General features: G+C 36.1%; 69 protein-coding genes. 43 read left to right on the top strand and 26 right to left on the bottom strand.

Annotated features, from left to right (window positions below; translation table 11 throughout):
* Window positions 1-108: 108 nt before the first annotated feature.
* Window positions 109-594 (bottom strand): hypothetical protein, encoded by a 486-nt coding sequence (locus tag B0E34_RS04540; RefSeq protein ID WP_087707224.1) that lies wholly within the window; start codon window positions 592-594, stop codon window positions 109-111.
* Window positions 595-690: 96 nt separating this feature from the next.
* On the bottom strand, window positions 691-2,772 hold the full coding sequence (locus B0E34_RS04535; protein ID WP_087707222.1) for a glycosyltransferase: 2,082 nt from the start codon (window positions 2,770-2,772) through the stop codon (window positions 691-693).
* Window positions 2,773-2,913: 141 nt separating this feature from the next.
* Here B0E34_RS04535 and B0E34_RS04530 point away from each other — a divergent pair, with 141 nt between their 5' ends.
* Window positions 2,914-3,789 carry a hypothetical protein gene (locus tag B0E34_RS04530; RefSeq protein WP_087707220.1) on the top strand — a complete coding sequence of 292 codons (876 nt, stop codon included), beginning with the start codon at window positions 2,914-2,916 and terminating at the stop codon, window positions 3,787-3,789.
* Here the strand turns inward: B0E34_RS04530 and B0E34_RS04525 are convergent.
* The 3 genes from B0E34_RS04525 to B0E34_RS04515 form a co-directional block, all read right to left on the bottom strand.
* The gene (locus B0E34_RS04525) at window positions 3,786-4,754 is read right to left on the bottom strand and encodes a glycosyltransferase family protein (RefSeq protein ID WP_087707217.1); all 969 of its coding nucleotides are present in this window, start codon (window positions 4,752-4,754) and stop codon (window positions 3,786-3,788) included. The genes B0E34_RS04530 and B0E34_RS04525 overlap by 4 nt on opposite strands.
* A gap of 99 nt (window positions 4,755-4,853) precedes the next feature.
* Window positions 4,854-5,198: a phosphomannose isomerase type II C-terminal cupin domain gene (locus B0E34_RS04520; RefSeq protein WP_087707214.1), complete on the bottom strand. Its 345-nt coding sequence runs from the start codon at window positions 5,196-5,198 to the stop codon at window positions 4,854-4,856.
* 16 nt (window positions 5,199-5,214) lie between these two features.
* Window positions 5,215-6,150, bottom strand: coding sequence for a glycosyl transferase family 90 (locus B0E34_RS04515; protein WP_087707210.1), 936 nt, complete (start codon window positions 6,148-6,150; stop codon window positions 5,215-5,217).
* 184 nt (window positions 6,151-6,334) lie between these two features.
* Between B0E34_RS04515 and gltX the strand changes: the two genes are divergently transcribed.
* Together gltX and B0E34_RS04505 are read left to right on the top strand one after the other, a co-directional pair.
* Window positions 6,335-8,059 (top strand): glutamate--tRNA ligase, encoded by a 1,725-nt coding sequence (gene gltX / locus B0E34_RS04510; RefSeq protein ID WP_087707208.1) that lies wholly within the window; start codon window positions 6,335-6,337, stop codon window positions 8,057-8,059.
* A 47-nt stretch (window positions 8,060-8,106) separates the two neighbouring features.
* A complete protein-coding gene (locus B0E34_RS04505) occupies window positions 8,107-9,063 on the top strand; it encodes an acetyl-CoA carboxylase carboxyltransferase subunit alpha (RefSeq protein WP_076390571.1) in 957 nt (318 codons plus the stop codon).
* A gap of 47 nt (window positions 9,064-9,110) precedes the next feature.
* On the opposite strand, the gene B0E34_RS04500 is transcribed toward B0E34_RS04505, so the two are convergent.
* From B0E34_RS04500 to B0E34_RS04485, 4 genes are read right to left on the bottom strand one after another with little or no spacing between them, the layout of a single operon-like run.
* On the bottom strand, window positions 9,111-9,677 hold the full coding sequence (locus B0E34_RS04500) for a DUF6705 family protein (RefSeq protein ID WP_087707205.1): 567 nt from the start codon (window positions 9,675-9,677) through the stop codon (window positions 9,111-9,113).
* Between the two features lie 34 nt (window positions 9,678-9,711).
* A complete protein-coding gene (locus B0E34_RS04495; RefSeq protein WP_087707202.1) occupies window positions 9,712-10,272 on the bottom strand; it encodes a DUF6705 family protein in 561 nt (186 codons plus the stop codon).
* Entirely contained in the window at window positions 10,272-10,838 is a 567-nt protein-coding gene (locus B0E34_RS04490) for a DUF6705 family protein (RefSeq protein WP_087707200.1), read from the bottom strand. The genes B0E34_RS04495 and B0E34_RS04490 overlap by 1 nt, the downstream gene beginning before the upstream one ends.
* 18 nt (window positions 10,839-10,856) lie before the next feature.
* A complete protein-coding gene (locus B0E34_RS04485; RefSeq protein ID WP_087707197.1) occupies window positions 10,857-12,170 on the bottom strand; it encodes a hypothetical protein in 1,314 nt (437 codons plus the stop codon).
* Between the two features lie 174 nt (window positions 12,171-12,344).
* Here B0E34_RS04485 and B0E34_RS04480 point away from each other — a divergent pair, with 174 nt between their 5' ends.
* Entirely contained in the window at window positions 12,345-12,734 is a 390-nt protein-coding gene (locus B0E34_RS04480) for a helix-turn-helix domain-containing protein (protein WP_087707194.1), read from the top strand.
* A gap of 57 nt (window positions 12,735-12,791) precedes the next feature.
* On the opposite strand, the gene B0E34_RS04475 is transcribed toward B0E34_RS04480, so the two are convergent.
* Window positions 12,792-13,490: a DUF6759 domain-containing protein gene (locus B0E34_RS04475; RefSeq protein ID WP_087707191.1), complete on the bottom strand. Its 699-nt coding sequence runs from the start codon at window positions 13,488-13,490 to the stop codon at window positions 12,792-12,794.
* 145 nt (window positions 13,491-13,635) lie between these two features.
* On the opposite strand from B0E34_RS04475, the gene tsf reads away from it, so the two are divergent.
* The 13 genes from tsf to B0E34_RS21230 all read left to right on the top strand — a co-directional run bounded on the left by tsf (window position 13,636) and on the right by B0E34_RS21230 (window position 39,467).
* Window positions 13,636-14,460 carry a translation elongation factor Ts gene (gene tsf, locus B0E34_RS04470; protein ID WP_087707188.1) on the top strand — a complete coding sequence of 275 codons (825 nt, stop codon included), beginning with the start codon at window positions 13,636-13,638 and terminating at the stop codon, window positions 14,458-14,460.
* A 193-nt stretch (window positions 14,461-14,653) separates the two neighbouring features.
* A complete protein-coding gene (locus tag B0E34_RS04465; protein WP_087707185.1) occupies window positions 14,654-18,745 on the top strand; it encodes an FIDD domain-containing protein in 4,092 nt (1,363 codons plus the stop codon).
* Window positions 18,746-18,940: 195 nt separating this feature from the next.
* The gene (locus B0E34_RS04460; protein ID WP_228423014.1) at window positions 18,941-22,300 is read left to right on the top strand and encodes an FIDD domain-containing protein; all 3,360 of its coding nucleotides are present in this window, start codon (window positions 18,941-18,943) and stop codon (window positions 22,298-22,300) included.
* 81 nt (window positions 22,301-22,381) lie between these two features.
* A complete protein-coding gene (locus B0E34_RS04455) occupies window positions 22,382-25,465 on the top strand; it encodes an FIDD domain-containing protein (protein WP_087707182.1) in 3,084 nt (1,027 codons plus the stop codon).
* Window positions 25,466-25,602: 137 nt separating this feature from the next.
* Window positions 25,603-28,695 carry an FIDD domain-containing protein gene (locus B0E34_RS04450; protein ID WP_087707179.1) on the top strand — a complete coding sequence of 1,031 codons (3,093 nt, stop codon included), beginning with the start codon at window positions 25,603-25,605 and terminating at the stop codon, window positions 28,693-28,695.
* Between the two features lie 139 nt (window positions 28,696-28,834).
* Window positions 28,835-31,654 (top strand): T9SS type B sorting domain-containing protein, encoded by a 2,820-nt coding sequence (locus B0E34_RS04445; RefSeq protein ID WP_087707176.1) that lies wholly within the window; start codon window positions 28,835-28,837, stop codon window positions 31,652-31,654.
* A 119-nt stretch (window positions 31,655-31,773) separates the two neighbouring features.
* Window positions 31,774-35,175 (top strand): FIDD domain-containing protein, encoded by a 3,402-nt coding sequence (locus B0E34_RS04440; RefSeq protein ID WP_087707174.1) that lies wholly within the window; start codon window positions 31,774-31,776, stop codon window positions 35,173-35,175.
* A gap of 163 nt (window positions 35,176-35,338) precedes the next feature.
* Entirely contained in the window at window positions 35,339-36,127 is a 789-nt protein-coding gene (locus tag B0E34_RS04435; protein WP_087707171.1) for a hypothetical protein, read from the top strand.
* A 208-nt stretch (window positions 36,128-36,335) separates the two neighbouring features.
* Entirely contained in the window at window positions 36,336-37,136 is an 801-nt protein-coding gene (locus B0E34_RS04430; RefSeq protein ID WP_087707169.1) for a DUF6759 domain-containing protein, read from the top strand.
* Window positions 37,137-37,218: 82 nt separating this feature from the next.
* Window positions 37,219-37,896: a tRNA (guanosine(46)-N7)-methyltransferase TrmB gene (trmB, locus tag B0E34_RS04425; RefSeq protein ID WP_087707167.1), complete on the top strand. Its 678-nt coding sequence runs from the start codon at window positions 37,219-37,221 to the stop codon at window positions 37,894-37,896.
* Window positions 37,897-38,055: 159 nt separating this feature from the next.
* The gene (locus B0E34_RS04420) at window positions 38,056-38,679 is read left to right on the top strand and encodes a DUF6759 domain-containing protein (protein WP_087707163.1); all 624 of its coding nucleotides are present in this window, start codon (window positions 38,056-38,058) and stop codon (window positions 38,677-38,679) included.
* Between the two features lie 53 nt (window positions 38,680-38,732).
* Window positions 38,733-39,188 carry a DUF6759 domain-containing protein gene (locus B0E34_RS04415; protein ID WP_087707159.1) on the top strand — a complete coding sequence of 152 codons (456 nt, stop codon included), beginning with the start codon at window positions 38,733-38,735 and terminating at the stop codon, window positions 39,186-39,188.
* Between the two features lie 114 nt (window positions 39,189-39,302).
* The gene (locus B0E34_RS21230) at window positions 39,303-39,467 is read left to right on the top strand and encodes a bacteriocin-like protein (RefSeq protein WP_165762947.1); all 165 of its coding nucleotides are present in this window, start codon (window positions 39,303-39,305) and stop codon (window positions 39,465-39,467) included.
* A gap of 68 nt (window positions 39,468-39,535) precedes the next feature.
* On the opposite strand, the gene rpsB is transcribed toward B0E34_RS21230, so the two are convergent.
* The 3 genes from rpsB to rplM all read right to left on the bottom strand — a co-directional run bounded on the left by rpsB (window position 39,536) and on the right by rplM (window position 41,352).
* Window positions 39,536-40,297, bottom strand: coding sequence for a 30S ribosomal protein S2 (rpsB, locus tag B0E34_RS04410; RefSeq protein ID WP_076396348.1), 762 nt, complete (start codon window positions 40,295-40,297; stop codon window positions 39,536-39,538).
* A 207-nt stretch (window positions 40,298-40,504) separates the two neighbouring features.
* Complete coding sequence (gene rpsI / locus B0E34_RS04405; protein ID WP_072883409.1) at window positions 40,505-40,891, bottom strand: 30S ribosomal protein S9; 387 nt, start codon at window positions 40,889-40,891, stop codon at window positions 40,505-40,507.
* A gap of 5 nt (window positions 40,892-40,896) precedes the next feature.
* The gene (rplM, locus tag B0E34_RS04400; protein WP_027381190.1) at window positions 40,897-41,352 is read right to left on the bottom strand and encodes a 50S ribosomal protein L13; all 456 of its coding nucleotides are present in this window, start codon (window positions 41,350-41,352) and stop codon (window positions 40,897-40,899) included.
* Between the two features lie 327 nt (window positions 41,353-41,679).
* Between rplM and B0E34_RS04395 the strand changes: the two genes are divergently transcribed.
* Window positions 41,680-42,795 (top strand): DUF3667 domain-containing protein, encoded by a 1,116-nt coding sequence (locus tag B0E34_RS04395; protein ID WP_087707156.1) that lies wholly within the window; start codon window positions 41,680-41,682, stop codon window positions 42,793-42,795.
* Here B0E34_RS04395 and B0E34_RS04390 read toward each other — a convergent pair.
* A complete protein-coding gene (locus B0E34_RS04390; RefSeq protein ID WP_087707154.1) occupies window positions 42,792-43,124 on the bottom strand; it encodes a hypothetical protein in 333 nt (110 codons plus the stop codon). The genes B0E34_RS04395 and B0E34_RS04390 overlap by 4 nt on opposite strands.
* A gap of 238 nt (window positions 43,125-43,362) precedes the next feature.
* On the opposite strand from B0E34_RS04390, the gene B0E34_RS04385 reads away from it, so the two are divergent.
* From B0E34_RS04385 to B0E34_RS04370, 4 genes are all read left to right on the top strand, one after another.
* Entirely contained in the window at window positions 43,363-46,710 is a 3,348-nt protein-coding gene (locus B0E34_RS04385) for a methylmalonyl-CoA mutase family protein (protein ID WP_087707151.1), read from the top strand.
* Window positions 46,711-46,839: 129 nt separating this feature from the next.
* A complete protein-coding gene (locus tag B0E34_RS04380) occupies window positions 46,840-47,880 on the top strand; it encodes a hypothetical protein (RefSeq protein ID WP_087707148.1) in 1,041 nt (346 codons plus the stop codon).
* 108 nt (window positions 47,881-47,988) lie between these two features.
* Complete coding sequence (locus tag B0E34_RS04375) at window positions 47,989-49,149, top strand: DUF2135 domain-containing protein (RefSeq protein ID WP_087707146.1); 1,161 nt, start codon at window positions 47,989-47,991, stop codon at window positions 49,147-49,149.
* Complete coding sequence (locus tag B0E34_RS04370; RefSeq protein ID WP_087707143.1) at window positions 49,149-50,273, top strand: polysaccharide deacetylase family protein; 1,125 nt, start codon at window positions 49,149-49,151, stop codon at window positions 50,271-50,273. The genes B0E34_RS04375 and B0E34_RS04370 overlap by 1 nt, the downstream gene beginning before the upstream one ends.
* 54 nt (window positions 50,274-50,327) lie before the next feature.
* Here B0E34_RS04370 and B0E34_RS04365 read toward each other — a convergent pair whose 3' ends face one another.
* Complete coding sequence (locus tag B0E34_RS04365) at window positions 50,328-51,080, bottom strand: phage tail-like protein (protein ID WP_087707142.1); 753 nt, start codon at window positions 51,078-51,080, stop codon at window positions 50,328-50,330.
* A gap of 210 nt (window positions 51,081-51,290) precedes the next feature.
* Between B0E34_RS04365 and B0E34_RS04360 the strand changes: the two genes are divergently transcribed.
* From B0E34_RS04360 to B0E34_RS04345, 4 genes are all read left to right on the top strand, one after another.
* Complete coding sequence (locus tag B0E34_RS04360) at window positions 51,291-52,001, top strand: Dph6-related ATP pyrophosphatase (RefSeq protein WP_087707139.1); 711 nt, start codon at window positions 51,291-51,293, stop codon at window positions 51,999-52,001.
* 290 nt (window positions 52,002-52,291) lie between these two features.
* A complete protein-coding gene (locus B0E34_RS04355; RefSeq protein ID WP_087707136.1) occupies window positions 52,292-52,783 on the top strand; it encodes a T9SS type A sorting domain-containing protein in 492 nt (163 codons plus the stop codon).
* Window positions 52,780-55,029 (top strand): carbohydrate-binding domain-containing protein, encoded by a 2,250-nt coding sequence (locus B0E34_RS04350; protein WP_087707134.1) that lies wholly within the window; start codon window positions 52,780-52,782, stop codon window positions 55,027-55,029. The genes B0E34_RS04355 and B0E34_RS04350 overlap by 4 nt, the downstream gene beginning before the upstream one ends.
* 99 nt (window positions 55,030-55,128) lie before the next feature.
* Window positions 55,129-56,277, top strand: a complete 1,149-nt coding sequence (locus tag B0E34_RS04345) for a serine hydrolase domain-containing protein (protein ID WP_087707131.1) — start codon at window positions 55,129-55,131, stop codon at window positions 56,275-56,277.
* 1 nt (window position 56,278) lies between these two features.
* On the opposite strand, the gene B0E34_RS04340 is transcribed toward B0E34_RS04345, so the two are convergent.
* From B0E34_RS04340 to B0E34_RS04330, 3 genes are read right to left on the bottom strand one after another with little or no spacing between them, the layout of a single operon-like run.
* Window positions 56,279-57,004, bottom strand: coding sequence for a hypothetical protein (locus B0E34_RS04340; protein WP_087707128.1), 726 nt, complete (start codon window positions 57,002-57,004; stop codon window positions 56,279-56,281).
* An 11-nt stretch (window positions 57,005-57,015) separates the two neighbouring features.
* On the bottom strand, window positions 57,016-57,633 hold the full coding sequence (locus B0E34_RS04335; RefSeq protein ID WP_087707126.1) for a hypothetical protein: 618 nt from the start codon (window positions 57,631-57,633) through the stop codon (window positions 57,016-57,018).
* Complete coding sequence (locus B0E34_RS04330) at window positions 57,630-57,953, bottom strand: PadR family transcriptional regulator (protein ID WP_076396392.1); 324 nt, start codon at window positions 57,951-57,953, stop codon at window positions 57,630-57,632. The genes B0E34_RS04335 and B0E34_RS04330 overlap by 4 nt, the downstream gene beginning before the upstream one ends.
* Before the next feature lie 82 nt (window positions 57,954-58,035).
* Here B0E34_RS04330 and B0E34_RS04325 point away from each other — a divergent pair, with 82 nt between their 5' ends.
* Window positions 58,036-58,563 (top strand): 2'-5' RNA ligase family protein, encoded by a 528-nt coding sequence (locus B0E34_RS04325; protein WP_087707124.1) that lies wholly within the window; start codon window positions 58,036-58,038, stop codon window positions 58,561-58,563.
* A 57-nt stretch (window positions 58,564-58,620) separates the two neighbouring features.
* Entirely contained in the window at window positions 58,621-59,175 is a 555-nt protein-coding gene (gene ruvC, locus B0E34_RS04320; RefSeq protein ID WP_076396396.1) for a crossover junction endodeoxyribonuclease RuvC, read from the top strand.
* Window positions 59,176-59,216: 41 nt separating this feature from the next.
* Here the strand turns inward: ruvC and B0E34_RS04315 are convergent, their stop codons facing one another.
* A complete protein-coding gene (locus tag B0E34_RS04315) occupies window positions 59,217-59,627 on the bottom strand; it encodes a DUF8479 domain-containing protein (protein ID WP_087707121.1) in 411 nt (136 codons plus the stop codon).
* A 168-nt stretch (window positions 59,628-59,795) separates the two neighbouring features.
* Between B0E34_RS04315 and B0E34_RS04310 the strand changes: the two genes are divergently transcribed.
* The 4 genes from B0E34_RS04310 (at window position 59,796) to B0E34_RS04295 (ending at window position 62,614) form a co-directional block, all read left to right on the top strand.
* Complete coding sequence (locus tag B0E34_RS04310; protein WP_087707118.1) at window positions 59,796-60,866, top strand: DUF4407 domain-containing protein; 1,071 nt, start codon at window positions 59,796-59,798, stop codon at window positions 60,864-60,866.
* Window positions 60,867-60,988: 122 nt separating this feature from the next.
* Entirely contained in the window at window positions 60,989-61,582 is a 594-nt protein-coding gene (locus tag B0E34_RS04305; RefSeq protein WP_087707115.1) for a phage tail protein, read from the top strand.
* 9 nt (window positions 61,583-61,591) lie between these two features.
* Window positions 61,592-62,290, top strand: coding sequence for a T9SS type A sorting domain-containing protein (locus B0E34_RS04300; RefSeq protein WP_087707112.1), 699 nt, complete (start codon window positions 61,592-61,594; stop codon window positions 62,288-62,290).
* A 141-nt stretch (window positions 62,291-62,431) separates the two neighbouring features.
* Entirely contained in the window at window positions 62,432-62,614 is a 183-nt protein-coding gene (locus B0E34_RS04295; RefSeq protein ID WP_087707109.1) for a bacteriocin-like protein, read from the top strand.
* 129 nt (window positions 62,615-62,743) lie between these two features.
* On the opposite strand, the gene guaB is transcribed toward B0E34_RS04295, so the two are convergent.
* The 7 genes from guaB to B0E34_RS04260 all read right to left on the bottom strand — a co-directional run bounded on the left by guaB (window position 62,744) and on the right by B0E34_RS04260 (window position 69,006).
* Complete coding sequence (gene guaB, locus B0E34_RS04290) at window positions 62,744-64,204, bottom strand: IMP dehydrogenase (protein ID WP_076396406.1); 1,461 nt, start codon at window positions 64,202-64,204, stop codon at window positions 62,744-62,746.
* A 167-nt stretch (window positions 64,205-64,371) separates the two neighbouring features.
* The gene (locus tag B0E34_RS04285) at window positions 64,372-64,878 is read right to left on the bottom strand and encodes a DUF4252 domain-containing protein (protein WP_087707106.1); all 507 of its coding nucleotides are present in this window, start codon (window positions 64,876-64,878) and stop codon (window positions 64,372-64,374) included.
* 25 nt (window positions 64,879-64,903) lie between these two features.
* Window positions 64,904-66,175 carry a DUF4252 domain-containing protein gene (locus B0E34_RS04280; RefSeq protein ID WP_087707102.1) on the bottom strand — a complete coding sequence of 424 codons (1,272 nt, stop codon included), beginning with the start codon at window positions 66,173-66,175 and terminating at the stop codon, window positions 64,904-64,906.
* A 61-nt stretch (window positions 66,176-66,236) separates the two neighbouring features.
* Window positions 66,237-66,905 carry a hypothetical protein gene (locus B0E34_RS04275; protein WP_087707099.1) on the bottom strand — a complete coding sequence of 223 codons (669 nt, stop codon included), beginning with the start codon at window positions 66,903-66,905 and terminating at the stop codon, window positions 66,237-66,239.
* Window positions 66,880-67,389 (bottom strand): GFO_1088 family ECF-type sigma factor, encoded by a 510-nt coding sequence (locus tag B0E34_RS04270; protein WP_076396412.1) that lies wholly within the window; start codon window positions 67,387-67,389, stop codon window positions 66,880-66,882. The genes B0E34_RS04275 and B0E34_RS04270 overlap by 26 nt, the downstream gene beginning before the upstream one ends.
* A gap of 99 nt (window positions 67,390-67,488) precedes the next feature.
* On the bottom strand, window positions 67,489-68,649 hold the full coding sequence (locus B0E34_RS04265; protein ID WP_087707096.1) for a GlmU family protein: 1,161 nt from the start codon (window positions 68,647-68,649) through the stop codon (window positions 67,489-67,491).
* 105 nt (window positions 68,650-68,754) lie between these two features.
* Window positions 68,755-69,006, bottom strand: coding sequence for a type B 50S ribosomal protein L31 (locus tag B0E34_RS04260; protein WP_002976190.1), 252 nt, complete (start codon window positions 69,004-69,006; stop codon window positions 68,755-68,757).
* A gap of 182 nt (window positions 69,007-69,188) precedes the next feature.
* Between B0E34_RS04260 and B0E34_RS04255 the strand changes: the two genes are divergently transcribed.
* The 11 genes from B0E34_RS04255 to B0E34_RS04200 all read left to right on the top strand — a co-directional run bounded on the left by B0E34_RS04255 (window position 69,189) and on the right by B0E34_RS04200 (window position 80,914).
* Window positions 69,189-70,601, top strand: coding sequence for a hypothetical protein (locus tag B0E34_RS04255; RefSeq protein WP_087707093.1), 1,413 nt, complete (start codon window positions 69,189-69,191; stop codon window positions 70,599-70,601).
* Window positions 70,602-70,604: 3 nt separating this feature from the next.
* Window positions 70,605-70,796 (top strand): hypothetical protein, encoded by a 192-nt coding sequence (locus tag B0E34_RS04250; RefSeq protein ID WP_087707091.1) that lies wholly within the window; start codon window positions 70,605-70,607, stop codon window positions 70,794-70,796.
* Window positions 70,797-71,123 carry a nucleotide pyrophosphohydrolase gene (locus B0E34_RS04245; protein ID WP_087707088.1) on the top strand — a complete coding sequence of 109 codons (327 nt, stop codon included), beginning with the start codon at window positions 70,797-70,799 and terminating at the stop codon, window positions 71,121-71,123.
* 88 nt (window positions 71,124-71,211) lie between these two features.
* Window positions 71,212-72,435, top strand: a complete 1,224-nt coding sequence (locus B0E34_RS04240; RefSeq protein ID WP_087707085.1) for a 3-phosphoshikimate 1-carboxyvinyltransferase — start codon at window positions 71,212-71,214, stop codon at window positions 72,433-72,435.
* Window positions 72,436-72,895: 460 nt separating this feature from the next.
* Entirely contained in the window at window positions 72,896-73,696 is an 801-nt protein-coding gene (locus tag B0E34_RS04230; RefSeq protein WP_087707079.1) for an SDR family oxidoreductase, read from the top strand.
* Between the two features lie 116 nt (window positions 73,697-73,812).
* Window positions 73,813-75,417: a BamA/TamA family outer membrane protein gene (locus tag B0E34_RS04225; RefSeq protein ID WP_087707076.1), complete on the top strand. Its 1,605-nt coding sequence runs from the start codon at window positions 73,813-73,815 to the stop codon at window positions 75,415-75,417.
* Between the two features lie 236 nt (window positions 75,418-75,653).
* The gene (locus B0E34_RS04220; protein ID WP_087707073.1) at window positions 75,654-76,232 is read left to right on the top strand and encodes a hypothetical protein; all 579 of its coding nucleotides are present in this window, start codon (window positions 75,654-75,656) and stop codon (window positions 76,230-76,232) included.
* Window positions 76,233-76,329: 97 nt separating this feature from the next.
* A complete protein-coding gene (locus B0E34_RS04215) occupies window positions 76,330-77,130 on the top strand; it encodes a WxL protein host-binding domain-containing protein (protein ID WP_087707070.1) in 801 nt (266 codons plus the stop codon).
* Window positions 77,123-79,864, top strand: coding sequence for a hypothetical protein (locus B0E34_RS04210; protein WP_087707067.1), 2,742 nt, complete (start codon window positions 77,123-77,125; stop codon window positions 79,862-79,864). Before B0E34_RS04215 ends, B0E34_RS04210 begins: the two co-directional genes overlap by 8 nt.
* Window positions 79,861-80,394 (top strand): hypothetical protein, encoded by a 534-nt coding sequence (locus tag B0E34_RS04205; protein WP_087707066.1) that lies wholly within the window; start codon window positions 79,861-79,863, stop codon window positions 80,392-80,394. The genes B0E34_RS04210 and B0E34_RS04205 overlap by 4 nt, the downstream gene beginning before the upstream one ends.
* A 55-nt stretch (window positions 80,395-80,449) precedes the next feature.
* Window positions 80,450-80,914, top strand: a complete 465-nt coding sequence (locus B0E34_RS04200) for a hypothetical protein (protein ID WP_087707227.1) — start codon at window positions 80,450-80,452, stop codon at window positions 80,912-80,914.
* Window positions 80,915-81,354 lie beyond the last annotated feature (440 nt).

The raw sequence follows: 81,354 nt of genomic DNA, 5'->3' as shown, positions 1-81,354 counted from the left end.
GCTCCTTTTTCTTCAAATTTCACAATATCAAAATAATCCACTAAGTATGGTGGAAGCAAAAACTTTAGTAATTCTTGATCGTTTAGCATTATACAAAGATAAAACTACTTAACATTCCTCCCCAACTTTTGAGACTGATCCAGGACTATCGCTAGTTAACCCAGAAGATATAATATTTGGTGCTGGATTAATTAATATTGATAAACCTGTTCCTCCACCAACTTTAAAATTTGTATTAGAAGTTGATGGATGAGCAAATCCTATTAGCTTAATTGTATGAGTACCTGCAGATAAAGTTGTAGTTGCAATACAATTAAATGTATGTTGAACCGCATTTGAAGAGTTTGTCCAATCAATAATAGCATTACTGCTATAAGAATTATTATTGTCAATTTGGATATTAACTTGTGCTATACCATTTTTACTATAAGGGAAATACCTCCCATCAGCAACAACTAAAACTTGTTGACTTTCGACCAACGTAATTGTTTTTGTAATTATTGAGGTTGGACTTGATCCACTAATTATGACGTCATTATTAATTTTAGTAAAAGAAGATTGAGGATCTCCTGCAAAAACAATTTGATAAATCATGAAATTGATAAAGAAAAAAGCTTTTTCATTTCTATGTTTTTTAATTTAATATGTAATGTGTTTATAATTTTAAAAGTATAACAATATTTTGAATGTCTAATCATTTTTTTTATAAAGTTCAGCAATCAAATTAAGAACTCTTTTTCCTTGTTCTTCTTTAGAAAAAGGATGCAGTGCATTTTTAGAGTTATCTCTTAATTTACTCCATAAAACTTCATCAGAATAAAGCTTCAGAATATTATCAGCAAAAGCATAAGGATCGTTAATATCGCTTACAAGAGCATGAACATTATTCTGTAAATTCATTCCTTCCACACCTATTGGAGTTGTAACTATAGGTAATTCAAACTCCAGAGCCTGTCCGATTTTTCCTTTTACGCCTGCACCATATCTCAAAGGCGCAACAAACAGCCTGGAAGAATTAAACCATTCATCTACAGATTCCTGATATCCTAAAATTCTAAATTTTTGTGAATTGTATTTTTCGGCTATTTCCAATGGTAATTCCGGACCTATTACATTTACGAAAACAGAATCATCTTTCTTCCAGACCAAAGGCATTATTTCTTCATACAAAAAATTCAAAGCATCTAAATTTGGAAGATGTCTGAAACCTCCAATAAACAAAAGTCCCTTTTTTGAAGAAAAATCATTATTATTAATTTGACTAACATCATGAAAATTACTCACAACATGTACTTTCTTGATATCTACTCCATTTTTGGATATAATTTGTTTTTCAACGTCACTGATGGCAGCTACAGCATCAGAGGTCTTCATAGCATAATACTCTAAATCTTTCATCTTCATATTTTTCTTTTCCATCTTTTTAGTTACAGGCAGATATTCTTTTTCTCTTTCAACACGCAAATAGTGAAGATCTACCATATCATAAATGAATTTTTGGTGAGTGATATGCTTTTTCAAAAGAGAATACCAATGTTTAAAACCATTAGGTCTGAATACCCATATAAGATCAATAAGAGGTAACTTATCTATTATCTGCTGATTAACTTTAATAACTTTATTTTTTGGAGAGACGTAATCCTGAAATACTTCTATTCCTAAAGATTCACAATATTTTATATATTTAGGATCTGATTCATTAAAAGCAGGAACTCCCAGTAAAATTTTATTTCCGTTAGCTATCAAGATTTTAAAAAGTTCATCGAGTCTTCTTGAGCCACTATCCTGATCATATTTCGGCATAGATTCCTCCAAAAATAAAATAGTAGGTTTGGTATAATCTTTATAAACATTCAGTTGCTTTTGATTATTTATATTCAAAAATTTTTCATGAACAAACTTTGAGTTCCATCTTTTTTTGAATTTTACAGCATTCGCTTCAAGCAATTTCTCTTTATTACTATCGTTTCCTGTATAACTGATATTCTCAAAATGCAATATTTCAGATTGTGGCTGATAATAAATATCTAAATTCTGTATGTATTTGAGACGCTGACAAAAATCTGTTTCTTCATAATATGCCGGTAAAAATTCTTCGTCAAGCTGGTTAAGATTTCCTGATTCGTCTTTTTTTCTGAATAATAGACTACAACCTGAGCTATAATCTACTTTTCTTAGAAAGTTATACGCCGGATTATCTATAGAATCAAACCTTCCTAAATTTACAATTTCACAGTCTTTAAAGATTAGACAGCCTGCTTCCTGCAAAAGATTATTTTCAAAAATCATTTTTGAGCCTACTGCACCTACATTTTTTCTTGTTTTAAAAACCTCCAGTAAAGAACTTAGATAATTTTGCTGAACTTCTGTATCATTATTTAAAATATAGATATATTTTCCCCTCGCATTCTTTATTCCTTTATTTATATTTCGTAAAAAACCTAGATTTTCTTCATTATTCAACAAAATAATATTCTCTATTTTGGAAAGATAATCAAGCGTATCATCCGTACTTTTATCATTAATGATAATAATTTCTTTCTTAATATGCTGATCATGATTATCTATTGTATACAGGCAGTTTAAAGTGTAACGTATTTGGTTATAAACAGGAATAATTATAGAAACCTCGATATCCTCCGAAGGCTTATTAAATTTAAATTGATAATTTTTAAAGAAATCCAATTCAAAGTGATTAGCTTTTATTGTTCTTTTGTTCTTTATGAATAAATAATCTTTTCTTAAGTTTTTAAAAAATCTTTTAATTCCCATTTTGGTCAAATATTTCGCAATATTATAATAAAATTTTTTAATTAAAAAGCAATAAAAACTATAATCGGAAATTAGAAAAAAGAATTTAAATTAATTTGACAACAAAAAAAGCTTTTCTATATTCGCAAAATAGATTTTAAAATGAAAAAAATAATTAAAATAGGATATCTTTTATCATATGACTATGAGTATATTTTCAATTCACTTTCTTTGGTATATGATTATGCAGATGTAATCTATATATGTTTTGATAAGGATGGTAAAACATGGACAGGACAAAAACTTGAAATTCCTGAAAATATTTTTTCTAAAATAAAATCATTGGATATCCAAAATAAGATCTCATTTTACAGTGACAGTTTTTATATTCCTAACACCCCTCCTCTTGATTTAGAAACGAGACAAAGAAATATGCTGGCTGAAAAAATGGGAAAGGGAGGTTGGCATATTCAAATTGACAGTGATGAATATCCGCTTTATTTTAAAGAATTATGTTCTTTTTTAAGAAAGCATAAATATCTTCTAAGAAATCCTCACAAAACACCAGCTAACTTTTTTGTTAAATTCATAACTCTTTTTAGAAAAACTGAAAATGGATTTTTAGCCGTTACTCCTTATCAAGAACCGTGTTTTTTAATAACAAATCTTCCAGATTATTTCAATGCAAGGTATCCTGAAAATCCAGTTACATATCACATCGATTCCTACATCATCCATCAATCTTGGGCAAGGGATGAAGATGAGATCTACACAAAGATAAAAAATTGGGGCCATACGAATGACTTCGATGTTGATACTTTCTATTCTGAATGGAAAGATGTAAGTTTAGATAACTATTCAAAACTTGAAAATTTTCATCCGCTTAATCCTAATGACTGGCAAAGTTTAGAATTTATTAAAGCAAAAAATATCAACGACCTTGTTGCTACATTAAGAAGAAAGATAAACCCAGATACTATTAAATTTCCTCTTACATTAAAAAAAAGATTAAAACTGATGTTTAAGAGTTATTTTTAAGAATCTATAAAAATTTTTTTAAATTTTTCCATAACTGCTTTTGGGTTATAAAATTGAGAATAACAATCCCAGTTTTTTTTAGCATCAGGACGAAAGTTTTTCAGAATATCAAACAGATCATTTTTGTTTTTATATACAATAGCACGATCTCCTAATATTTCCAAATGAGATTTCTCATCGGAATATGCCCAAGTGATGACAGGTTTATTTTTTATTGAAAATTCTCCAATTGCAATCCCGAAACTTTCACCTTGTTTTCTTGCATGTAAAAAAGCATCAGAAGTATTTATAAATTTCACCTTTCGCTCTATATCTGTAGTTGGAGGAAGAAAAATGATATTTCTATAAGATCTGAAAAAATTCCTTTTCACAAATTCTTCAGTTCCCATAAAAATAAAATACACATTCTTATTTTTACGGGCTATTTTTTTTACTGTTTCTTTTACAAAATCTATATCAAAAGTTTCATAACCGCCATATCTTGCAAATACTATTGCCTCCTTAGGAATATTTAGCTCTTCTCTGAAATCACCTTCAATATTCGGAAGATCTACAATATGCGGTACAAAAGGTAATATTCCGTTGCTCATTTTATTAGAGAGCCATTCTGAAACGTAAGCATAGACATTTCCGTAGGGCTCATTATATTTAAAAACAGCATGTATAACGGTTTTTATTAGATTTGTTGGGATATCATTCTCTTTTTCACCAGACTTAATAGCATAAAAAATATCAGCATTGGATTCTCTGATGAATTTATCTCTGTCGGCTAAATCATTATACCCATAAACCGTAAAACGCTTCTCAAACCTTTGGATCGCTTCCGGAATATTATTAGGACTGTTTTTCGGATAAAGAATCACAGACTGATTATTTAGAATTTCTTCATTATAATGGGCATAATCAAAAATTGCATTTGATGTACCTCTGTAACAAAGCTGATTCTCATGGAAAATAATTTTCATATAATGTTTTATATTAAATCTTAATTATTTTAGTAAAAAAGATTACAAAGATATAATTCATAAATAAAAAGGCTACAGCAATCTGTAACCTTTTTATTCTTAATTCCTGTCATATTCATCCTCGAGCCTCACAATATCGTCCTCTCCGAAATACGTTCCCGTCTGTACTTCTATAAATACAACCGGCTTATCCGAAAGGTTCATTATTCTGTGTTTGGCGCCAAGAGGTATAAAAATACTTTCACCGTAAGATAAACTGATCTCCTTATCATCCAGAACGATGGTAGCATCACCTTCAATAATCGTCCACTGTTCCTGTCTTTTGTGATGATACTGGTAAGATAATTTCTGCCCCGGATTTACTTCTATTCTTTTCAGCTTATAATGTGGTTCATCCGCTAAAACATAATATTTTCCCCAAGGTCTTTCTCCGATTTCTAGCATATCTGTCTAATAATTTTTAGCGAATGTAGTCAAAATATTTTTTCAATACTAAAAGTGATATTAAATTTTCAACATTTTTATCATTAAACTGCGCTCTGTATTCTTTGGCTTTTCGTATTATTTCCAAAGCTTCATTTTCATGATCGATGTAATACTGAAGCTTTTCCTCAAGATTTTCATAATTCTCATCAATCCCGATAAAATGTACATCTGGTTTTAAAGTTCCTTCCATATACCATGTTTCCATCTTTAAAGGCGGCGAAACGGCAATAGAATTAGAAGACATGATCCATTTTAAATTCGTGGCAACATCATTTCCTTCAAGGCTTAAAATAAATTTACTTTTTAAATGCTCCCCGATCGAAATCTTAGGTTTTATCCATTCCTTGTTTCCGTTTTTGTTTACCTGTCCCAGATCACAAAGCGGATTGTTAAAATACTTTTCATAAAATCTTTTTCGGTGCTCCTGATGAACTGCCGCTCTGCCAATCATGATATTTTTCTTTTCAGAAAAATTCAGACTGTCCTTTACAGAGACGAAATGTCTTGCTTTGTCCAGATTCAGTAAAATATTGTTTTCATTATTTCCGTGAATAGGGCGGCTTTTCGTTATTTTGGGAAAATCAAGGATGGTATTGACATCACCAAATGCAAAATCAATCTTTAAATCTTTCGGAAAATATCTTGCATACTCATAAGTATCAAAATAGTAGGCTTTCGGAGTTTTAGGCTTCAAAAGATCTGCGATTGTAGTTCCGGAATGATTTACTTGGGTTTCCGATGAAATTTTGTTGTAGTAGTCTACTCTTCTTTCAACTGTTGTAAGCTGTTCTTTGGAAACGGTTTTATAGAGATCATCAATTTTTTTTTCGAAAGATTTTACAGGAAATAATCCTCTTGCAAATCCCTGAATATAAAAAGACAACTTATTCTGTTTTTTAACTTGTGCCATGGTGAATTTAAAACTCCACAAAAATACAGCATTATATCTGTTATTTTTCGAAAAGGAAATTATTTTAATTGATTTTTACACTTAGAAAATTAATCGTTCAAATAGATGATTAAAATTAGTTTATCGCAAATAAATGTACCTTTTTATATTAGTTTAAGTAAATTTGCAAAAATTTTTATTTAAAATGGACAAAGTAAGAGTACGTTTTGCTCCAAGTCCTACGGGACCTTTACATTTAGGAGGCGTAAGAACCGCATTATACGATTATCTTTTTGCTAAAAATCAGGGAGGTGAATTTGTATTGAGAATTGAAGATACAGATACCGCAAGATACGTTGAAGGAGCAGAAGAATACATTGAAGAAGCCCTTGAATGGTGCGGAATTATTGCCGATGAAAGCCCGAAAAAAGGAGGAAAATTCGCTCCGTACAGACAATCTGAAAGAAGAGATATTTACGATAAATATACAGAGCAGATCTTAAAAACAGATTATGCTTACATTGCTTTTGATACCGCTGAAGAACTGGACGCGATCCGTGCTGAATATGAAGCAAGAGGCGAAGTTTTTTCTTATGACAATAAATCCAGAAACCGTTTGAGAAACAGTATTGCACTTTCTGAAGAGGAAGTTCAGAAATTGCTGGATGAAAAAACGCCGTATGTCGTGAGATTCAAAATGCCGATCGACAGAACATTAAATCTTGTAGACATCATTAGAGGAAATTCGTCCGTGAATACCAATACTTTAGACGATAAAGTTCTTGTAAAAAACGATGGAATGCCGACTTATCATTTCGCCAACATCATCGATGACCACGAAATGGAAATTTCTCACGTTATCCGTGGTGAAGAATGGCTGCCTTCTTTAGGACTACACACTTTATTATATGAAGCAATGGGTTGGGAAGCGCCTCAGTTTGCCCATCTTTCCTTGATTTTAAAACCTGATGTTTCAACTTTAATTAATAAAGAAAATATAGATGAAATTACTAAATCTTTCACAGAAGAGTTCGTAGCAAAAAACAATCAGTTTTCTTTTGATGAATCTGCAACAATTATTAAATCTTTCTTTTCAGAAGTAAAAAGTCCAAGATTTAAATCAATGTTAAGCGAAAATGATAAGGACAATGAAATATTAGCTTCTGTAAAACAATTTCTTAAAAAAGGAATTTCCGGAAAACTAAGCAAAAGAGATGGCGATAAATTCGGATTTCCAGTATTTCCTTTGAATTTTACAGATCCTGCAACAGGAAATGTTTCAAAAGGATACAGAGAAAGCGGATATCTGCCTGAAGCATTCATCAATATGGTTGCACTTTTGGGCTGGTCTCCTGCAGATGATAAAGAAATTTTATCTCTGGATGAAATGGCAAAAGAATTTGATCTGAACAAAGTTCATAAAGCCGGAGCAAGATTCAGCAAGGAAAAAGCAGAATGGTTCAATCATCAGTACATCCAGAAAACTTCGGATGATGAATTACTGAATATTCTTAAAAATTCAGATTTAAATTTAACATTATCAGACGATAAATTGTTAAAAGTGATTAAGCTGATGAAAGAAAGAGCTACTTTCCCGAAAGACATCTACAAAAACGGAAAGTTTTTCTTCGAAGCACCCACTTCTTATGACGAAAAAGCATCCAAAAAAGCCTGGAATGATGAAACTTCGGCAATTTTAGGGGAATTGGCTTCAAATCTTGAAGGAGCTGATTTTAATGCTGAAAATCTTAAGCAGAAGGTTCATGATTTCGCGGAAAATAAAGGTTTGGGAATGGGTAAAGTGATGATGCCTTTACGTTTGTCGTTGGTTGGAGAACTGAAAGGACCAGACGTTCCGGACATTATGGAACTTCTTGGAAAAGAGGAGACTATCTCCAGAATAAACAATGCTATCAATAATTTTAAATAGATTTTGATAATTTTTCATAAATTTGAAAGATTTAATTTACTTCAAGAATGGAATATTTAAGTTTCGAACTTCCTATAAAAGAATTAATGGACCAATACCAAACCTGTTCTTTAGTAGGAGAAGAAAGTGGTGTTGATGTAAAATTAGCATGTAGCCAGATCGAGGATAAAATCATAGAAAAGAAAAAAGAAATCTATGGAAATCTTACCCCTTGGCAAAGAGTACAACTTTCCCGTCATCCGGATCGTCCTTACACACTGGACTATATCCACGGAATGGTGGACAAAGGCAGTTTCTTAGAACTTCACGGAGACAGAAATTTCGCAGATGATCCTGCCATGATCGGTGGTTTAGCAACCCTGGACGGTCAGAAAGTAATGATCATTGGAACTCAGAAAGGAAGAACTACAAAAGAAAGACAGCACAGAAGATTCGGAATGCCGAATCCTGAAGGATACAGAAAAGCTTTGAGACTGATGAAGCTTGCAGAAAAGTTCAGAATTCCTGTAATTACTTTGGTAGATACACCGGGAGCTTATCCTGGTCTTGAAGCGGAAGAAAGAGGACAGGGAGAAGCAATTGCAAGAAACATTTTCGAAATGACGATGCTTAAAACTCCTATTTTCACCTACATTATTGGTGAAGGAGCGAGTGGCGGAGCTTTGGGAATTGGTGTAGGAAACAAAGTATATATGTTGGAAAACACATGGTATACGGTAATTGCACCAGAAAGCTGCTCATCCATCCTTTGGAGAAACTGGGATCATAAAGAAGATGCGGCAAACGCTCTGAACCTGACTCCGAAAGATGCTTTAAGAGAAAAATTCATCGACGGAATTGTGGAAGAACCTCTTGGAGGAGCGCATTACGATCCGGAAACAACGTATCTGAACCTTAAAAATTCAATATTGCAGAACATCAAAGCCTTTTCAAAATTCACTGGAAAAGAACTTGAAACCCAGAGACAGGAGAAATTCATTGCGATGGGGCAATTTAAAGGATAAAAAATTAAACCGGTTAAGAAAAATTTTCTTAACCGGTTTTTTGGGGGCTATATTTTAGTAAGAATAATCTCTTTAGGTAATGGATCAGGTTGCTGATCTGCAGGTTTACCATAATAAAAACATCCGGAATCAATATTTTGCGGATAATCTTTATATCTGAACTTCAATTCTGTTTTTGTAGGATTATTAAATCCAATCATAATCGTTCCAACTTTATTACATAATTCCGGATCCATATACATCAACTCATATTTACCACTTGGGTTAATATGCATTCCTTGGATTTTTGAATAAATATCCTTAACTGAAAGATTATCAAAAAGAATTTTTCCATTAGCATCCTTCACCTGAAATTTACCAAATAATAAATCTTTATCATACGGATTTTGCTGTGCAAATGTTTCGTGATACTTTACTTTCTTAAAATTAATTATGAATGTCTTATTATTCCAAGTCCCTTTCCATGTACCCTCAAAGTCGGGGAGTTGGTTGTCTATATCCTTTATATAAGCATTTAACGGTACATTATAGTTTTTGGTTGTTAAAGGGAGGATTTGTTGAGCATTACAAAATAGCGCAATTCCTAATGATGTAATTATTAGTGCTTTTTTCATTATTTTTATTTTTCGAATTTTTGATGGATTTACTTTACTGTTTTGTAAAAATTATATCTGATGGCTCATATGGAAGATTTATTTTTACACCATCCGTTGGGTAATCCGAACAACTTTTATTCGTTACAACGGTAGATTGGGGCTGATAATTCCATTTTAGATGTGTAGAATCAATATATTCAAGAGTGATAAATCCATTTCCTATCAAACATTTCAATCCCTTATAATCAAAGAGAACGGAGCCATCAATTTGTGTTCCCATGCTAATTGCGTTAACCATATCATTTGAAGAATTCATAGTATCTTCAACAATTTGATTATTAACTAAAACTTTATATCGTATTAATAAAACATCTCTATAAAAATGTCGATTAAATAAACTTGTACTTCTGTTATCTTCCTTACTAATTAATAGAGTGATCTGTTTTCCATTGATTGTAGTTTTCCAATTTCCAATAAATTTATTGTACTCATTATTAGTATCTTTAATATAAGAATTGTCGGGAATAATTCTATAATTTGTATTTAAAGGGTATTGCTGCGCTTTACAATAAAACACAAGAAAAATTCCTAAAATTGTTATTAAATTTTTCACTACTGTTTTGTAAAAATTATATCAGCAGGCTCATAAGGTAAATTTATTTTTATCCCTCCGGCAGGGTAATCTGGACAGCTTTTATTAGTAATAACTGTAGATTGAGGTTGATAGTGCCAGTTCAGATGGGAAGAGTCAATATACTCAGTATTAATTATTCCCCATCCTACAGTACATTTTCCACCTTCATAACTAAATGCGACTGAATTATCTATTTCTGTTCCCATACTTATTATATTAGTGCTGTCGTTAGAAGAATTCACTGTGCTTTCTATTATTTGGTTATTAATTAAAATTTTATATCTAATTAATAAAACATCTCTATAAAAATTTTTTGTTAATCGAATTATTGGTCTATCCTCTTGCTTAGTAACATAAATATAGATTTCTTTATCTCCTAATGTAGCTTTCCATGTCCCAACAAATTTATCATATTCATTATTAAGATCTTTAATGTGAGAATTGTTTGGAATAGTTTCGTAATCGGTATTTAATGAATATTGTTGAGCTTTGCAGCTTACAGATGATATTAGTATTATAAATAAATACAAGATTTTTTTCTGCATAATAATTATTTTAATGAATTAACAAGGATTCGGTATTGGATTTCCACTCGAGTCTTTTTGTATTGTTGAAGTATTTCCGTTGTCTTCTTTAATAAGAGTTATTTTCCCAGCTAAACCTATTTTGTCTAGCATGTCAAAAAATAATTTTTCTAATCCTATACTTGATAATGTTTGATATGATTTTTTTCCTTCGGCTTTTAAAAGTTTATAATACTTTTCTGTATAATCTTTAACCGTTGCTGCAACATAAGCTGCTTCTTGTGCTTCCGTCATAGCAGGAGGCAAATCAGATGCCGTTCCTGTAAAATTAATAAAATAAGTGCCACTGGAAGAAATAGTTCCACTATAAGCATTTCCAAGAGCATTAGCATCTTGCGCATGTACAATGGCTAAAAAAGTCATAATATCCTGTGGTGCGAAAATACCGATTGTTCCGGGTTGATGGGTATGTACAGTACCCTGAGAATTGGGACCTATTCCAAATTCTATTTGGTTATCACCATTTACAACACCATTTACTAATGTACCGCTTTTTAGTTCCTGAAAACCACTTTCAATTTTGGTATTTGTATTTGCATATGATTGTAAAGAGGTAAGTTTAGCTTTTATCTGAGGTTTATTTACAATATTTTTCGTTTTCTCGCAGGGCGTCTGGTTGTTCTGCGGATAAGGATAGCCTGTAGATCCGCCACCTGAACCGCCACTGCCGCCATTTCCGTAACCACCACCACAATTACTTTCTGTATCCAGAGCCTGGCAGGGCAATGATGGTCCTGTAGGAAAGCAGTATGTTTCAGAATGAGAGAAGGTAGGTCCTGGGCTTCCGTCATCATTAGTCCATTCTACAGTAGTTTCTACAGTATAGCAGAATGTTTTGGATGTGTTTCCACCTGCTCCTAAAATTCTTCCTGATAATTTGTTTTTAACCCTGTCTGTAAAAATCAAAACCTTAAAGAATTCTTTTGAGCTTTCTTCATCTTTTCTTTTAAAGAAAATTCTGTCGTCTTCTCTGTAGACCAAAAGAATAAAATTAATCTTACCGTTTTTAACTACCGGAACCTCAAGAAACTTTTCATCATAAGTTCCCATGGTAGTAGCATAATCCCAGTAAACATCTCCGAAGTTTGAAGCAAAATAGCTTTTATCTGCATATTCATCAAAAACTTTCATTACATTTTTAATGTACTTTTCATCTTCTTTCCAAAGACTTTTAGAATGGTACTCTGCAGATGCAGGATCGGAAGAAGAATAAATCTCATCGTGCACACAGGAGTGCAGGAGAAAAAGAAACACTGCAATGAAGGACAGCCACGAAATCATTTTTTTCGTCATAGTTATTTGTTGTTTTTTTAATGGGTTAAATATACTGTTTTTTTAAAATTACTCTACAAATATGTGAAAAATAACACTTCCCCAAAAACCTATATTTGCATAAAATTACCCGATTATCGGGTAAAGCCTGTGATTTGAAATAATTTTCTATATTTGTTTTAAATATTTATACCGATGACAAATACCGTAGCTGAGAAAATAAAAAGATTAAGAAAATCCAAAGGGTTTTCTCAGGATGATATGGCAGATAAACTACACATCTCCCAGTCTGCCTATGCACGCATAGAAAGCGGGGAAAGCAATTCATGGGTACATCATATTGAAAAATTAAGTGAAATTTTTGAAATAAAACCTGAGAATTTCTTTTCTGACGAAGCAAACAATTTTAGCAATTTAGATCAATTAGGTGGTTTTGCTTTTCAAAACGTAGGAACAATTACGAATATCAATTCTTTTCTTTCCGAAAAGCTCGTTGAACAATATGAAGAACGTATAAAAGAATTAAAGGAGCAGGTAGAATTCTGGAAAGATCAGGCTGGAAACTCCAACAATCCTGTAAATTAAAAAACCGGTTAAGAAAAATTTTCTTAACCGGTTTTTTTAGCTCTTTTCTCTATTCAATTATTCACTCAGATTCAATTCGATCTCAATATCTTTATTAATCTTTTTCAGGGACGAATATTTGGCATCACAAACCATTGTGGTTAAAATATATTCCCCTTTTTCTACCAATAAAAAGTTTTGTCCGTTTGCCGGAACATCAAGATTATAATATTTTTTTCCATTGATCTTTACAATCAGATTACATTTAGACCTGTTTTTAATATTGATGTAAGCTTCCTTATCCATCGGATCGTTATTAAAAAGATGGGTTAACATAGCTGCTGTCTTTTTATTCTGTTCGCTTGCTCCGGTAGATTTTTTAGCCGATCCGGCAACACTCGCGTAGTTTACGGTTCTTTCCGCTTTGGAAGCATTGGTAGCAATGGTTTTAGAATTGTTCAGGCTGTTGTTATCCAGAACCATCTGCTTTATTTTATCTTCACTTAAGGGTTTAATGGTTGGCTTGGCTTCAGGAGAATTTCCTGCCGTGATGATGGCAATCAGTTTTCTTTTGAAATAATCCGTTTTGGCGTGTCCGGGATTTTGTTTCAGAAATCCGGCAATCACTCTTGCTTCCGCAGTGGTTTCCGCATCACTTTCTGTATAGATGATGGCAGTTTCCTTTTCTACAATGCCTTTGGATTTCGTTTTTTTCTTTTTTTGCGAAAACCCGAGAGTGAAAATGCATAAAAATATGAGGAGAAATATTTTTTTCATTAAGTAAGCATTTAAAAATTTATTAAATATACAAATAACGCAAAAAGTCATTTTTTAGTTTATCATTAAAATCATTATCTTTGCATCGCTTTAAAATTAAGCTAAAAATTAATACTAATCTTAAATAAAAAAAATAATAGATATTATGTCTTATACACCAGCTGCTGCAGACGTAGCAAAATTGAGAAACCAAACAGGTGCAGGTATGATGGACTGCAAAAAAGCTTTAGTTGAAGCTGAAGGAGATTTCGAAAAAGCGGTAGATATCCTTAGAAAAAAAGGACAGAAAGTTGCTGCTAACAGAGCTGACAGAGAGTCTACTGAAGGTGCAGTAATCGCTAGAGTAAACGAAGATAACACGTTAGGTGCTATTATCTCTTTAAACTGTGAGACTGACTTCGTAGGTAAAAACGAAGCTTTCATCGAACTAGCTTATGAATTGGCTGAAATGGCAATTTTTGCTGCTTCTAAAGAAGAATTATTGGCTACAGATTTCCACGGAATCACTGTTGCTGAAAAATTAATCGAGCAAACAGGTGTTATCGGTGAAAAAATCGAGATCGGTGCATTCGAAAGAATTACAGGTCCTTATTTAGGAGCTTACATCCACGCTGGAAACAAAATCGCTGCCATCACTTCTCTTTCTGCAAAAGTAGAAGGAGCAGACGAAGTTGCAAAATCTGTTTCTATGCAGGCTGCTGCGATGAACCCGATCGCTCTTGATGAAACTTCTGTTTCTCAGGAAACTATCGATAAAGAATTAGAAATCGAAAGACACAAACTTGTAGAAGAAGGTAAACCTGCAAACATTATCGACAATATCCTTAAAGGTAAAATGCAGAGATTCTACAAAGACAACACTTTGGTACACCAGGATTTCATCAAAGACAGCTCTATGTCAGTTGCTGACTATGTGAAGTCTGTAAATGCAGATCTTAAAGTAACAGGATTTATCAGAATCAGCTTATAATCTTTTTAAGATTAAAAATATTGATCCCGGTGATTTTTTCATCGGGATTTTTTGTGCTTAAAAATAACAAAACCGTCTAAATATTAACCCATTATTAAATATTTAAAATTTACATCAAATGGAGTTATTTGGATAAAAATCATCATAAAAAATTGATTATTAATGCTTAGATTTGCAGCCCTTATTATTAGACATGAAAAAATTTCTACTAATCTTTTGCTCTTTTTTTTATTTAATTCTTAATGCCCAACTGGATACAGAACACTGGTTTGCGCCAATGTCGGCAAGTTCGCTTCAGGGTACTCCGGAATGCTATCTGTATTTATCCACCAATGAAACGACTCCGTTTTCAGTTCAGATTTACAACAACAATACGGTATTTTCTACTGTTCAGGTGAGTAAAAACAATCCGGTACAGGTTACCATTCCGAACAATTATATGATTGCCTCTACTCCATCCAATCTTTTTACACAGAGATCAATGGGATTACAGGTAAAAGGTTCTAAAAAATTCTTTGCCAATTTCAGATTTGCAGTTCCCAATCAGGCAGAAATCATCACTTCCAAAGGTTTGGCAGGAATTGGGAAAAACTTTTTCGTAGGCGTTGCCCCGAATACAACCGCAAAACCGTACGTTAATTCAACCATCGGATTTATTGCAACGGAAGACAATACAACCGTAACATTATCCGGTTACAATCCGAACGTTATTTTCTCTGACGGTACTTCATCACCCTCAAGAACTTTTACTATCAATAAAGGGAAATCATATATTATTGAAGCGCAGAGTGATTTGTCCTCAAGCAATTTAACAGGATTAGTAGGCGCAAAAATTACTGCCAACAAACCTATCTCGGTAACCAACGGTAATTTCAACAGTATTTATACCACCCAGAATAACAGCAATGTGGATATTCTGATGGATCAGGCTGTTCCTGTGGAAAGATTAGGAAAAACATTTGCCTTGGTAAAAGGAAACGGACCTGCCAATTCCGGAATGGAAGCTGCTTTAGTAATCGCCACGGAAAACAACACCAAACTTACGGTAAACGGAAACCTTTTAGGAAACGTTACTCTGAATGCAGGACAATATTACATTGTTCAGGGAACCAGCTATATCAATCAGGGGAACGGACATTACAACATGAGTATTTCTGCCAATAATAATGTCTATGTTTACCAGCTTCTTGCAGGAACTTCAGGAAGTACAGTATATGCAACCGGCGGAATGAACTTCATTCCGCCTTTAAGCTGTTTTTTACCGAAAGAAATTAACGAAATCGGCTTTATCAATAAAATAGGAAGCAATTCTTTTGATACCAAACTTAATATCATTACCCAGACCGGAGCTAATGTAACGTTTAATGGAAGTGCCATCGGCGCGATCAGCGGACCTTATCCAGTAACGGGTAATCCAGGTTGGGTAACGTATTCTCTTCAGGGCGTTAACGGAAATGTCACAGTAAATTCCACCCTTCCTGTTACGGCAGGAATTGCAGCCGGAAACGGTGCAGTAGGTTACGGGGGGTATTTTGCAGGGTTTTCATCTGTTCCAGCGATTACAAAAACCGGCGACTGCTACGCAGGAATTTTTTTACAGGTTGATAACAATTACGACACTTATCAATGGTTTTTAAACGGAAATCCAATTTCGGGAGCCACTTCTTTCTCAATCAATCCAGAATTGTACGGAGCCGGAGATTATACCTGTTTAATTACAAAAAACAACTGTGAAACCAGATTAACAGGAGTTTACAGCTATACTTTATGTCCTCCGATTTCTACAACAACCTACAATATCGGGTCTTGTAACACAAAAGTGATTACTCCAGCGTTTACGAACTCTACGCAGACCATCGTTCCATCGCTTACCAGTATCATTTCACCGCCAACATCGGGAACTGCTACGGTAAATCCAACAACAGGACAAATTACTTATACTCCCAATCCTTCTGCAACGAACACTACCGATAATTTCATTTATTACGTTCAGGGGAATGGAAATCCTTTCGATTTTGAATATTTTAAAATCATTATTAATACAAATGTTTTACAGGTAAATAACGGTTCTCTGAATTCCTGCGCAGGAACCAACGGAAACGGAACTTATAATTTAACCACAGCCAACGTTTCTTCTGATCCGGGAGTGACGGTAACTTATTTTACCAATTCTAATTTAACCGGACAGATTGCAAACCCTGCGAATTATTCAGGACCGGCAGGAACTGTTTATGCCAATGTAACGTCACAGTATGGCTGTTCAAAAACCGCCCAGATTACATTAGCTTTAAATGCTTTACCGAATGTTAATAATGTTTCTCTGGCTTCATGTACGGGAACAGGTGGAAACGGAATATTCAATTTAATTTCAGCCAACGTTTCTTCTGATCCGGGAATTACGGTAACGTATTTTACCAATTCTAATCTAACAGGACAAATTACCAATCCTACAACCTATTCAGGTCCTTCAGGAATTATTTATGCGAATGTGACTTCTGCCAACGGATGTTCGAAAACTGCTCAGATCACCTTAACGGTAAATTCTTTACCCAATACGAATAATGCGACTTTAGCATCTTGCGCAGGAACCAACGGAAACGGAACGTTTAATTTAACTTCAGCTAACGTTTCTTCTGATCCGGCAGTGACGGTAACGTATTTTACGAATTCTAATTTAACAGGACAGATTGCAAATCCTGCGAATTATTCGGGAGCTTCAGGAATTATTTATGCGAATGTAACTTCCGCAGCAGGCTGTTCAAAAGCAGCTCAGATTACTTTAACGGTAAATCCTTTGCCTAACGTTACGAATGCCACTTTATCTTCGTGCACAGGAACCAACGGAAACGGAACTTATAATTTAACCACAGCCAACGTTTCTTCTGATCCGGGAACTACGATAACTTATTTTACCAATTCTAATTTAACCGGACAGATTACAAACCCTGCGAATTATTCAGGATCGGCGGGAATTATTTATGCAAACATTACTTCTGCGAATGGATGTTCCAGACAGGCACAGATTACTTTAACAACCACTCCATCGCCTAATATTAACACCGCAAATTATAATGCGAGTCTTTGTGATGATAATTTTGACGGTATCGTTAACGTGAATTTTTCAACCGTAACCCCTCAGATTGTTACCAATGCTGCGAATTTTACGGTAAGATATTATTTGAATCAGACAGATGCAAATGCCGGAAATAGCAACACTCTGCCTGTAAACTGGACGTATACAACAAATACAACCGTTTATGTAAGAGTAGATACAGCGGGAGGAAGTTGTCCTCCGGCTTTCGGACAGATTAATTTTAAAATCGGAAATAAGATCACATTGCTTACCAACGTCGTGAATATGGATGTTTGCGATAATGATCTTAACGGATCTGAAAACGTAAATCTTAATGACTATAAAAATTTATTTACCAGTAATCCTGCCGTTACTTTAACTTTCCATACTACTTTAGCGGATGCTCAAAATGGCACTAACACAATTCCTGCAAATCAGACGATTACTTCGCCAAAAACGTTCTATGTAAGATTTGTAAGCGGAACTGAATGTCCGAATACAGGAGTTATTAATGTAACGCTTAAATCGCCTAAAAAATCCAGTCAGCTTACTGACAAAGTGGTTTGTTCCACAGAAAAAGTGGTATTGGATCCGGGTGTGGAATTCAGTTCTTATACTTGGAGTACAGGAGCAACTACTCAGACCATTCTTGCCGGTGCGGGAACGTATTATGTAGATTTAGGTTTTAACGGATGTGTTTACCGTCAGTATGTAAATGTGATGACTTCGCAAGCTCCGACAATCACCAGCATCAACGTAACGGCTTCTAATGCAACAGTAAATGTTACAGGCGGAACTCCTCCTTATCAATACTCATTAAACGGAATTGATTATCAGACCTCCAACACATTTATCGGTCTTTCAAGAGGAATTCATACCGTTTATGTACTTGGAAAAGATGGCTGTTCACCTGTAGTTAAGGAGTTTTTAATTGTAAATATTATCAATGCAATTACCCCGAACGGAGACGGCATCAATGATGTTCTCAATTATTCTGATCTGAAAATAAAACAAAACGTGTCTATTGAAATTTCAGACAGATATGGAGCTGCTGTCTATAAATCTACAGATAAAAATTATATGTGGGACGGAAAATCAGGAGGGCGACCTCTTCCAACGGGAACTTACTGGTATATTTTAAAATGGATTGAACCTGATACAAAACTTCCGGTTTCCTACTCCGGATGGATTTTAATAAAAAACAGAGAATAACTTTTTAATTCACCAAAAAATATTAATCCTGATGATTTTAATTCATCAGGATTTTTTATTAACATTACAATATATTCTCAATTATTAAAAAAATATTAAATATTCAACAATATTCATAATTATAGAAATTACTAATTAAATTTTATGTAAAAAATTGACTTTTAATACTTACATTTGCATCCCTTATTGAGAAATATGAAAAAACTTTTACTAACCATTTGTACATTTCTTTGTTTATTATTCAATGCGCAGCTTGATACTGATCATTGGTTCGCTCCAATGGCTTCAAAGTCTGGCACAGGGAATCTTCAGGGATATTTATATTTATCCACCAATGAAACCACTCCTTTTAGTGTACAGATTTATAATAGCAATGCTCTCTATACAACAGTGCAGGTTAGTAAAGGAAATCCCGCTCAGGTAAGTATTCCAAACAGTTTTTTAATCACTACTAATCCATCGGATTTATTTAGCCCGAATTCAATGGGAGTTTACCTGAAAGGAACAAAAAAATTCTTCGCCAATTACAGATTTTCGGTTCCAAGTCATGCTGAAATTATTACCTCTAAAGGTTTAGCCGGATTAGGAAAAACGTTCTACGTAGGAATGGCACCAATAACAGGTGCTGCAACTTATGTAAACTCTACCATAGGGGTTACTGCTACGGAAGACAATACTTCGGTTGTGATATCAGGATATAATCCGAATGTTGTTTTCTCAGATGGCTCCTCAAGCCCTACAAAAACATTTACCTTAAATAAAGGAGAATCCTATATCGTAGATGCTTTAAGTACAGATTCTGCTGTGAATCTTGATGGGTTAATCGGGGCGAAAATTCAATCTTCAAAACCAATTTCTGTAACCAACGGAAATTTTAACGGAATTTATACCAATTTAAATTTCACCAACAACGATATCCTTATGGATCAGGCAGCTCCTACAGACAGACTGGGAAAAGAATTTGTTGTGGTAAAAGGAAACGGAACCGTAGTTTCCGAAATGGAAACTGCCCTGATTGTAGCCACACAAAACAACACTCAAATTACAATTAACGGCATTGCTACAGGAATCACTTTAAACGAAGGACAATATTATATGGTTCCGAGTAATAATTATATACAGCATGGAACCGGAGATAATTATAACATGAGCATTTCTGCCAATAATAACATCTATGTTTATCAGTTATTAGCAGGAGTTTCTTCTACAACCGGAGGAAATGAATACGCTACCGGAGGAATGAATTTTATTCCGCCGCTAAGTTGTTTCATGCCTAATAAGGTAGACGAAATAGGATTTATCAATCAAATCGGAAGTCAGACTTTTAATACCCGCCTCAATATTATCACCCAGACCGGAGCAACCGTAACTTTAAACGGAAATCCGATTGCTACAGCTAACGGACCTTACCCTGTGAACGGAAATCCTAACTGGGTTACCTACACTGTTCCTAATATCACAGGAACTGTTACCGTAAATTCTACAAAATCCGTAACCGCAGGAATTGCAGCAGGAAGCGGCGCAGTAGGTTACGGAGGTTATTTTGCAGGGTTTTCTTCTGTACCTGTAATTTCAAAAACCGGAGATTGCTATCTCGGAATTTTGCTTCAGGTAGATAACACGTACGATAATTATCAATGGTATCTGAATGGAAATCCTATTCCGGGAGCCACTTCATATTCCATCAATCCTGAATTATACGGTGCAGGAAACTATACCTGTATGGTTTCTAAAAACAATTGTGGTTCTTTGCTTACTGATGTCTATTCCTATACATTATGTCCTCCGATCACAACGACAACGTATAATATAGGGTCATGCAATACAAAAGTAATTACACCTGTATTCACAAATTCTACACAGGCTATTGTTCCGGGTAATACAAGCATTATTTTAGCTCCCATTTCCGGAACTGCAACCGTTAATTCTGCAACAGGACAAATTACCTATACACCCAATACAGGACTTACAGCAGATACAACGGACAGTTTCATTTATTACATAGAAGGAAACGGAAGCCCTGCAAGTTTTGAATATTTTAAAATTATCATCAATACAGATGTTTTGCAGACTACAAATACATCGTTAACTTCATGTGCAGATATCAGCGGAAACGGGACGTTTAACTTAACTACGGCTAATGTAACACCAGATTCGGGAACTACGGTACAGTATTTCACGAATGCAGCATTAACAGGAACTCCGATTGCAGTACCGACAACTTATTCGGGATCGACCGGAACGATTTACGCAAACGTAACATCATCGTATGGATGTACAAAAGTAGCACAAATCAATTTAACCACTACTCCATCTCCAAACATCAACACGAGTAATTATAATGCAACGCTTTGTGATGATAATTTTGATGGCATCGTGAATGTAAATTTCTCAAGTATTACTCCTGTTATTGTAACCAATTCTGCCAATTTCAATGTAAGATATTATTTACTTCAGGCAGATGCAAATGCAGGAAATAATAATACACTTCCTACAAACTGGACCTATACAGCCAACACAACTGTTTATGTGAGAGTAGACGCGCTTACCGGAAGCTGTCCTGCTGTCTTTGGTCAGATTAACTTTACCATAGGAAACAGAATTACCTTAATTACAGGAAATGCAGCAACAGATGTTTGCGACAGTGATATCAGCGGCTCTGAAACGGTAAATTTAAATGATTATAAAAATCTTTTCACAACGAATGCAGGAGTAAGTCTTACATTCTACTCTACGCTGGCTAATGCACAGGCGGGAACTAATGCGATTTCACCGAACCAGAATATTTCTGCTCTTAGCAATACCTTCTACATCAGATTTACTTCCGCTACAGAATGTCCGAGTACCGGCGTTTTAACAATTAATTTAAAAACACCAAAAAAATCTACCCGACTTGCCGACAAAGTAGTATGTCTTAACGATACAACAACATTAGATGCAGGTGCAGGATTTACTTCCTATTCCTGGAGTACCGGAGCCACTACACAATCTATCATTGCGGGAGCGGGAAATTATTATGTAGATCTTGGATTTAACGGATGCGTGTACAGACAGTATGTGAAGATTACAACTGCTGAATCTCCTGTTATTTCTAAAATTGAAGTTTCCGGATATAATGCTACCATTACCGTTACCGGAGGAACTCCTCCATATCAATATTCATTAAACGGAATAGACTATCAGACATCTAATATTTTTACAGGTCTTTCCAGAGGAATGCATACTGTTTATGTTTTAAGTAAAGACGGATGCTCGCCGGTTATTAAAGAATTTTTAGTGTTAAATCTTATCAATGCGATTACGCCGAACGGAGACGGACTTAACGACGTACTGGATTATTCCGACTTAAGAATTAAACAAAATGTTTCAATCGAAGTCGTAGATCGTTACGGAGCTCCCGTATACAGATCATCTGATAAAAATTATACCTGGGACGGAAAAATTAACGGTAGACCCTTATCAACAGGCACATACTGGTATTTATTAAAATGGAATGAACCTGACACAAAATTACCGGTTTCATACTCCGGATGGTTATTAATTAAGAATCGTTAATAATTTTTAAACTTTCTTTTATTTTTCGTTAACATTTATTAAATATTATTTTAAATTTGTAGAAATCATAATTAATTATATATGAGAAGATTTCTACTGTCTTTCGTATTAATATTTTGTACGATCAATACGCTTTTTGCACAAAGAGACACCGATCACTGGATTGCCCCGTTTTATACATCCGTTACAGGGTACAACAATGCTGTATATCTTTCTACGGATTCAACAACTCCGTTTGACGTAAGAATATACAATAACAATAACCTTATTCAGACGGTTTCGGTTGCAAAAGGAGCACCCGTTTCGTATGCTATTGCCGCTAATCTCATCAATGGAACAACTACCGCAGATGCCTTTACAGTAGGTACAAAAGGTTTATATCTTAAAGGAGACAAACCGTTTTACTGTACTTTAAGATCCGCTCAGACTGCGCACGGAGAAATCATTACCTCTAAAGGTAAGGCAGGAATAGGAAAAAAATTCTATGTGGCAGCAACTCCCAGTACAGCAAGCAGTTCCGGTAATAATTTTACAGCAGGAATTCTGGCTACCGAAGACAATACATCGGTTACCGTATCATGGAACACCGCAGGTTTAGTTTTTATCGGAGGTACTCCCGGAGGAAATTCACAAACCTTTACTTTAAATAAAGGACAATCTTATATTTTAGCCGGAAATCATTTAACCTCTGCTAATTTAAATGGCTTCATCGGTGCTAAAGTAGTTTCAGATAAACCTGTAACCCTTACGAATGGAAATGCTAACGGAAACTTTGCAACAAATACTTCTGATGGCTCAGATTTAATTATGGATCAGTCGGTTCCGGTGGAAAGACTGGGGAATACTTTTGCCATGGTAAAAACCAAAGCGACCAATCCAGCCCTGAACATGGAAGGTGGTATTGTTATTGCCACAGAAGATAATACCCAGATTTTTATTAACGGAGCCACAACACCTGTTGCCACAATTAATGAAGGCGAATGGTATAGAATTAACGAGACAAGCTACGTAGAACAAACTGCAGGAAGCGGACATTTTAATATGTTCATTTCAACTTCCAAAAATGTTTATTTATATCAGTTTATAGGAATTCAGGGATTCTCATACAATGGAGGATACAATTATATCCCACCATTGAACTGCTTCCTTCCGAGAAAAATTGACGAGATCGGAAAGATCAACGAAATGCCTGGTGTTTCAGGAGTTACCCTGAAATTAAATATCTTAACAGAGACAGGAGCGGCTGTTACGTACAGCATCGACGGCGGACCGGCAACTACTCCAACCGCTGCTCAGGGACCTTATCCTTTAACAGGAAACACCAACTGGGTAACCTATGCTATTGATAACCCGACAGGAAATGTAGTAGTAACCTCAACGAAAGCAGTAACAGCCGGAGTAAACGGAGGATACAGCACTGCAGGTTATGGAGGATATTTTGCAGGATTCTCTTCCATCCCGATTATTGCGAAGAAAACAGGCGAATGTGTCCCGGGAATTATTCTTGAGGTTGACGACAGCTATGAAACCTACCAGTGGTTCCTGAACGGAAATCCGATCACCGGAGCAACACAAAACGTTTATACGCCTACCGTAGCTGGAAACTATACTGTGAAAGTAACCATGGGAACCTGTCCGCCTGTTACCACTCCCATCTATAAAGTTTTTTCATGTGTAAGAAATACAACAGCAGCTCTTAATGCCTGTGCAACGAAAGTCATTACTCCAGCTTTCTCGCTCACCACAACACAGACGCCTGTTGCAAGTACGGTAACCATTCTTACCTATCCGACAAACGGAACGGCAACGGTAAACGGTGCAGGACAGATTACCTATATTCCGAATCCGGGATATTTAGGTCCCGATAATATTGTTTATCAGTTCTGCGGAAATGCGCCCGAATTTATTGACTGTGAAAAGGTAACTTTAAATCTTACAGTGGTACCGTTTATTTTATCGGACACCACCATCAAAGCATGTCAGTACAACGGAAAAGGGTTCTTTGATCTTACCGCAGCCAATGTAACGACATATTCACCGGTGGTCAAGAAATTCTATCCTACCCTGGCTGACCTGAATGCAGCAACCAACGAAATTACAACTCCTGCGAATTATCTTTCCGCAGCAGGAATTGTCTATGTAAAAGTAACAACCAATGAAGGATGTACAGGAAATGCTAAAATAACTCTGGCTTATCTTCCGACTCCGGTGGTAACAGAAGCCACCATCAGCGAATGTTATCTTGAAAATAACGAAACAAAAGCGGCATTCAACCTTTCGCTTGCCAATGTTTCCACAGAATCGCCGATTACCAAAAAGTATTATCCGACTTTTGTTGATGCAAGCAACGGAACCAATGAAATTCTGAATCCTTTAGCATACGTTTCAGGGAATGCTTCGGTTTACATCAGAGTGTACAATTCCAACGGATGTTATGCAATTGCCAAAGTAAACTTAGTGGTAATTCCTCCGAAAAGATCTACGGTTCTCGTGGATAAGATCATCTGTATCGACGGAAGAACAAATCTTGACGCAGGACCGGGATATCAGTCTTACCTGTGGAATACAGGAGCAACCACTCAGGTATTATCAGGAGTGCCGGTAGGAGATTACTGGGTCATCCTTAAAGACAACGGATGCTCTGTGAAGCAGTTTGTAAGTGTGAAAAAAGCAGTAGATCCTGTGATTTCGGAAATTGAAATTTCAAACAATACGGCAACCGTAAAAGTAACCGGAGGAAAAGCGCCTTATAAATATGCAGTGGATTCGCCTACAAACTGGCAGGATTCTAACGTATTCACGGGACTTTCAAGAGGACAGCATATTTTCTATGTGAAAGATGCCTACAACTGTACCCCGATCTTTGTGGAGGTAACGGTTCCGAATTTATTAAATGCCATCACGCCGAACGGAGACAACAAAAATGACTTCATAGATTACAGCGAACTGGCGTACAAGGAAAATTTAAGCTTCGTGATCTACGACCGATACGGAAATAAAATTTTTACAGGAGATAAATTCAACAATTACAAATGGGACGGTAAACATTTCGACAAGAAAATACTTACCGGAACTTATTGGTATCATATCAATTGGAACGAACCCAACAAGGAAAAAACACCAATTAAATATTCAGGATGGATCCTTGTTAAAAATATTGACTAAGCAATACAAAAGCTGAATCTTAAAGCCACGATTTTTGATCGTGGCTTTTTTACGTATTTATAACCATTTTTTTGGAAATATTATTAAGAACATATTAAATATTCTGTTATTTTTGCAAGAATCCTAATTCTATAATTATGAATAAAATTCTACTGTCTTTTGTACTGATGCTTTTCGGCATGAGTACTCTTTTTGCACAGAGGGATACAGAGCACTGGATTGCACCTTACTATGCATCCGCAACTGGATATACCAATGCGTTATATCTTTCAACAGACTCTACCACTCCTTTCGATGTAAAAATTTATAACAATAATACTTTGCTAACGACCGTTACCATCAGCAAAGGAAATCCTCAATCGTATACCGTTCCTCTCGCTAATATAACGGCTACAGCTTCAGCCGATGCTTTTACGGTAGGTACAAAAGGTTTATATCTTAAAGGAGACAAACCGTTTTACTGTACATTGAGATCTGCACAAAGTGTGCACGGAGAAATTATTACATCCAAAGGTAAAGCAGGAATCGGGAAATTATTCTTTGCAGCTAATGCACCCAATACAACGGCAGGAACCGGATCGGGCAACAATTTTACAGCAGGAATTCTCGCTACGGAAGACAATACATCAGTTACCGTAACCTGGACAACCTCAGGAATTCAGTTCATAGGTGCTCCCGCCACTTTTACAGGAAATACTCAAACCTTTACTTTAAATAAAGGGCAATCTTATATTTTAGCCGGGAATAATAGTACTCCGGCAAACCTTACGGGATTTATCGGAGCCAAAATAGTTTCAGATAAGCCCATAAGTTTAACCAACGGAAGCGCCAACGGAAACTTTGGAGCAGGAGGTTCGGGCGGTTCAGATTTAATTATGGACCAGTCGGTTCCGGTGGAAAGACTGGGGAATACTTTTGCCATGGTAAAAACAAGATCTACCGCTCCTGCCGAAAACATGGAGGGTGGAATTGTGATAGCCACAGAAGACAATACTCAGATATTTGTGAATGGAGGAACGACTCCACTAGCAACAATCAATGCCGGAGAGTGGTTTAGAATTAATGAAACGAATTACATTCAGCAGGGAACAAGCGGACATTTCAATATGTTAGTCTCTACTTCTAAAAATGTATATTTGTATCAATTAGTAGGAGTAGGTACTTCAAACAATACAGGAGGATACAATTATATACCGCCTTTGAACTGCTTCCTTCCAAGAAAAATCGATGAGATCGGAAAAATCAACGAGATGCCGGGAATTTCCGGAATTACTTTAAAGTTAAATATCCTAACTGAAACAGGAGCAGCTGTTACGTACAGCATCGACGGTGGACCGGCTACCACTCCAACCGCTGCGCAGGGACCTTATCCGTTAACAGGAAACACCAACTGGGTAACCTATGCTATTGATAACCCGACAGGAAATGTAGTAGTAACCTCAACAAAAGCAGTAACAGCCGGAGTAAACGGAGGTTTCAGTTCGGCAGGTTATGGAGGTTATTTTGCAGGATTCTCTTCTATTCCTTTAATTGCAAAACAGACAGGAGACTGTATTCCGGGGATTATTCTTGAGGTTGATGACAGCTATGAAAGCTACCAGTGGTATCTGAACGGAAACCCGATCATCGGAGCAACGCAAAACGTTTATACGCCTACCGTAGCAGGAAATTATACTGTAAAAGTAACCATGGGAACATGTCCGCCGGTTACCACTCCCATCTATAAAGTTTTTGCCTGTGTAAGAAATACAACAGCAGCTCTTAATGCCTGTGCAACAAAAGTCATTACTCCCGCTTTCTCGTTCACCACAACACAGACTCCGGTGGCAAGTACGGTAACCATTCTTACTTATCCGACAAACGGAACGGCAACGGTAAACGGCGCAGGACAGATTACCTATATTCCGAATCCGGGATATTTAGGTCCTGATACTATTGTTTATCAGTTCTGCGGAAATGCGCCCGAATTTATTGACTGTGAAAAGGTAACTTTAAATCTGACGGTGGTTCCATTTATTTTAACGGACACAACCATCAAAGCATGTCAGTACAACGGAAAAGGATTCTTTGATCTTACCGCAGCTAATGTAACGACATATTCACCGGTGGTGAAGAAGTTCTATCCTACCCTTGCTGATCTGAACGCAGCAACCAACGAAATTACAACTCCTGCCAATTATCTTTCCGCAGCAGGAATTGTCTATGTAAAAGTGACGACCAACGAAGGATGTACAGGAAATGCCAAAATTACTTTAGCCTATCTTCCGACTCCGGTTGTAACTGAAGCCACCATCAGCGAATGTTATCTTGAAAATAACGAAACAAAAGCAGCTTTTAATCTTTCGCTTGCCAATGTTTCCACAGAATCGCCGATTACCAAAAAATACTACCCAACTTTTGTTGATGCAAGTAACGGAACCAATGAAATCCTGAATCCTTTAGCATACGTATCAGGGAATGCTTCGGTTTACATCAGAGTGTACAACTCCAACGGATGTTATGCAATTGCCAAAGCGAACTTAGTGGTGATTCCTCCAAAAAGATCTACGGTTCTTGTGGATAAGATTATCTGTATCGACGGAAGAACAAATCTTGACGCAGGACCGGGATATCAGTCTTACCTGTGGAATACAGGAGCAACCACTCAGGTATTATCAGGAGTGCCGGTAGGAGATTACTGGGTCATCCTTAAAGACAACGGATGCTCTGTGAAGCAGTTTGTAAGTGTGAAAAAAGCAGTAGATCCTGTGATTTCGGAAATTGAAATTTCAAACAATACGGCAACCGTAAAAGTAACCGGTGGAAAAGCACCTTACAAATATGCGGTGGATTCGCCTACAAACTGGCAGGATTCTAACGTATTCACGGGACTTTCAAGAGGACAGCATATTTTCTATGTGAAAGACGCCTACAACTGTACCCCGATCTTTGTGGAGGTAACGGTTCCGAATTTATTAAATGCCATCACGCCGAACGGAGACAACAAAAATGACTTTATCGATTACAGCGAACTGGCATACAAGGAAAATTTAAGCTTCGTGATCTACGACCGATACGGAAATAAAATTTTCACAGGAGATAAATTCAACAATTACAAATGGGACGGTAAACATTTCGACAAGAAAATACTTACCGGAACCTATTGGTATCACATCAACTGGAACGAACCCAACAAGGAAAAAACACCAATTAAATATTCAGGTTGGATCCTTGTTAAAAATATTGACTAAGCAATACAAAAGCTGAATCCTAAAGCCACGATCAAAAATCGTGGCTTTTTTGTGACAATATATTATCACATTTAAAAACATAATTTGAATATGTTTAGAAAATTCCATTATTTTTGCATGAATCCTAATTCAACAATTTATGAATAAAATTCTACTGTCTTTTGTACTGATGCTTTTCGGCATGAGTACTCTTTTTGCACAGAGGGATACGGAGCACTGGATTGCACCTTACTATGCATCCACAACAGGATATACCAATGCGTTATATCTTTCAACAGACTCCACCACTCCTTTTGATGTAAAAATTTATAACAATAATACTTTGCTAACGACCGTTACCATCAGCAAAGGAAATCCTCAATCGTATACTGTTTCTGCCAATCTTATTAGCGCAACAACCGCTTCGGAAGCATTGCAGATCATTACAAAAGGAATTTATCTTAAGGGAGACAAGCCTTTTTACTGTACATTGAGGTCTGCACAATCTTCTCACGGAGAAATTATTACATCCAAAGGTAAAGCAGGAATCGGGAAATTATTCTTTGTAGCCAACCCACCAAATACCAATGCAGGAACCGGTACTTCCAACAATTTTACTGCGGGAATTCTTGCAACGGAAGACAATACACAGGTTACCGTTACATGGAATACTTCAGGATTGGTCTTTTTAGGAGGATCTCCTTCCGGAACCAATACCCACACTTTTACCCTTAACAAAGGGAAGTCTTACATCATGGCAGGAAATAATGGCACCGCAGCAAATCTTACGGGATTTATCGGAGCCAAAATAGTTTCAGATAAACCCATTACCTTAACCAACGGAAGTTCTAATGGTAATTTCGGAGCTTTAAGTTCAAGTGGTTCAGATTTAATTATGGATCAGTCGGTTCCAGTGGAAAGACTGGGGAATACATTTGCAATGGTAAAAACAAGATCTACCGCTCCTGCCGAAAACATGGAGGGTGGAATTGTGATAGCCACAGAAGATAACACTCAGATTTTCATTAACGGAGCTACTGCACCTATCGCAACAATTAATGCCGGAGAATGGTATAGAATTAATGAAACCAATTACATTCAGCAGGGAGGAGCAAGCGGACATTTCAATATGTTTATTTCAACTTCTAAAAATGTATACTTGTATCAATTAGTTGGTGTAGGAACAGAAAATAACACAGGAGGATACAATTATATTCCGCCTTTGAACTGCTTCCTTCCGAGAAAAATTGATGAGATCGGAAAGATCAACGAAATGCCAAGTGTTTCGGGGGTAACCATGAAGCTTAATATTCTTACAGAAGCAGGAGCGGCTGTTACGGTGAATGGAGCAACTCCAACCGCTGCGCAGGGACCTTATCCTTTAACAGGAAACACCAACTGGGTAACTTATGCTATTACAGGAATTACCGGAAATGTAACGGTAACCTCCACCAAAGCGGTAACAGCCGGAGTGAATGGAGGTTACAGCACGGCTGGTTATGGAGGTTATTTTGCGGGATTCTCTTCCATTCCTTTAATTACAAAACAAACCGGAGACTGTATTCCGGGAATTGTTCTTGAGGTTGATGACAGCTATGAAACCTATCAGTGGTATCTGAACGGAAATCCTATTCCGGGAGCCAATTCAAACAGTTATACGCCGACAGTAGCAGGAAATTACACCGTAAGAATTACAGTAGGATCTTGTGTTCCTGCAATAACGCCTGTCTATAAAGTGTATACCTGTCTTCAGCAGTCTACGAAAGCGCTTACGGTTTGTGAGGGTTATCAGGCAGTAGTTCCTGCCTTTACAAATTCTACACAGACGTATGTTCCGAGTACGGTAACGATTGTTACGCCTCCAGCAAATGGTTCTGCTGTTATTGATCCTAATGGAGTAATTATCTACACCCCAACTTTTGGTTTTACAGGTACAGATACAATAGTTTACAAATTCTGTGGAAACGATCCTGATTTTACAGATTGTGAGCAGGTAACTTTAACGTTTACCGTTTCTGCAAGTCCTACTGTAACGGATGCAACACTGAGATCATGTTTTATTCCGTCTAATCCTGCTACGGCATTATTTGACCTTACAACGGCTCTTGTATCTACCACTACAGGAATTACCAAAAAATATTATCCTTCTTTAACGGATGCACAGCTCGGAACCAATGAAATCCTCAATCCGGCGAACTATATTGCTCCCAACGGAGTCGTTTTTGTGAAAGTAAGCAACGCAAACGGATGTTTCAGAATAGCTAAAGTTACTTTAATTGTTCTTCCACCAGTGTATTCCAGTGTTTTACAGGAGAAGATTATCTGTATTGAAAATAAAACAACTTTAGATGCAGGTCCAGGATTTACAGCGTATTTATGGAGTACAGGTGCAACAACACAGTCAATCAGTAACGTTACCACAGGAACTTACTGGGTAGATCTGAAAACAGGAAATTGTGTAACGAGACAGACGGTAAAAGTCTATGCTTCGGAGCAGCCTGTTATTTCAAGCATTGATATTTCCAATAATACCGTTACGGTAAATGTATTGGGAGGAACAGCTCCTTATCAATACTCTATTGATAATATTCATTGGCAGGATTCCAATGTATTTACCAATGTTCCGAGAGGAAATAATATATTCTATGTAAAAGATTCTTACAACTGTAATCCAATGCAGGTAGAAGTTACCGTACCGAATCTTATCAACGTGATTACTCCGAACGGAGATGGCGTAAATGATATGATAGATTATTCTGCATTAGGAAACAAGAAAAATTTTGTGTTCAATATTTACGACAGATATGGTACAAAAATGCATGAAGGAAATAAGGAAAACGGATATAAATGGGACGGCTCAGTAGGCGGTAAAAAGATACCTACAGGAAACTACTGGTACGATGTAAGCTGGAATGAGCCAAACGGCAAACAGACCCCGATTAAATATTCCGGATGGATCTTAGTGAAAAACAGAAATTAATTTTAAATATTTCTTTAAATAATACTCTGAAAACCATGATTTTGATATCATGGTTTTTTTTATTTTTTTAAGCTCAGAATGCTTTTTATTATTAAATTTGTGTTAAAGGCAATATCTGAATGAAGAAAATTTTATCTTTTCTGTTTTTACTTCTCTTTTTCACCTCTACTCTGGCACAATTGGATAGAGAACACTGGTTTGCACCCATGGTAGACCGCACAGGAAATTCAAACCCCAATCAGAAACTATATCTTTCTACTAACCGTACCACCCCTTTTCCGGTAGAAATTTATAACAACAATACTTTAATTGCCACAGCAACGATCAGCAAAGGAAATCCTCAAAAAGTTGATATTTTAAGAGATTATATTATTACATCACAGCAGACAGATCTTTTTACTCCAACAACAAAAGGACTTTATGTAAAAGCAGAATTTCCCTTTTACGCCAACTTAAGATTTTCAGTATTTAATCACGCTGAAATTATTACATCCAAAGGAATTCCTTCCACCGGAAAAACTTTTTACGCAGCCAATGCTCCCCTCTCTGTAAGTAATTCTATCCTGAATTTTATGACGAGCGTTCTGGCAACTGAAGACAATACCACCGTTACCATAACAGGATATAAACCCACTGTACAGTTTTCCAACGGAACAACGGGAGCAACCAATCCTACCATTACGTTTAATTTAAATAAAGGGCAATCCTACATCATCGACGGAATCGGAAATATTACAGGAAACTTTGACGGATTTATAGGTGCTAAAATTACAGCCAATAAAAACATTAACGTTACCAATGGAAATTTCAACGGACAATATGCAGGAAACTATCCTCAGAGTTCTGATATCCTCATGGATCAGTCGGTTCCTGTAGATCGTTTGGGAAATGAATTTGCTTTGGTAAAAGGTAACGGAAGCATCGGTTCGAATATGGAAGGCGCTTTGGTAATTGCCACCGAAGACAATACGGAAATCCGTGTAAATAATGAAGTTGTTCCTGTTGCCACTTTAAACACGGGACAGTATTTCATGATTCCGGACTCCAAATATCAGCTTCAGGGAAGCGGACATTATAATTTATACATCAAAACAACCAAAAACGTCTATATTTATCAGGTTCTTGCAGGTGCAAGTACCGCAGGAAACGAAGTGGCAACCGGTGGATTCAATTTTATTCCTGCATTGAACTGTTACTTACCGAAACAGATTAACGAACTTGGATTAATTGATGAAAACTTTGTGTATTCCAACGGGAATCCGAATGGTATTTTAAATATTCCCACAAAATTAAATCTCATCACAGAAAGAGGTGCAGTGGTTACCGTAAATGGAGTTACCCCTCCGGCTACAACAGGGCCTTTCAATATGACGGGAACCCTGAATTGGGTAACTTATGGCATTCCCAATACTGCAGGAACCGTAACTGTTGTTTCCTCTAAGGCGATAACTGCGGGAATTAATGCAGGAAGTGATGCTGTCGGATACGGAGGTTTTTTTGCAGGATTTCCTACACAGCCTGTCATTTTAAAATCCGGTGGAGACTGCGCTCCGGGAATTATTCTCACAGTAGATCCTGTAATTTATGACACCTATCAATGGTACGTCGGTGGAGTTTTAATTCCGGGAGCAACAGGAGCTTCTTACTCACCCACTCAGTCCGGCTATTACACCTGTTCGGTAACGATGGGAAGCTGTGCTCCATTAATCACAGCACAGTACAAGGTACAGAACTGTACAAAACTGTCTACCGCGACCTATGATGTCTGTACCACAAAAACAATTACTCCTGCATTTACCAGTTCTACCCAGACTCCGGTTCCTTCTACAGTTGCCGTGCTTACGGCTCCGACTTTAGGAACGGCAACCGTAAATGCAACAACAGGAGTTATTACTTATACCGTTACGAATCCCGGAACTGCAGGAACAGACACTTTCACGTATACATTCTGCGGGAACAACCCTGATTTCCCTGACTGCGAAACTGTAACCGTTACCATTAATATTCAGGTTTTAACGGTGAATAATGCAACATTAAAAGTCTGTGATAACGGATCGGGACAGGGAATATTTAATTTAACAACAGCCAATGTTACCACTAATTCTCCGGTAACCATTACCTATTATACTAATCTGTTGGATGCCCAGAACGAAACTCCGGGAACCGCAATTACCAATACGACTTCTTATACCGCAACGAACGGAACCATTGTGTATGCAGTGGTAAAAAATACACTTGGATGTAAAGCTATTGCCCAGATTACGCTTAATCTTTATCCTTTTGCCAACGTTCTTAATAATTATACCGGAACTTTTTGTGATGATAATCTGGACGGCGTGGTGAATGTAATTCTGCCTAACATCACCCCTCTTGTTTTAAACAATCCGACTTATTTTACGAATGTAAGATATTACGCCAACTTAGCAGATGCCAATGCCGGAAACGCAAATACATTACCCAATAACTGGTCTTACACAACCACCACTACAATTTATATAAGAGTAGATTCTCCGGACGGTTGTCCTCCAGTTGTGAAGCCGCTTGTTTTTGTTATCGGAAATAAAATTTCTTTAATTAAAACCACACACGCCATCACCATGTGTGATGATAATCTGGACGGTACAAAAGTGATTGATCTGATGCCTTATATCAGTCAGTTTACAACAGATCCTTCTGTTACCGTGACTTTTCACCCTACTCTTCAGGATGCACAGAACAACACGGCGCAGATTGCAAACCCAATGAATTTATCGGGAACCCAAACGGTTTTTATAAGATTTGAGAAATCCGGAGTCTGTCCTAATATTGCTTCAATTACTGTTACGATAAAAACTCCGAAATCGTCACTTATTCTGAAAGATAAAGTATTTTGCCCTAAAACATTAACTACTTTAGATGCAGGACCGGGATTCGACAGTTATCTATGGAGTACCGGAGCAACCTCCTCTTCAATCGGAAATGTTGCGCCCGGAAATTATTGGGTAGATCTTACTGCAGAAGGCTGTACTTACAGACAAAGTGTAACCGTTACAGAATCTTCTCTTCCGGTTATCACGATGATTGAAATAAACGGAAGTACCGTAACGATAGGAGCAAGCGGTGGAACTCCGCCTTACGAATATTCTCTGGATGGCGTAAACTGGCAGAGTTCAAATGTTTTCATGAATGTTCCGAGGGGAAATCATATTATCCACATTCGAGACACCAATCAGTGCGAGGAAGTAACCAGACCATTTGTTATTATTAATCTTATCAATACAATTACGCCTAATCTTGATGGCTATAATGATGCTATAAATTATTCTGAATTAATGAATAATGACAACATTATCTTTAGAATTTTTGACCGTTATGGAGCAGAGGTATTTCGAGGAGCGCCTTCCAACAGATTTACCTGGGACGGAAGAGTCGGAGGAAGACTGGTAAACACAGCAACGTACTGGTATTTCATAAGCTGGACGGAATTTGGAGGTACAACCACTGTAAAATATACGAGTTGGCTTTTGGTAAAGAATTATTAATCGGAATGAAAAATCATTAAAAATTTTCACACATTTTATATTTAAATGCATCCTTATAACATTCATTAACAATTCCTCATTAAAGTTTAATATAACTTTAACCTGTTTTCACTACTAAAATAGGTATAGCTTGTTGGTTTTCTGCGTAATTTTGCGGTATTATATGAAGAAGTTATTTACTCTGCTGCTGTTGGTTTTTCTGGCAAAAATTAACGCACAAACATACTCCGGAGAAGTTTTTCTAAAAGATAATTCTGTTTTGTATCTGAACCAGATGTATGTTACGAATCTTAATACCCTGAAAACTGTTTTAAGTGATTATAATGGTGATTTTTCTATTTCTGCCAATCCGGGAGATGTGATCCGTTTTACGTCGATTATTACAGAGCGAAAAGATATTAAGCTGACGCCTCAGATGATGGATCAGAAAAATCTGGTTGAGCTGAAAGTAGCGTATCACGATATTCAGGAAGTCATCATCAGCAGGTTTAAGCCTACCGGAAACTTACGTTATGATGTAAATTCAATCAGAAAAGAAGATAAGGCTTTAGCGATTAAAAAAGTCATTGGTCTTCCGGAACCTAAAGGAGACGGAACTCCGCCGCAGCTTCCTGTTGCAGGTCTTCGCGATGGTGGTCTTACCTTCAGCCTAGAAAGCATTTATGATATTCTATCCGGAGAAAGAAAGAAAAAACAACGTTATGTAGCCTACGAAAGAATGAATAATTCTGTAACGCAGATTAAAAATTATCTGGGAAAAGATTATTTTACGAAATTCAAAATTCCTGAAAACTTAATTGATAATTTCCTGCAGTTTGTATACACTTCAGAAAATATTGAACCCTATGTTCTTGCCGGAAACTTTGAAGCTGTAAAAATCCCTATAGAAAAATATCTTCCGATTTACCAGAGAAGATTAAGGAATTCTCACCTTCAGGATGTTCTGAAATAAAATTTCTCATTATACAAATAAAAAAAATGTACATTTTCCAAGTGGGATGTACATTTTTTTGTTTTACTTAAAATAATTTTTAAATTTAGAAAAAATTGATTGTTCATTACAGTTGGTGTAATTTTCGCTGCAATTTTGGATACTAATGCCTTAAAAATAAATCAATTAAACGAGAAAATATTTTACTTTTACACTTTAATACCAGTGAATGAAAAAGTTATTTATATTTTTTAGTATGATTCTGTACATCACTCTTTCCGCTCAGTCGAAAGGGAAAGATTACAGTGAAATTTTAAAGAGTAAAAATATTTACGAAATTAATGCTTTCCTGAGAGATGCTCATCCCGATGATCCGCGAAGATCTATACTTAAGCCTCGTGTTATGGAAATGATGAAAGAATACATAAAAAATGCTCAACCCGGTGACCAGAAAGTAAAGCAAATGCAGGACTGGCTTGCTATGCTGAAGCGAAGACCTTCTACCAAAATATCTTTTGATGAGATGAATGCCCTCATCAAGCAGAAACAGATTGCAAAATATCAGAAAGAATTGCAGGTGGGGCAATCTGCGGTAGTGTACACACCAAGCAATCCTAAAAACGTATACATTGCTCCTGCTGCTCCTTCCACAACATCTGCAAACACTAAACCTGTTGCTGCCATTCCTGATGCAGAAGCTTCTGAATTTAATATGCTGATGGCGGAAAATCCGACGGAACATAAAAACAAAACGGTAAAAATCCTTAACTCTCTTTTCGATAACGACCCCAATGCGAAAGAATGTATCGTGATGATTGAAAATAAATCTGACTGTAATATTATTGTACGAATAGAAGGAATCGGGACCACGAAGTACAGGCTTCCTGTTCCTTCGCACGGCGACAATTCGATTGTGGTACAGAAAGGTGATTATCTTTTCACCAGTATTGTTTGCGGAGCTCAGTACGCCTCACAGAAAACCATCCAGAAACCCATCATGGTTGCATTGGGAAGTTCTATGAGAAAATAACGCAGTTAGCTGTTATTTTCAGGTTTAAAAATGAAGCATTTGCTTAAAATTAGTTATTTTTGCAGGATTTTATAAATGTCTCATGGGTAAAAATAAATTAGCAAGATTCGCAGAAAACAAGATATTACCAAATGTTATTCAGCCAACTAGAGAAGATGCTTTAAATGGTTTCGATCTTAAAGGAAAATGGAGAACAGATTTCTTTAAAAACGACAATCCTATTGTTTTAGAATTAGGCTGCGGAAAGGGAGAATATTCGGTAGGTCTTGCAAAAACATTCCCTGAGAAAAATTTTATAGGAGTTGATATTAAAGGGGCAAGATTCTGGTTCGGCGCTAAAGAAGCCGTAGAAAACGGTATGAAAAATGTGGCTTTTCTGAGAACCCAAATTGAGCTTGTTGATTATTTTTTCGGAGAAAATGAAGTGGATGAAATCTGGATTACGTTTCCTGATCCGCAAATTAAATATAAGCGTACAAAACACAGATTAACGCATCCTGACTTTTTAGAAAGATATAAGAAATTCTTGAAACCCGGTGGAATTATCCATTTAAAAACAGATTCGGAATTTCTTCACGGCTACACTTTAGGATTTTTACAGGGGGCAGGTTATGAAATCATTACTGCACACCACGATATTTACGGAGCCTTGGAGTATGATCCGAATACACCGCATCTAAGGGATATTAAAACATATTATGAAGAGCTTTTCTCTGCCAAAGGAAAAACAATAACTTATATTAAATTCAGAATTAACTAACAAACAAAAACACACGATGAAAAAAAAATCAGTATTTCCAGACACTTTACAAATTTAACTTATCGGTAATTTTTAGGTGATAAAATTCACATAAACAACTAAAGGCTGTACTATTTTACATCCTTGTATTTTCACGTATAAACACAAAAAAGATAAGTTATGAAAAAAGTAATGTTGATTATTTCGACGGGAATTCTCGTATGCTGCAGCAGCGTTCAGGAACAAAATAAATCCCAGAATATTTTAGAAAGTAAAAACATCAGCGAAATTGAAGATTTCCTGAAAACCGCACATCCGGATGATCCTAAAAGAAACGTATTAAAATCTAAAATAATTGCCTTGAAAAACTCGGAGTGGACCAAAGGAAAAAAGGATGCCAAACCGATGGAAGCAAGACCTGTTATTTCTGAGATCTCCACTACTCTGATGAAGAATTCTAATGCACAGGAAACAGAAGAATTTAAACGCCTGATTGCTTCTACACCCGCTGAACATAAAGAGAAAACCGTAAAACTGCTTAATGCGATGTTTAATGAAGATATCAGCAGCAAAGAAGTTATTCTTTTGTTTAAAAATAATTCTGACTGTAATATCGTTTTAAGAATTCAGGGAAAAGATTTCTATAATCTTGCAGTACCTGCAAAAGGAGAAAATTCTATCGTAATTAATAAAGGAAGTTATACTTTAACGAGCCATGTCTGTGATGTTTTATATTCCTCACAGAAAGAAATTAAGAAAAGTATTTTTTTAACCATTAATAATCCTGTTCAGACTGGAAAATAAATTACAACGGGCGAGTAAGTAAAAGTTTTAAATTTACGTAAGAAAATTTTGTTATGAAAAAGCTTTTTTCTTTTACGGTTATTATGATCATTGCTTTAAACAGTTGTGAGACTACTCATTACAGGACAAACAACGATGCTGTAAAAAATCCTCATACAAATCCAAATACTGTTAGCAGAACCTCTACTGCCAATCAAACAGAATTAGAATATCAGACTTTAATAAAAACGTACAAATCCGAAACGGCGGCAGTTTTAACGGATCTTTTAAACGGCTCCGAAGACAGCCCGAATACGTCAATTACTGTTGAGAATAATTCCCGCTGCAATATGGTTCTTACGATTAGCGGAAATAATTATTTCAAGAAAATTCCGATTGGCGCCAACAAAATAGGTTCGGCAATGGTTCCTAAAAATCAGAATTACAATATTTCCGGAATGGTTTGTAATTCGGTATACCAGAAAACAAAGTTTATCAGTTCGTCTTATAATGTAACGCTTTCCAACTAAGAAAAAATATTTTATCAAAAATAAGTGATATATTAAATAATTTATTATATTTCGATAAAATCATTGCGGAATCCGAAAAGCATACAGAGTAGGAAAATTACAAATTAAAAAACTATGAAAAATTTGAAAAAAGTTTCAAGAAAAGAATTGAGAACAATTAAAGGTGGTTACAGAAAATGTAGTGACGGTTGTAATGAAGAAACTGAAATATGCTGTTCAGGTGTTTGTAGAATAGGTGTAGATAATCCAAATTTTCCAGGAATGCTTGTTTGCCCTTAGTAAGATATAAACAAAAAATCGCCGAATCTTTGATTCGGCGATTTTTCTATAGTAAAGAAAATCTTTAATTATTCAGCATCAAAGTCAGCATCTTTATCAGCAGATACTACTTCTCCTTCTTCTTTAGATTTTTCTTTATCAGCTTTTCTTTGAGACTGACCTTCTTTGATAGATTCAGAAACTACGCTAAGAATCATATCGATAGATTTAGAAGCATCATCGTTTCCTGGGATAACGAAGTCTACTTTTCTTGGGTCAGAGTTTGTATCAACAATACCGAAAACCGGAATACCTAATTTCTTAGCTTCAGTTACCGCGATGTGTTCTCTCATGATATCTACTACGAATACAGCAGATGGAAGTCTCACCATGTCTGCGATAGAACCTAAGTTCTTCTCAAGGTTAGCTCTTTGTCTGTCTACCTGTAATCTTTCTTTTTTAGATAAAGTTTCGAACGTTCCATCTTTTTTCATTTTGTCGATAGAGTTCATTTTCTTAACAGCCTTTCTGATAGTAACAAAGTTTGTTAACATACCACCTGGCCATCTTTCTGTAATATAAGGCATATTAAGTTCAGAAGCGTGTTTTGCAACAACTTCCTTCGCCTGCTTTTTAGTAGCTACGAAAAGAACTTTTTTACCTGCAGAAGTTAATTTTTCTAAAGCGTTACAAGCTTCATCCAATTTAACAGCTGTTTTATGTAAGTCTACAATGTGAATACCATTTTTCTCCATAAAAATGTATGGAGCCATATTTGGATTCCACTTTCTAGTCATGTGACCGAAGTGTACACCAGCCTCTAAAAGGTCTTTTACATTTGCTTTTGCCATGTTTTTTGTTTTTGTTAGTTTACTTTCCGTCTTTTAAACAATCAACAACTTCTTTAGATGGGAGAAGCGTTTGGATGCTAAACGTAACGGGCAATTGGCGTTTTGCTTTTTGCTTGTGGCAATTGGCTTTTCGCCGAGATTAAGTTTAAATAAAAATTAATACATTTCTGTAGCAAACAACCATAAGCCATTCGCCAACAGCAAATCTTAACGTTTTGAGAATTGGAATCTCTTTCTTGCTTTTTTCTGACCTGGCTTCTTTCTTTCCACCATTCTTGCGTCTCTTGTAAGTAAACCAGCAGGCTTCAATGCTAATCTGAACTCAGCGTTGATTTCGCATAAAGCTCTTGAAATACCTAATCTGATAGCCTCTGCCTGACCTGTATTTCCACCACCGAATACGTTTACGGTAACGTCATACTGACCAACAGTTTCAGAAAGGATAAATGGTTGGTTTAATTTGTAAACCATTACATCTGTAGAGAAGTATTCTTTAGCATCTTTACCGTTTACTGTAATGTTACCAGTTCCTGGCTTTACATAAACTCTTGCTACAGAAGTTTTTCTTCTTCCGATTTTGTGAACTGTAGACATATTAATTATTTAAATTCGTTAACATTAATTGTTTTAGGCTGTTGAGCTTCATGTTTGTGCTCAGTTCCTTCATATAAGTAAAGATTCTTAAGGATCGCAGCTCCAAGTCTGTTTTTAGGCAACATTCCTTTTACTGATTTTTCCAATACTTTTAAAGAATCTTTCTTTTGAAGTTCAGCCGCAGTCATAGACTTCTGTCCTCCAGGGTAACCTGTATGCCAGATATAAGTCTTGTCGTTCCACTTGTTTCCTGAAAGAGTTACTTTCCCAGCGTTCAAAACGATTACGTTATCACCACAATCTACGTGAGGTGTGTAGTTCGTTTTGTGCTTACCTCTCAAAATCTTTGCAACCGTAGAAGCTAGTCTTCCCAACGGTTGTCCTTCAGCGTCTACCACAACCCATTCTTTATTAGCAGTAGCTTTGTTCGCTGAAACAGTTTTGTAACTTAATGTATTCACACGTTTTAGTTAAAGATTAAACATAATTTTCCCCTAAAAGGGTGTGCAAAGGTACAAATTATTTTTAGAATGCAAAAACATATTTCGTTTAATCTGCTGATTATGTGTTTAAGCCTAAGTACCTGAAAGACTTAATCATATAAAAACAATTAAAAAAACAAGAAAATTCCAATTGAAAAATTTACTTACAAATTTGAAAATCATTTAAAAATCAATCAAATTTCAACAACAAATGTCAATTAAATTTAAACTTCCATCCAAAACCATATCAATATGATTATTTAATTTCTGTAAATAATTATATTTGCTAAAATCCATATTGATATCATGAGCCACGGAAAAATTAGAGAAGATAAAACGTGTCTTAACTGCGGACACATTGTTGAAGAAAGATTCTGCCCTCATTGCGGACAGGAAAATACGGAACCCAAACAGCCGTTCCATTATCTTTTCACGCATTTCATTGAAGATTTCACGCATTATGACGGACAGTTCTGGAAAACAATGAAATATTTACTCATTCGTCCGGGAGAATTAACTAAAGAATATCTTGCCGGAAAGAGACAAATGTACGTTGCTCCTGTAAAATTGTATATTTTCATCAGTTTTATTACTTTTTTCCTCCCTACTCTATTTTCCGGTTCAGAAGAAGAACTTTCAGAAAACGAAAAGAAAGAGCAGATCCTGAAAGAAAAAGAACAGGACGAAAAAATTGCACGATTTACAGACAGTCTGAAATATTCGCTCCAAAAAGATCAACTGATAAAAGAGGATTTATCTAATTCTAAGATGGAAAAAGGACTGGAAATTGGCAGCAAAAAAAATACTCCCGATCCTGAAGAGGATACTTTTACACAAACAGCCGACGGAAAAATGAGCATTCTGGGAGCTACTACCATGAAGCAGTTCGACTCCTTAAGTCTTAAAAATCAGGATAAAAAAGCCGTATTTGCATTTTTAAAACCTTATGCAAAAAAAATATTTCACTTTCAGGAACAGGGATTGAAAAAAGACCAGATCTTTGAAAAATTCACTGAAAATATTGTTCACACTCTTCCGAAAGCATTATTTGTTTATCTGCCGATTTTTGCTTTCTTTCTCTGGCTTTTCCACAATAAAAAGAAATGGTGGTATTTTGATCATGGTATTTTCACACTTCATTATTTTTCCTTTCTGCTGTTAGGAATTCTGATCATCATAACCATTTCGGAACTTACTTCATTACTTCCGGATAATACGATTTTCAACACTTTAACATTTTCAATCTATTCCGCAGCCGTCATTTATATGCTTGTATATTTCTTTATAGCGCATCACAGAGTTTACAAAAATGCACGAAGTATTAGTGTAATGAAAGGAATTCTTTTATTTATTGTCAATTTATTCGGACTTTTCTGCATGTTCCTTCTATTAATGTATGTAAGTTTTATGACGATGCATTAATCGCGCAGTGTTTTATTTGCTCTGAAACTTGCAATTAAATAATACGCCACAAAAACCGTCGAAAATTTAAGAACGGAAGGAATAGCCAGTTCCAGATTAAAAATTAAAGCGCCCACAAGAACCAAGATTCCCATGGCAACAAAAGACAATCCTAATTTTTGAGGCAGAGTAAAATCCGGGGTATCTAAATAATAGGCAACTCCCCATGCAAAACCAAAGGCAATGGCATAATAAATATCGAGCCCGATGTTTTCCGAACTGTAAAAGAAATAATTAATTAAAAAACTTAAAACCGTTCCCAACGCAAAATACAGCAATGCCTTTTTCATACCTTATTTATATGATGCAAAATTATAGAAATTAATGATATCATTCTGTGAAAGATTTTCTGAGAAATCAGCGGCGTAACTTCTAAGCAGTTATCATTTCTAACAAATGTTAGTTTAAATGAGGTTCAAATATTTAATCAAAGCAAATTAACTTAATCATTTACAATGTATTAACATTAAACATCGGGTTTCTATTTTATTATTATATTTGGAAATTCAGAAATTTTCTAAATCTTTTATGGAAACCCAAAAATATACTCCAAAAAATAAAGTCAGAATCGTGACGGCTGCGTCGCTATTCGATGGTCATGATGCTGCGATTAATATTATGCGCCGTGTGATTCAGGGAACAGGATGTGAAGTTATCCACCTTGGCCACGACAAATCGGCAGAAGAAGTTGTAAATACTGCCATTCAGGAAGATGCAAACGCTATTGCCTTAACCTCTTATCAGGGCGGTCATAACGAATATTTTAAATACATCTACGATCTTTTAAGAGAAAAAAATTCGCCACAGATTAAAATTTTTGGCGGCGGCGGCGGTGTAATTCTGCCCGAAGAAATCGAAGATATCATGTCTTACGGAATCGACCGAATTTATTCTCCGGATGATGGTCGTGAACTTGGTTTACAAGGAATGATCGACGATTTGGTTCAGAAATCAGATTTCGCAACAGGAAAAGATGTTAATGTAAAAGATCTGGATTCCATCAGTTTTGAAAATTCGACAAGCATTGCGAAAATCATTTCAGCAGTTGAAAATTTTTCAGAAGAAAAACCTGAGCTGGTAAAAGCAATTGACGAAAAATCAAAAGACTTACATATTCCGATTATCGGGATCACAGGAACCGGAGGAGCCGGAAAATCTTCTTTAACAGACGAATTGGTAAGACGTTTCCTGCGTTCAAACACTGATAAAAAAATTGCGATTATCTCCATCGACCCTTCTAAAAAGAAAACAGGAGGTGCACTTTTGGGAGACAGAATCCGTATGAACGCAATCAATGATCCAAGAGTGTATATGCGGTCGATGGCAACAAGAGAAAACAACGTTTCGGTTTCTCCGTTCATTCATTCTGCATTGAATGTCTTGAAATTAGCTCATCCTGATGTTATTATCCTTGAAACTTCAGGTATTGGTCAATCCGGTTCGGAAGTTTCCGATTTTGCGGATGTTTCGATGTATGTGATGACTCCGGAATACGGAGCTTCCACACAATTGGAAAAAATCGATATGCTGGATTATGCAGATTTGGTTGCTTTAAATAAATCTGACAAACGTGGCGCTCTTGATGCGCTTCAAGCCGTAAGAAAACAGTTCCAGAGAAACCACCTGTTGTGGGAACAGCCATTGGATGAAATGCCGGTGTATGCCACAAAAGCATCTCAGTTCAACGATCACGGAACAACAGAATTATACAACAGATTAGTTTCTAAAGTCAACGATAAATTTGCTGATTTAAATTTAAAAACATTTGTTGAACAGGAAATTACAGACGAAGTAACGATTATTCCGCCAAAAAGAGTCCGTTATCTTTCTGAAATCGTTGAAAACAACAGACAATACGATGCGAATGTTGAAAAACAGGCTGAACTGGCAAGAAAAATGTATCATATTGAAGGTGTTAAAAATTTCCTTTCCAATGAAACCTTAGATGCTGAATATCAGAAAGCTGAAAAAGAACTTCAACAGGAAAACATTGACTTCCTTAAAACATGGGACGATACGAAAGAGGCTTTTAAAGCTGAATTTTATTCCTACTTCGTAAGAGGAAAAGAAATTAAGGTTGAAACCTCAACAGAATCTTTATCTCACCTAAGAATTCCGAAAATTGCATTACCAAAATACAACGACTGGGGCGATCTCATCAAATGGAAAGGTCAGGAAAATCTTCCGGGAAGTTTCCCATACACTGCGGGAATTTATCCTTTCAAAAGAACCGGAGAAGATCCAACAAGAATGTTTGCCGGAGAAGGAGATCCTGAAAGAACCAACAGAAGATTCCACTACGTTTCTGCGGAAATGCCGGCAAAACGTTTATCTACGGCTTTCGACTCGGTAACTCTTTACGGACAGGATCCTGCTTTACCACCGGATATTTACGGTAAAATCGGAAATGCGGGCGTTTCTATTGCCACTTTGGACGATGCTAAAAAACTATATTCAGGTTTTGATCTGGTGAATGCAATGACTTCAGTTTCCATGACCATCAACGGACCTGCGCCGATGTTGTTGGCTTTCTTTATGAATGCAGCCATCGATCAGAATGTCGAGAAATACATTATTGAGCATAAGCTTGAAGCAAAGGTTGAGGAAGTTTTGAAAGCGAAATTCGACGATAAAGGTTTAGAAAGACCAAAATACAACGGAGAATTGCCGCCTTCCAATAACGGTTTAGGTTTAAAACTACTGGGAATTACAGGAGATGAAGTCATTCCTGCCGATGTGTATGCTGAAATTAAAGCAAAAACCATCGCAACTGTTCGTGGAACCGTTCAGGCAGATATTTTAAAAGAAGATCAGGCGCAGAATACATGTATTTTCTCAACTGAATTTGCTTTGAGATTAATGGGCGACGTTCAGGAATATTTCATCAAAGAAAAAGTAAGAAACTTCTACTCTGTTTCCATTTCAGGATATCACATTGCGGAAGCAGGAGCCAATCCGGTTTCTCAGTTGGCATTTACATTGGCAAATGGTTTCACCTATGTTGAATATTATCTGTCAAGAGGAATGGACATCAACGATTTTGCACCGAACTTATCGTTCTTCTTCTCCAACGGTATTGATCCTGAATATTCAGTAATCGGACGTGTGGCAAGAAGAATCTGGGCAAAAGCGATGAAACTGAAATACGGAGCCGACGAAAGAAGCCAGATGCTGAAATACCACATCCAGACTTCGGGACGTTCTCTTCACGCTCAGGAAATTGATTTCAATGACATAAGAACAACACTTCAGGCGCTTTATGCGATATATGACAACTGTAATTCATTGCACACCAATGCTTATGATGAGGCAATTACGACTCCTACTGAGCAATCGGTGAGAAGAGCGATGGCAATTCAGTTGATTATCAATAAAGAGTTAGGATTAGCGAAAAATGAAAATCCGCTACAAGGTTCATTTATCATTGAAGAATTAACGGATTTAGTAGAAGAAGCTGTGTATGCAGAATTCGATAGAATTACAGAAAGAGGCGGTGTTCTGGGCGCAATGGAAACCATGTATCAACGTTCAAAAATTCAGGAAGAATCGATGCATTACGAATGGCTGAAACACACCGGAGAATATCCGATTATCGGAGTGAACACGTTCTTAGGAAAAGACGGTTCGCCAACAGTTCGTCCGGGAGAAGTCATCCGTTCAACAGAGGAAGAAAAGCAATTCCAGATTGAAATGCTTCACAACTTCCAGAAATCCAATGAAGATAAATCAGAAGCCGCTTTGAAAACCCTGCAACACGCCGCAATTAATCAGCAAAACTTATTCGAAGTGATGATGGATGCCGTGAAATACTGCTCTCTTGGACAGATTACCAATGCTTTGTTTGAAGTGGGCGGTAAATACAGAAGAAATATGTAGCTTCGACTTCGCTCAGCTACCTTTTTTACGATTTATAAATCAAACCTCAGGGAATTTTCTTTGAGGTTTTTGTACTTTTATAGACTAATCATCCATTTAAACCGTTAGTAAAATAAAATAACAACCATCATGAAAATATTTTTAAGAAAAAATGTACTATTTGTATTCCTATGTTTATCTTCCATTTTATTCGCCCAGAAGCGAACGGAAGATTTTACGATTACCCCGCCTTTTCAAAAAGCAGAGAAAAGCTATTATAAAACCATTACAATTATTGATGCCAGAATTGATACAACAACCGTTGGAATTGTTCAGCAGGGCGCATTGAATGCAAAAGCCAGAGTGGTTCCTACGTCTCCCCTTTCTGATCAGTTTCAAAATGTTCTAAACAGCATAAACGGAGAAAATGCAGAAAACGGAAATCTGGTTTTATATCTTAAACAATTGTATTTTGCTGAAGTCTCAAAAGCATTTACTGAGTTGGGATACTGTTATTTCCAGAGTTTCCTTTTTGCAAAAAATGATGACGGAACCTATTCTTTACTTGAAAAAACAGATACTGTGACAGAGCATAAATCAGCCGATGTAACGAAAGAAATCCTAAGAAAAGGCAGCGAAATGCTGGGAGAATTCATTACCGAAAATGCAGCGAAAAAACCTAATACAACAGAGCGTTACACATGGGAACAGCTTAAAAATTTTGATGATGTCTATAAACAATCAATCAGCCTCTTCAATTCTTCTGAATTGAAAGACGGGCTGTATAAAGATTATACTTCTCTGAAAAACCAGCAGCCTCAACAGGAAATCAGCAGTGTTAAATTTTATGGAAGCCAACCCAAAATCAACAGAATATTTGAAACAGCAGACGGAAAAGAAAAAGAAATAAAGAAAGATGATGTATATGCCCTGGTTTACAAAGGAGAATTATATGTTTATCTTCCTATCGAAAATCTTTTCACGAAGGCAGAAAAAAGAGACAATGACTATTATTTCGTCGGAAAATTAAGATCCGGAAGTCCCAATATTGGAAATTTAAGCATCGGAATGTTTTTCGGCGTTATGGGAGTCTTAATGACATCAAATCCGGCTTATCCTTTTGAACAGAAAATAGATTATATTAACGGAGCATTTATTCCCGTTAAAGAAATTCAGTCGAAAAAATATTAACAGTAAATAAATTCAGGTAAAATTCTAATCTTGAATCTATATGAAATATTATCCTTCAAAATCTTGGAGGATTTTTTATATTTGATGCCAATTAAATAAAAACATTCCATGAAAAAAATTCTTTTGCTGTTCGTTTTTTGGCAATCCTTTATTTTTGCTCAAAAGAACAATGAGTTATTGGTTTTAAGTGCAGTCGTTAAAGACAAGGTTATTCCCAATGCACAAATTATCTTCCAGAAAAACGGAGAAACTTCAGAAACTGTCAATACGGATGCTTCAGGAAAAGCCGTTATTCCTCCACAGTTCGTTGATGCCAACAATGAGATCACTTTAATCATCAAAAAAGAAGGCTATTCCACACTGGTTACAAAAGGTCCTTTTGGCGGTCTGACGTATGCTTTAAGCCCTGTTATGGAAGATCTGGACGGAATGAGAATTGTTTTAAGCTGGGGAAAATCTCCTTCTGATCTGGATTCGCATCTTTCCTATCCGAACAATCATATTTGCTATTATCACAAAGAAGGAACCAACGCCAATCTTGATGTAGACGATACAGACAGTTTTGGTCCTGAAACTATTACGATTGAAAAAAGAGCTCAAAACAAGAAATATATTTATGCAGTTCATGATTATTCCGATAAAAACAGAATGGATAATGATAACCTTTCCAATATAAGCAATGCAAAAGTTTATGTTTATATAGGAAATACCCTGATTAAAAGTTATGATGTGCCAAAATATAAAAAAGGGACAGTTTGGGTGGTTTTTATGATTGATGAATCCGGAAACATTATTGATATCAATAATTTTGAAAATTCTGCTTCATGGGAAGGCGTGAGAAGCTTATTAAGCAACTACCGGTATTCTTCAACACCAAGTAATTCTATCACCGAAAACTACAGACAGAAAGCGTTCGACATCAATAAACAGGGCGAAAATTTTTATCATTCCAGCAGAATAGAACAGGCGGTTAATTCTTATCAACAAGCGTTGGAATATAATCCTTTCGATGGGCAGATCTACAGTAATCTCGGACTTGCATTCAGCAAAATCGGAAGAAACGCAGAAGCGATCTGGGCAAATCGTGAAGCCATTAAATTTGCAACCGACAATACGATTAAAGCAAATTCTTATTATAATATTGCGAAAATTTACGAAAACAGCGGACAATTTTCTGAAGCCCTTTATTATTATGGTTTAGCGAAAGAGAATAAGGAAAATCCGGTCTACGATAAAGCTATTCTGAGAGTAAAATCAAAAATGAGATAATGAAAAAATTACTTTTATTGTTCATTTTGGTTTCAGATTTTATCTTCTCACAAGGTCCATCCAGCATTGCGACCGCCAATCGTGATCTTTGGAATTTACCCATGAAAAGCAGTAAAGATTTTGATGTTGCTTCCAAAATGGAAATGTTGGTGTTTCTGGAAACATTCGCTGAAATTAATGCTTCCAACGAAACGGAATTATTCAAAATTTTAGCCGTAAAAGACGGAACTTCCGAAGGGGTAAAAATCTGGAAAAAACAGACTCAGGATCGTCTGGTTCAAAATTTTAAATGCTTAGACGCTAATGCGCTTTCGGAGGTAGTTTCTGTAAAGACAAATCCCACTTATCCGGAACTGGTTTTGGTAACAAAAAAGCTTTCAGAAAGATTGCCTGAAAATCTAAAAAACTGGTATCAGAATTCTAAAAGTTTTTATAAAACATATATTTTAGAGTGCCTTCGGCTGGCTGCAAAATCCAATAAAAGGACAAGCGAAATCAACACATTAGATCCAACCGAGAAAAATGGTTTTGAATTAAATGACAAAAACTATCTTCTCACGTTCGATGATGGTCCGACTCCAAAAAACGGTCATACAGATCAGTTGATTAACGTTTTAAAAGAGCAAAACTTAACAGGTATTTTCTTTTTATCGGGAGATAAGTTACAACAGAGAATTGCCGCAAACGGCAAAAACAGTGTTTCATCTATGTACGGAGAAAACTGGATCGGCTCTCACAGTATGGTTCATAAATCGCATCAGTATCTTCCCGACTGGAAATTACAGATCGACGAAAGCAATGGTATTATTAAAGATGTTTTTGATTTTAATCATAAGACGTTTTATTTTCGTCCGCCTTATGGACAAAGAAGCAAGGAGATTATACAATATCTATTAAAAAACAAGCAGCCTGTTCTTTTGTGGAATATCGATTCGCAGGACTGGAGTGAAAAAATATCTTCACAACAGGTCTCTTCAAGAGTTATTACGCTGATGCTTTTATGGAGAAAGGGAATTATCTTATTTCACGATGTTCATCCTAAAGCTGAAATTGCAGTTCCTGCGATTAATGAATATTTTAAGGATTGTCCCGTTAAATGGCTAACACCTGAAGAAATAAAGTAACAACAAACCCCTCACAGAAATTCTATGAGAGGTTTATTTTATTTCAAAAGGACTTTAGTTCTGGCTTAGCAAAACAATATTCAGAGAAGCGTCAGAAATATTAGCCGTTGCTCCGTCAGAATACATATAAAGCCTTAACTGATCATTTTTGTTAAAATAGGCAATTCTTGTATACAGCATTGTCCAGCGGTTTCCGGAATTCGTGTCCCAGATTCCTTCGGGAATATCTGAATTTACAGTATGTACCGCCTGAAACACATTTCTACTTGCGCTTCCATCTACAAGTCTGATACTCGATTTAATGAGATAAGTTCCCGAACTTGGCACAGTGTATGTGTTGGTTGCCGGAGTCCAGATTCCACCGCCTACATTTTTAGTTACGGTTGAAAGAGGAACTGTGGTAAAACCACCGGAATTGATACTAGCCGCTGTTGCAGAACCATTTCCGCTTCCCAGTGAAGCAATAAAAACCGCTGTTCCTGTTTTAGCAACTACAGATTGCCATGCGGTACCATCAAAATAGTAATATCCAACCGTCGCGATCTGTGCTGTTGCAGATACCGTGGAACCTCCTGTAACATCCGTAATATAAAGTAAAGCACCTACATGATTAGAGTTATACCCTGTCTTTGCATTTAGCTGAGCCAACGTTATTCTGGGCGCTCTCATTCCGTCCGCTTTGCTAACGGTAGAAGCCACACCATTTACATCCAGAGTCATTTGCGGTGTAAGCGAATTGATCCCAACATTCTGAGCATTCGCCCGACTCAGAAATACAATCGATAGAAATAAAAAAAACTTTTTCACGGCACAAAAATTAGCAGGTGCAAATATATAACATTATTACCCACCATAAATCCTTACAACTGACTAAAATAAAATTATATATGAACTTTTATTAACATTTAATTAAAATAATCTAATACAGTACAAACAACCATAATTTCAATAAATATGTTCGATTATCAACTGAATTCTGAATCAATCTGATTATTTTTGAAAAACATTACCTCAACAATGAAACCGAAAGCCATCTTCAACTGGAGCAGCGGAAAAGATTCTGCTTTAGCGTTATATAAAATTTTAAAGGAAGAAAAATTTGAAGTCACCTCTCTGCTTACAAGCATTAATAAAGAATTTCAGAGAATCTCCATGCACGGCGTTCATGTTTCATTACTGGAAAAACAGGCAGAAAGTCTAGGCTTTCCTTTAATTAAAATGGAACTTCCCAAAGAACCTACAATGGAAGAATACCGTGAACTGATGAGCAAAACGATGAATGATCTGAAATCTCGGGGCATTACCCATTCTATTTTCGGGGATATTTTTCTGGAAGATTTAAAGAAATACCGCGAAGATCAGTTACGCTCCATCGGAATGAAAGGAATCTTTCCGTTATGGAAAATCAATACAACCGACCTCATCCGTGAATTTTTAAATCTTGGCTTTAAAACCATCGTTGTATGCGTGAACGAAACCTATCTCGATAAAAGTTTTGCCGGAAGAATTATTGATGAAGACTTCATTAAAGATTTACCGGAAAACGTAGATCCTTGCGGAGAAAATGGAGAATTTCACACTTTTACTTTTGACGGACCTCTTTTTAAAAATCCTGTTGAATTCGAGATCGGGGAAATTGTTAAAAAAAACTATCCGAAACCGAAATCTGATGAAAACAGCGAAGATGATGAATATGTTTTCTGGTTTTGCGATCTGATTGTAAAATAATTCCGTTTTTCTGCACGGTAAGAGACTTGATTACAAACTGTTCAACAAAAGCTATTCTTTGTACAGCAGCAAATACTCCATTCATTACATCCCAAAACCATACACTAAATTTTTCACCGAAAGTGATCTTGTAAAAGATATTTTTATTGTTTTTGTAAAATAAGGATATTTCAAAATAAATTTATTTTAATTAAATATTTATCATTCACCGACACATTTTTACTGTTTACCTCAAATTATTTTTTCAATGTTAACTAAAAATTAATTTTGGAATTTAAATTAATTTGACAATGAAAATAGCAAAACCTTTCAGTAAAATGATGTGTTTGCTTTTATTTGTGTTTGCTGCAGTTTCCTTTGCACAGACAACAATAAAAGTTACCTATTACACGGGTTCCACACAGAACTACACGATTGAAAACAGCGGAAAACTTTACTTTTCAGGCAGCAATTTGTTGGTAAAAACCGCGAGTTCCGCTTCCGATATTTCTATCCCGACCGGTATTATCCGGAAAATTACTTTTTCGTCAGCTATTTTAGCCACTCAGGAAATCGGGATAAATAAAGACCAGATCAGGTTATACCCGAATCCTTCCGCAGAATTCATCAGAATAACATCAGACAAAAAAGAATCTTTAAAAGTGAAAATCTATTCTGCTGAAGGAAGACTTGTTCTGTCGGGAACTTATCAACCCAATGAAGACATCAATATCAGCAGCTTCAGAGAAGGCTTTTATCTGGTGCAGGTTAACAACACAACTTTAAAACTGATCAAAAAATGAGAAAGCATTTATATATAGTAATTGCGTTTATTTTGTCTTTTGGATTAAAAGCCCAAAGCAATATTGTGGCGCATAATTCGGGAAACAATATGTATGCTTCCCCTACTCCGGTTGTCGACAGCATTAAATTTGACTCAAATTATACAAAATTTCACATTAACGGAGCTACAACAAGTTTAGACTTACCGAAAAGCATCGTTGACAGTTTAACGTTCTCTGCTACTGCGGTTAGCTTAACTAAAATTTATATTATTTACAAAGGTTCGGAAAATGCAACCATTATCAATCCTTATTCTAATCAGGGGGTTACTATTACGGCAACAGGCGGAACGGTGAATGTTGTGTCCACTGCAACCATCAATAATTTAGAATACAATTTACTGGGAACAAGCACAACAGGAAGTCTCACAATGAGCTCTTCTCTTCCCGCAAGTTTTGTAATGAATAATTTAAATCTTACCAATGCTTCCGGATCTGCCATTAATATCACCGGCGGACAAACTCATACTTTTACCCTTCAGGCAGGGACAACAAATTCGTTAACAGACGGTTCTTCAAGCACAAAAAACGGGACATTACAAACCGACGGAAAAATAATTTTTACAGGAACAGGAACTTTAAACATCAAAGGAATTAAAAAGCACGGTGTTTCCACTTCCGCAGGAATTGAAGTTCAGAACGGAAATATTACAGTAACTTCTGCCACATCAGACGGTTTTCATTCGGAAGGTTATGCAATGAGCAGCGGAACGGTAAACATCACAGCAACCGGGGACGCAATTGATGCAGGAGATACAGCAATCTCTATTTCGGGAGGAAATGTAACCGCAACTTTGGCTTCAGCCGATGTAAAAGCGATTAAAACAGGAACTTCAACCATCGGAATTTCGGGAGGCACATTTAATTTAACTTTAACAGGCGCACAATCGAAAGCCATCAGTGCAAAAGGAAACATTACTTTCGACGGAGGAAATATTACTGCCACACTTTCCGGAGCAGCCGTTCTTACCGCTTCAGGAAGCGGATATGACCCTTCTTATTCCACAGCCATAAAAACCGATGGAAATGTTATTGTAAACGGAGGAACCTTCAATCTTTCTTTAGCTTCTACGGCAAACGGAGGAAAAGGAATTTCAGCCGCTCAGAATATCACAGTCAATAATGGAAATTTAACGATTACAACGGCAGGAAACGGAGCTACTTACACCAATACAACAGGCGTTTTGGATTCTTACTCTTCTTCCGCCATTACAGCAGACGGAAATCTTCTGATTAATGCAGGTTCGGTGACGACAACAAGTTCGGGAACAGGAGGAAAAGGCTTAAAAGCAGACGGAACGATAACGATAGGAAGCGCAACAGGAAATCCTGTTTTACTGATTAAAACGACAGGAGCCAGATTTTTAGTATCCGGAACAGATTACAGTCACCCGAAAACTTTGGTCGCAACCGGAGCTGTTACAATCAATAATGGAAACAACACCTTTAATTCTACAGATGATGGGATTCATTCGGATGCATCGGTTACCATAAATGGAGGAACAAATACGGTTTCCGCAATTTCATCTACTTCGGGAGTTGGTGAAGGCGTAGAAGCGCCGATTATTACTTTAGCAGGAGGAGTAAACAATATAACGGCTTCCAACGACGGAATTAATGCAACTTACGGTACAGTTGCTGGTGGAACGGAATCTAATGACAACAGCCATCTGTACATTACCGGAGGAATTAATATCGTAGCAGGAAGCGATGCGATTGACAGCAACGGAAATATTACGATTACAGGCGGAACAACTATTGTAAACGGACCGACAAGCCAGCCGGAAGAAGGAATTGATTACAACGGAACTTTTTTAATGAACGGAGGTTTTCTGATTTCTGCGGGATCGAATGCAAGTATGACTAAAGCAATGGGAGCTGCTTCCACACAGGTAAGTATGTTCCTGAAATCCAGCGCACAGCTTGCAGCCACTTCTATTCTGCATATTGAAAACGCTTCGGGAACGGAAATGGTAACCTTCAAACCTAAAAACGGAGTGTATTATTTTCATTTTTCCAGTCCTAATCTTACAAACAGTACTACTTATAAAGTTTATTTTGGCGGAAGTTATACCGGCGGAAGTTTTGTGGGAGGAACTTCAGGATGGGGATTATATACCGGAGGAACTTATTCTACTTCCGGAGGAACGCTTAAAAGTACCTTTACCACTTCAGCAACCAATACTGTAAATACGGTATCATTTTAATTATCATTTTTAATAATTTACAACCAGCCTCTTAATGAAAATTAGGAGGCTTTTTCGTTACAGAGGCATAAAAATTGCTTCCTGAAAGAAAAACAATAAATGATTAAAAAAATACTTTTCTTTATCCTTATTGCTTCTGTTTCCATTAGTTTAGTTTCCTGTCAAAAGGAGATTCCATTTATTCCTTCCGAAAGAAAAGTGGACAAACAGGCAATTGCAGACAGTACGATCATTGCTTTTGAAAAAAGTCTTCTGAAAAACCAGATCGATTCTGTTTTCAAAAAATATCAGTTTAACGGAAGTGTGGCGGTTTTTAAAGATTCGGTTGAACTGTACAGAAAAAATCAGGGTTTTGCAGATTTTAAGGATCAGTTAAAGATTAATGACAGTACTGTTTTTGCCATCGGTTCTGTAAGCAAGCAATTTACCGCTGCTTTAATTCTGCTTCAGATGGAACAGGGAAAACTGAATGTAGACGATAAAGTTTCAACTTATTTAAAGGAGTTTCAAAATAAAAATTATGAAAACATTACCATTCATCAGCTTCTGAACCATACTTCGGGACTGAATACTTTGGGCGGAAAGCTCCAGTTTAAAAGCGGAACAGATTTCTTTTATTCCAACGACGGTTTTAATACATTGGGAAAAATTGTGGAAAAAGTTTCGGGTAAATCGTATGACGAAAATGTTTTGGATTTATTTAAAACAGCCGGAATGAATCATTCTTCAACTGCGACTTATTTTGAGGGAGAAAACTTTGCCGGAGCTTATTTAGGCAACAGAAAAAAATTCGAAAAGATCCAGAATATGCCGAAAAGACTCGCCAGTAAAGATATCGGAGTTCCTGCAGGCGGAATTTTATCCACCATTAACGATCTTCATATGTGGAATACTGCTTTATACAGCGAAAAAATCCTCCGTCCTGAAACACTGAAAAAGTTTGAATCTAAAAGCGCAGAAAGACATCATGCTATTTTCGGGAAAATGGGTTATGGATACGGAATTATGAGCAACATCGGAAAACCGTCGGCATTTTTCCACAGCGGTTACGTTAAAGGCTCACCTTCATTAAATATCTTTTATCCGGAAACAAAAACTTCGGTCATTATTCTTTCCAATATCGCCGATGAGGAACAGGGAAAAGGATTTACCTTTAAACCTCACGTTGAGATCAAAAAAATTACAGATGCTTTGGAAAGTACCATTTCGGAGATGAATTCTACAAAAGGAAATACAATGAAGATGTAAATTATTCAGCAGAAAGATTCAGAAACTCTTTCATTTTTTCTAATGATTTTTTATGTTCAAAAAAATTAATCATCACGAAAATAATAACAACATACAATACAAAAGGAATTATTAAAGTAATCAGAAGTGGAAATACCGATACAGGATCATCTGTTCTGAAAAACCGGAAAACATATTTATCCTCCCGGAGAATAAGCTGAAAAGAGATATTAAGCGTCAAAACAAAAAGCCCCAGATTCTGCTGATAGATGGTAAAGAAAGATTTTCCCTGATATTTAAAATCTTTTTTTACATATTTTCTCAAATTTTTATTAAACAGCCATAATAAAAAAGGAACTATTACAAAAAGTGAATTATACAGCCTGAAAAGATCACTGTAAGTTTCCTGATCGGTTGAAAAATAGATCAAAAGGAGATTTACTGTAAAAGAAGCCAGCCCGAAAATCAACGATTTTTTAAAAATGCTGCGATACTTTACCTTCGCAATTCTCTTTACAATAAACGGAATCTGTTCTTGGTAAAAAATAGAGTAACGCGTCATTTTAAATTCACTTCCCCATAACTTTTTCGTTTTAAGAAAAGCTTCATCGAAACCCACATTTTCCTCCATCTGAATATCGGCAATCTGCGAGATCATATGATCTTTCACCTCAACTAAAATATCCAGAGGAAGCCTGTGAAAAATAAGATAATCCGTAATTTCCTGTTCGTGTTCTTTTGAAAACATCATTTTAAATTTTAAACTAAAACATTAATTTTCTTTGAATTGAAATACAATAACTGAAGCTGAACCGCCAAAGAATATACCGATAGAAATTTTGAAACATTCATATCCATGATTTTCCAGTTTTCTGCTGTTATAAAAGATCCAAAAGCAAAGATCAGCACTCCGAAAAGAAGATTTCTAAGCAGTAGAGGATGAAAGCTCATGGCGATATAATTGGAAAACTTCATCTTTTTGGTAAGGAAACTGTATGCCAAAAGAATTGCTAAGCTTCCCAACAATACAATCTGAACTGTAAAAAAAACATCCGTATTTAAAAACATTATGAATGTTGCTGCTGTTGCAAGAATGAAAGAAAAAATGCCAATCTTTCTAAACCTCTGCTGTAAAATAACTTTTTCGATTCTGGCTACTTTTTTGAACGAAAGAAAATCTGCGTTTACCATTTCCAACTCATTATTCCAACTGATTTTAGCTTTCAGAAAAGCCTCGGGAAAACTTAAATTTTCAGACAGCATCAGATGACTGATCTGGGAAATAAAATGATCTTTCACTTCAGCTAAAATCTGAGCAGTCAGCTTTTTTGAATTCAGATATAATTCTATTTGATGTTCCTTTTCTTTGGTTATCATATATTAAAAATCGTATTGAGGTTAAATAAATAATTTTTCATTTCTGCTTCCTGTTCTGCCTGCTGTTTTTTCCCTTTTTCGGTTAGAAGATAATATTTCCGGTCTCTTCCGTTGATCTTCTGGATTTCAGACAAAATCATTCCTTCCGCTTCCAGCTTATGCAAAAGCGGATACAGCGCACCTTCCGTCATTTCCAGTTCGCCCTGCGTAAGTTCTTTGGCGCGCTGCGTGATCTGGTATCCATACATTTTCACTTCCTTGGCAAGAAGCTTCAGGATGATGTTTTGGAGGGTTCCTTTATAAAGACTGTTCTTTTTCAATATCTCATCTTTTATACTTAGCAAATCTATACATAATTTTCTTATGCATTATAATTTATTTTAAAATTCTTAATTTCAATCAATGAAAAAGATGTATTTCATCGCCATTTATCCGCCACAAAAAATTATTGAAGAAATAAAAATATTCAAACAGGACTTTGCATTAAATTTTGACAATTCCAAAGCTTTGAAAAATGAAGCGCACATTACTTTGTTTCCGCCATTTTCCAGAGAGGTTGCTTCAGAAAATGACATTCTGGAAGCTTTTCAAAAGATTAATACTGCTGTTTCTCCTTTTGAAATTGAACTGAATGGTTTCGGAAGTTTTGCCCATCCTAAAAATCCTGTGGTTTTTGTGAAATCTGAAACCAACGAACAACTCAATGATCTTTATCTTCGGGTGAAGGAAATATTCAACTTTATCAATTATTCTTTCCACCCTCATGTAACCGTGGGCTACAGAAATTTAACTTGGGAAAACTATCTGAAAGCATGGGAGAAATATCAAGAAAAAGAATATAAAACTAAATTCTTAGTTGACAAAATCACTTTGCTTCGACATGAAGAAAACTGGATTACTATCGCAGAAAAGAAACTGGGACTGCTGTAAAATATGATTCAAAAAATTTTCATTCTTAAAAGTCTGAAAGTTCATATCTTTGAAGCAATGATTGCAGAGAAGATTATTTTAGGAATCGACCCGGGAACAACCGTGATGGGTTTTGGAATTATTTCCATAAAAAAAGGAAAAATGGAAATGATTTCCATCCATGAATTATTGCTGAAAAAGTATCCGAACCACGAGACCAAACTTAAATATATTTTTGATAAAACTTTGGCGCTGATTGACGAATTTCATCCTGATGAGGTTGCTCTGGAAGCTCCTTTCTACGGAAAAAACGTTCAGAGTATGCTGAAACTAGGTCGCGCACAAGGCGTTGCGATGGCGGCAAGTCTTCACAGGAATATCCCGATTACAGAATATTCTCCGAAAAAAATAAAAATGGCGATCACCGGAAACGGAAATGCCAGTAAAGAACAGGTTGCAGGAATGCTCCAAAGTCTTTTAAATCTCAAAGAATTTCCCACAAAATATCTCGATGCCTCCGATGGATTGGCTGTTGCGGTATGTCATCATTTCAATTCCGGAACGATTGCAGATACAAAATCTTATACCGGCTGGGAAAGCTTTTTAAAACAAAATCCGGATCGGCTGAAATAAAAATCACTCACAGATAAATATTTTGTGAGTGATTGATTGGTTTACTTTGTTTTGTATTCTTCGGGGGTAATTTTAAAATCGGCGGTCGGTTTTCCGTTTTTATCATAGTAACTATATACCATGGTAACATCATTATCCCTGAATTCTTTAATCTCCGGCGAAGTTTTAATAACTCTTAAAGCTCCTTCTTTTGCATTGTTTTTAAAAACTTGAATTTCTTCAGGACTTACACTTTCTTTTACATCGTCGGTTAGGGTATAATTATATTTAAAAATTTTTCCCGGCTGTACAGAAACGCTGTCGAGACGCACTCCGTCGGCAAGATTCTGAGGTGTCGTTTTGTTGATGTTTGCGGCAACTTCTTTCAGATCATCATCTATCGATTTTTCTTTGGTACAGGAAGTAAGCGCAAACGCAGCCATTGCCAGAGAAAGGCAGATTACATTTTTCATATTTTGATATTTAGTGATTATACATAAAGATAAGAATATTTTATTTAATAAATTTAATTGATTGATTTACAACAAAATAATAAAACAAACCTATATACTTGGTAAAACATAATACTATCTTTTACATTGTTATGATTTTTAGTAGTACATTTGTATAAATTTTCTATCATGAAAAACAACCAACAAACTATAAATCAGGTGAATCATAAAATAAACTGGTTCCAAAAGTTTCTGATGGTGTGTTCCGGAGGAAACATTCATATTCTGAGAAAAACTCCGAGCGAATGGAACAAATTTGCGGGTATCGGAGGAATTGTACTTTTTACAGCTGTATTCGCTACGCTTTCCGCAGGTTACGCGATGTATACGGTTTTCGATGACATCTGGACAGCAATTGGCTTCGGTGTTTTATGGGGTTTAATGATTTTTAATCTGGACCGATACATCGTTTCTTCCATCAAAAAAACAGGAACATGGTGGAATCAGATTTTAATGGCAATTCCCAGATTAATTCTGGCGACTTTTTTAGGAATTATCATTTCTAAACCTCTTGAACTTAAAATTTTTGAAAAGGAAGTAAACAAACAACTGAATACCATCATTCAGAGAAATAAAAAACAGCTTCAGGGTGAGATGAACGGAAGAATCCTTCAGCAAAGCGGACCTTTTGAGACTGAAAAGAAACAAATCTCCGATAAGATTGCCAACTATCAAAAATCGTATGATTCCGCTTCTGTAGAGCTTGAAAAAGAAATTTTAGGAAAGCAATCCGGATTAACCAGCGGGAAAGAAGGTTTCGGTCCCAATGCAAAACGAAAGCAGGAACTGAAAGAACAGAGAAGACTCGATCTGGAAAATTACCAGAAACAGGTTGCTCCCAGACTGGAATATTTAGATAAAGAAATTTCTAAGGTATATACCAATTTAGAAACAGAGAGAAAATCTACCGAGACTTTTGAGGATAAATTCAATGGTTTTGCAGCAAGATTACAGGCTTTGGACGAGCTGGGAAAAAATTCAGCCATCATCGGTTTAGCTGCCGCTTTTATTATGGGACTTTTTATCTGTCTTGAAATTTCTCCGGTTTTGGTAAAACTAATTTCCCACGTCGGACCTTACGATTATCTTTTAGAAAAAACAGAAAATGATTTCAGATTATATTCAAAAGAAAAAGTGGAAAAAGGCAATGCTTTAACAGATTTCAGGATCGAAGACTTTAAAGATAAACTTCAAAAATAACCTATTATTAGTAACAATATAAGCCTTTCAGAAACCTCTGGAAGGTTTTTTCATTAATATAACAAAAATATGTAGAATAATATCTACCTTTACAACACCTAATTAAAACTAATTTATTCGTCATGAAAAAACTTGTATTAGGATGCACATTGCTATTGAGCATGGCATCTACTTCTGTTTTAAAAGCACAAGCTTCAGAGCCTTTTTTAGGGCAAATCGCATTCGTACCTTACAATTTTGTTCCGAAAAACTGGGCTGCCTGTAACGGACAGCTTTTACCAATTTCGCAAAATCAGGCTTTATTTGCACTGTTAGGAACCACTTACGGAGGAAACGGAACCACAACATTCGCTTTACCTGATATGAGAGGAAGGGTTTTGGTACACGAAGGACAGGCTCCGGGAGGACCTACCAACTACACGATGGGACAAAGCGGAGGAACAGAATCTGTAACACTTCAGGTGACACAAATGCCGCCTCACTCACACACGGTAAATGCTGTAACCGCAGAAGGAAATCAGAATTCTCCTACGAATAATCTTCCTGCCGATACAAAAGGATTAGATAAAGAATACTCTGATGCTGCTGCAAATACAACCATGAAATCTACGATGGTAAACCAGACAGGAGGAGGACAGCCACACGAAAACAGACCACCTTTCGTTACTCTGAAGTGTATTATTGCTTTACAAGGTATTTTCCCGTCACAATTCTAAAATATCAGCATGAAAACTCTTTATCTTTTATGTCTTGCTTTGGGCGGTTCTGCCTTTGCACAGACGATCACCTTTAACGGTTGTCATAATATATTTGATAATCAGAATTTTGTTTTTACAAAAACGGGTGTAGACGCCTTTAATAAAGGGATATATATTACAACACCTTTAGACGGACAACCTTGTGGCGGCTTAGGAACCTGCGAATTTAAAATTCAGTGGAATAATACATTAAGCAGATGGGAATTCCTTGCTGATGAAGGATACGGAACTTTTTCAAGCCCAAACTTAATTTACTATAATTCTACGGGTAACAATAATTTCGTACAAAATCCACCATCAATTACTTTTGGAACCTGGGTTGAGAATACATCATTTACATCACAAGCGGGAGGTTGCGGAGGAAATCTTACGACTTCTAATGCGACCATGACGGGAGATTTGCACAGTACATCTCTTGCGGCTTCAGATGTCAGAAACAATGATTCTAAAATTCAGATCTTCCCCAATCCTGTTGCTGAGATTATTAAAATTTCAGGGATAAAAGACGGAAAATCTGTTCAGATCTATAATATGGCCGGACAAATTGTAAAATCTGAAGAATTTAATGAAAAAGTAAACGTTTCTGAACTAAGCGCAGGAATCTATCTTTTGAAGATTAATACTAAAAATTTCCAGACTCACGAATTTAAGTTTGTGAAAAAATAAAATTTTATTATATGTGATAAGCCTTCGCCAAAAGCGGAGGTTTTTTATTGAAAATTAAATAATTCACAACTTTAAGATTTTTTAAAAATGAGAAAATATTTTTTATATATTTGATATGATACAAATCAAAATTAATCTATTATGAAAAATCTTAAAAAAATTTCAAGACAAAGCTTAAAAAGCATTAAAGGAGGATTCAAAATGTGTGATGCAAACCAGGAAAACTTCGGATGCGGAGATTCATCTATTTTTTGTTGCGGACCTGGAGGATGCAGAAGAATTCAGGATCTTCCGCCAGGATCTTGTATCGTTTCTCCGTTTTAATAAGATTAGAAGCCATTGCTTTTGCAGTGGCTTTTTATTTTTATATAGGCTAAACTGAAGTGAATTTATAAAAAGATTAAAAAGGCTACCTCAACATTGAGATAGCCTTTAAGTATATTTAATCTATTATTACAAAGAATAATTCGGAGCTTCCTGCGTGATGATGACATCGTGCGGGTGAGATTCTTTCAATCCGCTTCCTGTGATCATTACCATTTTTGTATCGTTTTGTAACGCTTCAATATCTTTAGCGCCACAATATCCCATTCCCGCTCTCAGACCTCCTGTTAACTGGAAAATCACTTCTTCCAGAGATCCTTTGCTTGGAACTCTTCCTTCGATTCCTTCCGGAACGAATTTCTTAGCCTCACTCTGGAAATATCTCTCTTTTCCTCCTCTCTTCATCGCAGAAAGACTTCCCATTCCCTGATAGGTCTTGAATTTTCTACCCTGGAAAATAATTTCTTCACCCGGAGCTTCATCAGTTCCTGCCAAAAGCGAACCTAACATTACGGCTCCTGCTCCACTGGCAATCGCTTTTACGATATCTCCGGAAAGCTTGATTCCTCCGTCTGCAATTACAGCTACGTTCTTTGTTTTCGCATATTCGTAAACATTGTAAATTGCGGATAACTGAGGAACTCCAACTCCTGCAACCACTCTCGTTGTACAGATTGAACCGGGACCTACTCCTACTTTTAGAACATTTGCTCCGGCTTCGATTAGATCTTTAGCCGCTTCAGCCGTTACGATATTTCCTCCAACGATATCCAGATCAGGATAAGCCTGTCGGATTTCTTTAATTTTATTTAAGACTCCGATGGAATGTCCGTGAGCTGAATCGATTCCGATGATATCAACACCAGCTTTTACAAGTGCCTCGATTCTTTCCAGTGTATCTTCACCTACTCCTACTCCTGCTCCAACGATTAATCTTCCGCTCTGATCTTTGTTCGCATTTGGATATTCTAACTGATTGTCGATATCTTTAATGGTAATTAATCCTACCAGTTTATTTTCAGCATCTACGATCGGAAGCTTTTCCACTCTGTTTTTAAGAAGAATTTCTTTCGCTTTCTCCAGATTGGTATTTTTATCAGAAGTAATCAGCTTTTCTTTCGTCATGATCTCTTCCACCTTCATCTCAAGATTTTCCTGATATTTTACATCTCTGTTGGTAATGATCCCGATTAAAGTATTTTCGGCATCTACTACAGGAAGTCCGGAGATTTTATATTTCGCCATTGTTTCTTTAGCCTGAGCCAAAGTATGATCTTTTGAAAGGGTAACAGGATCTGAAATCATTCCGTTTTCCGAACGCTTTACACGATTAACCTGTGCAGCCTGTTCAGCGATCGTCATGTTTTTATGAATAAATCCCAAACCTCCGACTCTTGCCAGTGCAATTGCCAGTTCAGCTTCTGTAACGGTATCCATTGCAGCGGAAACAATCGGAACATTAAGCGTAATTTTGTCGGTAAGTCTTGATTTTAAAGAAACCTGATTAGGTAAAACTTCTGAATAAGAAGGGACTAGAAGCACGTCATCGAAAGTGATGGCTGTCTCTACAATTTTGTTATGAATAGACATCTTTACTTTCTTGCAAAATTAAGGTATTTTACCGAAATACGAAAATCGATTTTCATAGTTTAAATAAAACTTAATAATCAATAACTTAAATCAAAAAACCGCTCCTTTTTACGGAACGGTAGTTTGTATAAAAAAACAATTTAGTAATATGATTTGATGATATATTGCTATTTATCGGATGCCGATGAAATCATTTTTGAAATATCATTGGCTGTAAAATTTCCCCGAACATCCACAAAAACCAACTCTTTATCTGAATTTACCGTAATCAGCATATTTTTAATAACATCATCTTTCTGTTTCACCCGGATATTTACATTTTCTCCGTCATGTTTTATGGTTGCCCATTCTTCATAATTATTGTTATTTAAATACTTCGCAAAATCATTCAGCATCGATTTATCTCCGTTTTCAACAGTCAAAACTTTAATTTTTGAAACTTTCCGGATCAGGCGGATTACCTCTTCATTATCTTCACCATCTTCCCTCAATGCTTTTTTAATCATGGGTTTTGCTAAAAACATCGGAACATTAATGGTCGTAAATTTTGCTCCTTTAAAATCGTTCCCGGAATCTGAAAAGTAAGCCATTTTACCGGCTCCCGAAGAAACTATACAGGATTGTAACATGAACATCGCACAGGCGATAAGAAAAAGGTGTTTTAATATTTTCATGGCAATTTGGATTTAAATTAAATTTTTAGTTGATGGGTTTTAAACTTCCGCCTGACATTTTGCTGATGTCTGAAGTAATTTCCGGATTTCCTCTGTATCGGATGGTTCCGCCTGATGAAGCCTTCGCTTTTAATTTATCTACCGCATTTACAGAAAGGTTAGATCCCGAAGTAGATTCCGCTTCCACTTGATTTGCCTGAAATGCTTCGCCTTTACAAACCGCACCGCTGCTTACATCAAAAGCTGCTGTTTCTGCCTCACCTTGAATACTTGCATCTGACCCGCTTGATCCTTTAAATACTAAGCTTCTGGAATTTACTTCAACTTTCACGCTTGTTCCTGAAGACGCTTCCACTAAAGCATTATTTGAAATATTGAATTTCCCTTTTACTACAGAACCTGAAGATGCATCAATGGTAAGGTTATTTTCTTTTACAGAATTAATCGTGGTAAAAGTTGCTCCCGAAGACGCTTTAATGTTATCCATTCTTGGCGAAGAAACGTTGACACTGATGTTTTTAAATTTTAAATTTTTCTGTCCTTTGTTATCAACATACACTTTCAGAACGCCGTTGTCAACTTTTGTAATAATGTACTGAAGCTTATCGGCATCGGCAATTACCTTTACATTGGTAGGACTTTCCTGCTTGAACACCAGATTAACACCCGTACTCACCTGAATTCCAGAGAATTCGCCTACATTTCTGGATTCGCCATTCAGATAAGAAGAGGTATTTTCCGAAGTGAGGTTATTTCTGGTATTGGTAACCGGATTTGTTTTTGTTTCTGTAGAATTGATGATTTTATTGATATCATTCATCGAAAGTTTTCCGTCCAGTTTTACAAGGATATTTTCCTCTCCTCCGCTATCGATGCTCAATAACAAATCATCCAAAATTCCGTTTTTCTCTTCTGCTGAAAGAAATTTTATTTTAGCCCCGTTACTGTTCATTGTCATGATTTCACTGTACTTAAGATTGCTTAAATAAGAAGAAATGTCTTTGTTGATTTGCGACAGTTTCTGTCCTTTCGCAGAACTTCCGTCCTGTGGTTTTTCGGCAATGAAAACTTTCAGTCCGTTAATTTTGGATAATAACGGTTTTATCTGATCCAGTTCAGCATCTCCAAGATCCAGACTGCTCAGCATTCCGAACATCGGTTTGGCAATTTTAATGGATGTTACTCCCTCTACTTCCTGATATTTATCAAAAAGCTGATCTAACTTATCTTTTTCCTGCCCGTAAATATTAAAGAAATGGGAAAAAGCGAGTGCGAATATTATGAATACTTTTTTCATGAGTCAATTTTTTATTTTGGATTATTAGTGCCTGATCAGGTGCATAATCTTTTAAGGTTAATTAATAATCGTCATCCACGACGGTTGGTTTTGCTAATTTTTCACTAACGTTATTTGCAAATATTTGAAATGAATACTTAGTCACATTAATCGCTTCTTCTACATTTTCGATTCTTTTTCCGTTAACGATAACGTAAGAATCTTTATATCCTGTAGAATCTGAAGCTTTAGAGGAGTTATATACATACTTCGGCTTTCTTTCTTTCTTCAGCCTTCCTCTTTTCGGTAAAATTTCATCCAGATAATCTTTCTCGGCAACCGGAGTTTCATGAAAAACTGAATCTTTTTTCGCTCCGGAAACTGAATCATTCAGCAGGTTTACCGCTACCTGTTCCGTATGTTCACTGTTTTCTTCGATGAAATTATCTTTTTGATTCTTTACCTGGTTTTCAACCAATTGTGCCTGATTTTCCACGTTTGCATTTTGATTATATTTAAATATCAATCCAACACTCAAAAGCAAAACTACGCTTGCAGCCATCCAGAACCATTTCGGGAACGATGGTTTTGTTTTCGTATCGATAGGGACGATTGGCGTTATATTTTCCTGAACCTCATCATTTTTTTCTTCCGTTTTTTTCAGAAAATCATTAAAATCCCAGTTCATTTTTTCTTCCTTTAAATTCTGGAAGATTTCTTCGTATTTATCTTGAAATTTGTCGTTGCTCATAGCTCATCAATTGTGAAATTTGTTCTTTTACTTTTTGTCTTGCCCGCATAAGATTCACTCTTACTGCATTTTCCTCCATTTCCAGCATTTCGCCGATTTCCGAGACTTCATATTCTTCTACATCCTTCAAATGGATTACCATTTTCTGTTTTTCCGGAAGCTGATTAATGAAACCAATGATGTGTTCCTTTAAATTATTGACTTCCATACTGTAAAGTTCGGAACGGTGAAGCTGCATATCTGCAAATCCCAGCTTTACATCGTGATGTTTCAGTCTGTTCAGGCACTCGTTCCGGACCGACTTCAGAGCATAGGATTTTAAATTCCCAAACTGCTCCAGTTCTTCTTTCTTCTGCCAGAATTTAATCATAAGATCCTGCACCACGTCTTCTGCTTCATCACTGCTCATGACAAACCTTTTCGCAAAGCGATACATCTCATCTTTGAGAATGAATACCGTACTTCTGAAAGTTTCTTGGGTCATAAGTTTTGTTTCTATAAGTAAGACAACCGGATTTTACATTTTATTACATTAAAAATAAAAAAACTTCAAAAAAATTTGAAGTTTCCTTTATTGATCGTATTAATACGCATCAAAAATATGTTTAAAAATAGCCTTATCCTCATCCGTTAAAGGCACTTTTCTTCTTGCCATTGCCCGTTCTGCAACTTCGTAGGCTTTGTCTAATTTAAATTTCTCATCGCCTTTAAAACCGCCCCAAGAAAAACTTTCAACCAAATTCGGAGGAAAACCTTCTTTGAAAATATTGGAAGCGACTCCAACTACAGTTCCTGTATTCAATTGGGTATTGATTGCTGTTTTGGAATGATCCCCCATAATTAAACCTGCAAACTGTAATCCTGTATCTTCGAAAGATTTTGTTCTGTAGTTCCACAATTTTACGTGACCGTAATTATTTTTAAGATTGGAAGAATTGGTATCTGCTCCCAGATTACACCATTCTCCGATCACCGAATTTCCGACAAAACCGTCATGACCTTTATTAGAATAGCCAAAAATGATGATATTATTCACTTCTCCGCCCACTTTGCAATGAGGACCAATTGTTGTTGCTCCGTAAATCTTCGCGCCTAAATTAAACTTAGACTCTTCACACAGCGCAATCGGACCCCGAAGATTACAGCCTTCCATCACCTCAGCATTTTTCCCGATATAGATTTTGCCTGTTTTTGTATTGATGGTCGAAAACTCAATCTGAGCTCCTTCTTCTATATACAGATCTTCTTTATTTCCCAAAAATCCATTGGTTGAAGAAAGTTCCTGAGAAACTCTGCCTTTCGTAAGCAATGCAAAATCGAAATCTATAGCTTCTTTATTATAGGTAAAAAGATCCGTCGGTTTTTTAAAGAAAATAAGTTCTTCCTTAATGTCCGTCATTTTCTCGATCTGATGCAGAGAAAAACCATCCATATTGATTTTTGCAGCGACTAATTCATCTTCATACACCAATGCTTCTCCCTGTTTCAGGTCTTTGATCTGCTGAATAACATTTTCTGTCGGTAAAAAATTCGTCACCAGAAAAAGACTCTCTTTTTTTGCAGGCTCAGGAAATTTTCCCTGCAGATACATCTCCGTGAAGAAAGAAATTTCGGTGTTTTCTAAAATTTTCTGCCATCTTTCAGAGAAAGTAAGGATTCCGCATCGCATTTCTGCAACGGGACGTGTAAAAGTAAGCGGAAGAAAATCTTCCCAGTATTGTGCATCTGAAAATACTAATTGCATCGTTCAGTTTTTAGTTTAAAATTCAATGTTTAACGTCTAAACAAAAATACAACAAAAAAGTCCTCCGGAAACCGAAAGACTTTTAAATATTGTGGCAACAAAAAATTACTTAGCGAATTTTTTGTATTTGTTCATGAACTTATCAACTCTACCTGCAGTGTCAACTAACTTCACTTTACCAGTGTAGAAAGGGTGAGAAGTTGAAGAGATTTCCATTTTAATCAATGGATATTCTTGTCCTTCGTACTCGATAGTATCTTTTGTTTCTGCAGTAGACTTGCAAAGAAACACCTCGTCGTTACTCATATCTTTGAAAACAACAAGTCTATAATTTTCTGGGTGGATTCCGTTTTTCATAATACAATTTTTAAAAAATTAAAGTTTGCTTTCGAAATAGTAATGGATATTTCTCTGCTAATTTTAGGGTGCAAAAATACAATAATTTTTTAAAATTACAAATAGACGATCAATATTTTTTTCTTCATAAGAAATTCAAAGTATTTTCGTTAAATTTGAAATCTATTTAAACTTTAATTTCGATGAAATTCAAATTATTACTGGCTTTTTCTTTCTGGATGCTTGTTATGGCTGTATCTTGTAATAAGGACGATATCAGTTTCGATGCTCCTTCGCAGGAATTAAGCTTTTCCAAAGACACGGTTTTCTGCGATACGGTTTATCATCAGGTTCGTTCAGAAACGTATGCGGTAAAAGTATATAATAATGAAGACAAAGACATTCTGATCCCTCGAATTCACCTGCAAAAAGGGGCAACTTCTCTGTATAAGATCAATGTGGATGGGAAACCGGGATATGATTTTAAGGATGTCCCGTTAAGAAAAAAAGACAGTCTTTATATTTTCGTTGAAATTGCACCGGAAGCGAGCGGTCCTGAAGCGATTGCCGAAGATAAAATATTATTCCAGAGCCCAGTCGGACAACAACAGGTTGTATTGTTCTCCGTGGTTCAGGATGCGGAATTTTTTATAAAAACACCTACAAATCCGAACATTATTACTTCAGATGCAACATGGAATAACAATAAGGCTAAAATTATCTACGGAGATTTAACGATTGACCAGAATGTTATCCTGAATATTCAGCAGGGTACAAAAGTGTATTTCCACAAAAACAGCGGAATGAAAGTACTTTCGGGAGCCACACTGAACATCAACGGCACTTTAGCCAACAATGTTACGCTTCGCGGAGACAGAAATGATCCTGCATACGATACGATTCCTAAAAACTGGAATTCTATTAAAATGGAAGCCGGTTCTACGCTTAATATGAATTATGCAAGACTTTTCGGAGGAACAAAAGGTCTTGAGATGAAACAGACCAATGCCAATATCAGCAATTCTTTTATCCATACGTTTCAGGAATATGGGATTTATGCCGTTGCTTCTACCATTACTGCAAAAAATCTTGTGATGAATAATTGCGGAGAATCTGCGGTAGGAATTTTCAAAGGAGGAACGCATAATTTTACCCACTGTACGATTGCCAATTATTCGGATCTTCTGCATTCTTATAACCGAAACGGAATTTTAGCCACCAACGAATGGACGAATGCATCCGGAGTGAAAGAATACGGAGCACTGATCTTTAATTTAAGAAACAGCATCGTGTATTCCGACCGTGACAATTCGGTTAATTTTGAGCAGACCCCGCCAAACTTATTTAATTTTACCATTCAGAACTGTCTCATCAAATATTCCGGAACTTCGGAAGCCGGTTTTGATTTCAATACAAGTCCGGGAGTTATTCAGTCTCTTAAAAATTTAGATCCGCTGTTTGTTAATTATTTTGCAGCCCAGATGAATCTGAGAGTAAAACAGAATTCTCCGGCAATAGGAAAAGGAAGTACAACTGTTGCGGCAACCGTTCCAACGGATATCGCAAATGTATCGAGAACTTCAAATCCTACAGTGGGAGCTTATCAATATTTTTAAAAAATGGATTTTGATATTGTAAAAATCGGGGCTTTTGCTGTATTGATTATTGTGTATATCATGGTAAGACAACTTCTGAAAAGATTTGCAGATTTTACCGAGAACATCGGAAATTCTGTCTATCATGAAGAAGAAATAAAAACACTGGAAGCGAAAATAATTGTATTAGAAGAAAAGATCAATAACAAACCATAAATGGAAATTACACATCTGCAGCGGCAAGTTGACGAATGGATCAAAACCATTGGTGTTCGTTATTTCAATGAACTGACCAATATGGCAATGTTGACGGAAGAAGTAGGCGAAGTAGCGAGAATCATCGCCAGAAGATATGGAGAACAAAGCGAGAAGGAAAGCGACAAAAGTAAAGATTTAGGCGAGGAATTGGCAGATGTTCTGTTTGTAACGTTATGTTTGGCCAATCAGACCGGAGTTAATCTGCAGGAAGCTTTTGACAGAAAAATGAAGATCAAGACGGATCGCGACAAGAACCGCCATCAAAATAATGAAAAATTAAAATAGCTGGATGCCGGAAGTTGGAAGCCGGAAGTTTTTAAACCAAACTTTTCACCTCCATCTTCCAGCTTCGAGCTTCCAACTTAGACGAACAATGAAGAAGCTAGAAAAATCAAAATTACAGGAAAACAAAACCATACAGATCAGCGGTTCGAAAAGTATTTCGAATCGTTTGTTGATTTTAGAAAGTCTGTTTAAAAATATAGAAATCGGGAATCTGTCGAATTCTCAGGACACGCAATTACTGAAAAAAGCTCTATCTGAAGATTCGGATATCGTGGATATCCATCACGCGGGAACGGCGATGCGTTTCCTTACTTCCTATTATTCTATTCAGGAGGGAAAGACAACGATTCTTACGGGTTCCAAGAGAATGAAAGAAAGACCAATTAAAAATCTGGTTACCGCTCTGCAAAATCTGGGTGTCGAAATCGAATATCTGGAAAATGAGGGATTTCCGCCTCTTAAAATTCAAGGAAGAAAAATTACGGAGACCAAAGTGGATGTTCCGGCGGATATTTCCAGCCAGTTCATCACCTCTCTTCTTCTGATTGCCGGAAAACTGGAAAACGGACTGGAAATAAATCTGGTTGGCAAAGTGACTTCACGGTCTTATATTGAAATGACGCTCAATATTTTAACCCGATTCGGAATTAAAAGCAGCTTCACAGGAAATACCATAAAAGTTGAATCATTCATCAATTATAATTCATCGATCATGAATTATGAAGTGGAAAGCGACTGGAGTTCGGCATCTTACTTCTACTCTTTTGCTGCGTTGGGAAGAAAAACCATTCATTTAAAAAGCTTTTACAAAGAATCTACACAGGGAGATTCGGCGATTGTAAAAATTTATGAAGAATTTTTCGGAATTAAAACGACTTTCACGGAACAGGAGCATAAATTAACGCTTGAGCCGATTGAAGGATTTGAATTTCCCGAAAAGATTGTTCTGGATATGAATAATTGTCCGGACATCGCTCAAACACTTTGCGTAACTGCAGCAGCCCTGAAAATTCCTTTTGAAATTTCAGGATTGGAAACTTTGCGTGTAAAGGAAACCGATCGTCTTTTAGCTTTACATAATGAACTAAAAAAGCTGGGTACGGAAACAGAATTTACAGATTTGACGATTAAATCCATTAGTTTCAACGAACCTCAGGAAAATATTTCCATTGCAACGTATCAGGATCACAGAATGGCGATGAGCTTTGCGCCGTTTTGTTTAATAAAGGAACTGACTATTGAAGAGGAAAATGTAGTGGAGAAATCGTATCCGATGTTTTGGGAGGATTTGTATGAACTTTTGGAAAAATAGTTCAAATTTGAAATGAGTACTGAATCCGACAACTTTTACAGAATCAATAAGATTGCTAAAATATTCATTATAATTATTTTAGCATTTTGCATATCAGTAAATGTGATTGAGATTATTAGTTTATATGAATTTGTAAATATTCAACATCGTATATTTGTTATTATAATCTTGGCAATATTTATTGCAAGTCTGTCGTATGAAAATTGTTTTACAACAATTTTATTATTAATTTTCAATACATTGTTTTGGAATATTATTATTAACGAAAGAAAAGATTTATCTTGGTATGACGATCCATTCGCTCATTATAATTCTGTTCTAATAAGCTTTGCTAATCAGTTCGGTACTATTCTTAGAATATTTTTATATAAAATTATACGCTCGCTAAACTTTTTAAATAATCTAATAATCTGGATAATAATTATACCATATAGAATTTATAAATTTTACTTACGCAAAAATGTCACAACATAAAACCATCATCATCACCGGAACTTCCTCAGGAATTGGTTTCGTGTTAGCAGAATATTTCGGGAAGAAAGGTCATAAAGTATATGGCTTAAGCAGAAAACACACCGAAAGTCAGTATTTCAAATCGATTCCGACGGACGTTACAGATAATGAAGCCGTTCAAAATGCGATTGCTGAAGTCTTGAAAACAGAAAACAGAATCGATGTTCTCATCAACAATGCCGGAATGGGAATGGTAGGAGCCGTGGAAGATTCTTCAAAAGAAGATATTTTAAAATTATTTAACCTGAATTTGGTCGGAGCTGTACAAATGATGAGCGCCGTGATGCCGAAAATGCGCGAAAATAAATTCGGACAAATCATCAATGTTTCCAGTATCGGAAGTGAAATGGGACTGCCTTTCCGAGGATTTTATTCGGCTTCAAAATCGGCTTTGGATAAAGTAACGGAAGCAATGAGATACGAAGTTTATCCCTGGAACATTCACGTTTGTTCGCTGCATTTGGGAGACATCAAAACAAATATTGCAGAAAACCGGGTGAGAACAAAAGTTTCAGAACCTTACAAAAATGTTTTCGATAAAGTATATGCTTTGATGAATTCTCACGTGGGCGACGGAACAGAACCTCTGGAAGTTGCAGCATATGTAGATCAGCTTTTAAGCAAAAATAAATGGAAAGCACATTATTATTTTGGTAAATTCGGACAGAAAATCGGAGTTCCGTTGAAATGGATCCTTCCGCAGGGAACTTACGAAAATCTGATGAAGAAATACAATAAACTGGCTTAAATTGAGTTGAATGATTGGACGCATTGTCATTCTGAACGGAATGAAATGCAGTGAAGAATCTTTTTGTATTTTTATAGAGATTCTTCATTCCGCTTCACTATATTCAGAATGACAAATTGAAATTAATTCTAAAAATATTTTTTGTACTGTTTTGCGTTTTTGTACAGGCGCAGAAGAAGCATTATTTCCTGATCGATTCTGAAACCAAGGTGAAGAAAAAGGTAAAAGATTCTGCTTCAGCAGTGAAGTTTCTGGATTCTCTGGCTCAGACCAATTACTTTTTCACCCAGTTGAAAGAAGTCAGAAAAAAAGGTGACAGCACAGAAATATTTTATGACAAAGGGAAGAATTTCAACCAGACTTACGTCAATCTTTCAGATTCAATTTCAAATAAAACAAAGATTCAGAAAGAATTTTTCACTAAAAATTTAGATTCAACAAAAAGGAGCATCAACAAAAAGTACATTGATGAAGGCTTTGCATTCAGCAGGATAAAATCCAAATATAAAGGTCAGAAAAACGGCTATCCTGTTGTAGAGCTCGACATCAACAAGAACGATAAAAGAACCATCGACGGTTTTGTGGTAAAAGGCTATACAAGCGTTCCGAAAAGATTCATTAAAAATCTGGAAAAGGAATTTAAGGGAAAAAATTATGATGATAAAAACCTGATTGCCATTAATAAGTCTTTCCAGAGTCATCAGTTTGTTGCTTTGGAGCGTCCTCCGCAAACCTTGTTCACCAAAGATTCCACGAGCATTTATCTTTTCATGGAAAAGAAAAAAACCAACAGTTTTGACGGGGTCATTGGTTTCGGAAACGATAAAACGGATAAATTTACCCTGAACGGAACTTTGAATGTAAATTTCAGAAATATTTTCAACAGTTTTGAACTCATCAATCTTTACTGGCAGAGAAACCCGGATAAAGGGCAGACTTTTGATCTTCAGACCGATATTCCTTACCTTTTTAAATCCAATGTGGGTCTGAATATGAAGGTGAATATTTTCCGTCAGGATTCTACATTTGCCAATGTAAAGGCACTTCCGGCATTTTATTACCATCTGAACTCCCGAAATAAACTGGGACTGAGAGGAACTTTCGAAAGTTCCAGCATCATCGATACGTTGTATGTTCAGGGTAAAGATTACAATAAAAAAGGAATCGGAATCTGGTTTGAAATGGTAGAACCTACCGATATTGATCTTTTCCTTTACAAAACAAAAATAAATGCCGGATACGATTATTTAACGACCACTTATACCAAAGACAATATAAAATCTCCGCAGAATCAGTTTTACTTCTTTGGAGAGCACAATTATCATATCAACGGAAATCATTTCCTCAACATCAAAGCGGAAGGAGCGATGATGGATTCTAAAATCGACTTTTCTGCCAATGAATTGTACCGTTTCGGAGGCTGGAATTCCATGCGGGGTTTCAATGAAAACTCTCTCGCCGCCGATTTTTATTATTACGGCAGTTTAGAATACCGTTATCTCATCGGAAGTCAGGCATTTTTTGATGTTTTCGGGCAGTACGGACAGCTCAATAATAAATCTCTGAATGTGAAACCTAAACTCTACAGTGTCGGGCTCGGTTTTAATTTCTTTATTCCGATCGGGTTGATGAGTTTTCAGCTTTCCAACGGTAACGAGTTCGGAAATCCTTTTAAATTCAATGATATTAAAATCCACTGGGGAATTCTGAGCCGGTTTTAAAAGGTATTTTTAGCTGATTATTTTTAAATAGATAAACAAAAATCTCATGCAAAATTGTGTGAGATTTTTCTTTTCGTTGATGCAAATTGTAAAAATTCAATAATTCAATCATTAATTTAACATATCATTTACATTTATAAAATACTGATTATTAAATGGTAATAATAAAAATTTATTATTAAATATTTTTATATTCAATTTAAAATTATTAACTTCACGAAACTAAATATATCACCATGAAAAGATTTAAGTTCACTTTAGCTTTGTCTTTAGTCGCAATTGCAGTATCTTCTCACGTAAGCGCACAAGACACCAACACAGACAATCACACAATAACGATCTCCGTTCCGGAAGTAGCTTTGGTAGATATTGAACCTGCCGCAAGCAAAAATATTACTTTAGGATTTACAGCACCTACAGAAGCCGGAAACCCTATCGTAGCAAACGCAGCCAATACTACTTTATGGCTTAATTACTCTTCCATAAAATCTGTGGCAGATCCTACCCGCAATGTTTCCGTAAAACTTAATGCCGTCATTCCGGGAATTGATATCAATGTAACCGCTGCTGCCGCAACAGGTTCCGGAGGAGGAACTTTAGGAACACCTTCTGCACAGCTTACTTTGAGTGCTGCAGACCAAACCATCATTTCCGGAATCGGAAGTGCATATACCGGAAACGGAGCCAATAACGGACATAATCTTACCTATGCTTTAGCTGCCGGAAGTGGTCCCGGTGGAGTTGCTGCTTATGCAGATCTTACCGCTGCAGCTACCACTGTTGCTACGGTAACCTACACCATTTCGGATAACTAAAAAAGGAATTTCCCCAAATAAAGACAGGAAGAAGTTGCAGAAATTTCTTCTTGGTCTTGCACAGTCTTTTGTCAAACTTAAAACTTTACATACAATTATGATAAAGCAGATCTTGCTATTTTCTTTTTTGATGCTTCAGTTTGTGTTTCTGAAAGCAGGAATTGTAGTACTGAACGGACTTTCCCATACGTATAAAGTAGAAAACGGAAAAATATACAAAGGCAAAATTGCTATTGAAAATACAGGAAGCCAGTCTCAAAGTGTAAAATTATTTCTTCAGGATTTCAGTTATCAGTCAGATGGAACCATTCAGTATTCTGCTCCTCATACGAACGTTAAAACCAATACAGACTGGATTAAAATGAACACCAATCTGGTTACGCTTAAATCCAAGGAAAAAACAGAAATCTATTATGAAATTACCGTTCCTGATCATCTTTCTGAACCCGGAAGCTACTGGAGCGTTATTATTGTAGAACCTGTGGAAGAAATAAATCCTAAAGAAAATAAGCAGGGTGTAAACATAACTTCAATTATCCGGTATGCAGTACAGGTAATTACAGATCTGGATACTGATAAAGCAAAACCTGATCTTAAATTTGAGGGAATAAAAATTGAAAAAGAAAACGGAAAACAGATTGTAAAGGTTGCCATTTCTAATAAGGGAAATCTGTATTGCAAACCGACGGTGGTAATGGAAATGTATGATAAAAAGAGCGGACAGAAAACAGGAAGTTTTACGAGTCAGGCAATGGGATTACTGCCACAAACCTCAAAATCTTTTCATATTGATCTTGAAAAAACGCCTCCTTCTCTTTATAAGGCGGTTCTTATCGCAACAGACGAAGATGAAAATGCTTTTGCCCTCAATGTGGAATTAGAAGTAAAAAATGATTAAAAACTGTGCATCATATATTTTTATTTTATTTCCGGCAGTATTTTTTTCCCAGACAAAAAATGGTATTGGAAAAAAAGACAGTCTGATGCCGGGAATCACCACTTCTATTCCATTTGCACTGGAAAATAAGTTTTCCGAAAACAAAATTTACAATTTCACTGTAGAAACTTCCAGCCAAAATATCATTCCCATTTTAGCGAAAGGAGAAATAAAAATGTCACCGGAAGAAAAAACAGTTTATATTGTTCCGGTAAAAATTGCATCCGAAACTCCTCAGGGAACATATAAAATTACTCTTCATGGAACCGAAAGCAAAACAGGCGATCAGTTTTCCAATGATTTTGAATTTGCTGTTTCGGGAAATCGAAAACTTTTACTATCGACTTTAAATGCTCCTGAATTTGTAAGAGCGGGAGAAACAATTTTTTCTACATTTCTGCTAAAAAACAACGGAAACTTTAAAGAAAATTTAATTCTGGAAAGTAAAAACGAGCTGATTGATCAGGAAAATTCATTGATTTTATCTCCGGGTGAACAGAAAATAATAACTGTATCAAAAAAAACCAATCCGGATTTAAGTAAAAATGAATCTCAAAACATCATACTTTCCGTTTACTCGCGAGAACATCCGAAAGAAAATCTATCTGCTTATGCAAGTGTGAAGATTATTTCAGTAAAACCATCAGAAGAAGATGTCTTTCACAGGCTTCCTGTTTTTGCTTCTCTTGCTTTTACAGGAATGGAAAACCGCGGCGATTATCAAAACGGATTTCAGGGTGAAATTTACGGTAAAGGCAGTCTGGATAAAGAGAATAAAAATCTGGTGGAATTTCATGCAGTAACGAAAAATCCTGTTGAATTTAATTCTTTCACGAAGTATGAGGAATATTTTGTGAATTATAAAAGACAGAACCTGTACATTCATCTCGGAGATAAAAATTATTCCTCTTCATTTTTAACGGAATATGCAAGATATGGACGTGGTGCAGAATTTAGGTTCGATATCAGGAAAATAAGTTTCGGAGGTTTTTATAATCACCCCAGATTTTTCAGAGAGATTCAGGATGAATTTAATGTGTATTCTAAATTTAAAATCTCAAAAGCGTCTGAGATTACAGCGGGATATTTATATAAAATTCCCCGTAAAGACCATCAAACATTAAGTTTTAGTAATTTCAGGCTGGATTCTGATGCACAGCTTCCGTATGTAACCGGAAAATTTCAATTAAATAAAAACATAGAAGTTTCCGGAGAAATCTCTTACAGCAAAACTCAACAGACAAAGGGAAATGCTTTCATGATACAAACGGTTGCGAATTTTAATAAAATCAGCGGAAATATAATGTATATGCGTACAAGTCCTGAATATGCTGGATATTTTAACAATACGAGTACATTCAACGGAAATATTCAGTACAGGATTTCAGAAAAAATAAATATTCTTGCCAATTTTGTTCAGGATGCAAAAAATTTTCAGCGCGATACTCTTTTTCTTGCTGTTCCTTACAGAAAATACCTTCATTATGGGATTCAGTACAGATATGCGAAAACAGGATCTTTTACTATTTTTAATGGATTTCAGCGATACGAAGACCGACTGAGTCCAAAGGAGTTTGATTATAAAGAACAGTTTTTCAGAATCAGTATCGATCAGCAGCTCGGCATTTTTCAATTCAATGTAGAAGGACAATTCGGAAAAACAAAAAATTACCTTTTGAATTTTTCAGGTAATTCAGGTTTTTATACAGCAAACATCGGCTTTGAAAAATTCAGAACTTCATTCAATATCTATGGAAGTTATACCGTTACTTCAAGATATCAGATGCAAAATCAGAAGCAGGTTTATTACGGAGCAAGAATTCTGAGCAGGATTTCTCAAAAGACAAGTTTTAGTTTATTTTATCAGAACAATTATATGCCTGAAGAATATTTTGCCGACAGAAATTTATTTGAAGTCTTGTATCATCAGGAAATTTTTCGGGGACATGAATTTGATCTCTCCGGAAGATATACTTTACAACGCGGAGAACTGGGAAATAAAGATTTTATCTTTTCTCTTCGCTATACGGCAAGATTAAATATTCCCACGCAAAAAACAGCGGATTACATTACGCTTTCTGGAACGATTATTAATTTAGGCGTGAAAAAAGTGGACGGAATAAGAATTCTACTGGGGCAGTATTTATCTGTAACGGATAAGAATGGAAATTTTGTATTCAAAAATGTAATTCCCGGTGATTATATTCTGGACATCGATCGTTCTACAACGGATATTAATGACATTTCAGACATTAATCTTCCTGCTTCTTTGCATTTAGCCAATAAAGAAAATATTTTCAATTTCGGATTAACCACAGCTACAGGAATTCAGGGAAAAACTGAGTATTCGGAAAATACACAATCCAACTTCATCGGATTATCCAACAAAAAAGACCGTAAGAAAAAAGAAAATATCATCATTGAAGCTACAAACGGAAATCAGATTTATCGCAAAATAGTAATGATCGGAGAAAATTTCGATTTTACCTATTTAAGACCCGGAGAATGGAAAGTGAAAGTTTACAGAAACGGATTGGATAAGAAGTATAAAATTCTCGTAGAAAATTTTAATCTTACACTAAAACCTTCAGAAATTAAAAATGTAATTGTACATATTATAAAGCAGCAATCGGAAATAAAATATCAGCAGGAATCCATTAAAGTAAGTTATAACGAAGTAAAAAATCAAAAATGAATGTTCTGAAACCTTTGTTTTTATTATTTCTCATGATTTCCTGTGATTTTTTTTCTCAAACGACAGGAAGCCGAAATGTTGCTGTTGCCCTACCTGTCGTAACACTTATGGATATTGAACCTTCCGGAACGATCAGTTTAAATTATACTGCCCCAACAGAGGCCGGAAATGCCATAACAGCGCCCATTGCAAATACATCAAAATGGATTAACTATACTTCAGCCATTGCCCCTTCCGGATTATCACGCAGAATCACGGCATCCGTTAACCAGATCATTCCGGGAATCGATATTAAAATTCAGGCAGCAACAGCATCAGGTTCAGGAGGAGGAACATTAGGAGTTCCATCTGCACAGATTACTCTTACAACAGCAGCTCAGACTATAATCAGCGGTATTGGAGGTGCATTTACAGGTAACGGTTCCAATAATGGGCATCAGTTAACAATAAGTCTCGTAACCAATAATTATTCCAGCCTGAACTCAAGATCGAACACGCCGGTTATTATAACCTATACCATAACAGAATAAAGTTAAAATGACTGATTTAAAAAAATTTATTGTTAAAAATATATTCATTGTGATTATGACTGTATTTTCTAAGTCATATTCACAACGCACATTAACTGTCGGGGGAACAAACTGGACGGTAACAATTCCATCTATAACTGAAGCGGGAAGTAATTACCAAGGAACATACGAAAGTTCTCCAAGTCAGATTATATTAGCCGCAAGTGTTCCATTATTACTCAGCAGTGGTAAAGTTAGTATGCACTATACAGCAAATCCTGTCTGGAATCCGAATCTCACTTTAAGCGCAAGAAGAACCGGAGACGGATCTACAACTTGTCTTTTATGTACTATTTCCGGAGGAACCACATACACCACAATTCCACTGACAACAGATATCGAATTATTTAGAATAACTGCTGTGTTGGCTCTCGCTGCTTATTCCAATATTCCCTTACAATTACAACTTTCCGGAGTGTCTGTTACTCTTCCTGCTACAAATTATAATAGCCAGATTGTTTTTACAATAAGTGCTCTGTAGAAATTTTCTTTACCGAATACAGATCATATTTTCAGGAGCTTATTCCCGCTATCCACTTCTACTCCTCGCGCCCAGCTTTCCTAGCTAATGCCTTCTTTCCCCCCATCACGCTGCGGGGTATCAGTTTCTATCGGGGCTATGAAACTGCGAATAGTAATGAGTAATGAAAGATAATTGATGAGTGATCATTGATGAAAGATAAATGATTATATCCTCCGGCCTATTTACTTGTTACTTTTCTCTTGTTACTTGTTACATTGTTCTATTTCCTTTTCTCCTGGTTCTTTTTACTTTTACCTTGGTTCTTTTCACTTGGTTCTTTCCTTTGATAAGGGATAGATTAAGATGAGAGATGGAGAGTTGTACGCAAAAAAAAAGTCTCATAGATTAATTTCTATGAGACTTTTAAATAAAAACTGGCGGCGACCTACTCTCCCGCT

Origin of the sequence: Chryseobacterium mucoviscidosis, assembly GCF_002177115.1 — a bacterium.
Classification (GTDB): Bacteria; Bacteroidota; Bacteroidia; order Flavobacteriales; family Weeksellaceae; genus Chryseobacterium; species Chryseobacterium mucoviscidosis.
The sequence above is the reverse complement of the archived record's forward strand: the minus strand, read 5'-3'. Positions and strand labels throughout refer to the sequence as shown.

Bases quoted from the DNA above. Each gene is read 5' to 3' on its own strand.
- B0E34_RS04540 (WP_087707224.1), bottom strand. From the start codon at position 594: ATGATTTATCAAATTGTTTTTGCAGGAGATCCTCAATCTTCTTTTACT.
- B0E34_RS04535 (WP_087707222.1), bottom strand. From the start codon at position 2,772: ATGGGAATTAAAAGATTTTTTAAAAACTTAAGAAAAGATTATTTATTC.
- B0E34_RS04530 (WP_087707220.1), top strand. From the start codon at position 2,914: ATGAAAAAAATAATTAAAATAGGATATCTTTTATCATATGACTATGAG.
- B0E34_RS04525 (WP_087707217.1), bottom strand. From the start codon at position 4,754: ATGAAAATTATTTTCCATGAGAATCAGCTTTGTTACAGAGGTACATCA.
- B0E34_RS04520 (WP_087707214.1), bottom strand. From the start codon at position 5,198: ATGCTAGAAATCGGAGAAAGACCTTGGGGAAAATATTATGTTTTAGCG.
- B0E34_RS04515 (WP_087707210.1), bottom strand. From the start codon at position 6,150: ATGGCACAAGTTAAAAAACAGAATAAGTTGTCTTTTTATATTCAGGGA.
- gltX (WP_087707208.1), top strand. From the start codon at position 6,335: ATGGACAAAGTAAGAGTACGTTTTGCTCCAAGTCCTACGGGACCTTTA.
- B0E34_RS04505 (WP_076390571.1), top strand. From the start codon at position 8,107: ATGGAATATTTAAGTTTCGAACTTCCTATAAAAGAATTAATGGACCAA.
- B0E34_RS04500 (WP_087707205.1), bottom strand. From the start codon at position 9,677: ATGAAAAAAGCACTAATAATTACATCATTAGGAATTGCGCTATTTTGT.
- B0E34_RS04490 (WP_087707200.1), bottom strand. From the start codon at position 10,838: ATGCAGAAAAAAATCTTGTATTTATTTATAATACTAATATCATCTGTA.
- B0E34_RS04485 (WP_087707197.1), bottom strand. From the start codon at position 12,170: ATGACGAAAAAAATGATTTCGTGGCTGTCCTTCATTGCAGTGTTTCTT.
- B0E34_RS04480 (WP_087707194.1), top strand. From the start codon at position 12,345: ATGACAAATACCGTAGCTGAGAAAATAAAAAGATTAAGAAAATCCAAA.
- B0E34_RS04475 (WP_087707191.1), bottom strand. From the start codon at position 13,490: ATGAAAAAAATATTTCTCCTCATATTTTTATGCATTTTCACTCTCGGG.
- tsf (WP_087707188.1), top strand. From the start codon at position 13,636: ATGTCTTATACACCAGCTGCTGCAGACGTAGCAAAATTGAGAAACCAA.
- B0E34_RS04465 (WP_087707185.1), top strand. From the start codon at position 14,654: ATGAAAAAATTTCTACTAATCTTTTGCTCTTTTTTTTATTTAATTCTT.
- B0E34_RS04460 (WP_228423014.1), top strand. From the start codon at position 18,941: ATGAAAAAACTTTTACTAACCATTTGTACATTTCTTTGTTTATTATTC.
- B0E34_RS04455 (WP_087707182.1), top strand. From the start codon at position 22,382: ATGAGAAGATTTCTACTGTCTTTCGTATTAATATTTTGTACGATCAAT.
- B0E34_RS04450 (WP_087707179.1), top strand. From the start codon at position 25,603: ATGAATAAAATTCTACTGTCTTTTGTACTGATGCTTTTCGGCATGAGT.
- B0E34_RS04445 (WP_087707176.1), top strand. From the start codon at position 28,835: ATGAATAAAATTCTACTGTCTTTTGTACTGATGCTTTTCGGCATGAGT.
- B0E34_RS04440 (WP_087707174.1), top strand. From the start codon at position 31,774: ATGAAGAAAATTTTATCTTTTCTGTTTTTACTTCTCTTTTTCACCTCT.
- B0E34_RS04435 (WP_087707171.1), top strand. From the start codon at position 35,339: ATGAAGAAGTTATTTACTCTGCTGCTGTTGGTTTTTCTGGCAAAAATT.
- B0E34_RS04430 (WP_087707169.1), top strand. From the start codon at position 36,336: ATGAAAAAGTTATTTATATTTTTTAGTATGATTCTGTACATCACTCTT.
- trmB (WP_087707167.1), top strand. From the start codon at position 37,219: ATGGGTAAAAATAAATTAGCAAGATTCGCAGAAAACAAGATATTACCA.
- B0E34_RS04420 (WP_087707163.1), top strand. From the start codon at position 38,056: ATGAAAAAAGTAATGTTGATTATTTCGACGGGAATTCTCGTATGCTGC.
- B0E34_RS04415 (WP_087707159.1), top strand. From the start codon at position 38,733: ATGAAAAAGCTTTTTTCTTTTACGGTTATTATGATCATTGCTTTAAAC.
- B0E34_RS21230 (WP_165762947.1), top strand. From the start codon at position 39,303: ATGAAAAATTTGAAAAAAGTTTCAAGAAAAGAATTGAGAACAATTAAA.
- rpsB (WP_076396348.1), bottom strand. From the start codon at position 40,297: ATGGCAAAAGCAAATGTAAAAGACCTTTTAGAGGCTGGTGTACACTTC.
- rpsI (WP_072883409.1), bottom strand. From the start codon at position 40,891: ATGTCTACAGTTCACAAAATCGGAAGAAGAAAAACTTCTGTAGCAAGA.
- B0E34_RS04395 (WP_087707156.1), top strand. From the start codon at position 41,680: ATGAGCCACGGAAAAATTAGAGAAGATAAAACGTGTCTTAACTGCGGA.
- B0E34_RS04390 (WP_087707154.1), bottom strand. From the start codon at position 43,124: ATGAAAAAGGCATTGCTGTATTTTGCGTTGGGAACGGTTTTAAGTTTT.
- B0E34_RS04385 (WP_087707151.1), top strand. From the start codon at position 43,363: ATGGAAACCCAAAAATATACTCCAAAAAATAAAGTCAGAATCGTGACG.
- B0E34_RS04380 (WP_087707148.1), top strand. From the start codon at position 46,840: ATGAAAATATTTTTAAGAAAAAATGTACTATTTGTATTCCTATGTTTA.
- B0E34_RS04375 (WP_087707146.1), top strand. From the start codon at position 47,989: ATGAAAAAAATTCTTTTGCTGTTCGTTTTTTGGCAATCCTTTATTTTT.
- B0E34_RS04370 (WP_087707143.1), top strand. From the start codon at position 49,149: ATGAAAAAATTACTTTTATTGTTCATTTTGGTTTCAGATTTTATCTTC.
- B0E34_RS04360 (WP_087707139.1), top strand. From the start codon at position 51,291: ATGAAACCGAAAGCCATCTTCAACTGGAGCAGCGGAAAAGATTCTGCT.
- B0E34_RS04355 (WP_087707136.1), top strand. From the start codon at position 52,292: ATGAAAATAGCAAAACCTTTCAGTAAAATGATGTGTTTGCTTTTATTT.
- B0E34_RS04350 (WP_087707134.1), top strand. From the start codon at position 52,780: ATGAGAAAGCATTTATATATAGTAATTGCGTTTATTTTGTCTTTTGGA.
- B0E34_RS04345 (WP_087707131.1), top strand. From the start codon at position 55,129: ATGATTAAAAAAATACTTTTCTTTATCCTTATTGCTTCTGTTTCCATT.
- B0E34_RS04340 (WP_087707128.1), bottom strand. From the start codon at position 57,004: ATGTTTTCAAAAGAACACGAACAGGAAATTACGGATTATCTTATTTTT.
- B0E34_RS04335 (WP_087707126.1), bottom strand. From the start codon at position 57,633: ATGATAACCAAAGAAAAGGAACATCAAATAGAATTATATCTGAATTCA.
- B0E34_RS04325 (WP_087707124.1), top strand. From the start codon at position 58,036: ATGAAAAAGATGTATTTCATCGCCATTTATCCGCCACAAAAAATTATT.
- ruvC (WP_076396396.1), top strand. From the start codon at position 58,621: ATGATTGCAGAGAAGATTATTTTAGGAATCGACCCGGGAACAACCGTG.
- B0E34_RS04315 (WP_087707121.1), bottom strand. From the start codon at position 59,627: ATGAAAAATGTAATCTGCCTTTCTCTGGCAATGGCTGCGTTTGCGCTT.
- B0E34_RS04310 (WP_087707118.1), top strand. From the start codon at position 59,796: ATGAAAAACAACCAACAAACTATAAATCAGGTGAATCATAAAATAAAC.
- B0E34_RS04305 (WP_087707115.1), top strand. From the start codon at position 60,989: ATGAAAAAACTTGTATTAGGATGCACATTGCTATTGAGCATGGCATCT.
- B0E34_RS04300 (WP_087707112.1), top strand. From the start codon at position 61,592: ATGAAAACTCTTTATCTTTTATGTCTTGCTTTGGGCGGTTCTGCCTTT.
- B0E34_RS04295 (WP_087707109.1), top strand. From the start codon at position 62,432: ATGAAAAATCTTAAAAAAATTTCAAGACAAAGCTTAAAAAGCATTAAA.
- guaB (WP_076396406.1), bottom strand. From the start codon at position 64,204: ATGTCTATTCATAACAAAATTGTAGAGACAGCCATCACTTTCGATGAC.
- B0E34_RS04285 (WP_087707106.1), bottom strand. From the start codon at position 64,878: ATGAAAATATTAAAACACCTTTTTCTTATCGCCTGTGCGATGTTCATG.
- B0E34_RS04280 (WP_087707102.1), bottom strand. From the start codon at position 66,175: ATGAAAAAAGTATTCATAATATTCGCACTCGCTTTTTCCCATTTCTTT.
- B0E34_RS04275 (WP_087707099.1), bottom strand. From the start codon at position 66,905: ATGAGCAACGACAAATTTCAAGATAAATACGAAGAAATCTTCCAGAAT.
- B0E34_RS04270 (WP_076396412.1), bottom strand. From the start codon at position 67,389: ATGACCCAAGAAACTTTCAGAAGTACGGTATTCATTCTCAAAGATGAG.
- B0E34_RS04265 (WP_087707096.1), bottom strand. From the start codon at position 68,649: ATGCAATTAGTATTTTCAGATGCACAATACTGGGAAGATTTTCTTCCG.
- B0E34_RS04260 (WP_002976190.1), bottom strand. From the start codon at position 69,006: ATGAAAAACGGAATCCACCCAGAAAATTATAGACTTGTTGTTTTCAAA.
- B0E34_RS04255 (WP_087707093.1), top strand. From the start codon at position 69,189: ATGAAATTCAAATTATTACTGGCTTTTTCTTTCTGGATGCTTGTTATG.
- B0E34_RS04250 (WP_087707091.1), top strand. From the start codon at position 70,605: ATGGATTTTGATATTGTAAAAATCGGGGCTTTTGCTGTATTGATTATT.
- B0E34_RS04245 (WP_087707088.1), top strand. From the start codon at position 70,797: ATGGAAATTACACATCTGCAGCGGCAAGTTGACGAATGGATCAAAACC.
- B0E34_RS04240 (WP_087707085.1), top strand. From the start codon at position 71,212: ATGAAGAAGCTAGAAAAATCAAAATTACAGGAAAACAAAACCATACAG.
- B0E34_RS04230 (WP_087707079.1), top strand. From the start codon at position 72,896: ATGTCACAACATAAAACCATCATCATCACCGGAACTTCCTCAGGAATT.
- B0E34_RS04220 (WP_087707073.1), top strand. From the start codon at position 75,654: ATGAAAAGATTTAAGTTCACTTTAGCTTTGTCTTTAGTCGCAATTGCA.
- B0E34_RS04215 (WP_087707070.1), top strand. From the start codon at position 76,330: ATGATAAAGCAGATCTTGCTATTTTCTTTTTTGATGCTTCAGTTTGTG.
- B0E34_RS04210 (WP_087707067.1), top strand. From the start codon at position 77,123: ATGATTAAAAACTGTGCATCATATATTTTTATTTTATTTCCGGCAGTA.
- B0E34_RS04205 (WP_087707066.1), top strand. From the start codon at position 79,861: ATGAATGTTCTGAAACCTTTGTTTTTATTATTTCTCATGATTTCCTGT.
- B0E34_RS04200 (WP_087707227.1), top strand. From the start codon at position 80,450: ATGACTGTATTTTCTAAGTCATATTCACAACGCACATTAACTGTCGGG.